96 protein-coding genes and 1 riboswitch are annotated in these 104,140 nt (G+C 51.9%); of the genes, 35 read left to right on the top strand and 61 right to left on the bottom strand.

Annotated elements, in window-relative coordinates:
* The 23 genes from FDW98_RS16370 to FDW98_RS16475 all read right to left on the bottom strand — a co-directional run.
* A partial coding sequence (locus tag FDW98_RS16370; protein WP_137398884.1) for a hypothetical protein occupies window positions 1-662 on the bottom strand: 662 nt, incomplete at its 3' end.
* Window positions 663-681: 19 nt separating this feature from the next.
* The gene (locus FDW98_RS16375; RefSeq protein WP_096755702.1) at window positions 682-948 is read right to left on the bottom strand and encodes a hypothetical protein; all 267 of its coding nucleotides are present in this window, start codon (window positions 946-948) and stop codon (window positions 682-684) included.
* Window positions 948-1,238 carry a toxin VasX gene (locus tag FDW98_RS16380; RefSeq protein WP_226794600.1) on the bottom strand — a complete coding sequence of 97 codons (291 nt, stop codon included), beginning with the start codon at window positions 1,236-1,238 and terminating at the stop codon, window positions 948-950. Before FDW98_RS16380 ends, FDW98_RS16375 begins: the two co-directional genes overlap by 1 nt.
* A gap of 20 nt (window positions 1,239-1,258) precedes the next feature.
* Window positions 1,259-1,408: a hypothetical protein gene (locus FDW98_RS23445; RefSeq protein WP_170975221.1), complete on the bottom strand. Its 150-nt coding sequence runs from the start codon at window positions 1,406-1,408 to the stop codon at window positions 1,259-1,261.
* A 38-nt stretch (window positions 1,409-1,446) separates the two neighbouring features.
* A complete protein-coding gene (locus FDW98_RS16385) occupies window positions 1,447-2,463 on the bottom strand; it encodes a putative type VI secretion system effector (protein WP_137398885.1) in 1,017 nt (338 codons plus the stop codon).
* Window positions 2,464-2,501: 38 nt separating this feature from the next.
* Window positions 2,502-3,536: a putative type VI secretion system effector gene (locus tag FDW98_RS16390; RefSeq protein ID WP_137398886.1), complete on the bottom strand. Its 1,035-nt coding sequence runs from the start codon at window positions 3,534-3,536 to the stop codon at window positions 2,502-2,504.
* Between the two features lie 76 nt (window positions 3,537-3,612).
* Window positions 3,613-6,318: a T6SS effector BTH_I2691 family protein gene (locus tag FDW98_RS16395; protein WP_096755699.1), complete on the bottom strand. Its 2,706-nt coding sequence runs from the start codon at window positions 6,316-6,318 to the stop codon at window positions 3,613-3,615.
* Window positions 6,319-6,356: 38 nt separating this feature from the next.
* Window positions 6,357-7,325 carry a DUF4123 domain-containing protein gene (locus FDW98_RS16400; RefSeq protein WP_096755698.1) on the bottom strand — a complete coding sequence of 323 codons (969 nt, stop codon included), beginning with the start codon at window positions 7,323-7,325 and terminating at the stop codon, window positions 6,357-6,359.
* Window positions 7,326-7,338: 13 nt separating this feature from the next.
* Window positions 7,339-9,732, bottom strand: coding sequence for a type VI secretion system Vgr family protein (locus FDW98_RS16405; protein ID WP_096759334.1), 2,394 nt, complete (start codon window positions 9,730-9,732; stop codon window positions 7,339-7,341).
* A 55-nt stretch (window positions 9,733-9,787) separates the two neighbouring features.
* Window positions 9,788-10,189 (bottom strand): hypothetical protein, encoded by a 402-nt coding sequence (locus tag FDW98_RS16410; protein WP_137398887.1) that lies wholly within the window; start codon window positions 10,187-10,189, stop codon window positions 9,788-9,790.
* Between the two features lie 6 nt (window positions 10,190-10,195).
* Window positions 10,196-10,888: a hypothetical protein gene (locus FDW98_RS16415; protein ID WP_096755696.1), complete on the bottom strand. Its 693-nt coding sequence runs from the start codon at window positions 10,886-10,888 to the stop codon at window positions 10,196-10,198.
* Window positions 10,889-11,044: 156 nt separating this feature from the next.
* Window positions 11,045-11,368, bottom strand: coding sequence for a contractile injection system protein, VgrG/Pvc8 family (locus tag FDW98_RS16420; RefSeq protein ID WP_319016473.1), 324 nt, complete (start codon window positions 11,366-11,368; stop codon window positions 11,045-11,047).
* 619 nt (window positions 11,369-11,987) lie between these two features.
* Window positions 11,988-12,437 carry a putative T6SS immunity periplasmic lipoprotein gene (locus FDW98_RS16425; protein WP_096755695.1) on the bottom strand — a complete coding sequence of 150 codons (450 nt, stop codon included), beginning with the start codon at window positions 12,435-12,437 and terminating at the stop codon, window positions 11,988-11,990.
* Window positions 12,437-12,967: a type IV secretion protein Rhs gene (locus tag FDW98_RS16430; protein WP_096755694.1), complete on the bottom strand. Its 531-nt coding sequence runs from the start codon at window positions 12,965-12,967 to the stop codon at window positions 12,437-12,439. Before FDW98_RS16430 ends, FDW98_RS16425 begins: the two co-directional genes overlap by 1 nt.
* Window positions 12,957-15,584: a type VI secretion system ATPase TssH gene (tssH, locus tag FDW98_RS16435; protein ID WP_096755693.1), complete on the bottom strand. Its 2,628-nt coding sequence runs from the start codon at window positions 15,582-15,584 to the stop codon at window positions 12,957-12,959. Before tssH ends, FDW98_RS16430 begins: the two co-directional genes overlap by 11 nt.
* Window positions 15,585-15,743: 159 nt before the next feature.
* Window positions 15,744-16,235 carry an Hcp family type VI secretion system effector gene (locus FDW98_RS16440; protein ID WP_096755692.1) on the bottom strand — a complete coding sequence of 164 codons (492 nt, stop codon included), beginning with the start codon at window positions 16,233-16,235 and terminating at the stop codon, window positions 15,744-15,746.
* A gap of 17 nt (window positions 16,236-16,252) precedes the next feature.
* A complete protein-coding gene (locus FDW98_RS16445) occupies window positions 16,253-17,917 on the bottom strand; it encodes an OmpA family protein (RefSeq protein WP_096755691.1) in 1,665 nt (554 codons plus the stop codon).
* A 3-nt stretch (window positions 17,918-17,920) separates the two neighbouring features.
* A complete protein-coding gene (gene tssL / locus FDW98_RS16450; RefSeq protein WP_096755690.1) occupies window positions 17,921-18,562 on the bottom strand; it encodes a type VI secretion system protein TssL, short form in 642 nt (213 codons plus the stop codon).
* 5 nt (window positions 18,563-18,567) lie between these two features.
* Entirely contained in the window at window positions 18,568-19,905 is a 1,338-nt protein-coding gene (tssK, locus tag FDW98_RS16455; protein ID WP_096755689.1) for a type VI secretion system baseplate subunit TssK, read from the bottom strand.
* Window positions 19,906-19,928: 23 nt separating this feature from the next.
* The gene (gene tssC, locus FDW98_RS16460; protein ID WP_096755688.1) at window positions 19,929-21,461 is read right to left on the bottom strand and encodes a type VI secretion system contractile sheath large subunit; all 1,533 of its coding nucleotides are present in this window, start codon (window positions 21,459-21,461) and stop codon (window positions 19,929-19,931) included.
* Between the two features lie 65 nt (window positions 21,462-21,526).
* A complete protein-coding gene (gene tssB, locus FDW98_RS16465) occupies window positions 21,527-22,024 on the bottom strand; it encodes a type VI secretion system contractile sheath small subunit (RefSeq protein WP_096755687.1) in 498 nt (165 codons plus the stop codon).
* Between the two features lie 475 nt (window positions 22,025-22,499).
* The gene (gss, locus tag FDW98_RS16470; protein WP_096755686.1) at window positions 22,500-24,362 is read right to left on the bottom strand and encodes a bifunctional glutathionylspermidine amidase/synthase; all 1,863 of its coding nucleotides are present in this window, start codon (window positions 24,360-24,362) and stop codon (window positions 22,500-22,502) included.
* A gap of 152 nt (window positions 24,363-24,514) precedes the next feature.
* Window positions 24,515-26,803 (bottom strand): FdhF/YdeP family oxidoreductase, encoded by a 2,289-nt coding sequence (locus FDW98_RS16475; RefSeq protein ID WP_096755685.1) that lies wholly within the window; start codon window positions 26,801-26,803, stop codon window positions 24,515-24,517.
* 217 nt (window positions 26,804-27,020) lie between these two features.
* On the opposite strand from FDW98_RS16475, the gene yghU reads away from it, so the two are divergent.
* Window positions 27,021-27,887 carry a glutathione-dependent disulfide-bond oxidoreductase gene (gene yghU / locus FDW98_RS16480; RefSeq protein ID WP_096755684.1) on the top strand — a complete coding sequence of 289 codons (867 nt, stop codon included), beginning with the start codon at window positions 27,021-27,023 and terminating at the stop codon, window positions 27,885-27,887.
* Between the two features lie 55 nt (window positions 27,888-27,942).
* On the opposite strand, the gene hybG is transcribed toward yghU, so the two are convergent.
* From hybG to FDW98_RS16530, 10 genes are all read right to left on the bottom strand, one after another.
* Window positions 27,943-28,191 (bottom strand): hydrogenase maturation factor HybG, encoded by a 249-nt coding sequence (gene hybG / locus FDW98_RS16485; RefSeq protein ID WP_096755683.1) that lies wholly within the window; start codon window positions 28,189-28,191, stop codon window positions 27,943-27,945.
* A 30-nt stretch (window positions 28,192-28,221) separates the two neighbouring features.
* Window positions 28,222-28,563 carry a hydrogenase maturation nickel metallochaperone HypA gene (gene hypA / locus FDW98_RS16490; RefSeq protein WP_096755682.1) on the bottom strand — a complete coding sequence of 114 codons (342 nt, stop codon included), beginning with the start codon at window positions 28,561-28,563 and terminating at the stop codon, window positions 28,222-28,224.
* Window positions 28,556-29,044: a hydrogenase-2 assembly chaperone gene (gene hybE / locus FDW98_RS16495; protein WP_096755681.1), complete on the bottom strand. Its 489-nt coding sequence runs from the start codon at window positions 29,042-29,044 to the stop codon at window positions 28,556-28,558. Before hybE ends, hypA begins: the two co-directional genes overlap by 8 nt.
* Window positions 29,037-29,531 (bottom strand): HyaD/HybD family hydrogenase maturation endopeptidase, encoded by a 495-nt coding sequence (locus tag FDW98_RS16500; protein ID WP_115257493.1) that lies wholly within the window; start codon window positions 29,529-29,531, stop codon window positions 29,037-29,039. The genes hybE and FDW98_RS16500 overlap by 8 nt, the downstream gene beginning before the upstream one ends.
* Window positions 29,531-31,234: a hydrogenase 2 large subunit gene (gene hybC, locus FDW98_RS16505; protein ID WP_096755679.1), complete on the bottom strand. Its 1,704-nt coding sequence runs from the start codon at window positions 31,232-31,234 to the stop codon at window positions 29,531-29,533. Before hybC ends, FDW98_RS16500 begins: the two co-directional genes overlap by 1 nt.
* Entirely contained in the window at window positions 31,231-32,409 is a 1,179-nt protein-coding gene (gene hybB, locus FDW98_RS16510) for a Ni/Fe-hydrogenase cytochrome b subunit (protein ID WP_096755678.1), read from the bottom strand. The genes hybC and hybB overlap by 4 nt, the downstream gene beginning before the upstream one ends.
* A complete protein-coding gene (hybA, locus tag FDW98_RS16515) occupies window positions 32,399-33,385 on the bottom strand; it encodes a hydrogenase 2 operon protein HybA (RefSeq protein WP_096755677.1) in 987 nt (328 codons plus the stop codon). Before hybA ends, hybB begins: the two co-directional genes overlap by 11 nt.
* 2 nt (window positions 33,386-33,387) lie before the next feature.
* Window positions 33,388-34,506 (bottom strand): hydrogenase 2 small subunit, encoded by a 1,119-nt coding sequence (gene hybO / locus FDW98_RS16520; RefSeq protein WP_096755676.1) that lies wholly within the window; start codon window positions 34,504-34,506, stop codon window positions 33,388-33,390.
* Between the two features lie 188 nt (window positions 34,507-34,694).
* On the bottom strand, window positions 34,695-34,982 hold the full coding sequence (locus tag FDW98_RS16525) for a DUF2623 family protein (protein ID WP_096755675.1): 288 nt from the start codon (window positions 34,980-34,982) through the stop codon (window positions 34,695-34,697).
* Between the two features lie 85 nt (window positions 34,983-35,067).
* Window positions 35,068-36,708, bottom strand: coding sequence for a methyl-accepting chemotaxis protein (locus tag FDW98_RS16530; RefSeq protein ID WP_096759333.1), 1,641 nt, complete (start codon window positions 36,706-36,708; stop codon window positions 35,068-35,070).
* A gap of 382 nt (window positions 36,709-37,090) precedes the next feature.
* On the opposite strand from FDW98_RS16530, the gene FDW98_RS16535 reads away from it, so the two are divergent.
* A complete protein-coding gene (locus tag FDW98_RS16535; RefSeq protein ID WP_096755674.1) occupies window positions 37,091-38,131 on the top strand; it encodes an aldo/keto reductase in 1,041 nt (346 codons plus the stop codon).
* Between the two features lie 85 nt (window positions 38,132-38,216).
* On the opposite strand, the gene FDW98_RS16540 is transcribed toward FDW98_RS16535, so the two are convergent.
* Complete coding sequence (locus tag FDW98_RS16540; protein WP_096755673.1) at window positions 38,217-38,720, bottom strand: ESA_00282 family adhesion-associated protein; 504 nt, start codon at window positions 38,718-38,720, stop codon at window positions 38,217-38,219.
* Between the two features lie 106 nt (window positions 38,721-38,826).
* On the opposite strand from FDW98_RS16540, the gene FDW98_RS16545 reads away from it, so the two are divergent.
* Together FDW98_RS16545 and FDW98_RS16550 are read left to right on the top strand one after the other, a co-directional pair.
* Window positions 38,827-39,231 (top strand): hypothetical protein, encoded by a 405-nt coding sequence (locus tag FDW98_RS16545; protein ID WP_096755672.1) that lies wholly within the window; start codon window positions 38,827-38,829, stop codon window positions 39,229-39,231.
* A 1-nt stretch (window position 39,232) separates the two neighbouring features.
* Window positions 39,233-39,640, top strand: coding sequence for a cytoplasmic protein (locus tag FDW98_RS16550; RefSeq protein ID WP_096755671.1), 408 nt, complete (start codon window positions 39,233-39,235; stop codon window positions 39,638-39,640).
* Between the two features lie 63 nt (window positions 39,641-39,703).
* Here FDW98_RS16550 and exbD read toward each other — a convergent pair whose 3' ends face one another.
* On the bottom strand, window positions 39,704-40,129 hold the full coding sequence (gene exbD, locus FDW98_RS16555; protein ID WP_096755670.1) for a TonB system transport protein ExbD: 426 nt from the start codon (window positions 40,127-40,129) through the stop codon (window positions 39,704-39,706).
* Window positions 40,130-40,135: 6 nt separating this feature from the next.
* Entirely contained in the window at window positions 40,136-40,870 is a 735-nt protein-coding gene (gene exbB, locus FDW98_RS16560) for a tol-pal system-associated acyl-CoA thioesterase (protein ID WP_096755669.1), read from the bottom strand.
* A 250-nt stretch (window positions 40,871-41,120) separates the two neighbouring features.
* On the opposite strand from exbB, the gene metC reads away from it, so the two are divergent.
* Window positions 41,121-42,308 carry a cystathionine beta-lyase gene (metC, locus tag FDW98_RS16565; RefSeq protein ID WP_096755668.1) on the top strand — a complete coding sequence of 396 codons (1,188 nt, stop codon included), beginning with the start codon at window positions 41,121-41,123 and terminating at the stop codon, window positions 42,306-42,308.
* Between the two features lie 131 nt (window positions 42,309-42,439).
* Complete coding sequence (gene yghB / locus FDW98_RS16570; RefSeq protein WP_096755667.1) at window positions 42,440-43,099, top strand: DedA family general envelope maintenance protein YghB; 660 nt, start codon at window positions 42,440-42,442, stop codon at window positions 43,097-43,099.
* Between the two features lie 80 nt (window positions 43,100-43,179).
* Here yghB and FDW98_RS16575 read toward each other — a convergent pair whose 3' ends face one another.
* On the bottom strand, window positions 43,180-44,079 hold the full coding sequence (locus tag FDW98_RS16575) for an AraC family transcriptional regulator (RefSeq protein WP_137398889.1): 900 nt from the start codon (window positions 44,077-44,079) through the stop codon (window positions 43,180-43,182).
* Between the two features lie 194 nt (window positions 44,080-44,273).
* Between FDW98_RS16575 and yqhD the strand changes: the two genes are divergently transcribed.
* The 3 genes from yqhD to FDW98_RS16590 all read left to right on the top strand — a co-directional run bounded on the left by yqhD (window position 44,274) and on the right by FDW98_RS16590 (window position 48,130).
* On the top strand, window positions 44,274-45,437 hold the full coding sequence (yqhD, locus tag FDW98_RS16580; RefSeq protein ID WP_096755665.1) for an alcohol dehydrogenase: 1,164 nt from the start codon (window positions 44,274-44,276) through the stop codon (window positions 45,435-45,437).
* 222 nt (window positions 45,438-45,659) lie between these two features.
* Window positions 45,660-46,487 carry a 2,5-didehydrogluconate reductase DkgA gene (dkgA, locus tag FDW98_RS16585; RefSeq protein ID WP_096755664.1) on the top strand — a complete coding sequence of 276 codons (828 nt, stop codon included), beginning with the start codon at window positions 45,660-45,662 and terminating at the stop codon, window positions 46,485-46,487.
* Window positions 46,488-46,675: 188 nt separating this feature from the next.
* Complete coding sequence (locus FDW98_RS16590) at window positions 46,676-48,130, top strand: DASS family sodium-coupled anion symporter (protein WP_096759331.1); 1,455 nt, start codon at window positions 46,676-46,678, stop codon at window positions 48,128-48,130.
* An 86-nt stretch (window positions 48,131-48,216) separates the two neighbouring features.
* On the opposite strand, the gene FDW98_RS16595 is transcribed toward FDW98_RS16590, so the two are convergent.
* Complete coding sequence (locus tag FDW98_RS16595) at window positions 48,217-50,388, bottom strand: YgiQ family radical SAM protein (RefSeq protein WP_096755663.1); 2,172 nt, start codon at window positions 50,386-50,388, stop codon at window positions 48,217-48,219.
* Between the two features lie 324 nt (window positions 50,389-50,712).
* Here FDW98_RS16595 and FDW98_RS16600 point away from each other — a divergent pair, with 324 nt between their 5' ends.
* Complete coding sequence (locus FDW98_RS16600; RefSeq protein WP_096755661.1) at window positions 50,713-52,188, top strand: TrkH family potassium uptake protein; 1,476 nt, start codon at window positions 50,713-50,715, stop codon at window positions 52,186-52,188.
* 16 nt (window positions 52,189-52,204) lie between these two features.
* Here the strand turns inward: FDW98_RS16600 and ftsP are convergent, their stop codons facing one another.
* From ftsP to FDW98_RS16620, 4 genes are all read right to left on the bottom strand, one after another.
* Window positions 52,205-53,617, bottom strand: coding sequence for a cell division protein FtsP (gene ftsP / locus FDW98_RS16605; protein WP_096755660.1), 1,413 nt, complete (start codon window positions 53,615-53,617; stop codon window positions 52,205-52,207).
* 71 nt (window positions 53,618-53,688) lie between these two features.
* Complete coding sequence (plsC, locus tag FDW98_RS16610) at window positions 53,689-54,426, bottom strand: 1-acylglycerol-3-phosphate O-acyltransferase (RefSeq protein ID WP_096755659.1); 738 nt, start codon at window positions 54,424-54,426, stop codon at window positions 53,689-53,691.
* Between the two features lie 195 nt (window positions 54,427-54,621).
* Window positions 54,622-56,880 carry a DNA topoisomerase IV subunit A gene (gene parC / locus FDW98_RS16615; protein ID WP_096755658.1) on the bottom strand — a complete coding sequence of 753 codons (2,259 nt, stop codon included), beginning with the start codon at window positions 56,878-56,880 and terminating at the stop codon, window positions 54,622-54,624.
* A gap of 90 nt (window positions 56,881-56,970) precedes the next feature.
* Entirely contained in the window at window positions 56,971-57,381 is a 411-nt protein-coding gene (locus FDW98_RS16620; protein WP_137398890.1) for a YgiW/YdeI family stress tolerance OB fold protein, read from the bottom strand.
* Between the two features lie 153 nt (window positions 57,382-57,534).
* Between FDW98_RS16620 and qseB the strand changes: the two genes are divergently transcribed.
* The 4 genes from qseB (at window position 57,535) to FDW98_RS16640 (ending at window position 60,575) form a co-directional block, all read left to right on the top strand.
* Window positions 57,535-58,194: a quorum sensing response regulator transcription factor QseB gene (gene qseB, locus FDW98_RS16625; protein ID WP_096755656.1), complete on the top strand. Its 660-nt coding sequence runs from the start codon at window positions 57,535-57,537 to the stop codon at window positions 58,192-58,194.
* Window positions 58,191-59,540, top strand: a complete 1,350-nt coding sequence (qseC, locus tag FDW98_RS16630; RefSeq protein WP_096755655.1) for a quorum sensing histidine kinase QseC — start codon at window positions 58,191-58,193, stop codon at window positions 59,538-59,540. Before qseB ends, qseC begins: the two co-directional genes overlap by 4 nt.
* A 108-nt stretch (window positions 59,541-59,648) precedes the next feature.
* The gene (locus FDW98_RS16635; protein WP_096755654.1) at window positions 59,649-60,230 is read left to right on the top strand and encodes an NAD(P)H-dependent oxidoreductase; all 582 of its coding nucleotides are present in this window, start codon (window positions 59,649-59,651) and stop codon (window positions 60,228-60,230) included.
* Between the two features lie 30 nt (window positions 60,231-60,260).
* Window positions 60,261-60,575, top strand: coding sequence for a putative quinol monooxygenase (locus FDW98_RS16640; protein ID WP_096755653.1), 315 nt, complete (start codon window positions 60,261-60,263; stop codon window positions 60,573-60,575).
* Window positions 60,576-60,669: 94 nt separating this feature from the next.
* Here FDW98_RS16640 and FDW98_RS16645 read toward each other — a convergent pair whose 3' ends face one another.
* The 3 genes from FDW98_RS16645 to FDW98_RS16655 are packed head-to-tail and all read right to left on the bottom strand — an operon-like array spanning window position 60,670 to window position 64,983.
* Window positions 60,670-61,860: a glycoside hydrolase family 88 protein gene (locus FDW98_RS16645; RefSeq protein ID WP_096755652.1), complete on the bottom strand. Its 1,191-nt coding sequence runs from the start codon at window positions 61,858-61,860 to the stop codon at window positions 60,670-60,672.
* 23 nt (window positions 61,861-61,883) lie between these two features.
* Complete coding sequence (locus tag FDW98_RS16650; protein WP_096755651.1) at window positions 61,884-63,152, bottom strand: oligosaccharide MFS transporter; 1,269 nt, start codon at window positions 63,150-63,152, stop codon at window positions 61,884-61,886.
* A gap of 10 nt (window positions 63,153-63,162) precedes the next feature.
* Complete coding sequence (locus FDW98_RS16655; RefSeq protein ID WP_096755650.1) at window positions 63,163-64,983, bottom strand: DUF2264 domain-containing protein; 1,821 nt, start codon at window positions 64,981-64,983, stop codon at window positions 63,163-63,165.
* A gap of 165 nt (window positions 64,984-65,148) precedes the next feature.
* On the opposite strand from FDW98_RS16655, the gene FDW98_RS16660 reads away from it, so the two are divergent.
* Window positions 65,149-66,000 carry an AraC family transcriptional regulator gene (locus tag FDW98_RS16660; RefSeq protein ID WP_096755649.1) on the top strand — a complete coding sequence of 284 codons (852 nt, stop codon included), beginning with the start codon at window positions 65,149-65,151 and terminating at the stop codon, window positions 65,998-66,000.
* Between the two features lie 97 nt (window positions 66,001-66,097).
* Here FDW98_RS16660 and parE read toward each other — a convergent pair whose 3' ends face one another.
* The 5 genes from parE to nudF are packed head-to-tail and all read right to left on the bottom strand — an operon-like array spanning window position 66,098 to window position 70,503.
* Complete coding sequence (parE, locus tag FDW98_RS16665) at window positions 66,098-67,990, bottom strand: DNA topoisomerase IV subunit B (RefSeq protein WP_096755648.1); 1,893 nt, start codon at window positions 67,988-67,990, stop codon at window positions 66,098-66,100.
* A gap of 28 nt (window positions 67,991-68,018) precedes the next feature.
* Complete coding sequence (gene yqiA / locus FDW98_RS16670; RefSeq protein ID WP_096755647.1) at window positions 68,019-68,600, bottom strand: esterase YqiA; 582 nt, start codon at window positions 68,598-68,600, stop codon at window positions 68,019-68,021.
* Window positions 68,600-69,427: a 3',5'-cyclic-AMP phosphodiesterase gene (cpdA, locus tag FDW98_RS16675; RefSeq protein ID WP_137398891.1), complete on the bottom strand. Its 828-nt coding sequence runs from the start codon at window positions 69,425-69,427 to the stop codon at window positions 68,600-68,602. Before cpdA ends, yqiA begins: the two co-directional genes overlap by 1 nt.
* A gap of 24 nt (window positions 69,428-69,451) precedes the next feature.
* Window positions 69,452-69,874 (bottom strand): DUF1249 family protein, encoded by a 423-nt coding sequence (locus FDW98_RS16680; protein WP_096755645.1) that lies wholly within the window; start codon window positions 69,872-69,874, stop codon window positions 69,452-69,454.
* Complete coding sequence (nudF, locus tag FDW98_RS16685; RefSeq protein ID WP_096755644.1) at window positions 69,871-70,503, bottom strand: ADP-ribose diphosphatase; 633 nt, start codon at window positions 70,501-70,503, stop codon at window positions 69,871-69,873. Before nudF ends, FDW98_RS16680 begins: the two co-directional genes overlap by 4 nt.
* A 199-nt stretch (window positions 70,504-70,702) precedes the next feature.
* Between nudF and tolC the strand changes: the two genes are divergently transcribed.
* From tolC to FDW98_RS16700, 3 genes are all read left to right on the top strand, one after another.
* The gene (tolC, locus tag FDW98_RS16690) at window positions 70,703-72,190 is read left to right on the top strand and encodes an outer membrane channel protein TolC (RefSeq protein ID WP_096755643.1); all 1,488 of its coding nucleotides are present in this window, start codon (window positions 70,703-70,705) and stop codon (window positions 72,188-72,190) included.
* Window positions 72,191-72,338: 148 nt separating this feature from the next.
* The gene (locus tag FDW98_RS16695) at window positions 72,339-73,016 is read left to right on the top strand and encodes a DUF1190 family protein (RefSeq protein WP_096755642.1); all 678 of its coding nucleotides are present in this window, start codon (window positions 72,339-72,341) and stop codon (window positions 73,014-73,016) included.
* A 5-nt stretch (window positions 73,017-73,021) separates the two neighbouring features.
* Entirely contained in the window at window positions 73,022-74,182 is a 1,161-nt protein-coding gene (locus FDW98_RS16700; protein WP_096755641.1) for a glutathionylspermidine synthase family protein, read from the top strand.
* Between the two features lie 85 nt (window positions 74,183-74,267).
* Here the strand turns inward: FDW98_RS16700 and ygiD are convergent, their stop codons facing one another.
* The gene (gene ygiD / locus FDW98_RS16705) at window positions 74,268-75,056 is read right to left on the bottom strand and encodes a 4,5-DOPA dioxygenase extradiol (RefSeq protein ID WP_096755640.1); all 789 of its coding nucleotides are present in this window, start codon (window positions 75,054-75,056) and stop codon (window positions 74,268-74,270) included.
* A 147-nt stretch (window positions 75,057-75,203) separates the two neighbouring features.
* On the opposite strand from ygiD, the gene zupT reads away from it, so the two are divergent.
* Window positions 75,204-75,977, top strand: coding sequence for a zinc transporter ZupT (gene zupT / locus FDW98_RS16710; protein ID WP_096755639.1), 774 nt, complete (start codon window positions 75,204-75,206; stop codon window positions 75,975-75,977).
* 65 nt (window positions 75,978-76,042) lie between these two features.
* Here the strand turns inward: zupT and FDW98_RS23450 are convergent, their stop codons facing one another.
* Window positions 76,043-76,219, bottom strand: coding sequence for a hypothetical protein (locus tag FDW98_RS23450; protein WP_096759330.1), 177 nt, complete (start codon window positions 76,217-76,219; stop codon window positions 76,043-76,045).
* Between the two features lie 395 nt (window positions 76,220-76,614).
* On the opposite strand from FDW98_RS23450, the gene FDW98_RS16715 reads away from it, so the two are divergent.
* From FDW98_RS16715 to dsbI, 3 genes are read left to right on the top strand one after another with little or no spacing between them, the layout of a single operon-like run.
* Window positions 76,615-78,411, top strand: coding sequence for an aryl-sulfate sulfotransferase (locus FDW98_RS16715; protein ID WP_096755638.1), 1,797 nt, complete (start codon window positions 76,615-76,617; stop codon window positions 78,409-78,411).
* Window positions 78,412-78,434: 23 nt separating this feature from the next.
* Window positions 78,435-79,103, top strand: coding sequence for a thiol:disulfide interchange protein DsbA/DsbL (locus FDW98_RS16720; RefSeq protein WP_096755637.1), 669 nt, complete (start codon window positions 78,435-78,437; stop codon window positions 79,101-79,103).
* A 14-nt stretch (window positions 79,104-79,117) separates the two neighbouring features.
* Window positions 79,118-79,795, top strand: coding sequence for a protein-disulfide oxidoreductase DsbI (gene dsbI / locus FDW98_RS16725; protein ID WP_096755636.1), 678 nt, complete (start codon window positions 79,118-79,120; stop codon window positions 79,793-79,795).
* 87 nt (window positions 79,796-79,882) lie between these two features.
* On the opposite strand, the gene ribB is transcribed toward dsbI, so the two are convergent.
* Complete coding sequence (ribB, locus tag FDW98_RS16730) at window positions 79,883-80,536, bottom strand: 3,4-dihydroxy-2-butanone-4-phosphate synthase (RefSeq protein ID WP_096755635.1); 654 nt, start codon at window positions 80,534-80,536, stop codon at window positions 79,883-79,885.
* 106 nt (window positions 80,537-80,642) lie between these two features.
* A riboswitch (FMN riboswitch) is annotated at window positions 80,643-80,792 on the bottom strand.
* A gap of 132 nt (window positions 80,793-80,924) precedes the next feature.
* Between ribB and ubiK the strand changes: the two genes are divergently transcribed.
* Window positions 80,925-81,221 (top strand): ubiquinone biosynthesis accessory factor UbiK, encoded by a 297-nt coding sequence (gene ubiK / locus FDW98_RS16735; RefSeq protein WP_135953046.1) that lies wholly within the window; start codon window positions 80,925-80,927, stop codon window positions 81,219-81,221.
* Between the two features lie 33 nt (window positions 81,222-81,254).
* On the opposite strand, the gene glgS is transcribed toward ubiK, so the two are convergent.
* The gene (glgS, locus tag FDW98_RS16740) at window positions 81,255-81,461 is read right to left on the bottom strand and encodes a cell surface composition regulator GlgS (RefSeq protein ID WP_096755633.1); all 207 of its coding nucleotides are present in this window, start codon (window positions 81,459-81,461) and stop codon (window positions 81,255-81,257) included.
* A 294-nt stretch (window positions 81,462-81,755) separates the two neighbouring features.
* Between glgS and FDW98_RS16745 the strand changes: the two genes are divergently transcribed.
* The 3 genes from FDW98_RS16745 (at window position 81,756) to FDW98_RS23850 (ending at window position 84,359) form a co-directional block, all read left to right on the top strand.
* Complete coding sequence (locus FDW98_RS16745; protein ID WP_096755632.1) at window positions 81,756-82,385, top strand: OB-fold-containig protein; 630 nt, start codon at window positions 81,756-81,758, stop codon at window positions 82,383-82,385.
* A gap of 23 nt (window positions 82,386-82,408) precedes the next feature.
* Window positions 82,409-84,088 carry a flotillin family protein gene (locus FDW98_RS16750; protein ID WP_096755631.1) on the top strand — a complete coding sequence of 560 codons (1,680 nt, stop codon included), beginning with the start codon at window positions 82,409-82,411 and terminating at the stop codon, window positions 84,086-84,088.
* Window positions 84,089-84,299: 211 nt separating this feature from the next.
* The gene (locus FDW98_RS23850; protein WP_226794648.1) at window positions 84,300-84,359 is read left to right on the top strand and encodes a type I toxin-antitoxin system Ibs family toxin; all 60 of its coding nucleotides are present in this window, start codon (window positions 84,300-84,302) and stop codon (window positions 84,357-84,359) included.
* Between the two features lie 124 nt (window positions 84,360-84,483).
* Here FDW98_RS23850 and hldE read toward each other — a convergent pair whose 3' ends face one another.
* The 3 genes from hldE to FDW98_RS16770 all read right to left on the bottom strand — a co-directional run bounded on the left by hldE (window position 84,484) and on the right by FDW98_RS16770 (window position 90,232).
* Window positions 84,484-85,917: a bifunctional D-glycero-beta-D-manno-heptose-7-phosphate kinase/D-glycero-beta-D-manno-heptose 1-phosphate adenylyltransferase HldE gene (hldE, locus tag FDW98_RS16760; protein ID WP_096755629.1), complete on the bottom strand. Its 1,434-nt coding sequence runs from the start codon at window positions 85,915-85,917 to the stop codon at window positions 84,484-84,486.
* A 59-nt stretch (window positions 85,918-85,976) separates the two neighbouring features.
* A complete protein-coding gene (gene glnE, locus FDW98_RS16765; RefSeq protein WP_096755628.1) occupies window positions 85,977-88,817 on the bottom strand; it encodes a bifunctional [glutamate--ammonia ligase]-adenylyl-L-tyrosine phosphorylase/[glutamate--ammonia-ligase] adenylyltransferase in 2,841 nt (946 codons plus the stop codon).
* 113 nt (window positions 88,818-88,930) lie between these two features.
* Window positions 88,931-90,232 carry an inorganic triphosphatase gene (locus FDW98_RS16770; protein WP_096755627.1) on the bottom strand — a complete coding sequence of 434 codons (1,302 nt, stop codon included), beginning with the start codon at window positions 90,230-90,232 and terminating at the stop codon, window positions 88,931-88,933.
* Window positions 90,233-90,473: 241 nt separating this feature from the next.
* Here FDW98_RS16770 and FDW98_RS16775 point away from each other — a divergent pair, with 241 nt between their 5' ends.
* Both FDW98_RS16775 and FDW98_RS16780 read left to right on the top strand, forming a co-directional pair.
* Window positions 90,474-91,094: a TIGR04211 family SH3 domain-containing protein gene (locus FDW98_RS16775; protein WP_096755626.1), complete on the top strand. Its 621-nt coding sequence runs from the start codon at window positions 90,474-90,476 to the stop codon at window positions 91,092-91,094.
* A 62-nt stretch (window positions 91,095-91,156) separates the two neighbouring features.
* Complete coding sequence (locus FDW98_RS16780; protein ID WP_096755625.1) at window positions 91,157-92,392, top strand: multifunctional CCA addition/repair protein; 1,236 nt, start codon at window positions 91,157-91,159, stop codon at window positions 92,390-92,392.
* Window positions 92,393-92,490: 98 nt separating this feature from the next.
* Here the strand turns inward: FDW98_RS16780 and bacA are convergent, their stop codons facing one another.
* Complete coding sequence (gene bacA / locus FDW98_RS16785; protein WP_096755624.1) at window positions 92,491-93,309, bottom strand: undecaprenyl-diphosphate phosphatase; 819 nt, start codon at window positions 93,307-93,309, stop codon at window positions 92,491-92,493.
* An 85-nt stretch (window positions 93,310-93,394) separates the two neighbouring features.
* Window positions 93,395-93,763, bottom strand: coding sequence for a bifunctional dihydroneopterin aldolase/7,8-dihydroneopterin epimerase (folB, locus tag FDW98_RS16790; protein ID WP_096755623.1), 369 nt, complete (start codon window positions 93,761-93,763; stop codon window positions 93,395-93,397).
* Between the two features lie 106 nt (window positions 93,764-93,869).
* Between folB and plsY the strand changes: the two genes are divergently transcribed.
* Window positions 93,870-94,487 carry a glycerol-3-phosphate 1-O-acyltransferase PlsY gene (gene plsY, locus FDW98_RS16795; RefSeq protein WP_096759329.1) on the top strand — a complete coding sequence of 206 codons (618 nt, stop codon included), beginning with the start codon at window positions 93,870-93,872 and terminating at the stop codon, window positions 94,485-94,487.
* Between the two features lie 40 nt (window positions 94,488-94,527).
* Here plsY and FDW98_RS16800 read toward each other — a convergent pair whose 3' ends face one another.
* Window positions 94,528-95,460, bottom strand: a complete 933-nt coding sequence (locus FDW98_RS16800; protein ID WP_096755622.1) for a LysR family transcriptional regulator — start codon at window positions 95,458-95,460, stop codon at window positions 94,528-94,530.
* A 210-nt stretch (window positions 95,461-95,670) separates the two neighbouring features.
* On the opposite strand from FDW98_RS16800, the gene ttdA reads away from it, so the two are divergent.
* From ttdA to FDW98_RS16815, 3 genes are read left to right on the top strand one after another with little or no spacing between them, the layout of a single operon-like run.
* A complete protein-coding gene (gene ttdA / locus FDW98_RS16805) occupies window positions 95,671-96,582 on the top strand; it encodes a L(+)-tartrate dehydratase subunit alpha (RefSeq protein WP_096755621.1) in 912 nt (303 codons plus the stop codon).
* Window positions 96,579-97,184: a L(+)-tartrate dehydratase subunit beta gene (gene ttdB, locus FDW98_RS16810; protein ID WP_096755620.1), complete on the top strand. Its 606-nt coding sequence runs from the start codon at window positions 96,579-96,581 to the stop codon at window positions 97,182-97,184. The genes ttdA and ttdB overlap by 4 nt, the downstream gene beginning before the upstream one ends.
* A gap of 48 nt (window positions 97,185-97,232) precedes the next feature.
* The gene (locus FDW98_RS16815) at window positions 97,233-98,696 is read left to right on the top strand and encodes an anion permease (RefSeq protein WP_096755619.1); all 1,464 of its coding nucleotides are present in this window, start codon (window positions 97,233-97,235) and stop codon (window positions 98,694-98,696) included.
* Between the two features lie 69 nt (window positions 98,697-98,765).
* On the opposite strand, the gene tsaD is transcribed toward FDW98_RS16815, so the two are convergent.
* A complete protein-coding gene (gene tsaD, locus FDW98_RS16820; RefSeq protein ID WP_096755618.1) occupies window positions 98,766-99,779 on the bottom strand; it encodes a tRNA (adenosine(37)-N6)-threonylcarbamoyltransferase complex transferase subunit TsaD in 1,014 nt (337 codons plus the stop codon).
* Window positions 99,780-100,014: 235 nt separating this feature from the next.
* On the opposite strand from tsaD, the gene rpsU reads away from it, so the two are divergent.
* The 3 genes from rpsU (at window position 100,015) to rpoD (ending at window position 104,080) form a co-directional block, all read left to right on the top strand.
* Window positions 100,015-100,230 (top strand): 30S ribosomal protein S21, encoded by a 216-nt coding sequence (gene rpsU, locus FDW98_RS16825; RefSeq protein WP_001144069.1) that lies wholly within the window; start codon window positions 100,015-100,017, stop codon window positions 100,228-100,230.
* 113 nt (window positions 100,231-100,343) lie between these two features.
* The gene (dnaG, locus tag FDW98_RS16830) at window positions 100,344-102,086 is read left to right on the top strand and encodes a DNA primase (RefSeq protein ID WP_096755617.1); all 1,743 of its coding nucleotides are present in this window, start codon (window positions 100,344-100,346) and stop codon (window positions 102,084-102,086) included.
* Between the two features lie 149 nt (window positions 102,087-102,235).
* Window positions 102,236-104,080, top strand: a complete 1,845-nt coding sequence (gene rpoD, locus FDW98_RS16835; RefSeq protein WP_096755616.1) for an RNA polymerase sigma factor RpoD — start codon at window positions 102,236-102,238, stop codon at window positions 104,078-104,080.
* Window positions 104,081-104,140 lie beyond the last annotated feature (60 nt).

The raw sequence follows: 104,140 nt of genomic DNA on the forward strand, positions 1-104,140 counted from the left end.
GCCCGTCGTATTCCCTGGTAACACCACGGTGGCATAGTCAGCGAGCGTGCATGCGGCCGGATAAGGGCATATACCAGGTATTCCTCTCCCACCGGCGCGGCAATCAGCTCCACTTCCTCACCTTCCCGGCAATAGGGCGCGCCCAGCCACCCTGAAAACTGCCGGCCATTGATTTCGCCCGTAACGTACCACGCCGCCGCTGGAACCCTGTCTTCATTGCTCGCCACCATGCCCTGTGCCGTTGCCGCTGACCCCGTCGAGGCCAGCACCATTGCGGCAGACGCCATGTTCTCATCCTGCCTGATGAAATATTCCCACGTCTGCGGATAGGCTTTGGTGTCAAAATAGTGCGTCAGGCAGCGCTGGTGGTAGTTTGTCACCACGCCACTGACCTTTATCAGCGGGGCTGGCGGGGGCAGTACCGGGTCCGGTGGCATATCAGCCAGCGCTTCTGCCAGCTGCTTTTCTTCACGGTACAGTTCCGCCAGCCGTTTTTTATGCTTCTTCTTACCTTCCGATTCATAGTACGTAATGATTTGTCTTAATTTTATCCATTCCCTGCGCTGCCGAAGATAGTTCTCTTTCACATACCCTTTACCCTTCTCCAGCCCCCGGATATAGGCCCTGGGCATATCGGCAAACAGTTCGTCATCTTCTGTCATAGTATTTCGTTGCTCCAAATTAAACCACAGCAGGGGCTTCCGGCACATCATAGATAATAAATGGCCAGTAAATTATTGGTTTTCCACGTTGTTGCTCTTTACCTGAAGATAATTGACGTAAGCTTTCTTGCAGTGAATTCCTGGTTTCATCAATAAATATATTGATTTTTTCCGGCGCATAACTGTCGATATCAATCGAACAATTATCACCAAACAAGCCATTCTCAATCCACGACTGTAAGGCATCGCGTGAATAATATTCCGTCAGAATATATTCAGCGACCATCAATAGGTTCCCTGCCGACAGTCAGGCTCTGACTTCTCCAGAACATTTTTCGCCGATAGCTGTTTCCACAAACTGCCGTCATCACACACCGACCACGCTTCCCAGTCCGTCAGGTACGGATAGTAGATATAGATATATCCCCTGCGCATCGCACGCAGCGCATAGTGATAATTTTCACTTTCTGCCGGATAAGACGACGCTCCTGGTTTTGCCCACGCCGGCAGTGCTTCCTGAATATATTCAGGAACCACCGCATAGCGTACGGGCAGTAATGCCGGTCCCTGTGACATACAGTCACATTTATGATTTTTCATTTCAGCCAGCCCGATATATTGCGCAGAATTTCCTGCGTTCGCGCCAGCTCATTTTTTTGCTGCAGATAGTTGTGAAGCGGATATTTTTTATTTCTGCCTTCGAGGCTTCTTCGCAACCCGTCCGAGAATTTCAGTTCTTTTTTCATATTTTATCCATGCCGTTAAGAACCATTCAACATCCGTATTAATAATAAAAAAAACAATGTGTCCCCCCTGAATAATCAAAGGGGGTACCTTTGCGCAGAGGATTTGGCGGGATCCCCGTTCGCTTCCACTCTTTTTTTCGCCGTTTATGGAGCGTATCCAGGTTAATATCCGCCACGTTTTCCCAGCCCAGCAGGGTGAATATCTCCTCTGACAGCGTTTCTTCCGGTAACGGTTTATGTTTGTAAATTGACCACGCAGCAGGAAGCAGACACATCACCAGCAGAAAAATTATTGCTTCAACTATAAATAAATAGAATATAGGATCATAAAATGATGCTAAACCATCACCACATAGCAGAGCAGCGATGGAAATGGCAAAACATAAGTAACAAACCCGTAGCGGGATACGCACTGCCGCCCGGCGCGCCTGGTTCTTTCCCCGGTAACACCCCGGCGTCATACACAGGGACTGCTCCTCCGGCTTGTGGACGGCATACACCAGATACTCCTCGCCGACCGGGGCCGCCAGCAGTTCCACCTCCTCCCCTTCATAGCACCAGTGATACCCCAGCCAGCCGGAAAAACGCCTGCCGTTAATACGCCCGGTCAGATACCAGGCCCCGCACAACGGCCTGTCATAGTCCTGCAGCAGGGCCGAGGCTGTCCCTCCCGAGCCGCTGGCCGCCCAGACCACCGCCGACGCCGCCATCTTCTTTTTATACCGGGCGTAGTAGGCGCTTCCTTCCGGATAGGACAGAACGTCGAAATGCTGCACTACTCGCCGCTGCGTCAGTTTTTCAATAACGCCCCGAACCTTAATCAGCAGCACCGGGTCCGGCGGGGCGTTTTTCAGCACGTCCAGCAGCTCTTTCTCTTTCAGGCGAAAATGTGCCAGCCATTTTCCTTTTTCATTTCTGACCTCTAAGTTGCGCAGAATTTCCTGCGTTCGCGCCAGCTCATTTTTTTGCTGCAGATAGTTGTGAAGCGGATATTTTTTATTTCTGCCTTCGAGGCTTCTTCGCAACCCGTCCGAGAATTTCAGTTCTTTTTTCATAATTTATCCATGCCGTTAAGAACCATTCAACATCCGTATTAATAATAAAAAAAACAATGTGTCCCCCCTGAATAATCAAAGGGGGTACCTTTGCGCAGAGGGTTTGGCGGGCTCCCCGTTCGCTTCCACTCTTTTTTTCGCCGTTTATGGAGCGTTTCCAGGTTAATATCCGCCACGTTTTCCCAGCCCAGCAGGGTGAATATCTCCTCTGACAGCGTTTCTTCCGGTAACGGCTTGTGATTGTAAATTGACCACGCCGCAGGAAGAAGACATAACCCCAGTAAGGCCAGAAAAGCTACTGCTATAAGTGAATAGAAATATGGATTTGAGAATGCCTCCCATCCATTATATACATGTATATATAATGGGATAATAATAACCAAGCACAAATAGCAAACTCGTAGCGGGATACGCACTGCCGCCCGGCGCGCCTGGTTCTTTCCCCGGTAACACCCCGGCGTCATGCACAGGGACTGCTCCTCCGGCTTGTGGACGGCATACACCAGATACTCCTCGCCGACCGGGGCCGCCAGCAGTTCCACCTCCTCCCCTTCATAGCACCAGTGACATCCCAGCCAGCCGGAAAAACGCCTGCCGTTAATGCGCCCTGTCAGATACCAGGCCCCGCACAACGGCCTGTCATAGTCCTGCAGCAGGGCCGAGGCCGTCCCTCCCGAGCCGCTGGCCGCCCAGACCACCGCCGACGCCGCCATCTTCTTTTTATACCGGGCGTAGTAGGCGCTTCCTTCCGGATAGGACAGAACGTCGAAATGCTGCACTACTCGCCGCTGCGTCAGTTTTTCAATAACACCCCGAACCTTAATCAGCGGCGCCGGAGGCGGCAGCACCGGGTCCGGCGGGGCGTTATTCAGCACGTCCAGCAGCTCTTTCTCTTTCAGGCGAAAATGTGCCAGCCATTTTCCTTTTTCATTTCTGGCCTCAATATTGCGCAGAATTTCCTGCGTTCGCGCCAGCTCACTTTTTTGCTGCAGATAGTTATGAAGCGGATATTTTTTATTGCTGCCTTCAAGGCTTCTTCGCAACCCGTCCGAGAATTTCAGTTCTTTTTTCATAATTTATTCTTACAATATGTGAATACGACCATGTTGATATTTCTTGAATAGCTTTATTGGAAAATACAATTCACTCTTATTTGCTGGAAGATTCTATTTTACGTAAGCATTCCGTCAGCGATTTTCCGCATTTCACTATAAGTTCTGCTTTTTTTTCTTCAGAACAGCTATCAATATCTATCGAAAACTTTTCACCAAACAGCGTGTTCTGCAACCAGATTTGAATTTCATCTTCAAAAAAATACTCTTTCAGGGCATACTCTGCGACCACCAGAAGCAAAGCGAACTGCCAGGACGAGAGGGCACCAATCCACTCAATTCCCAGCGCATACACCGTAGGTATCGCTGCACGCCCCAGCCACACCTCCATACTGCCGACAGCCGTACTCCAGCCAAATTTTGACATTAAAGCAGGCAAGACTTTGCCGCTGACTGAAATAATGGTTGTTATATCATTAAGAATTTTCCCCAAATATAGTATTCCGTATGTCCACTGTTTATTTACTGATCTTTCATCTTTTAACTGGTAGGCATCTGAAAAATCAGCCCCCAACGATGCAATAGCATTGAGCATCGCACAACTGGCACCTACCCATTTCAGTTTCGGAAATGATTTATCATCCTTTTTTATGACATCCATCATTTTACTGACAATATCAATCGCGCCTCCCGTGGTGGCAAATCCCGCAGCGACCAGTTTGGCATAACTGGAAAAGTCATCACGTTTGAAATGATCTGCTTGGTTATATAGCTCCGTCATATTAAAAAAAAGCACCAGAAAATTGATACTTGTCGCACGATAAGCATTTTTTTTCGCTCCCGTGATACTGAAGTCCGCAGTCGCCTTTTCCAGATCGGAAAACCGCACCTGAGCAACTTTTAAACGCCCTGACACTCTGTCTTTCTGAGGATTAATAAAGAGCATTTCGTTTATATAGTAACTACGCTCGGTCGCCCAGCCAAAATATTTACTCGAAAATGACTTTATCTCCGCTACTGTTTTACCTGCCGAAAGAGAACAGAGTGTTTTAACGACAAGATCGTTTAAAGTGTCCAGTTTCGGTCCCACACCCGAAACGGAGAATAAACGGGAACCCAGAGTTGCCATATGTTGATCAACTTGATACAGCACCCGCTTTGACCAGACTGCATCATTTCCAGGTGGCTCATCCAGCGCAGCTGTTGCTTTACTAAACCCTTCGAATAATTTAACCAGGTCGCCGGATTTTGACTCAAAAAATGCCAACAAACTTTGTTCTGTAACCGGCTGACTCACCCCTTTGCGCACACTGGCAAGCAAAGACTCGGCAACAGTCATTAACTCAGGTGCATTATAAAAATGAGTACGCCAGACGAGGTTGTTTTCATCAGTAGTAGAATAATCTTTTATCCAGTCATCCAGTAAACCCACACCAGATTTCGCCGCCCCTAACCCAGACATTGCAAAGGCTGCTATCTCACGAAAATGCAAATTATCCAGTGGAAGGTCAGAATAAAAATCCTGCAGTGTACGAATAAAACCTGAAAATTTAAGCCATTGGCAGCGGAAATCGATTAGTACTTCGAGTTGTTTATCGATTTTGTGCGTCAGGTCCTCACTACATTTGATAAATGAGTCCAGACGTTCTTGATTTATCTTTCTTTTATATCTGCGCTGGTTATTTGCCACCCGCGAACTTTTCAGGCTCTGCTCCTGTCTTTTCTTCGCCTGATGCTCGAATTCTTCCCGGCTTAAAATATCCGTATTGCCTTTCCGTCCCTCGTTCCAGACATACATTCCATATGCGTAATCCATATCACGAGATGTTGAAAGTGAACCACCCATTGCCGCGAGCTGCTGTTCCACATTCTGCTCAGCACTCTTTTTTATAATATTCTCAACACCGTTTATCAGGCCCTGGGTGCAGAATTCCAGGGCGCGTTCTTCACCATATATCTTCGCCATCGCCAGGACATCATTCGTCCATCCCGTCAGCTCATGCGTTATCCCTGTTGCATCATGCAGCGCCATCAGCAACGGCGTGACAGGGGAACCGTCTGGCTTCACTCCCCGTTCCTTCATCTGCCGGATTGTGTTTCCGGCCACTCCGCTCTTCCACGGGTACAACGTCTCCTGCGGCCCCGGCTCTTTGACTATTGCATAGCGTTCACCCACACACTGGCTGACGCGGATTTTAGTCTGAGTGCCATACGGTAACAGCATTGCCGGACTCAGCTGGCTTCCCTGCGGGGCGATGTAATCCAGAACCCCTGCAAGATTGCCTGTCGTTGCTTCTGTCGTTTGCTCTGAAGTCTGCGGTGACGTCCAGTTTGATGCACTCAGGCGCTGCATTCTGCTCTGCCGTTGCCCGTCATCGCCCGCGTAACGCTCCATCGTTTTTTCCGTCCAGCGACACTGTGTGAATGCTATCCAGATATCATTCTCCAGGACTTCATATGGCAGCGTCAGAAAATCCTTTCCGCCGTTACTGTAGGTGCCCTGCCGACAGTCAGGCTCTGATTTCTCCAGAACATTTTTCGCCGACAGTTGCTTCCACAAACTGCCATCATCACACACTGACCACGCTTCCCAGTCCGTCAGGTACGGATAGTAGATATAGATATATCCCCTGCGCATCGCACGCAGCGCATAGTGATAATTTTCACTTTCTGCCGGATAAGACGACGCTCCTGGTTTTGCCCACGCCGGCAGTGCTTCCTGAATATATTCAGGAACCACCACATAGCGTACGGGCAGTAATGCCGGTCCCTGTGACATACAGTCACATTTATGATTTTTCATCCCTGTTCTCCTGCATATTCGAACTGTAAATCACTTAATTAATGATCTGTGCGAATGTCATTCCATTGCTGTTCTGTGACATGAGATATTATTTGAGTAAATTTTTTCTTGCCACTTAGGCTATTTATTTCAAGCAACCTTTTAATCATTCCATGGTTATAAAACTCCGGAGCAATATTAATTGAACACTCCCCCCACTTAATAAGATCTTCTTCATCATCAAAAGCACACATCCCGGCTCTTTTAAGTGACTGCTGTAATAGATTAAATACCGATGACTCCGAAAAACGTTCACTACTCAAATGCGCTAAGCGATAATTACAGATAATCCTATTTTTTATCCCGATGAAATCTATATCACACCAATTGCCAGCGCTAAGCGATAACGTATATGAAAGTCGTAGTTGATTATCAGACTGATTTATTTTATTGATAAGCTGCCCATCGCCATCAATAAAATTCCACACTTCGACTGGTCCTAACAAACGTTGTTGTTGCCAATCATCCAGGATGGATAAAAGAGAGATCATAATTGCAGGGTCATAATACCGAAGCAAAACATCTTTACCATCACGTTGTTGGATAGCAACTTTTCCCAGGTAAGCAGCGAGATTGATAATATCTTCTTCGCAAGTGAGCCAACCACAAATCATCCTGCCCTTACCCAGCAGTATTTCGTTAGGTTCGATCTCTTTCAGGGCTTGTATAATACTTTCATGTAGTATTTTACAATCCTCAGGTAAAGATAAATCCAGTGATACCAAACATGGCTCAAATTCTGAGGTTAGATAACGATTAGCAACTGGTACCCTCACACCCCCTCTATCTATTATTTTATTGTAGAATGATGAATCTTGATTCCTTAATCTTATAATTGCAGCATCAATCATTAATATACAATTTCTATTTAGCGCTCTAAAACGATTAAATATTTCCTCACCAATATCCCCCCCCTGATTTTGCATTGCCTGTAAAGAGTAATCATAAGTTATGAAAGATTCCTTCATTATTGGCCCTCTATCAGCCCAGCGTCACTGTAGGGCTTTGCGTTCCACCAGCTGCGTCAATGGCAGTAGCGCAAGGATCCGGTAACTCTATGCTGGCATTCAATGTTGCAGGCGCCATTTTTTGAATTCCAATACTCTTTACGCGAACGTTGCCAGGCGCCCCGACTTCTATTTCGCCATCTTTAAGCCTGATATATGCTCCACCACAACTGAGCACTAACTCTGTCGCAGCGGTAATGATCACCTGCTCATCCTTGCTGGCTATACTCAACGTTTTCTTTGCCAGCAGATCCATTGCATCTCCCTGCGCCTGAATTTCCACTTTTCCTTTGCTGGCGAAAATCTTAATCCCCATCCACTGAGCGAAAAGACTTATTGTTTCTTTCACACCAAGGCGGAATTTTTTAGCGACACTGACATCTGTGTCCGCTCCAGAGGTCACAATGACATTCTCACCTGATGAGAGTTGGATACTGGCGGGCGTTACCTGCGCTATACCAGCAGGGGCAGAAAAAAGTAAAGCCTGTTTCTTGAGCTCTGTCATAGACTCCATCAACAATGCTTTTTGCCTCTCTATATCAGCCAGTTCTGCTTTCGCTTTTTCTGCCGCAGAGCGAATACCTTTCGCATCCTGAAGCGCAGCTTGTAAGTTAGCTAGTGCTTCATGCATATCCAGCTGCAAACCTCCAGCTAATTCCTGGCGATCAGCACTGATAAAGATCCCCTTTCCAGCCCGAATAGCTCCCCACTGGTCTGTACGCAGTTCAAAGCCCTCTCCCCGCAGCGCACGCCCCGCATCCACGTTATGCCCAAGGTTCAGCTGCGTCTTCCCACCGTAGTCGGTACTGAGCTTGACATGCTCCTCGCCCCGTCTATCCTCCATACGCAGCTTGTTGTTCGCCGGCGTGCGGATGACGTTACGCGTGTTGTTTGCGTCCGTCACGTGGTCCGGGTGCCGCGAGTCATGCAGCGCGTGGGCGATATACGGCCGGTCCGGGTCTCCCTCGTGGAACGCCACCGCCACCTCCGTACCCTGTATCAGCGGGAAGTGAATACCGTAGGTGTCACCGCCGTAGGGTTTGGCCAGGCGTACCGGCATACTTTCGTAGCCCTGTTGTTTATCATCGCGGTCCGCATCAAACTTAACCCAATAAAGCCCACTCTGATTCAAATGAGCATATTCATCATTCTTTTTCGGGCTTGAAACACGTGCCATTAGCGTGCCGCTAATTACTGGACGCGGTTTGAGCTGAGGTCTCCAACAGCGCGTTTCACTGTAAACTGTCGCCATCAGCACCACTTGCAGCGCTTCCTTTCGGCTTGCGCTGAATGAAACCGCCGTAACCAGCAAGCTGTTACGCACACTGGAAGGAAGCGTTGGGACAGGTGTGGATTCCGTAATATTCAGGACCTGAGCCGGGCTGAGGCTTGCATCGGTTGATAATCCAGTGATTGTCGCTTGTGAGGAGAGGTAACGCTCATGTTCCAGGCGCGCCCAAAAATTCCCTGTCTCAGGCGATGGCGAAACCTTATCACCCGTTTCAAGATGGCGCGCGCGATAGTGGTAAACGTCCCCGTAAGTCACCCCTTCACCTTCACCGTAAGTCATATCGGTTTGTGCAGAAAATAATATTTTCTGAGCCTGACGATAGTTATAGTCCCCAGCAGTAACCGATGCCTGCACTGCAGACTGCTGGAACTGGATATCCCAGACTGAATCAATGCTATTGTCATTCATTCCGGAAGGACTATTCAGCGGTAACGTTTTACCAAACTCCCATGCGCTTTGTTTGTCAGCAAAATAGATCACCTCAGTGCCAGCTTCAGGCTGAAGCCTGAAGAAGAAGAATATTCCAACTTCAGAGAGCAGGCGTTCAATAAAAACCAGATCGCTTTCCTGATACTGATTAATTTGCTCTCGTTTGGGATATTCCATTACCACATCAAAATTATATTCCCAGTTTTTTAAACCATGCTCCTGTAAAATTTGAGTAACAACTTCAGGAACTGACATATTAATAAAGAAACGGTGTGTGCGAAATTGGTTTTTCAGCAACGCGACAAAGGGTTCAATGATTAGCTGATAGGTTGCCTGGTCTTTTGAACCACTGATACGATAGAAAGATGTCACAATACCATGTACCACTTTGCAGGCAGTTAACTCACTTAACTTCCCCATTCCCATGGTCAATGTAGTTGATTTTCTAAGTATCGACTCTACAGCAATGTCTTTATCCGGGCTGGAAAAATGTACTACGTATCGATACAGCGTACTCATTTCCTCTGTACCACTAAAATCAATAACATCCAGTACAGACTTGCACGAAGGGATAGACAATTGATAACGATTCAGCGTATTTTCAGATATAAATGACATCCTGCCGCCCGGTGATTCAGACATTCCCATATATTTAACCCTTGTGATTTTGTAAAGAGCCATGTTCAGAAAGTAAAAATTACTCTCAACGTTTTTCCTTTACTAAACTAACCAAACCCTTTTTTTTATTGATGACAATAGAAAAAGTAAATCGATGATTATCGTTGGATATCCAAAGCTCTTCTCTACCATTACCACTATAATCATAAAGATAAAAACCAAGACCTATTAGATAGTTACGAATAATTCCTGCATCCCCACCACGGAAAATAATAAGACTTGTTTCCTGTGTACTTCCCTCTGGGGAAATATATTCAAAGTAATAATTGCTCGAGATCCTTGGGGCCTGCTTGATATCGACATCAGTGTAGAAGTAGTAATCAAAAAGATCGCTTTCCCGATACTCTAATTTATCTGGCCAGGGTATTAGCAGCGGTGACAAGAAAACCAAAACAATCGTCACCATTATTATTTTATAGTAGCTCATTACCATTCACCTCGACAATAATGAATAATAGCCGCCATCCCCGGTAATAATTTCTACCCGACCCGAAGTGAAATCGCTCCACGGTTGCACCCATGTCATAAATGAAGGCAAGTTCCCTTTATAGGGTTTATGCACAGCACAGTTATCCAAGGGCTCTGGAAACAGTAATGGTAAAAATCCTTTATTCTTATAATTGCCTATCGGCCCATAAAAATCCCATCTACTCAGTGCCTGCTCTTTACTGATAAGCCTCAGTCTTGACTGGTAGTCTGAGGGAAGAATTGCCCGGTAGAAGCCTAAAAGATCGGAGGTAAGATCCTCTCCGCTAAAACCACTGTCGGTATACCAGCTAAAACACCTCTTAGCCTGCAAACTTTCAAACAAGCGCGCCGTCGTCATCATCATGGCTAACGCAACGCTATTTTTCTCACATCCTGATAAACCTTGTTTGATACGCCACTTAACAAACTTTCCGGTACCAAACTGGCGATGATATACAAACATCTTTTGGCTATAAGTGACTTCATAATAACCATCACGACTTGACTCACCTCGTTTTATATCTATCAGTAGGTTTTTAATATCACTTCCCTGTGCATGACCTATATCTATCCATCCCAAAATTTCGCTATAAACGAGCCCTGTTCTACAATCCGATGTCCACTCGGAAGGTTCAATAATATCGTTACGTTTACTCATTATTAAACTCCAGCGTCATTCGCTCTTCATGACTCAAACTCAATACTACTGATAAAACGGACAGAGTAACGGTAGAGAACGCTTAACTGCTCCAGTCCCTCAAAACGCAACACATCCAGTGCATGCGGGCATGAAGGGATCATTAAGCTGTAGCGGTTAAGGCGTTAACGTAATATGATATCTTGATTCATCGGCAGAGCCAGATAACCGCTGAAAATCAGTTATCACACCATGGACTATTTTTTGCGTCGTCATGAATCCCAGCTGGCCACCACCCATCGTCAATGTTACCACCTGACGCAAGAATTGATTGGCCTGAATATCTTTATCCGCACTGGTAAATAAAATATCATAGTAATAATTTCGGCTCAGTCCTTCTGAACCATTGAAATCCTCAACATCCAACACAGAAGAACAAGAAGGAATAGATAAAAAATATCGATTAAGCGTAGTTGCCATTGTTTGCTGTGATTTATACATAAGATTAACTCCGTTCAACACACTTTATTTTCCATTAAAAAATAATTTATCCATCGCAGAATCAGGCCTCGCTATTTCTATATCGGTAAGATGGATGTTATAAATACGATCGTTAGAGACCTCCACCCCACTAAAAATACTTCGTGGCCTATCATTTGAATAAGTCCCCTAACGTATACGTAACTATAAACTGGCCACTATCTGGGAGAGTATAAAAATCGGGTGTTATGCACCATTTATTATCAAGAAGAATGAGCGGTGGGTTTGGCATGAATTTTTTCATTACCCAAATCAGCACCTCTACGAGTAATCGTAATGATACCTGGTTTGTATTCTTCAGAGTCCTTCACCCAGAAGCAGATATTTTTCCAATCATGCTAACCACTGTTTCTTCATCAGTAAACGATCTGTCACCATATCCTGGACTCCCGGTGAGAAATACCAGGCTGTAACTCAGCAAAGTTGCATTAATTAACCTCTTAGCTATTTTTACCAAAGAAGTCCTCACCGTGCTTATCTAATGGAATTTTTATAGCAAACTCCATATAAAACCATATGGACTCATTCTCTTTAATAATCCATAGTGAAGTCATTATGATTTATACATACTTGATGTGTTTTACCTATCCATCTCAGAATATGGTCGTATGATCTCCATATCGGTAAGATGAAAATTGTGGACATTCCCATTAGAGACTTCCACACCACTAACAACGCGCTGCGGTCGGTCATCTAAACTATCATTTGGTAGACTATAGGAAACGATAAACTGCCCCTTATCTGGAAAAATATAAAAATTTGGAGTAATACACCATTTATCGTCAATCAATATCAATGGTGGATCTATAGTGAATTTTTCCCTTCCGAATTCAGATCCTCGTTGGGTGATAGAAATGATACTGGGTTTATGTTTCGCAGAATCATAAACCCAGAAACAGACATTTTCCCCAACCATGCTAACCACAGCTTCCTTATCAAGAAGTAACACATCCCCATATCCTGGACATCCGGTGAGGAATACCAGACTGTAACTCAACAGACTGAAACAAAAAAACAATCTACTTTTCATCACCAGGGGAATCCTCGAAGAGTATTCCTATAAGATTCTCGGATTACACTTTCATGAATATCCCCATCTAAAGTTATATTATGATTGAAGCGCATATCCAGCCACGTTCTATATCCACTCTTTTGTAGAATAAAACGATCCGCAATAATTTGAGCCTGCTGCTCCATAGGGTACTCACTTAGAAGCCGCCCATCCAGTTTATATTGATAACTGATTAACCAACTCACCAGGCCTCTACAAATAACATTCATGCCCTTTTCTCGCTGCCAGACATGGCTCATTTCATGGATAAATAAATGTTGCGAATAGGGTAATGTCTGAGAAAAATCGTCCCGGTACAGATTGCGAAAGTAAATCTCACCGTCAGGCGTCATCGCCGTATTCGAATCCTGTAAATTAAAAGGCAAATAACTTTCCCTGTGGATCCACACTTTATGATACTGGAGAGTGGAACCAAATACAGACTTTGCCAGTTCAATCTCTCCAGATGTAAGTGTTCTGAGACCATCTTCCTTAATATTATTTGGCACTCTCAAACTCCATCATGATGCCCTTGAACTCATCCCAGCTAAGGATCAGAGAGTGTGGTTTTTGCTGCCGGGAAAGATACGTTAACAACTGCTGGCTGAGCACAGGCAAGATTTGTTGATTCAGTAGATTGTCAATATTCCTCGCCCCCGTATCCGGCAGCAGGCAAGCGGCGGTCAGGGCATCAAAAAGGTTCTCGGATATCGTCGTGGTGATGCCGTAGTGACGCAGTAATCGCTGGCTAACCTGATCCAGTTTCATCTGTACAATCGTACGTAACGCCGGTTCACTGAGCGGATGGTAGATAATGGTCTGGAAGCGCGCCAACAAGGCTGGCTGGAAGTGATCGCATAAAAGTGGACGCAGTAGTTCATGCAAACCGGACTCTGTCATTTCCGGCTGTTCATCCAGCATCTGCATTACAGAATCGCCGCCGAGATTGGACGTCATCAAAATAACCGTATTGCGAAAATCAATTTCACGCCCTTCACCATCGCGCATAAAGCCACGATCGAACACCTGATAGAACAGGTTCATGACGTCCCGATGCGCCTTTTCTACTTCATCCAATAGCACCACGCTATAAGGGCGCTTTCGCACGGCTTCGGTGAGAACGCCGCCCTGACCATACCCTACGTATCCCGGAGGTGAGCCTTTGAGCTGGCTCACGGTATGCGGTTCCTGATATTCAGACAGATTAATGGTAATCAGCGACTTTTCACCGCCAAAGAGGATGTCGGCCAGCGCCAGTGCCGTCTCCGTTTTCCCGGTCCCGCTGGGTCCTGTGAGCAGAAACACGCCCTGCGGACCGTTTTCCGGCGTAAGACCCGTTTTTGATGCCCGCAAACGTTGCACAATAGCGTTCAGCGCATACTCCTGACCAACAACGCGTTTACCCATTTGAGTTTCGAGCGTCAGCAAATCGGCCTGGGAGTCCTTCAGTAAGGATGAAAGTGGAACGCCAGTCCAGTCAGCAATCACAGTGGCAACGGTACGTGCATCCACATCCGGAAACAGCAAAGGATTACCCTGCTGAAGTGCATTAAGCTTGTGCTGCAATTCAGTCGTTTCTGCCTGACGCGAAATATCACGACGGCAGTCAATAAGCTGCTCAGTGAGGGTCATTTCCTGACCATACTGGGTTTCGCGTTCATCAAGTTCGACCAGCAGACGGTTTTCCTGCTGTTCAATTGCCGCCAGTCGTTCAGCATGTTGACCAGTGCCTACGGCGATATCTTCAAGTAGTGCCTGCTTTTCCATTTCAAGCGCGGTGATCTCTGACTTCAAACGCGTGAGGGGCTCAGGAACAGTATCAAGGCTCATCCGTACCCTGGCACCTGCGGTATCCAACAGGTCAACGGCTTTGTCCGGCAATTGTCTTCCCGTAAGATAACGGCGGGAGAGCGTGACAGCAGTTTTGACCGCTTCATCGGTGATATGCACGCCGTGGTGTTTGGCATAGCGCGATTTCAAACCACGCAGCATCAGACAAGCCGTTTCATCATCCGGCTCATCCACTTTTACCATTTGAAAGCGCCGTTCCAGTGCGGCATCACGCTCAAAATATTGTTTATATTCGCTCCAGGTGGTCGCCGCGATGGTCCGCAGCTCCCCTCTGGCCAGAGCAGGTTTGAGCAGATTAGCCGCATCCGCGCCCCCCGCCTGATTACCTGCACCAATGATGGTATGAGCCTCATCGATAAACAGCAAAACTGGCGTTGGGGACTGCTGCACGGCATCAATAATGTTTTTCAAACGCTGTTCAAACTCACCCTTTACTCCCGCTCCCGCCTGAAGCAGGCCAAGATCCAGGGTGCGCAGCGTCACCGATTTCAGGCTATCCGGTACGTTGCCTTCTGCAATGCGGAGTGCCAGGCCCTCTACCAACGCTGTCTTACCCACTCCTGGCTCACCGACCAGAATCGGATTATTTTTCCGCCGACGTGACAATACATCCACCATCTGGCGAATTTCATTATCGCGACCAAATACCGGGTCGATATCGCCGGCACGCGCTTTCGCGGTCACGTCCAGGGTAAATTTATCCAGTACACCTTGTAATGCTGGCGACAACGTCGACTGAGCCAGGCCAGGACGCACTTCGTCATCTGGAGAAACCTGCGCCAGAGCGGCTTCTTGCTGTCTTTCCGGACGCTCATCCGACTGGGCATTTAGTAACGGCAGGAGCCGTTCCAGTTGGGTATGCCCGGCGCTCAGAAGCGGCCACAAACCATCACACTTCAGTAGCGAAGGCTTTCCCACCAGCGCCATCAGCAGATGTACACCGCGTATTTGCGAATTTTCATCCGTCGCGGCACATAGCCAGGCCTGTTGCATTAAGGAAAGAAGCGAATCTGACAGCTGTGGACGGCTTTTAACTGAACGAGACTGGACATCAAGATGTGCCAGCAACGACTGCCAGAGATTATCAACATCCCATTCATAGCGCCGGGCGATTACCGTAATATCGCCCTCCCCTTGCTCCAGCAACTTCAATAGCCAGTGCTCAGGCGTAATTTCTGCATGCGCTCGCGTTTGACATAACGATGCCGCAGCTTCAAGCGCCTGTGCGCAATAAGGATTAAGACGCCTTAACAGCACTGCTGACTGATGTTCCATTTTTTCCTCACTCCCTGTATTCAGGCACGCTACCGCCCCTGGCCGTATCCGATGCCCATAAGGTAATATTGACGTTGTCACTCTCTGCTGAACGTGCTATCCAGGCGCTCAGCAGAGGGCAAAAAAAAACGGATGAGGAAATCCTCATCCGTTTAAGCATTACGCGGTGGTACGCTCGTTCCAGGCGTCTGAATGGATGATATTGCCATCCTTGTATGTCCAGACGATCTTCTCGTAGCGCAGCTCAAGCTGCTCCAGGTGGTTGTGCTTCTCCTTGGCAGGGTCTTTGATGTCGTGCATCACTGGGTTTACTTTCACGACTTTGACGTTATGCAAAGTCGTATTGAAGTACTCCACTTCCTGACCCGCATCATTGATGCGATACCATTTAAATTCCGCCTGGCGTAAGGTCTGACCCGTGGTGACAGCCTTGTACAGATACGGGCTGGATGCATCGATTTCCTTGGTGAACATGAACGGCGTATGAACACGCGTCCCGGTCAGCTTACCGGTGTTATTATCGGTAGGGATGTACAGGTTATGTTCCTGAGCCACCACTTCGATACTGCCCTCACGTTCTTTCACATCAACAGAACCTTTGATGTCCGCGCCGCCGTCGTCCTTCAGCCATAAGTAGACTGGAATAGCCATAATTCTTTCTCCATTTTTTACTTCGCTAATGCGTCACCGCCTTCCGGTGACAGTTCCTTCATACCCGGCGTCCGACAGGCATCAGCCTGTGGCACCAGACTGATTTCTACACGACGGTTGGCAGCCCGGCCTTCCGGCGTATCGTTTGTTTTATCGGGGTGCGATTCACCGTAGCCCTGAACGGCAAAGCAACTCTCAGGTACATCGCCGGTGTCACGCATCCAGTCACGAACGGACTCCGCGCGTTTGAGAGAAAGTTGCTGATTTGATTTCTCATCGCCAACATCATCGGTATGCCCAGCGACAACAATCAGCCAACCCGGTTTGGCTTTGATATTGACCAGCGCGGCGATGAGAATTTTTGTTGAGTCCGCTTTTAAGGCCCATTTGCCGGTATCAAACAGCGACATACTGTCGAGACGGACGGTTTGCGGTACTGCGATCTTCGGTTTTGCAGGAGGCACCCAGTCACTGATAGCCGCCCGAAGCGGAGGAATCAGTCTCATACCCTGATATAGGCCCATTGAAAGAGAAAGCGGTTCACCACGCTGGTACCAACGATCAAGTCGCTCGACATCACGCCACAGTTGGTCCTGAGCCTGAATTTTAGGTTCGACGGGATTGCCAGTCAGACGGCTATATAAAGTCAGATGATCGTTTGTGACTCTGATCAGATGCTGGTTATTGATAAAACTGAACAGCATCGCCAGACCAACAAAAACACCACACAGCAAGCCACTCACGCCTACTGTGCGTTGAAATGCCGTTAATGCCCGGCGACGAGATAAAAAAGACAAAGCCAGATCCGGAAATGGCAGTAAAACGGATTCAGAAGTCACTGCAGGAGAAAGCGTTGTCTGACTGGCAATATGCTGCTGCCACAGATTATTTTCTCTGCCGCTTAAAGAAATGAAGCACACCACGCGCAAAGCTGAAAAAAGAGACGGAACATTATGCCCGGCATCACCTTGCACGATTTCTAGCCAATTCAATAAGTTATCCAGCCATATGGCATGGGTAAGATGAAAATGGCGAGCCGGACGCTCTTCCGAAGAGAATGGGGCAAAATCGTCTAAGCCCGTGGCAGACTGCACCTCCGCATCCTGAGGCGTACGAATAAACCAGCGCGCAGTTTCTTTACACTCAGGATAATTCAACCAACAGCACAACCATAACGGTGGTATTCCTGATAGCCAACGCCGACTCTGCATTACCACACGCCGCCAACTGAGCAGCATGTGCTTAAGCGCGTCTTCATCGTTATGCTGTTCCGGGGTCAACGCCAACATAACGGAAACCCGCATCAGAAGACCCGGACGTTGTACCGCTATTTGGCGAACCAGAACTGCAAAATGTTCCGGTGTCTGGACGCATAGATACCAGCCCTGTGAGCTTTCACAAGAAGCCCCCCGTGCGACAAACAATCGCTCACTATCACCACACACCAGTACCACCGGCCCGTGGAAACTTTCAGGAGGTAGAGGCACGTCAATACCCGAATGATCGGACGCAAGTTGGCTATAGCGACGCCAGCCATAAACGATCCCTGGAATGGCCACCACCAAAATCAGAACGCTAAGACCACCTCGCACACCGGTACTTACCGGGCTGAATCCCCAGATCAACAACAATGCCAACACGGTTGCCAGCAGGTAGTTCACGATCCCTCGTAACTGGATCATGTCTTAACCTTGTCCAATAAGCTTAGTAACCTGCTCCTGCAGGACGTGAGAAAATACCAGCCACATGGCGCCTAACGTCACCGCCCCCACAACCCAGGCCGACCACCAGCGATGCTGCCCACCAGAAAAACCTGAAGCCCGAATGACCACAGGAGCATCGTGCTTTAATTTAAAAGGCATAGCCTGAGCCGCCAGCGCTTCAAGCACATCCTCACGACGTTCATCTCCCTGCTCACGATAACGGCCAACAAAACCGAGCGTGACCGCACGATAAAAACAGGTTAATACCGCGATATCGGGAACGGGTTCCCGAAGTACCGTACGGATACGTTCCCAAAGCTCTTCTCCGGCGTTGGTGGTATTGAAATAGCGGGCTTGCAATGGTGTGGCCAGCCAGGTGATGTAACCGCTGTCCTGCCGATTACGGTTCAATACGCTTTCATCCAGTAATGCACATTGCGTATACAGCATGTGTTCAACGCTATGATCGCTGTATCCCATTTCACGTAAGGCTTCACGCGCAGAATCAACCCACTGACAGGCGCGCCGATAGAGCGCGGTCCCATCGTCTACGTCGGCGCCACTACGTAGCTGGCTTACGGCAAGCCAGGCCGGCCAGAAAACCTGATCGATGTCCTTCTTCATGTCGTTTAATCCCTTAATACTGCGAACAGCTCAAGTTGAATGTCTCCTAGCGTTCCTGGGACATAGAAGGCGCAATTACCCGCCTCCAGCATTGCCTGGGCAGCAGGATGATTAATCTCAAGCGCAAAATATTGGTTTTCCAGTCGTAACGGGATAGCCGCAGGTACATGAGTCAACGGTTTTAAAGGCACGCCGCTGAGCGCCACATTGACGACATCAGACACGTCGGCTCGGCTCCCTGCTTTGCAAAGCTGTGGAAACTGCGTCAGGAGTAAATGCGCAGGAAGATCCGAACGGACAGAAAGGTAAAAATCAGCCCCTTCACGCAATCGGGCATCCGCCAGAACGCCATACCAGAACTGTCGCTCCTGTATTAGTTCAATAGAGACAACACGAGAAGGCAGGCTGGCTTCCAGCAGTTCTACCAGCAGGGCAAACAATGGCGGGAATACGCGATCTGGATGGGTATGCTGATAAGGCGGTACAGCATTGACATCATGATCCAATGAAAACGTCAGGAGACTGCCTGCCAGTCGCGCCAGTTCTCGCCACAGTAGTTCAGGATGTCGTCCGGGATTTTCTAGCATTTCACTCAGCACGGGCTCCGCGCTATTGAGCGCATTTAGCAACCAAAAAAGCGATACGTCTGCTACGGCAAAATCTGCCATTCGTTCGTTACTTTCGCGTCGCAACGCCATCAAACGGCGGCATCTGGCCCGGATGCGGTGCACCAAATCGCTCAGTAAATTCATCAATAAGGGGCTTGCCGTGAGTGAAAGTGAAGGCGGTAAAAAATCCGCCGCAAACTCCCATTGCCCTTGGGTATTTCGAATAAGACAAGCGACCGGACAGCTCAGATAAGCACTGTTATCATCATGGGCATACCGCAGCGTTGTAGCATGTCGTAATACCGCCATATCAGTCCGTTCCTGGCCGGATAAGTCCTGGACCGGCAACCACTCCTGTTGCCATCGACATGGGCGGCTGACACTTCCCCCTAATGATAAATTACCGCCGTTTGCAGAAAGCAGCGGCAATGCCAGCACGACATCAACGCTGTTGTAGCCAGTGAGATGAGATAAATCACACGCCGGAGGCAGGTTGTCTGAAACACCCGTGTCCACTAACGTACCGTCAGGGAAACGCACGACCAGATTAACCGGATTCAAGCGAAAAACAGCCAGTGCGCTTTCGTCAAACTCTGCGCTGATGACTCCCCACGGAGATGACAGTGACATACGGGCAACAACGTCAGCCACATAAGCATCCCAGCGTGTTTGTTGCTGAAACTGTTGGGGGGCCAGAAAGGCCCCTTCGCTCCATAATGGACGATAAATCTTCATCGCACCTCCTGTGCTCGGTATCGTTAAGATTTCGACTTCGGCATCTGTGAAACCAACGACAAGCTGACGTCCATCCCCTCAACCTGGAAGTGAGGAATGGCATACAGACGCACACGGAAGAATCCTGGGTTATCCTCAATGTCCTCCACCACAACTCGCCCATCACGAAGCGGATGTGAGGCCTGCAAATCATCACCTGGATCCGTCATTTCGGTTACCAGACTGCGTAGCCAGTTGTTGAGTTCAAGTTCGAGCAAGCGACGATCTTTTGTCGTACCAATATTCTCGCGCTGCAAAATTTTCAGGTAATGCGCAATGCGGGAAAGCAGGAAGATATACGGTAGGCGTGAGTTAATTCGGCTGTTCGCTGTCGCTTCTGGGGTATCAAACTGAGCCGGTTTTTGCGCCGAGTTAGCAGAAAAGAAACAGGCGTAATCTCGATTCTTATAATAAGAAAGAGGAATAAAGCCAAGATTAGCAAACTCAAATTCACGGGTTTCAGGGATCATCACTTCAGACGGAATCTTCACCTGATTACCGGTACCCAAATCGTACAAATGGATCGGTAAGTCTTTAACCGCGCCACCTGCCTGTGGGCCACGGATCTGAACGCACCAGCCATTCTTGATAAAACTTTTCACCATGTTCACAGCAAAAGAGAAAGATGCACTGGTCCACAGGTATTTTTCGTGATCGGGACCTTTAACCTCTTCGACATAGTTAAAGCTACGTACCGGCACGGTATCAGGGCCATACGGCAGGCGGCCAAGTACCCGCGGCATTGTCAGCCCGATATAGCGGGAATCATCACTATCACGAAATGCTTTCCACTTGATGTATTCAGCACGTTCAAAATAGTCGTTGATATCTTTAATCGCGGCGACGTCTTCCATATTATCTTTCAGGAAGAATTTCGGGCCGACTGCGCCAATGAATGGCATATGACAAGCTGCTGAGACACCAGAAATATTGCGCAGAAGCGCAATATCTTGCGGGCTGTTGTCGAATTCATACGCGGAGATCATTGCAGCAATAGGCTCACCGCCAGGCTGATCGTATTCTTCAATATAAACATGACGATACAACCCACTCTGGATGAGCTCCGGCGCATCGTCAAAGTCATCGCGTAATGCGTCTTTACTGATATCCATCATTTCGACGCGAACGTTACGGCGAAAATCGATACCCATAATCATCGAATGCAAACCGCGCCAGAGCGATTCCTGCTTTTGGAATTCAGCATGGTGCATAACTTCATTGACCTGATCGCTAATCTGTTTGTCCAGACGCGCAATTTGGTCATCAAGTAGCGTTTTATCCAGACGCTCCAGTGGTTGTGTCGCATCTGCCAGACATGAGACTAAAACCTGAATGGCAGCGGTCACACGTTCAGCCGGAGCCGCATCGGAAAGCGCTTCATCACTCTGCCACGCATCGACATTTTTCAATGAAGAAACCGGAGCAAGATTAATTTTGTCAAAGAGGGACTGATAAACACTGCGCTCACCCGTCGTGGTGGTGGCCGCAGCTGAAGAGGTATGTTCCTGAACAGACATCAACATATTCCTTTAATGATCCTTTACTATTCCAGCCGCTTAAGCGGAGGAAACCCTGTATAGCGTTAAATCTCTTCTGGCATCATTGTTGCCAACTCATCACGCAACTCCTGACTCAGGGCAGGATCTTTAAGGACGATTTCCAGCTCACGGCGAAATGCTGCGTTATCAAGTAAGTTAGATTTCAAATCGCGCAGTAAATTACGCATTGCCAATAGCACGCGGAGTTGTGGGATATTTCGCGCTACCTGCTCCGGTTCAAAATCACGGATATCCTTAAAAGTAAGATTAATCTCTTCATTTAAACCGTCACCCGCCAACGTATTTTCCACACTCAGGCTCACGGTTGGAGAGAACTTTGCTAACACGTCATTGAAATTATTTTTATTAATATCAACCTTTTCACGCTCAGATAATGGTCGCTGTTCTTTACCATTACTGAAATCACCCACGGTCAAAAGTTTTAACGGCAGTTCAACCTTCTTCTGAACGCCTCCGGTGTGTAGATCCAACTTAATGTTAACGCGTGCCGTCGGCACTTCATTCTGAAAACTGTCACCCATACGTCCCTCTCAAACCGGTGAGTCCTACCGGTATATCACTTTTCCCAATGGTGCATTTTCCCTTTCCAATCACTCACAGCCTGACACCGTTGAGGGCGTTTCCTGCGTATGACGACCAGTGACTGTCAATAAGAATTAATGATTATAATTAGTATGCTAAGGTAATCCGATATTTTATAGACATTAAAAACTGATCGATATCACTATTTCGTCAAATAACACATTAATATTATTTATTTAATAAAGACAACCAGAAGGATTACATCTAATACAAACAAATAAAAATAATTAAAACAAAAATCATTCACTGAACTAATGAAAAAAATAAATACAACCACTTCACACGATGAATATATGAATGATTTAATATATCCACCACAACCAGACTAAATATAATCACAGTCAATATGACAATAAATAAAAAAGCCGGAGGCATGCCCCGACTTTTAGCGCAATCAGAAACAGACCTGAAAGGTTACGCCTCTTTCACTACAATCAGCGGTTCGATATCACTCTCTTTTTTAATCACCAGCGAATCGTCACCGCGCAGGCAGGTGCCGCCGTAGTTACCGCCCACGGTGAACGTGCAAACCTGAATATATTTACCGGCAACGTTGGGCAGACACCAAAGTTGCTGATAAATGTTCTTCTGTTCAGCAAACTTACCGCTGGTCTTATCGAGCAGTTCTTCCTCGTGACTGACCAGATCGATGTTGCTGCCACAACGTCCTGCAATAGGTTTCACGGCATAACCGGTTCTCGCCAGCTCGTCGTTAACAGTGAAGTCAGTATCAAGCAGATAGCGATGATGAGGGAACAGTTGCCACAGGATCGGTAATATTGCCTTGTTGCCGGGAATAATCGTCCACAACGGCTCGAAGACCAGCACTTCCGGGCGCAGCAGAACATCAATCAGTCGTACTTCTTGATGAGTATGCCCGGTACGAATTGGCACCGCAGCGTATTCGGTTTCGCTCACCTCACGCACCTGCTCGATCGCGGTTTCCCATGCCCAGGTTTTCCAGACGCAATTCACCAAACGACCATCGCCGTCAATCAACTGGCCGGCATCATCCCAGCGTAATTCGTCCAGTCCGCGGAGGATTTTGCTGTCAAACCCGGCCTGATGCAGCGCCTGCTGCATAAACTGCGCATGGTAGTTCTCTTCAATGTCCTTGTCCTGCATGATGTGAACGAAAGGACGCGCACGACTGTGCTTCCAGGCGCCGGCCAGTTCGTTGATCAGCCCTTCTGCCGGATTGTGCCCCTGCCCACGGTAGCCTTGCTCAGCCCAGCGTTCAAGGATCAGGCCTGCTTCAGTATGGCACGATGCGGAATCGGCGTTGTACTCGTACACCTTCAGCCCGCGCTCATCCATACAAAAATCCATACGACCGGTGATCATATGATGGCGACGACGCTGCCAGGAGAGGCGCAGGCGTGGCCAGAGAATTTTTGGAATATCGAACAGTGCCAACAGGTTATCGTCTTTCAGCACTTTGTCGGTGGCGTGCAGATACATCAGATGCAGTTCGTTGGTCGCTTTAATTAGCTCCTGCTCCGCGCTTTCAGTAATGGTGAAGTACTGATGCGGATCCTGATTAATCACATGCCCGTTCGCCAGTACATAGGCTTTTTGCAGCGGATCCTGCTCGTTCAACCACTTACCGTCGAACTGCCCGCTATCTTCCAGACGCGCGCCACCAATCTTCAGGGTCTCGTGGTCGATCTCCGGCTGCGGCAGACTGTAGCGGGTATCGTCAGTCTGGATCATCCAGCCGAGGATCGTGGTGTCATCAAAGGTATCACGCAGGGTGTAGTGGCCATTTTCAACCACCATCTCCAGCTCGCGGGTCCACTGCTGTCCGGGAGGCAGCGGTGTGTGGATCACGTTCTGTTCAGCAATGCGGATTTTGTTTTCCAGCAACTGGGTGACGACCGCCACATGGCCCGTTTCGTTGAACTCACCGCCTTTTTGCCAGATAAGTAGAGCGCCTGCTACCGGCGCGCGGGGTGAGCCATTAGGGAATGCTTGTAACGGCAGAATATTGTCGTTCACTACTTCGCGCAGGAAACGCAAGGAGAAGATCTCCCAGGCCATACCCACATCGGTGAAGACTACGCCATAGTTGAGAAAGAGAAAACGGCGCGCGAACTCGACGCACTGCCATTTGTGGCCCATGTATTCGTCGTCGATATAGCTGCGAAACGCAGCATCATCGTCGTAGTCCCGTGGGTCAAGGGAGCTGTAATCTGAAGAGTAGATTGCTACGCCGCCGGGGGCGTAGCCCAATAATGTCCCGAATGGGGCATCCTGACTGGTCGTTCCTTTGCTCATGCACCTTACCTCAAAACAATACAGCCTGAGCAGGGTGGCGTGAATTTTTCGCTCTGATTGCCTGCTCTGCGACACTAACCGGACAGAGGTCGACTTATCATACACCTCAACGCAGCGGCTGGCGCTCAGAGGCGAAAAATTCGTAGCAGGAGCTACGCTTTACTGAGGATAATCGGCACGCTTTTATATGCCGGGGTCAGACTTTCCGTATCGACCGCATCGAGCGACAGCAGCACATTCGCTTCCGGCAGATACGCGCCGATCGAACCCGCCGCCATGTCGTAAATGACGACCGTTAGCCCGTGCATCATACGATCCACGCAAGGCTTACCGTGGTCATCCAACGCTTGGACGTTAACGACATCGCCCTGAGTCAGCCCGCGGGCCGTTGCTTCCACGGCGCTTAAAAACACCACATCACGTCGCCCGCTAATGCCACGATAGCGATCGTTCATGCCATAAATAGTAGTGTTGTACTGATCGTGGCTACGCAGTGTGGCCAGCACCAGCGCCTCAGCAGGCTGGTTTTCCCGCTCGACTGCACGCTGGCGACTGACGACAAAATTGGCTTTACCGTTTGCGGTGTACCATTCACGCCGCGAAGCCGGCGTATCCATACGAAATCCACCGGGTTCGGCAATACGCGCGTTATAATCGCGAAACGCCGGAATAACGGCCTCGATGGCGTCGCGAATCAACGCATAGTTCCCGGTCAGCGCTTCCCAGTTTACCGGCGAGTGGGGAAGCGTGGCGCGAGCCAGCCCCGCCACAATCGCCGGTTCCGATTTTAGCCATTGAGAGGCCGGTTTTAGCGCACCGCAGGAAGCGTGGACCATCGACATAGAATCCTCGACGGTTACTGACTGAATACCCGTTGCCTGCATATCGCGTTCGGTTCTGCCCAGCGCGGGTAGCAGATAGTTGTGTTTTGCCAGCAGCAAATGCGAACGATTGAGCTTGGTCGCAATGTGAACCTGCATATCCAGCTTTTTCATCGCCTCGAAGGTACGCTGCGGCTGAGGCATCGCCACCGCCAGATTCCCGCCCATGCAAATCAATGCTTTCGCCTCACCGCGCTCTATCGCCCGAATACTTTCCACGCTGGAGCGACCATGCTGACGCGAAACGTTGATAGAAAAATGCGCTTCCAGGCGCTGCAGGAAGTCTTCTGATGCCGCCTCGTTAATCCCTACGGAACGGTCGCCCTGCACGTTGGAATGCCCGCGCAGTGGGCAGATCCCCGCCCCCGGTTTGCCCATATTGCCTTTCAACAACAGCAGATTCACCAGTTGCTGGACGTTCTCGGTACCGTTTTTATGCTGGGTGATACCCAGTCCATAACAAATGATCGTCGCGCGAGATTTGTTATAGCTGTGTGCCAGATCTTCCATCTGGCTGCGCGTCAGGCCAGAGTCCTGCTCCAGTTCAGCCCAGCAACATTGGCGTAAATCGTCATACAACACCGAATAACCCGCGGTATGTTCGTCGATAAACGCATGATCGAGCGTCGGTTGTTGACCCAGCAAGATCCGCGCTTCATCCATTTCGATCAACGCCTTCATGATGCCTTTGAGCAGCGAGGCATCACCGCCCATTTTGACCTGGTAGTAATCGCTGCTAAGTGCTGTCGTCTGGCCGGTGAACATCTCTTTCGGGCTTTGTGGGAAGCTAAAGCGCTCAAGTCCGCGCTCGGTAAGCGGGTTAATGGAGATAATTTTAGCCCCGCGTTTGGCAACATCGCGTAACGTGGTCAGCATGCGCGGATGGTTGGTGCCAGGATTATGTCCGATGCAAATCACCAGCTCACACTGTTCAAAATCATCAAGCTCCACGGTCCCTTTCCCAAGACCAATGGCCCGCGTCAGCCCGGCACTGGTTGGGCCATGACACATGTTTGAACAGTCCGGGAAGTTGCTGCTGCCGTATTCGCGGGCAAACAGTTGATACAGGAACGCCGCCTCATTTGAGGTTCTACCGGAGGTGTAAAACTCAACCTGCTGTGCAGAGTCATAGCTGCGCAGTCGCTCGCCGATTTCCAGAAACGCAATGTCCCACGCCACGGCCTGCCAGGTATCCGTCACGGGATCGTATTTCATCGGGTGCGTCAAACGGCCTATATTTTCCAGCGCATAATCACTGTACTGCCAGAGTGCCGATACCGGGTGGCGGCTGAAAAATGCAGGTGAGGCTTTCTTACTGGTGGTTTCCCAGGACACTGCTTTTACGCCGTTTTCGCACAGTTCCATCGGCGCACGATGGCTCGGATCGGGCCACGCACACCCCGGGCAATCGAACCCTTTAACCTGGTTCATTTTGAACATCGCGATAATGTCGCGCGCGACGGCCTTTTGCGAAAACACCGAAGCAGTGACGGCTTTTACCGCGCCCCACCCACCCGCCGGGCCCTGATAACCGCTTACTCCTGGAACACCATTTTTCATTGTTACTGCTTTTTCACCGCCAATTATTGAGAGTAGTACGGTAGCAATTTCCGTCCAACATTGATTTCCTCTTCATGGAGTACGGTCTGCGTACAATGAATGGGTTAGATTTATCTTCCCCTTTCAGCACAACACGACATAAAGTCCCAATCTGTTAAATTGAGTTTTCCCTAACTGCTACACTGCTTCAACACAACCACTCAGAAGGCAGGTCACTATGTCAGACAATACTTATCAGCCCGCGAAAGTCTGGACGTGGGATAAATCCAACGGCGGTGCATTCGCCAACATCAACCGTCCGGTTTCCGGTGCCACCCACGAGAAAACGCTACCGGTCGGCAAGCATCCGCTGCAGCTCTATTCGCTGGGTACGCCAAACGGTCAGAAAGTGACGATTATGCTGGAAGAGCTGCTGGCGCAGGGCGTGACCGGCGCGGAATATGATGCCTGGATCATCCGTATTGGCGAAGGTGACCAGTTTTCCAGCGGCTTTGTTGAGGTGAACCCAAACTCGAAGATCCCGGCACTGCGCGACCATTCGCAAAACCCACCGGTACGCGTGTTTGAGTCTGGCGCTATCCTGCTTTATCTGGCGGAGAAATATGGTTATTTCCTGCCGCAGGATTTGCCAAAACGCACTGAAACACTGAACTGGCTATTCTGGTTACAGGGCGCAGCGCCCTTCCTCGGCGGCGGTTTCGGCCACTTCTACAACTATGCGCCGGTAAAAATTGAGTACGCGATCAATCGCTTCACGATGGAAGCCAAGCGTTTACTCGACGTTCTGGATAAGCAACTGGCGCAGCATCAGTTTGTGGCGGGGGATGAATATACCATTGCCGATATGGCCATTTGGCCGTGGTTTGGCAATGTGGTGCTGGGCAACGTCTATGACGCGGCAGAATTCCTTGATGCGGGGAGCTACAAACACGTTCAACGTTGGGCCAAAGAGGTTGCAGCGCGTCCGGCGGTTAAGCGTGGACGGATTGTGAACCGCACTAACGGGCCGCTGAATGAACAGCTTCATGAACGCCATGACGCCAGTGACTTCGATACCAATACCGAAGACAAACGCCAGGGCTAACGCAAGATTCCTTATCCGGCCTACATATAAGGCGTAGGCCTGATAAGCGAAGTCGTCACGCGCTGGTGACGTCGTAATCCATGCGGCGTAACGCGTCTAACGTGGCTTTGGCTTCATCTTCATCGATGATGCTCATAGCGAATCCTACGTGCACCAGTACCCATTGCCCGACCAGCTCAGCCGGATCGCCTTCACAAATCAGGGCAATGTTGACATCGCGCTTGATACCGCAAACTTCAACCTGCGCAAGCTGGTGAATATCTTCACCGACGGTCAGAACCTGACCCGGGACTCCAATACACATATCTGACTCCGTCCCATAGCAACCTATGGGCTATTCGACTTCAATACTTTTCACTTTCAGTGAATCGCCGCTTTCAACCCGCAAACGATCGCCCTGACAACGTGGACATTGCGCATCATGCTGGGTAATTTCCACAACCTGACTGCAATCCCAGCACCAGGCCTGAGCGGGTTTGTATTCAATGTGCAATGCACATCCCTGCGCGACCGTGCCCTGACAGACGATGTCAAAACTGAAACGAACGGCGCTCTCCTCAACGCAGGAGAGCGCGCCAATTTCCAGCCAAACGCCGGTAACACGTTTAACATCGTGCTGCTCTGCCTGCTGCTGAATAATCTCAACGGCGCTCTGGCAAAGCGACAACTCATGCATTTTCACAGCTCCGACGGCCCAACAGCAACGCGCGACGACCAAGTTGCGGTGCGTTCGGATCGCTCACCGGCAGCGATAACAACATTTTTGCGCAATCGTCAGTCAGGCGGACACCCTCTTGTGCCGACATGCTGTGCGAAAGCGGCGACATTAACGAACAGGACAGGTATTGCGATACTCCATCTAGCTCGCCAACGGTAAATGTCATCTCACCATACGGTAAACGCAGCCCCATTTTCTCGCTGACTTTTCGCAGGGGCCAGATCTGATCTGGCCCAGGGAAAATCAGCGCGCTCAGCATCCAGGGCGTGATCACACACCCCGTCCACTGGCCTTCAAACAGCGTAAAATCAGAGACATACACCGGCATATTCGGATGCAGGAACGAGAGATCGTGCATCGAACGGCGGGCTACCTCTTCAAACGCGGCCTGAATCTGCGCTTTTGGGGCTGTCTGAAAGCCTAAAAACTCTTCAGACATGGGCCGCCTCCCGAGGGATGGCTTCCACACCCGATTCGCGCAGCGCGGCGAGAACCTGCTCAAGCGCAGGTTCAATCATGGCTTCAACCGTCGGCGTTAGCCCGATATGCGGCTCCAGCGATTCCGGAATAACGCCGACCAGAGTCAGCTTCTTCGGAAACTCGCCGGTAAAACGCAGGGCCGACAACACGTCGGCCAGGCCAAGCTGGTGCGGCGAGATTTTATTGGTAAACAGCGCCGGGATCTCTTCATCCCGCAGGACCATCATGGTTCCCGGCGTGCTTTTTCTCGACACAATGGCGTCAGCAATGATCAGATGATCTCTGTCCGCCATATCGCCGAGCAACTCCATCCCCGCTGTACCGCCATCCAGAACGTCAACGAAATCAGGCAGGATGTACCGTTGCTCTAATGCCTCAACGATACGTACCCCGATGGCTTCGTCAGTCAGCAAAATATTGCCGACCCCTAAGACTAATATCCGCATTACAGAACCTTAACTGAGACGACTTCGTTCCCGTCAACGTCCACCACATGCACCGCACATGACATACAAGGGTCGAAGGAGTGAATAGTACGCACCACTTCCAGCGGTTTGTTCGGATCGGCGATCGGTGTGCCTACCAGTGAACGCTCATACGGTCCCACTTCGTCATTAAAGTTACGCGGGCCAGAGTTCCAGGTTGAGGGGACAACCGCCTGATAGTTGCTAATAATACCGTCTTTAATCACCATCCAGTGAGAAAGCATACCGCGTGGTGCTTCGAGGAAGCCGACACCTTTGAACTCGCCAGTGGCCGGGATATTCGGTTTCACGAAGGTGGTGTGATCGCCTTTACCGATATTCACGATCAGCGCATTGTACTGATCCTGCAGAACATTCTGCAGTTCACAGCAGTGAACGGTACGACCAATGATACGACCCAGCGTAGAATGCAGCTGCGCCACTTCGATGGTTTTACCGGTCAGCTTGGTGTAAATCGCAATGATCTCATTCAGCTTGGCATGGGTAGACTCGCGTTTTGCCGCCAGTTTACACAGCATGTTAGCCAGCGGGCCTACTTCCACCGTTTTGCCGTAGAAGGTTGGCGCTTTAACCCAGGAGTATTTGCCATCGTCAGACCAGCCGGTGTAATCCGGAACCGTGGTGCCTTCCCACGGCGCCTGCGGCGCTTCGTCTTTGTACCACGCATGTTTCGCACTCTCCTGAATCCCTTTGATCAGGTATTCATCAGAATGAGAGGTGATCGGACGATAGGTCGACAGGTCTGCATCGGTAATGTAACCACCAGGGAACAGGAAGCTGCCGTTTTTGCCGTCAGTCGGGAATTCCGGCGCGCTCAGGTAGTTTACCGCACCCTGGCCGCGTTCCAGCCACTCCGGATAGAATGCGGCAATAACCGCGGTATCCACTTTGTACACCTGCTCAACAAAGTCGCTCAGCTTATCAATGAAGGACTTGATGTACATCAGACGTTCAAGGTTCAGCACGCCAAGACCGTCGAGGTTGATTGGGTTCGCCACCCCACCGACCGCCAGGTTCTGGATGTGCGGTGTTTTACCGCCCAGCAGCGCCACGACGCGGTTGGCATCACGCTGGCATTCCAGCGCCTGCAGGTAGTGTGCAACTGCAATCAGGTTCACTTCCGGTGGCAGTTTCATTGCCGGGTGACCCCAGCAGCCGTTGGCAAAAATACCTAACTGACCGCTGGCAACCAGGTCCTTGATCTTGTTCTGAACCTTAGTGAACTCTTCCGCGCTGTTCAGGTGCCAGGTCGACACGCCGTTCAGCATCGCCGAGGCTTTTGCTGGATCGGCTTTCAGTGCGGAGGTGATATCCACCCAGTCCAGCGCAGACAACTGATAGAAGTGCACGATATGGTCATGCGTGGTGTGCGCTGCCAGAATGATGTTACGGATGTACTGCGCGTTCACGGGAACATCAATGTTCAGTGCGCTTTCAGCAGCGCGCACGGAAGAGATAGCGTGCGTGGTGGTACACACACCACAAATACGCTGCACAATCATCCACGCATCACGCGGATCGCGATTCTTCACGATCTCTTCCATGCCGCGCCACATGGTACCGGACGCCCATGCTTTTGATACCACGCCATTTTCGATTTCGCAGTCGATGCGTAAATGGCCTTCAATACGGGTTACCGGATCAATAGTAATTCTCTGGCTCATGCTTTGCTCGCCTCATGACGATTTTGATCGTTTTGTTTTAAAGGAGGAAGTATCGGCAGTAGACGAATGAGTACGATGTATGCACAAATCTCAATAGCCACAAAACCAATAGAAATCAACAGTTCTTCCCAGGTCGGGAAGTAGTGGTAGCCACCACCAGGATTAAACGCCACCAGCGAATAGGACAGACGCCATGTCGCACAACCCAGCAATGCGCTCAGCGCAGACAGGTACAGCATGCGCGAGTCATTTCGCAGTTTCGCGATACGCAGTACCACCAGCGGGAAGACCATCAGCACAACCTCAAGCCAGAACATGGCTGAGTAGAAATCGCCTGCAAACGCATACGACAACTTGTCCCGATAGATCAGTTCACCAAAGCGTAGAACCACGAAGATCGCCAACAAGACGCTAATCGTATTCGTCAGTTTGATGAACAAACTCTTCTCGTCCGGCCCATTACCTTTCAGGCCGCTTTGTACCAGCGAACCTTCAAAGATGACTATCGAGAAGCCCATTATAAAGGCGGTAAGCACCGAGAATAGCGGCAGCATTTCATAGGCTTGCCACAGTGGATGCACCTTATTACCGGCAGAAATCATCAATGAACCCATTGAAGACTGGTGCATTGTCGGCAGCAGTGCGCCGAGGGCGATAATAAAGAACATCACTTTGTTCAGACGCTTGAGCGAAACTTTCCACCCCAGGCGTTCAAACAAGGCCGGCGCAAATTCCAGCGCCATGATGCCGATATAAATGGTCATACAGACTGCCGTTTCGAACAGCACCGAGTTCACGTTAAAGTGGCCCGGAATGTAGAAATACGGCAGGTTCCAGTAACGACCGACGTCAATGGTGATCGACAGGCCCCCCAGAGAATAACCAAACAGGCTCGCCAACAAGGCTGGGCGCACCAGCGGGTGATATTCCCCTTTGTTGAAAACATAGACCGCCCATGCCAGTGCCCAACCGCCACAGGCAAAACCGGTGCCGATCAACAGGTCAAACGCGATCCATACACCCCACGGGAATCCACCGTTCAGATCGGAGACTGAGCCCAACCCGAAGACCAGACGTTTTACGATCAGGAGCATACACAGGACGATTAACGGCCCAAAAATAATGACCGGCTTGCTGATTATTCTTCCGCCCAGCGGTTTAGGATCATGACTCATGATCGTCTCCTCCATCGTGATGGTCGTTTTTCATATTACGACGAACCAGCACGGTTATGCCCGCCAGCGCTGCCAGGGGTAAAATCATGCCCTTATACAGGGAATGTTGAACATGCTCAGAACGCGCACCGGTTGACAGGTCAGCCAGCTGTGGGAGATCCAGATTTTCATAAGGAACGCCCGTCAGTACCAATACCTGCGTACCGCCGCCTTCTTTCTCGCCGTACAGGTGCGGGTAATATTTCGGCACCGTGTGCAGATAGGTATCGCTGTCTTTCACCGTCTGACGCGGATAGTGGTATTCGCTGCCAGGCTTCAGCGCCAGGCGTTTTTTCGCCTCAGCCATCAGCTCTTCGCGCGTACCAAAAATCACCGCACCGGCAGGACACACTTCAACACAGCCCGGTAAACCACCTTTATCCAGGCGCTCTACACCTTTCTGGTTACACAGCTCGCACTTATGGAGTGCACCAAACGGGTTGTTGTAGTCGTATTTAGGCACGTTGTACGGACAAGCGACCATGCAGTAACGGCAACCGGTACAGACATCTTTGTCATAGTGGACGATGCCGGTTTTCGGATCTTTTTTCAGCGCGGAGACCGGACAAACAGAAACGCAGTTCGGATCGACACAGTGCATACATTGTTTCTTGATGTACGCGTAGCCGTTCTGCTCCTGGTCTTTGTTAACGCCTGTTCCACTACGCCACACCTGAATGATGTTATTGGTGTACGGTGACAGTTTGTCGTTGTTCGACCAGGTCTGCTCCCCCTCAGGGTTGCGCGCCGGGAAATTGATGTCCTGACACTTGGTGACACAGGCCTGACAGCCAACACACAGCGTCGAGTCATACAGCATCCCAAGGGAACCCGGGATCGGCGGACGGTTTTCTGCAGCCGCATGGCTGACGGACGGCGCAGCGCCCAACAGCAATGCTCCGCCAGAAGCTGCTTTAATAAAGTTACGTCTGTTCACGGTTATTCTCCCCGTGAGTCAGCGTTATCTTTCTTTTGCTGACGTCCCAGTTCACGTACCGCCATCACGCTGACGCCGGCCACCAGTCCAACTACGCCACCCAGCAGCCCAATAGCCCCAGCAGAAATGTTGCCACCTTCTTTCAGGTTGACATCCGGCTTCTCTGAACGCGGAGTTTGGTTTTCCACAGAAGCGAGTTGGTGAATGCCTTTATGGAAACCGACGCCTTCTTCGTTACAGCCGTAGCAAGGGTGACCGATCGCCACTGGCCACACGCCGCCAACATCACAGAACTGTAACGTTGAGCAGTTGCCGTAGGTTTCTGGCCCTTTACAGCCCAGATGGTAGAGGCACCAGCCTTCACGATGGCCTTCATCGCCGAACTCTTTAGCAAAACGACCCGCATCAAAGTGCGGACGACGCTCGCAGTGTTCGTGGATCAGACGACCGTAGGCAAACGTTGGACGGTTTTTCGCATCCAGCTTCGGTGGCTTACCGTAGGTGATGATGTGTGCGACCGTTGCGAGGAAGTTATGCGGGTTCGGCGGACAGCCTGGAATATTGATGATGGTTTTGCCTGGCAGGACTTCCTGCAAGCCAACTGCCCCCGTTGGGTTAACGCCCGCGGCAGCAACACCACCCCATGCGGCACATGAGCCGATAGCAATGATCGCCGCAGCGCCTTCGGCCGCCTTGCGGATATGATCCACAATAGGCTCACCGGCAACCATGCAGTAAACACCGTTATCTTTCAGTGGGATAGAACCATCTACGACCAGAACATACTGCCCTTTGTACTTCTCCAGAGCGTTATGTTTGTTCTCTTCAACCTGGTGGCCGAAGGCGGCGGAAAGCACCTCATGGTATTCCAGAGAGATCGTCTCCAGGACGAGGTTTTCCACGGTAGGATGTGTCGCACGAAGTAGCGATTCAGTACAGCCCGTACACTCCTGAGCACCAATCCAGATAACCGGCGGGCGCTGAGGGCGGGATACTGATTCCGCCATTTCTGCGGCGGCTTTGCTACTGAGCCCCATGGTAGCGGCCAATGCTGCACAAAGCTTCATGAAATCACGGCGATTAATGCCGTTCGAATTGATGAGAGAGTTATCTCCAGTCATTTTATTGTTATTCCGTTGCGAAGACCTGGCTTTTATTTTGCACCATCCGCATGTTGCTTATTGCGATCGGCGCGCCATTACCACACTTTTTATATGGTTATGTGCATTATAATACTTCGGCAGGGCAACAAAACGAAGGTGTAGGTCAATAGTGTAATTAATTAAAGCAAGATAATACCCCTTTCGGATCAAGCTTCGAGCCGATAGCCGGCCATGAAAAAGCGAATTGTTGTACTGGACTGGTTCTCCTTGAAGAAATCCATCACCATTTCTTTATCCAGCCCGTAGCGGCGCGTGAGGATCCCCGCCTCCCACGCACTCAGTTGCCGATCGCCCGTTCGTTCAAACATCCGATGTGAAAAGCCCAGCACAAAGCCACGCTTATAGTCAGCACAAAAATTCGCCACCGTTCGCGCGCTATCTGCACTTGAGGCGTTTAATCCTGCCATCAGGCCTTTTCCAAAATGGTTATCCATGCATTACCTCCAATCGCTATATAATAAATTATATAGCGATTTTTTAAGCAAAGGCCAGAGGTATCACGCACTTTTTTGTGCCAGATTAAAAGGCCACCCATTCATCCGGTTTAGATGCTTTAGGCGCAGCGCTTTCTTCGGCGGGTAAAACGGTGTTGGTTGGTGCATGCTGCACGTCACTTGCGGAAAGCCGGAACTGCTGAACGGCACGCTGCAGGTCTTCGGTTTGTCGCTCCAACGCCACTGCCGCCGCCGATACCTGCTCCACCAGCGCGGCGTTTTGTTGGGTCACGCTGTCCATTTGTGTGATCGCGACGCTCACCTGTGAGATGCCTTTATTCTGTTCTTCAGAGGCGGAGGCGATCTGTTTCATGATCGCCGTGACTTCGGTCGCTCCGCGCAGAATAGCGTCCATCGTCAAGCCGGTCTCCTTGACCAGACGCGCGCCCTGATCGACACGGCGCGCCGACTCGCCAATCAACGTCTCAATCTCTTTCGCCGCGCCTGCGCTGCGACTGGCAAGATTTCGCACCTCACCGGCAACCACCGCAAAACCACGGCCCTGTTCGCCCGCTCGGGCCGCTTCGACGGCGGCGTTGAGCGCCAGGATGTTGGTCTGGAAGGCGATACTGTTAATGACCGAAGTAATCTCAGCGATCTGCTTCGAGCTGGCAGCAATCCCGTCCATCGTATCGACCACCTGTGAAACCAGCGTGCTGCCTTTGCCTGCCGTTTCTGATGCCGTATCAGCAAGCTGGCTGGCCTCACGCGCATTTTCGGCGTTCAGTTTTACCGTTGCGGTGAGTTGCTCCATGCTGGCGGCGGTCTCTTCCAGCGCTGCGGCCTGCTCTTCCGTACGCGAAGAGAGATCGTTATTGCCGCTGGAAATCTCCGTCGCGCCGCGCCAGATGTTGTCGCTACCTGAGCGAATCGTACTGACGGCTTCACGCAGGCTGTCCTGCATCGCACTGAGTAAAGGCACCAGTTGCCCCACGCAGTTACGACCAAATTCTTCAATCGGATGGCTAAGATCGCCCTGAGCAATCTGGCGGAACTGCTGGCGAATGCGTGCCAGCGGCTTCACCATCATTGATACAAGATAGCGGTCGGTAAAAATAAGAATGGCAATACCGAGGATAACGGCGGTGATAATCAAGGTACGGATAATCGACGTTTTACCGTCGACCATAATCCGGGTCGCATCCAGTCGCTCACCGGCGGCGGTATTAAACCGCTCGGCGCTGGCACCAAAGTCGCGGCTTAGCGCCGGTGTCACGGTGCTGGCATGCTCTGACCAGGCGGTAAGCGATCCCTGCTGCGCCAGTTGCATTTGCGGGATCACGCCTTTCTCCAGCAGCGCTTGCCACGTCGTCAGCACCGCGGTGGCAATTTCCGCATCCATCGGCCCCGGCGACAGCGTTTTCATCTGCTCAAGTTTGTTACGCAAACCATCCAGCGATTGCTGAGCCGGACCAAAGTCAGGCGCTCCGCCGCCAATTTTGACATCCACAGCTCGGTTTAGCCGTGTGACAAAGCGAAAGTACTGATCGTTCCCCTGACTAAGAACCGTCATCTGCTGTACGAGATGACGATCAATCTCATTGCCTGCTGATATTTTGGATAACGAATGGAGGCTAAATAACCCCACGCCCGACCAGAGCAGGCAAAATAGTCCCAGTATTGCCAGCATGACGATACGAATAGTGAAGTTTTGCAGCAAACGCATAATAGTTTCCTTGCCGTAGATGAGGATTTTCGCCATCAGGCGAGTCTTATCCTTGTTATCGGCAGGTCACGAAGAAGATATAATGTGTTGTTTATTTTTTTACTTTTTTAAGCACATCAACCATTGCTGATTCTCCCCGTTATATCGATATGAAGGCTAATAAAAACAGCAATTATTATTACATGGGAAATCAATTCCATGTGTTAAATAAGGGAGCGGTTATCTGGCCCGACACCTGAAGGATGCTTTTTAACACGAAACACAACTCTCAGTTTTTCATCTCAATGTGACCTGGTGAACGGGATAATCATCGTGAAACAGCTAGAATAGAAACGTCGTTTCGAAATTCACCTGCACGATTAACCTGCACTAAGGAGATCTCATGGCCTGGTTTGCCAACCCTGAACGTTATGAGCAGATGCTCTATCGCTACTGTGGCCGCAGCGGTTTGCGCTTGCCTGCACTGTCGCTGGGTTTATGGCACAGTTTTGGACACGTCCAAGCACTGGATTCACAACGTGCCCTGCTGCGTAAAGCATTTGATTTAGGCATCACGCATTTCGATTTAGCCAATAACTACGGGCCGCCGCCGGGCAGCGCTGAAGAAAACTTCGGCCGATTATTGCGTGAGGATTTCGCGCAGTACCGTGACGAATTAATCATCTCTACCAAGGCTGGCTACGACATGTGGCCGGGACCGTACGGTTCTGGCGGCTCGCGTAAGTATCTGCTTGCCAGCCTCGACCAGAGCCTGACACGCATGGGCCTGGACTACGTCGATATCTTCTATTCTCACCGCGTTGACGAAAGCACGCCAATGGAAGAGACCGCTGCGGCGCTGGCTCACGCCGTGCAAAGTGGCAAAGCGTTGTATGTTGGTATTTCATCTTATTCCCCGGAGCGCACGCAAATAATGGCCGACCTGCTGCGGGAATGGAAAATTCCGCTGCTGATCCACCAACCGTCCTACAACCTGCTTAATCGCTGGGTCGACAGCAGTGGCCTGCTGGATACGCTGGACACAAACGGTATTGGTTGCATCGCCTTTACCCCGCTGGCTCAGGGGTTGCTGACGGGGAAATACCTGAACGGTATTCCAGAAGGCTCGCGCATGCAGCGTGAAGGGAAAAAAGTCCGTGGCCTGACGGAAAATATGCTGACGGAAGAGAATCTTAACAGCCTGCGGTTGCTGAACGAGATGGCGCAACGGCGTGGACAGTCGATGGCGCAAATGGCATTGAGCTGGCTACTCAAAGATAATCGCGTGACGTCAGTGTTAATTGGCGCCAGCCGTCCCGAGCAGTTAGAAGAAAACGTTCAGGCGTTGAATAACCTGACGTTCAGCGCTGAAGAACTGGCGCAGATAGATAAGCACGTCGCCGACGGCAAGCTCAATCTGTGGCAGGCCTCATCAGATAAATAATCGTCTAAACAGTGTGCCGGGGGCGGCGTTGTCGACCCGGCTGTCATCGTTTCATGTTGGTCAGTTCAGAGGCGAATGATATACCTTAAACCTCTTCGGCATTGATGGACGGGCGCTGGAACTCTGGCCACACCAGGGCGACGAGTGCAGGATAGGCTTCCAGGCTGAACTCCCTGAAACATTGACGTAAATTGAGCACATCTAAATCGGCGTGCGGGACTTTCTCTCCGCTCAGGCAGCGTTTTTTGATGTTGTCGTAATATTTGTAGACCGCTGAATTGAGATCGCTGCAGCGCCGCTGTGCATCAAATAGCCCTGGCGTTTCATTTAACTCCATCATGGTCATCCGCTTTATTGTCGAGTGGATAAAATCAATATATTCATGATTGACCCGCCAATACCATACCGGCGTAATTGAATTCATCAATGCTGAGAAATGATCTTCCCCCTCTTCTTTGCTCAGCGTTTCCAGTTTGGGATACGAGGTCAGTTCCTCATTCGATCGATTTTTATTTGCACCGCGCATCAGCACAAGAACCCCGCAGGTAAGCAATAGCAGGGTAATAACAGAATAAAATATACTGTTCATATACAGGCTCCATTTTTTTTGATTTTAAAATTACCCCATGCTATTGTCAACGCAGCCTGTCTTATTAAAAAAAACTTACCTCACTGGCAGTAAAGGATATTTCAACATGCTTCCCGAGCATCTTGTTCCCTCTCGTTTTCATTTATCTACATCCCCAACCAATACTGATACCGTAGAAAATAGTGAAAATTTGACTCAGGGAAAGACAACCTTAAGCGAGTTTGAAGCGGATATTTTAATTAGTGCCACCGCTACCGGTCAGACCCGTAACATGTTATTTGAAGAATGTGACCGCCATTTAAAAGAGCGACTGTTTCGCGCAGCAAAAATCGAATCATTCATCCGTCTGCTTAATTCACTGCAAGCAGAAGGTGACATTAACGCACAAGAATTAAGTAAAATTTTGGCAAAAAACACTGCGTTAATAAATGAGCAGGGCAATAAAATTTGGCTTAATTTACTGACTCGCGAAACCAGCGATCCGATTTTTTATTCTCTGGAAGAGAAATAAAATGAAAGATGCTGAGGATAACAACGTTTATTTGGCTTTAGACAACTATAAAAGTGACGAATTTGTCTTAAAGCAGAATCTGGATATCTTAATTGCCAATAAAAATGCCACGCTGGAGAGCGTGGCTCAGGAAATGGTATCAATACCCGCAGCCCTGGTACGCATGAAGTGGCAAAACCGCCGGGAAATCTATGCTCTGCAAGCCAAAGAAGAGATCTACGGTGCCACCATTGAAGCCATTATTGCCCAACAGCCGGCGCTGCGGGACAAAATCATGGCCCGTCTGGAAAGCGCGTACCAGCATTTACTCGCGCGAGAAACGGCGACATTGCGCCTGACGCGTAAGCTATCTGAAGGGAGTTATGCCGCGACCAGAGTCACTACCGTCGCGCTGGACGAAAAGAAATGAGGGGATGGAGGAAGCCGAAAGAGGAGGCCGGGTAAGGTGAAACCCTTCACCCGGCAACAGAGATTACTTCGCTTTCACGGTCTCTTCACCAACCAAACCAATCTTCAGGAAACCTGCCTGATGCAGCGTATCCATCACTTTCATCATGGTTTCATAGTCGACGGTTTTATCAGCCCGGAAGAAGATAGTGGTATCTTTCTTGCCTTCTGTCAGCGTGTTTAGCGCGTTAATCATAGTTTCATCGGTCACCTGATCGTTGCCGATAAACATCGTGTTATCCGCTTTCACTGACAGGTAAACCGGTTTTTCAGGACGCGGTTGCGGCGTGCTGGTCGAAGCCGGTAGATTCACCTTCACATCCACCGTTGCCAGCGGCGCGGCCACCATAAAAATGATCAACAACACCAACATAACATCGATGAACGGCGTGACGTTGATGTCGTGCATTTCACCGTTATCGTCCAGGTTTTCATTAAAACTCATTGCCATGGAACATTATCCTACACGTAATTTCTGCGCAGCGCGTACCGGATGCGCCGCAGCGCTTGCACTCAGGTCCAGATCGCGACTTTGCAATAACAGCACCTGTGCCGCAACATCACCCAGCATGGCTTTGTAGCTGCCAATCTGACGGGCGAAGATGTTGTAGATAACAACAGCAGGAATAGCGGCAACCAAACCAATCGCGGTGGCTAACAGCGCTTCTGCAATCCCCGGCGCAACCACGGCCAGGTTCGTCGTTTGCGTTTGTGCAATACCGATGAAGCTATTCATGATGCCCCATACTGTACCGAACAGACCCACAAAGGGAGAGATAGCCCCAATGGTCGCCAGGTATCCATTACCCCGCCCCATATGACGCCCTACAGCTGCAACGCGACGTTCCAGGCGGAACCCGGTACGCTCTTTAATCCCTTCGTTGTCATCGCTGCCTTCTGACAGTTCCAGCTCGTTCTGCGCTTCGTTAATTAACATTGCGCCCAGGCTTTTGGCATCAAATCCAGCGGCAATCTCACTTGCCTGGTCTAAAGAGCGGGCATCTGCCAGCAGTTGCTGTTCGCGCTTAAGACGGCGCTTCTGCGTAAAGAACTCAAGGCTCTTACTGAAGAAGATAGCCCAGGTGACCACGGACGCCAAAATTAGCCCAATCATCACGCACTTAACCACGATATCGGCGTGCTGATACATACCCCAGACGGAAAGGTCCGTCTGCATCAAATTATTACCCACTCTGTATCTCCAGGACGCAAATCACAAAATCTGAGCGTAATGATATCAAAAAGACGTCGAATTGATAGTCGTTCTCATTACTATTTACATAGTGCCGCACCTTTGGTTTCTTTTCCTTGCGCTTACGCAGTAAAAAAGTCAGCAGACACATTTTGGGACTATTTTCTACTTTATGGCCCTTCTGCAGGATGCGTCGCCGAAGATCCATGCTAGTTTAGACATCCAGACGTATAAAAACAGGTAACCCAACATGGCAGACAAGCATCTTGAGACCAAACTCGTTCAGGCAGGACGCAGTAAAAAGTACACGCAGGGTTCCGTCAACAGCGTGATCCAACGCGCCTCTTCACTGGTATTCGAATCCGTTGAGGCTAAAAAACAGGCCACCCACAACCGCGCTAACGGCGCACTTTTTTACGGACGCCGCGGCACGCTGACGCATTTCTCCCTGCAGGAAGCCATGTGCGAGCTGGAAGGCGGCGCGGGTTGCGCCCTGTTTCCCTGCGGCGCCGCAGCCGTTGCCAACACGATTTTGGCCTTTGTTGAACACGGTGACCACGTGCTAATGACCAACACGGCCTATGAGCCGAGCCAGGATTTTTGCACGAAAATCCTCGGCAAGCTCGGCGTAACCACCGGCTGGTTCGATCCGTTAGTCGGTGCCGATATTGTGAAGCACATTCAGCCGAACACCAAAGTGGTATTTCTGGAATCTCCCGGCTCCGTCACTATGGAAGTGCATGATGTTCCGGCGATTGTCGCCGCCGTCAGAAGCGTAGCGCCGGACGCCATCATCATGATCGATAACACCTGGGCTGCCGGGGTGCTGTTCAACGCGCTGGATTTTGGAATCGACATCTCAATTCAGGCGGGCACCAAATACCTGATTGGCCATTCCGATGCAATGGTCGGTACGGCGGTATCAAATGCCCGCTGCTGGGACCAACTGCGCGAAAACGCCTATTTAATGGGGCAAATGCTGGATGCCGATACCGCCTATATGACCAGCCGCGGACTGCGAACTCTGGGCGTTCGTCTGCGCCAGCATCACGAAAGCAGCCTGAAGGTTGCCGAATGGCTGGCCGATCATCCGCAGGTCGCCCGCGTCAACCACCCCGCGCTTCCCGGCAGCAAAGGGCACGAATTCTGGAAACGCGATTTTACCGGCAGCAGCGGTCTGTTCTCGTTTGTGTTGAATAAGAAGCTGAACAATGACGAGCTGTCAGCGTATTTGGATCACTTTACGCTGTTCAGCATGGCCTACTCCTGGGGCGGGTTTGAGTCACTGATTCTGGCCAATCAACCCGAACACATTGCCGCCATCCGTCCTGAAGGCAACGTGGACTTCAGCGGAACGCTCATCCGTTTACACATCGGTTTAGAAAATGTTGACGATCTGATTGCGGATTTAGCCGCCGGATTCGCCCGAATCGAGTAACATTGCCGCAGTTGGACATATATGCAGACACTTCTGGTGGAAAAGTCTGTAATTGTTGCGTCCGGGATCAAGGCATCCCGGGCAATTCAGGAGTACAATCCACACATAAACGCTGTTCCACAGGAAAGTCCATGGTCGTCATTCAAGATATTATCTCCGCGCTCTGGCAACACGATTTTGCCGCGCTGGCAGATCCGCACGTTGTGAGCGTGGTGTACTTCGTCATGTTTGCCACGTTGTTTTTAGAAAATGGTCTGCTGCCTGCTTCCTTTTTACCCGGAGACAGCCTGCTGTTACTGGCCGGGGCGCTGATTGCGCAGGACGTAATGAGCTTTATCCCGACGATTGCTATTCTGACTGCCGCAGCCAGTCTGGGCTGTTGGCTGAGCTATATTCAGGGGCGCTGGTTGGGTAATACGCGGACGGTGAAAAGCTGGCTGGCGCAATTACCTGAAAAATATCATCAGCGTGCCACCTGTATGTTTGACCAACACGGTCTGATGGCGCTGCTCGCTGGACGTTTCCTGGCATTTGTTCGCACCCTGCTGCCGACAATGGCGGGAATTTCCGGTCTGCCTAACCGCCGGTTCCAGTTCTTTAATTGGTTGAGCGGCCTACTGTGGGTCACCGTGGTCACCAGCTTTGGCTATGCGCTCAGCATGATCCCGTTCGTTAAACGCCATGAAGATCAGGTGATGACCTTCCTGATGATCCTGCCCCTCGCCCTGTTAACCGCAGGCCTGTTAGGCACCTTGTTTGTGGTGATTAAAAAAAAATGCTGTAGCGCCTGAGTCGTCATCGTTGGCCGGGTAAAATCACCCGGCATTTTCGCCTGATGGCGCTTTGCTAATCAGGCCAACGGTGAACATCATTAACTTCCCTGCATCGTCCGAATTCTTGCCGCATCTTCTCCCGGAGTCACACCAAAGTACCGTTTAAACTCGCGACTAAACTGCGACGCGCTCTCATAGCCAACCCGCATTGCTGCCGCGCTGGCCTTCATGCCGTCGTGAATGATCATCATCCGAGCCTTATGCAGGCGATAACTCTTCAGATACTGCAGCGGCGAGGTGCTGGTCACCGATTTAAAATTATGATGAAACGCCGACACGCTCATGTTGGCCTCTGCCGCCAGTTGCTCAACGTTGAGGTTCTCGGTGTACTTGTTTTCGATGCGCTTCAGCACGCGACTGATCAAACTGAAATGCGTCTGACGACTGACCAGTGCAAGCAGCGCGCCACCGCGTGGGCCGGTCAGCACATGGTACAAAATCTCACGGATGATCTGTTTACCCAGAATTCGCGCGTCCAGCGGTCGCTCCATCACATCCAGTAAACGCTCGGCCGCGCAAAGAATCTCGTCAGAAAGCGTGGCAGAGTTTATTCCGCTCGCCGCCATTGCAGGCTGAAACAGTTCATCTTCGCCAATGTCCATCAGAAGTTCCTGCAATTGCAGGATATCGACATTCAGCCGCAGACCGGCCAGTGGAATCTCCGGTGTCGCATACGTTTCACATTCAAAGGGTAAAGGTACGGTGAGCAGCAGGTATTCGTTGGTGTCATAACGAAATACACGCTCATTGATGTAACCAATTTTATGACCAGAGAAGAGAAATATAATGCCAGGTTCATACATCACAGGGGTGCGCAGCCCAGGCTCCATGCCATACAGTAAACGCACATCAGGCAGCAATTTATTGAGTTTATTTTCATTATTTTTCAGCTGCTTAATTTTTTCCGTCAGCAGAAGGCAGACATCATCACGGTTCATAGAGCACCCTTTCGTCATCGAATTGTAACGTCCACAGTGTGCGTATTTTTATCCGTTTTCTCCAGTAGTCTGTAGAAATAGGCAAGACATTGGCAGAAATGAGCATTGAGAGGAATGCGTCTGACGACCACAATGTTCACCATCAGGCAGACACTCACCTGCCCTCTTTTTTTACCCACACAAGGTAACGAGCAATGAATAACTTTAACCTCCATACCCCAACCCGCATTTTGTTCGGTAAAGGCGCTATCGCTGAACTGCGCGATCAAATCCCTCAGGATGCTCGCGTGCTGATTACCTACGGCGGCGGCAGCGTGAAAAAAACCGGCGTACTGGCACAGGTTCAGGATGCCCTGAAAGGTCTGGATGTACTGGAGTTTGGCGGTATTGAGCCGAACCCGTCTTATGAAACGCTGATGAATGCGGTCAACATCGTGCGTGATGAGAAGGTGACATTCCTGCTGGCCGTCGGCGGCGGCTCTGTTCTCGATGGCACTAAATTCATCGCCGCAGCGGCTCATTACGCTGAAGGTGTCGATCCGTGGCGCATCCTGGAAACTCACGGCAACGACGTAAAAAGCGCCATCCCGATGGGCTCCGTTTTGACCCTGCCGGCAACCGGCTCTGAATCAAACTCCGGCGCGGTAATTTCCCGCAAAACCACCGGCGATAAGCTGGCCTTTATGACACCGTTTGTGCAGCCGGTCTTTGCCGTGCTGGATCCGGTTTACACCTACACTCTGCCGCCGCGTCAGGTCGCAAACGGCGTAGTGGACGCGTTTGTTCACACCGTAGAGCAATACGTAACATACCCGGTCAACGGCAAAATACAGGACCGCTTTGCCGAAGGTATTTTGCTCACATTGATAGAAGAGGGCCCGAAAGCGTTGCAGGAGCCAGAAAACTACGATGTCCGCGCCAACGTCATGTGGGCAGCGACCCAGGCGCTGAACGGCCTGATTGGCGCAGGTGTACCGCAGGATTGGGCTACCCATATGCTCGGTCACGAACTGACCGCGATGCACGGTCTCGATCACGCACAAACACTGGCCATCGTTCTGCCGGCACTGTGGAATGAAAAACGCGACACTAAGCGCGCCAAACTGCTGCAATACGCGGAGCGCGTCTGGAATATCAGCGAAGGGAGTGATGACCAGCGTATCGATGCAGCCATTACCGCGACGCGTCAATTCTTCGAGCAGATGGGCGTCCCAACCCGCCTGTCCGACTACGGTCTGGATGGCAGTTCCATCCCGGCGTTGCTGGAAAAACTGGCAGCGCACGGTGGGACGAAACTGGGCGAACATCAGGACATTACGCTGGACGTCAGCCGCCGCATTTACGAAGCGGCACGCTAGGTTTTTTGACCTCTGACTTTCGTTTTTGGGTATTTATACCAGGCTTAAGTCACACAAACCTCACCGGGGCTGCTCCGGTGAACTCAATTTACACCCAATCATTCATGATGCATCGAGGCGGCAATTGAGTGAATCCCCGGGAGCGTACATAAGTACGTGACCGGGGTAAACGCAAGCAGCCAACAAAGAGGCAGCCTGAAGGATTCAGTGTAGGGGGGAATTATGACCAGTCCGACCATTATCAAGCTACAGGATGGTAACGTCATGCCTCAACTGGGCCTGGGGGTCTGGAAGGCAAGTAATGAGGAAGTCATCTCCGCGATCCATAAAGCGCTGGAAGTCGGTTATCGCTCTATTGATACCGCTGCCGCGTATAAAAATGAAGACGGTGTCGGTAAAGCATTACGCGACTGCGGCGTGCCCCGGGAGGAGTTATTCATCACCACTAAACTGTGGAATGACGACCAGAAACGTCCCCGAGAAGCGTTGCTCGAAAGCATGGAGAAACTCCAGCTCGATTATCTCGATCTTTACCTCATGCACTGGCCCGTCCCGGCAATCGACCATTACGTTGAAGCATGGGAAAACATGATCGACCTGCAAAAACAGGGACTCATTAAAAGCATTGGCGTGTGCAACTTCCAGATCAACCATCTCCAGCGCCTGATGGATGAAACGGGCGTTGCGCCAGTGATTAACCAAATCGAGCTGCACCCGCTTTTACAGCAGCGGCAGCTTCATGCCTGGAACGCCACGCATAAAATCCAGACTGAATCCTGGAGCCCGCTGGCACAAGGCGGCAAAGATGTGTTCGATCAAAAGATAGTTCGCGATCTCGCCGAAAAATACGGTAAATCACCGGCACAAATTGTCATTCGCTGGCATCTGGATAGCGGCCTGGTGGTGATCCCTAAATCAGTCACTCCTGCGCGTATCGCGGAGAACTTTGATGTCTGGGACTTCCGCCTGGACAAAGATGAGTTAGGCGAAATGGCCAAACTCGACCAGGGCAAACGTCTGGGACCGGACCCGGACCAGTTCGGCGGCTAATCCCTTCTCTCCAGCCCGGCATCCCAGTCGGGCTCTTCCTGCATGGAAATATCAAGAAACAATTCACTTACATTTATTGATGTATTTACTTCAGTCACTGGAGCAGCATTACGCCACATAACTTACTAATTATTCAATAAATATATTCATACGGTGAATGTATTCACAATGTCTATAGGTGCGTGACCGTGGCTGAAAAAAAACCGCAGGGAGTTAAATGGCTCCCATTAATTCTAATAATTTTGATTTCAGCCGGGCTCTGGCAACTTACCCCACCAACGGGGTTAAGCGCTTCCGCCTGGCATTCGGCAATCATTTTCGTGGCCACTATCGCCTCTATCGTGGCAAAAGTTCTGCCCATTGGCGCAGTCGGTATTATTGGCATAACCGTCTTTGCCCTCGCCTATGCCGCCGGGGATAAAACCGCCAGCGGTGCGATTACCACCGCTCTGAGCGAACTGAACAGTTCACTCATCTGGCTGATCGTCGTTGCCTTTATGATTGCCCGCGGGTTTATCAAAACCGGCCTTGGTCGACGTATCGCCCTGCAGATGATCCGCCTGCTCGGCAAGCGCACGCTCGGACTTGCCTACGGCCTGGCGTTTGCCGATCTGATCCTCTCTCCCGCGATGCCCAGCAATACGGCACGCTGCGGCGGCGTCATCTATCCGATTGCCGACTCACTGGCGCGCAGTTTTCATTCCAATCCGGAAGATGAATCGCGCAGCAAAATCGGCACCTTCCTCATTACCTGCATTGGCAACGTCAACGACGTCACCGCCGCACTGTTTATGACCGGCTATACCGGCAACCTACTTGCAGTAAAACTGGCGGCCAACGCCGGGGTCACGCTAACCTGGGGAAGCTGGTTTATGGCGGCGCTGCTGCCTTGCATGGTGTCTTTGCTGTTGGTTCCGCTGCTGGTGTACTGGCTGGTGCGTCCAGAAATTAAACACACGCCGGATGCCCCGAACCTGGCCCGTCAGGAACTGGCGGAAATGGGCAGCATGTCACGCGGTGAGTGGTTGATGCTGGGTACCGTTGGCGTCCTGCTGGTGCTGTGGATTTTTGGCGATACGCTAGGCGTCGATGCCACCACCGCGTCGTTCGTTGGACTCTCAATTTTACTGCTCAGCGGTGTGCTGAGCTGGGAAGACGTCAAAAGCGAAAAAGGTGCGTGGGACACGCTGATTTGGTTTGCCGCACTGCTGATGATGGCAAACCAATTGAAGAAGCTCGGTTTCACCACCTGGTTTGGTAATCTGATCGGCGATAGCCTCAGCAGTACCATGCATGGCACCAGTTGGGTGGTCGTCCTGCTACTGCTTAACGCCGCCTACTTCTACACCCACTACTTTTTTGCGAGCGGAAATGCGCAGATCGCCGCATTGTACGCGGTATTCCTTGGCGTCGGCCTGCATCTGAATATCCCGGCAGCCCCGACCGCATTGATGCTGGCTTTCACCAGCAGCCTGTACTGCTCTCTCACCCAGTACACACATGCGCGTGGTCCGATCCTGTTTGGTGCAGGGTATGTGCCGACGGGCGTCTGGTGGCGAACAGGGTTTATCGTCAGCCTGTTTAACCAGGCAGTCTTTATTACCGTAGGTCTGATGTGGTGGAAGGTATTGGGGCTGTACTAAAACAGATTTGCCGGATGGCGATGCAAGCACCTCATCCGGCTTTCAAAGCAGTGGCCCAGTAAGCAGAGCGCTACCGGGCTTCAGGATTAACGCCCTGCTACTTTGCCACGCTTTTTATTCGCGGCGGGCGTCTGGCGCTGGTGTGCAACAGGTGTGTGCTTGGTCAGTGCCGGGCGGGTATGACGATTCTGGCGACGCGCTTCACGCATTTCTTCCAGCGTAGGCGACGGAACCAGACATTCACGACGACCGCCAATCAGGTGCTTTTTACCCATATCTTCCAGCGCCTGACGGATTAACGGCCAGTTAGCCGGATCGTGGTAGCGCAGCAGCGCTTTATGTAAACGACGCTGCTTATCGCCTTTCGGCACCACCACATCTTCACTCTTATAACCAATTTTACCCAGCGGGTTTTTCCCGGTGTAATACATGGTTGTCGAGTTCGCCAGCGGCGATGGGTAGAAGTTCTGTACCTGATCAAGGCGGAAACGACGCTGCTTCAACCACAACGCCAGATTCACCATATCTTCGTCACGCGTACCCGGGTGCGCAGAGATAAAGTAAGGGATCAGATACTGCTCTTTACCGGCCTGCTTCGAGTAGGTGTCGAACAGCTCTTTAAAGCGGTCGTAGCTACCCATGCCCGGCTTCATCATCTTCGACAACGGACCTTCTTCGGTATGTTCCGGTGCAATCTTCAGATAGCCACCAACGTGGTGGGTCGCCAGCTCTTTGATGTAGCGCGGATCTTCCACGGCGATGTCGTAGCGCACGCCGGACGCAATCAAAATCTTTTTGATGCCTTTCAAATCACGTGCGCGACGATAGAGGTTAATCGTCGGTTCGTGGTTGGTGTCCATATGCGGGCAGATGTCCGGATAAACGCACGACAGACGACGGCAGGTCTGTTCCGCACGTGGCGACTTACAGCGCAGCATGTACATGTTGGCCGTTGGGCCACCCAGATCGGAAATCACGCCGGTGAAGCCCGGTACGGTATCGCGAATCGCCTCGATCTCGTTGATAATCGAATCTTCAGAACGGCTCTGGATGATGCGTCCTTCATGCTCGGTGATCGAACAGAAAGAACAGCCGCCAAAGCAGCCGCGCATAATGTTGATGGAAAAACGGATCATCTCGTAGGCCGGAATACGGCTGTTGCCATATGCCGGGTGCGGGACACGTTTATACGGCAGCGCGAAGACGCTATCCATCTCTTCGGTCGACAGCGGGATCGCCGGAGGGTTAACCCAAATGTAGCGGTCGCCGTGTTTTTGCATCAGGGCGCGCGCGCAGCCAGGGTTGGTTTCGTGGTGCAGAATACGTGAGGCGTGAGCGTACAACACTTTGTCGCCTTTCACCTTCTCATAAGACGGCAGCAGCACGTAGGTTTTTTCCCACGGCTTCGGACGCGCAGGCTGAACGGTCACCGCTTTGGCTTCCTGCTTTTTAGGCGCTACTGGCTTGTTATCTGCACACGGTAAATCTTCACCGTACGGATGCGGGATAGGGTCAATTTTCCCCGGCATATCCAGACGCGTGGAATCCACACCGCTCCAGCCGGGCAGCGCTTCTTTAACCATAATCGCGGTGTTACGCACGTCGCGGATTTGGTCGATGGTTTCACCCATCGCCAGGCGGTGCGCAACTTCAACCAGCGGACGTTCACCGTTGCCGAACATCAGCATATCCGCTTTGGAATCCACCAGCACCGAGCGGCGCACGGTATCAGACCAGTAATCGTAATGCGCGGTACGACGCAGGCTGGCTTCAATACCACCAAGGATCACCGGCACGTCTTTCCATGCTTCACGACAACGTTGGGTATAAACCAGTGTGGCGCGGTCCGGGCGCTTACCGGCGACGTTGTCCGGCGTATAGGCATCATCATGGCGCAGGCGACGATCGGCAGTATAGCGGTTGATCATCGAGTCCATGTTACCGGCGGTTACGCCGAAGAACAGATTCGGTTTACCCAGACGCATAAAGTCGTCTTTACTGTTCCAGTCCGGCTGGGCGATAATCCCGACGCGAAAACCCTGGGCTTCCAGCATACGGCCACAAATGGCCATACCGAAGCTCGGGTGATCAACATAGGCATCCCCGGTAACCAGAATAATGTCGCAGCTATCCCAGCCAAGTTGGTCCATCTCTTCTCGCGACATTGGCAGAAACGGCGCGGGGCCAAAACAGGCGGCCCAGTACTGCGGCCAGGAGAAAAGGTCTCTGTCCGGTTGGATCAGGGATATTGCGCTCATAATGCTTCCAAAAATGGTAAAAAAATAATCAAAGGCCGGGGATTATACGCTGTATGCCCGCCAGAAATGAAGCGGAGTCTGAGCCAGACGAGTAGAAAGTTAAATAAATTGTTAAATTTTACTACGCCTACTTTTATCTATACCCAAAATAATTCGAGTTGCATGAAGGCGGCAAGTGAGTGAATCTCCAGGAGCATAGATAACTATGTGACTGGGGTGAACGAACATAGCTAACGCACATGCAACTTGAAGTATGACGGGTATATCATAATTGACATCATGTCTTGCCAGCCGGACCAGGTCTTTTTGGCGGGGGATTTTCCATTGCATCGCAACGAATCACTTAATATTTCCCAGCTGCGGGTTGTTCTTCACCTGTGCGGATTTCTGGTTCTCCTGTACAGCTTCTCTATGCTGCCGCCGATGGCCATCGCCTTGCTGAACAAAGAACGGAGTTATTTTGCTTTTTTGAGCACCTTTGCCGTTTTTTTTACCCTCGGCGGCGGTGCCTGGCTGGCGACAAAACGTGCAGGCATTCAGCTACGAACCCGCGATGGGTTCGTCATCATCGTTCTTTTTTGGCTACTTTTTTCATTCATCAGCGCCATGCCGATGTGGATGGAAGACGGGTTAAACCTCTCTTTTGCCGATGCCCTGTTTGAAGGCGTCTCCGGTATTACCACCACCGGGGCGACGGTCATTGACGATGTCGGCGCGATGCCCAGATCTTATCTGTATTATCGGGCGCAGCTCAATTTCATCGGCGGCCTTGGCGTTATCGTCCTCGCCGTTGCCGTCCTGCCGCTACTGGGGATCGGCGGCATGAAGCTGTATCAGTCTGAAATGCCAGGGCCGTTTAAAGAAGAACGCCTCACCCCACGACTTGCCGATACCGCACGCACGTTGTGGCTAACCTATGTCACGCTGGGGCTTATCTGTACGCTGGCCTACTGGGTTGCCGGCATGTCGTTTTTCGATGCGTTATGCCATGGGCTTTCGACAGTCTCCCTCGGAGGGTTCTCTACCCGAAGCGAAAGTATCGGTTTTTATAACAGCCACGCCATTGAGCTTGTCGCCGGACTGTTTTCACTGCTTTCAGCGTTTAACTTCACCCTCTGGTATGTCGCCATTGTGAAACGGACCTTCAAGCCTTTTCGCCGTAATGCCGAACTGCAGCTGTTTCTGATCATTGCGCTGGTGATCACCCTGATAGCCACCTGGCAGGTCTGGCGGGCAGGTATGTACAATTTAACGGACAGTCTGGTGCATGCTTTTTTTCTGGCAAGCTCAATGCTCACAGACAACGGCCTGTCGACGGCGGATTACGCCCAGTGGCCTTCACATACTATCTTCATGCTTCTCATCGCCAGTTTCTTCGGGGGGTGTATCGGTTCGACCTGCGGGGGTATTAAGGCGCTGCGTTTTTTAATTATGTTCAAGCAGTGCCGACAGGAATTACACCAACTGGCCCATCCTCGTGCATTACTGAATATCAAAGTGGGTAATAGCGTGGTTAACGAGCGCGTGATCCGCTCAGTGTGGAGCTTCTTTTTTCTCTATGCTTTGTTTACCAGTTTTTTCGTCTGGGCGCTTAATCTGATGGGCTACGATCTCTTTTCCTCGTTCGCCACCGCCGCGGCCTGTATCAATAATATGGGGCTGGGATTTGGCGTCACGGCGGTCACGTTTGGTACTTTAAACGAAGAGGCAAAGCTGTTGATGTGCGCGGCCATGATCATGGGGCGTCTGGAAATCTACCCCATTTTGATTCTTTTCTCGCGCATGTTCTGGCGGGCGTAATAGCCTGCCCGGCACATTATGGCGCCGGGTTCACCAGCATCTGTCCGATCGAGCCACGATCGGCCATTTCCAGCGTCTGGCTGTTAAAGTAGAACGGGAAATGCGCCCAGGAAGGCTGTCCGTAATACACCAGCAGCTCAACCTGACCATCCACCCAAACGGTATCTTTCCAGCCCCGGTCTTCCGGGAACGGCATCGCGCCGTTCACATTGCGGATCAGGAAAGAGACGCCTTCGATATGGAAAGACTGCGGCATATCCGCCCGCACCGTCCAGCGCTCCCAGGAGCCCTGCTGAGCGGTAATGTCCATGCGGTTTACATCCCACAACTGCCCATTAATGCCGGGATCGTCATCAAGGCTGATCTCACGACTGCGAATCGGTGAGCCGCTTAAAATTTCCGTAGGCAACAAACGCATCGGCAGATTGTCGGTCACCAGCGGCAGCAGCCCGGTCGGGCGCAGGGTCAGTACCAGCGTGGAAATCAGAATACTGGATGGCTCGAAGAAGCCGCGGATCCGGTCGACAATGCTGGCCGCCTCACCACAGGTGATCGACACTTCATCGCCGTTGGTCATGTCCACCAGAATCTCACGACGTTCACCCGGGGCCAGCGAGAGTTGCTTCACCGAAACCGGCGCGGGTAAAAAGCCCTGATCGCCGGAAATCACATGCAGCGCACGACCGTCACTCATTTGCAGCTGGTAACGACGCGAGTTCGACGCATTGAGTAAACGCAAACGCACCCAGCCGCGAGACACTTCCACATACGGGCTTTGTGCCCCGTTAACCAATAGCGTGTCACCAACAAACCCGCCGCTGCCCGGCTCGCTGTATTCAGGCGTGCCGAAGTTATCCAGCCGCTTGTCCTGAATAATGACCGGAAAATCATCCACGCCATAATGGTTGGGAATCGGCAGCGACTTACTGACATCATCTTCAATCAGCCACATACCAGCCAGACCGTTATAGACCTGCTGCGCGGTCCGGTTCGGCGTATTGGCGTGATACCACAACGTGGCGGCGTCCTGGCGAATGGGCAATACCGGCGCCCAGTCCGCATTCGGTGACATCATGCGTGCCGGGCCACCCATCAGTGGGCCAGGAACCTGCAGCCCGGCGACGGTCATTGAAACATTCTCGGTAAGACGGTTGCTGTAAATAAGCTTGACGTCATCCCCTTTCCAGACGCGGATGGTCGGCCCCAGGTAACGCCCGTTAATCCCCCAGACCGGCGCGCGGGTGCCTTGCGTAAAGGACCAGTGAGCGCGTTGCAGGGTCATAAATAGCGGCTGTCCACGGCGAGACTCCAGCAGCGGTGGAACAGGTAACGGTTGTTGCTGACCGGCAGCATTAGCCTTCAGCGGAATAGCACCTGCACACAGTGCGATCCCCGATGTCTGAATGAACTGACGCCGACTGAGTGACATATAAGCTCCATGTAAAACTGGCGATTAACACGCAGGAAAGTATTTCCTGTAACAAACTCGGATGGCGCGAATCACACCTTACCGGTAGCTTCACGCTCGGCAACTTCTTTGTCGAGTTCGGCGATTTTTTGTTCCATTAACGTGCGGCAATGCGCGGCCAGTTCACGAACCTGATCCTTACCATAGTGGCTGATATCTACTGGCGGCAACATCTCGACGATCGCCAGACCATTATTTAATCGGTTAAGTTTAATTTTATTTGAGGTCGTTGAAACGCACACCGGGATCACCGGAACACCCGCGGCAATTGCCGCATGAAACGCGCCAGTTTTAAACGGCAGCAGACCACGGCCACGGCTACGCGTACCTTCCGGGAACATCCAGATAGAGATACGACGTTTTTTAAAATGATTAACGACCGTCGCAATGGTGCTGTGCGCTTTGGCGCGATTGTTTCTGTCGATCAACAGGTTACCGGTGAGCCAGTACAGCAGACCGAAAAACGGGACCCACAGCAGGCTTTTTTTACCGACCGTAACCGTCGGTGGTTGCACGATCTTCGCGGCGGTAACCATGTCATAGTTATTCTGGTGGTTACAAATATAGATAGCGTTGCCGTAGTCCTTTGCGTCCGGCGGCATGCGGCATTCCACCTTCAGGCCGTACAGGGGGGCCAGTCGACCAAACATATGGCCAAACGTCGAGACGTGTTTTGGATTTCGTGGGCTGAACAGACAATATATACAACCAAAAACACAGACCAGAATGCAGTAAATTACAGTAATGAATAAACGAAAAATATATAGCATAACAACCTCTAAGGCCTAAGAGCCTGGCATTTTACGTCACCAAATGCAGAACCCTGCGTCAGGTTAGGGCTTTGTTAAGAGCGGCTCTCTGGAAAAGCGTATTGTTAATCGCAATGCACGAATAAACAACGGTTTCACGGGAATTTTTAATGTTGACTCTCCCTGCGTAAAAGCAGGGAGAGTCAGACGACAGCGTTATTCTTCGCTGTCGCCCTGACCGGCACGTCGTGGCGAGTCAATTTCGATACGGTCGATGCGCTGTAAACCGCGCATCAGCGTACCGCGACGCCCACGCTCGCCGGTCACCTTCTGCAGTTCTTCAGGACGCAGTTTAATTTTGCGTTTACCAACGTGAATGGTCAGCGTACTTTGCGGCGGCAACACGTAGAGGTGCGCCAGCCCATCATCCCCTTTCGCCGCTTCTGCAGACGGAATGTTGATGATCTTGTTCCCTTTCCCTTTCGACAATTGCGGCAGGTCACTGACCGGGAACATCAGCATACGCCCGGCATGGGTGATCGCCAGCAGCATGTCGCTTTCATCTTCAAGCACCACCGGCGGCATCACATGCGCGTTCTCCGGTAACGTAATCAATGCCTTACCTGCACGGTTGCGCGCCACTAAGTCATTGAAGGTGCAGACGAAACCGTAGCCAGCATCGGAGGCCATCAGCAGTTTCTGGTCATCACTTTCCATCAGCATATGCTCAACCGTCGCTCCCGGCGGCAGCGTCAGCTTACCGGTCAGCGGTTCACCCTGACCACGTGCCGACGGCAGCGTAATCGGGTCGATGGCATAGCTGCGCCCGGTTGAATCCACGAACACCACCGGCTGGTTGCTCTTGCCCTTCACCGCGGCCTTGTAGCTGTCACCCGCCTTATAGCTTAAGCCCGGCGCATCAATGTCATGGCCTTTGGCGCTACGCACCCAGCCGCTTTGCGACAGTACAATGGTGACCGGCTCAGACGGCAGCATGTCGTGCTCGCTCATCGCCTTCGCTTCTTCGCGCTCTTTCAGCGGAGAACGGCGATCGTCGCCATAGGCATCTGAGTCTGCCTGCAGCTCTTTCTTCAGCAGGTTACTCATCTTGCGCTCAGAGGCCAGAATGCCCTGCAGCTGATCGCGTTCTTTCGCCAGCTCGTCCTGCTCGCCGCGGATTTTGATCTCTTCAAGTTTGGCAAGATGACGCAACTTCAGTTCGAGGATGGCTTCAGCCTGGGTTTCAGAAATGCCAAACCGCGACATCAGCTCAGGCTTCGGTTCATCTTCATGACGAATGATTTCAATCACTTCGTCAATGTTGAGGAACGCCACCAGCAAACCTTCGAGGATGTGCAGGCGCTTGAGGACTTTTTCCAGACGATAGTTCAGACGACGACGTACGGTATCGCGGCGGAACGCCAGCCATTCGGTGAGGATCTCCAGCAGGTTTTTCACCGCAGGGCGACCGTCGAGGCCAATCATGTTCAGGTTGATGCGGTAGCTTTTTTCCAGATCGGTGGTGGCAAACAGGTGGTTCATCACCTGCTCCATATCCACACGGTTGGAGCGCGGCACGATCACCAGACGGGTCGGGTTTTCGTGATCCGACTCATCGCGCAGATCGTCCACCATCGGCAGTTTTTTATTGCGCATCTGGGCGGCAATCTGTTCCAGCACTTTGGCACCGGAAACCTGATGCGGCAGCGCGGAAATCACCACCGCGCCATCTTCTTTGGTCCAGACCGCACGCATACGCACGGAGCCACGTCCGTTTTCGTAAATCTTACGAATTTCTGCACGCGGGGTAATGATTTCTGCTTCGGTCGGGTAATCCGGTCCCTGGACGATATCCAGCAGCTGATCCAGCGTCGTTTTCGGCTGCTCAATCAGCGTAATCGCCGCTTTTGCCACTTCACGCAGGTTATGTGGCGGAATGTCCGTTGCCATACCGACCGCAATACCGGTGGTGCCGTTCAGCAGAATATTCGGCAAACGCGCAGGCAGCATCTTCGGCTCCTGCATGGTGCCGTCGAAGTTTGGCACCCAGTCCGACGTCCCCTGACCGAGTTCCCCCAGCAGCAGTTCCGCATATTTAGACAGTCGAGATTCGGTATAACGCATCGCCGCGAACGATTTCGGATCATCCGGTGCCCCCCAGTTCCCCTGCCCGTCAACCAGCGGATAACGGTAAGAGAACGGCTGCGCCATCAGCACCATCGCTTCATAGCAGGCGCTGTCACCGTGTGGGTGGTATTTACCCAGTACGTCGCCGACGGTACGGGCGGATTTTTTAAATTTGGCGCTGGCATTCAGCCCCAGTTCGGACATCGCGTAAACGATGCGTCGCTGAACGGGTTTCAGACCATCACCAATAAACGGCAACGCCCTGTCCATGATGACGTACATGGAATAGTTCAGATAGGCGTTTTCCGTGAATTCATGCAGCGCAAGGCGCTCTGCCATATCGCTCATTAATCGTGGTTCCTCAACTGTTAGCCCGAACAATACCCGGTATTCGTCAGGCAATATTGCCGCAGATACTACCCTATCTGGCGAGTTGAGTCACAAAGAAAAGGGCCGCGAACGCGTGACTTTGGTAATCTGTTTTACGTCGATTTCAACGGAGTTCCAGTCTTTATCCACTTCGCCCTGGATTTCTACGACATCCTGCGGCGTGACGGTTAAACCGTTCCAGCGCTTGTGGTCGATATCCACGTTCACCGTGCCAGATGCATCTTTAAACAGGTACAGATCGTCGGAGATACGCTCAACGATGTTACCGCGCAGCGTGACCCAGGTATCATCACGCAGCGATTTTGCGCTTTCTACCGTCGTGCTGCTGCCATTCGGACCCACAAATCCGCCCGCCTGGCTTTGCGTCGCCGTTGGGCCAGAGAATCCGCCCTGCTGCGCTGCCAGAACAGGTGCAGAACACAGTGCCATCACGGCAACCATTGCAGCTAATTTTTTCATCTTCATGTCTCCCTTATCATGTTGTTTCACGACTATTTAATAAGTTAATCCTTAACAACTTCTTAAGGCAAAAAAAGATTCTTTTTTTGCTGTACATCCCCGGTTGACACAAGGTTTACTGGCAGCCAACTGAGTGAGCGCAGGGAAGAACATATGCGTATTTTACTGGTAGAAGATGACGCGTTGATTGGCGACGGTCTGAAAACGGGTCTGAGTAAAATGGGGTTCACCATCGACTGGTTTACCGAAGGTCGTCAGGGTAAAGAGGCGCTTTACAGTGCGCCTTATGACGCGGTGATCCTCGACCTGACGCTGCCGGGTATTGACGGCCGCGATATCCTGCGCGAATGGCGCACCAAAGGAAAACAGGAGCCGGTGCTGATTTTAACGGCCCGCGACGCGCTGGCAGAACGCGTGGAAGGTCTGCGCCTCGGTGCGGATGACTACCTGTGTAAACCCTTTGCACTGATTGAAGTGGCCGCCCGACTGGAAGCACTGGTACGTCGCGCCAGCGGTCAGGCTACCAGCGAACTACGCCACGGTCAGGTGACGCTTAATCCCGGCGCACTGGTCGCCACGTTCGCAGGCGAGCCGTTGTCGCTCAAGCCGAAGGAGTTCGCACTGTTGGAACTGCTGATGCGTAATAAAGGGCGCGTCCTGCCCCGTAAACACATTGAAGAAAAACTGTATAACTGGGACGAAAACGTCTCCAGCAATGCGGTTGAAGTGCACGTCCATCACTTACGCCGTAAGCTCGGCAGTGATTTTATCCGCACCGTGCACGGCATTGGTTACACCCTGGGTGATGCATGAAATTCACACAACGCCTCAGCCTGCGCGTCAGGCTAACGCTCATCTTCACCATTTTGGTGCTGGTGACCTGGCTGATTTCCAGTTTTGTCGCCTGGAAGCAAACCACCGATAACGTCGACGAGATGTTTGACACACAGCTGATGCTGTTTGCCAAACGGCTGGTCACGCTGGATCTTGACGAACTAAAAGCCTCTGAGCGCTTTGCCCAAACGCCAAAGAAATTCAAACACGGCCATATTGACGACGATGTGCTGACCTTTGCGGTCTACACCCCGGACGGAAAAATGGTTCTGCACGACGGCGACAATGGTCAGTACATTCCCTATAGCTATCGTCGGGAAGGGTTTGACGACGGCTATCTGAACGGTGACAACGATAAATGGCGCTTTATCTGGCTGACTTCAGCAGATAAAAAGTACCGGGTCGTGGTCGGTCAGGAGTGGGAATACCGCGAAGATATGGCACTGGCGATTGTGACGGCCCAGCTGGTGCCGTGGCTGGTCGCCCTGCCGTTGATGCTGCTGATCCTGATTGTACTGTTAAGTCTTGAACTTAAGCCGCTGAAAAAGCTGGCGCAGGCTTTACGTTTGCGCGATCCGGAATCTGAAGAACCGCTGAGCCTGAAAGGCATTCCCGGCGAGGTTCGCCCACTGGTTGAGTCGCTCAATCAGCTGTTTACCCGTATTCACACCACCATGGTACGCGAGCGGCGCTTTACCTCAGATGCCGCGCACGAACTGCGTAGCCCGCTGACGGCGCTCAAGGTTCAAACCGAAGTGGCGCAACTGTCTGACGATGACCCGCAGTCACGACAAAAAGCGCTAATGCAGATGCAGACAGGTATTGACCGCGCCACTCGCCTGGTCGATCAGCTGCTGACGCTTTCGCGTCTCGATTCGCTCAACAATCTTCAGGATGTCGCCGATATCTCACTCGAAGAGTTACTGCAATCCGCCGTCATGGATATCTACCACCCGGCACAGCAGGCCCACATCGACGTGCGCTTGCAGATTAACGCTCACGACGTTAAACGCACCGGCCAACCGCTGTTGCTTAGCCTGATGGTCCGCAATCTGCTGGATAATGCAATCCGCTACAGCCCGCAGGGTAGCGTCGTGGACGTGACGCTCAATAACCACTGTTTCAGCGTCAAAGATAACGGTCCGGGCGTTGCGTCAGAGGTATTACTGCACATTGGTGAGCGTTTCTATCGTCCACCGGGACAAAACGCGACCGGCAGTGGGCTGGGCCTGTCGATCGTCCGGCGTATTGCGACGTTGCACGGTATGTCCGTGTCATTCGCCAACGCCACGGAAGGTGGATTTGAAGCCAAAATCAGTTGGTAGCGTTGAATTATTGCGCTACCAGCAAAAGACTTTGCACATTTTGCTAATTTCACCGCACCGATCATCGGCGTAAAATCGCCCTCAAACGTAATTCTTTGAGGACACAACATGAGCAACATTCTGATTATCAATGGCGCTAAAAAATTCGGCCATTCCAATGGTCAGTTGAATGACACCCTGACCGAGGTCGCGGACGGTATCCTGCGCGACCTCGGACATGATGTTAGAGTCGTGCGCGCAGACAGCGATTACGACGTACAAACAGAAGTGCAGAACTTTGTCTGGGCTGACGCCGTTATTTGGCAAATGCCGGGCTGGTGGATGGGTGCACCGTGGACAGTGAAAAAATACATCGATGATGTGTTCACTGCAGGGCACGGTACGCTGTACGCCAGCGATGGTCGCACACGTTCTGATACCACTAAAAAATACGGTTCTGGCGGCCTGATTCAGGGCAAAAAATACATGTTGTCCCTGACCTGGAATGCACCGATGGAAGCCTTTACTGACAAAGATCAGTTCTTCCACGGCGTCGGCGTTGATGGCGTTTATCTGCCGTTCCATAAAGCAAACCAGTTTTTAGGTATGGAAGCGCTGCCGACTTTTATCACCAATGATGTGATTAAAATGCCGGATGTCCCGCGTTATATCGCAGAATATCGCAAGCATCTGACCGAGATTTTTGGTTAACTAGTTACCTGGAATTAGAAGGAGTTAACCATGCTTACCGTTATTGCAGAAATCCGTACACGTCCAGGTCAACACCACCGCCAGGCGGTGCTGGATCAGTTTGCTAAAATCGTTCCAACCGTCCTGAAGGAAGAAGGCTGTCATGGCTACGCGCCGATGGTCGATCACGCCGCGGGTGTGAGTTTTCAGACCACAGCGCCGGATTCAATCGTGATGATTGAACAGTGGGAAAGCATTGCGCACCTTGAAGCGCATTTGCAAACCCCGCATATGAAAGCTTACAGCGAAGCCGTGAAAGGTGATGTGCTGGACATGAGCATTCGTATTCTGGAATCAGGTATTTAAGGTTGTTGATGTACCGGATGACGTCGCCCGCGACGTATCCGGTCTACACACGATCTGTAAGCCCGGTAAGCACAGTGCAACCTGGCCAATAAACTTACCAGTACAACTTCCAGCACTGCGTAAAACGGGTTAACGCCTCAACGTAAAAGTAATCTCCCCAGCTTGCGCACTCATCGACCCCTTTATTGCTCGCAAGATGGTAAACCGAGTGTTTCAGTAGCCCGTTGCCCTTCTCATCTTTGCCCATCAGATAATGCTGCGTCAGCGATGACATGATCCCCATCGCCCATTGTTGATAACGTTCACGATCCGGATCGGTCACCGGCAGGTGTTTAATCAACTCCAGCAGGCCACATACCGCAATGGCCGCCGAAGAAGAATCACGCAGCGCATCGGTGCCCACCAGCGCCAGATCCCAGTGACAAACGGCATCATCCGGCAGGCGATTGAGAAAGTAGTTGGCCAGTTTTTTCGACAGCTGCACCATCTCGCGATCGCCGGTATAGATATAGCTCAACAGAAAACCATAAATCCCCCACGCCTGCCCACGCGACCAGCATGAATCGTCAGCGTAACCCTGCTGGGTATTACCGTAGCGCGGCGCGCCGGTTTGCACGTCCATGTAGTAGGTATGGAACGTCGAGGCATCTTCACGGATCAGATATTCCGCCGCCTGCGCCACGTGCGCTTTTGCCGCATTGGCAAAGCGCAGATCGCCCGTCTGTTCACTGGCCCAGTACAGCAGCGGCAGGTTCATATTGCAGTCAATGATCATCCGACCGGCCTGATCGGGATCGCGGAGATCGCCCCATGCCTGAATGATCTGCGCCTTCTCGTGAAAACGTTCAAGCAGCGCTTCTGCCGCCATCAGCGAAAAACCGCGCGCATCGCGATTGCCCGTCAACCGCCAGGCCGCTACACAGGAAAGTGTGTACAGGAAGCCCAGGTCGTGGGTGTTGGTGTCATGGCGCCCGGCAATACGCAAACCAAATGAGCGCACGTGCTTTTCGGCCATTTCACGAAATGTCGCTTCACCGCTCATTTCCCACGCCAGCCACAGTTGCCCAGTCCAGAAACTGGTGGTCCACTCCACATTATCCGTCAGCGGGTAATAACCGTTGACGCAGGTTTCGGCAGGAAAGTCTTCACCGAATTCCGTTAAATGACGGCTAAGCAGCTCGAGGACATGTTCCCTGGCGCCATTCATTTGTTCCTGAAAGGCTGCGGTATTAAGCGGGCTACCAGGAAAAGCGCGCAACGTTTCCTCAACGATATGCTTTAACATATTTTGGTTCCTTATTACGTAGATTATCTTGTCGCGTTATTTTCGGCGATATCGAGCGCGGTATTATTGCGACGTTTACTTTGGCAGGCGGATAACGTAAATGCCGAAATCAGCGTAAAGGTCAGCGCAATAATACCCATAATGATATAGGTCTTTTCAAAACCAATTCGGTCATACATTAATCCGGCAGGTGAAGACACCACCACGTTGCCAACATACAGCATCGCCTGATAACCCAGTAAATACATGGTTGCGTTGACGCGTTTATCAAAATGTTCGGCAATGTATTTAAAGACAGAAACCAGCAATAAACAGATTTCCAGGCCATACAACGGTTTTAGCACTGAAATTAACAGATGCGAGTCGCACAGTCCGGAGATAACCAGACGCGCGCCGACCAGTGCCCCGACAATCAGCAATCCCCGCTTCGCGCCGATGTAGTTAACGAACAGCGGGATCACCATATACATGATAAATTCCATACCTGACTGCACGGTGCCCAGATATCCGAATACCGCATTGCCTTTATGTACATCAGCAAAGAAGGTGACAAAATAACGCGAGAATTGCTGTTCGGCGATAAACATCATCCACGCCACGCCTGCGACATACAGGCAAAACGCCCAAAACTTGCGGTTACGCAGCAGCGCGTAAACATCCGCAGGAGAGATTTTATCTTTGGTCAGTACCTCTGAGGCATTGGCTGAATTTACGTTCACTTTCAGGCTTAGCAGGACAATCAGCATTACCACCGACGCCACGCTACCTAACATAAAGTTATACGCCGGAGAGAGGTTAAACAGCAGCCCCGAGAACGACGACGCGACTGCCCAACCGAGCGATCCCCACATGCGGATTTGCCCAAACTCCATGCCGTTTAAACGACTGTAGCGGTCAGAATAGGATTCGCAGGCGGCCACACCGGCGTACCACGCAAAGCTTAAGTAAATTGCGCCGACAATAATACCCAGCAGGGTATTGGAGATTAATAGCGGCTGATATACATAAATAAAAAACGGTGCCATTAATGCCGACATAATCACGACAAAATAGAGCAGGTATTTACTCATGCCGATTCTGTCGAGGATATAGCCATAAATCGGCTTCAGTATCACCGAGAAAATACCGTTCACTGCAAATACGGTACCGATAACCGTCCCACTTAACTGCGCTTTCTGCCCCAGCCAAATGGCCAGCAAACCAATACTGGCCGACCAGGTAAAGAAATAAAGAAAAATAAAGCTACTAATTTTATAATATTCTGTTCTGTTACTCGCTGAACTCTTTTTCATACCATCCTCGCTATAAAAAGAACGACAACTGACGTGCACCGTCAGGTTCGCGAATAACGACCTGGTTACGGTTAATTTGCAGCAGCGGGACCGTGAGCACGTTTGTTTGCTTGCCGCTGGCATTCACGGCGCAGCACAGCCAGCTCTCGCCCGGCAGGATCTCGGTGGTCAGCGTCGGAATAGCCGCGCACTCGGCAAACATAATGCTGCTGTTAGGCGGCGTGACCACATTGTCCGGCTGGCGGATGATGACAGGCGACAGATCCACAATCGCACTGGTCCCGTTACGCGCTGCCAGCAGACATCCCCGTGCGCTGAGCTGCGGCTCTGTCTTCATCACTGCAAAGCCCCCTTCCACCGTTTGCAGCGTTCTCGCACTGTGAATGCGGTGCAAACGAATATGCCACTCGCCAAACGGCACCAACCAGGTCTCAATACTGACGTCATGCCACGGCGACCAACGGGACCAGAGATAATTTTCATCAACGCGAACGTCATCGCACTGACGACGTCCACGGAAGTAATTATCGCCATCTGCCAGCAGCAGCATGGAATCGCATGCCGCATGTTTGATGCCGTAGCGCCCGCGCTCAATGGTGAAGCCAAAACGGCTGGAGTAGGCAAATTTGGTGTACTTGACCTCGGTATTCACATAGTTGTTCAGCTCAAGCTGCCCTGACGCCAGCATCGTGACATGCGCAGAATCTTCGCTGTGTTGCAGGATCTGCCCGGCATGGGTAATCACCCGTTTTTCGTCAAGCACCGGGAGCGGCAACTCTTCAGCCTGCCAGAACGCGTGATCGTCCGGTAACGCGAGGATCAAAAAGACTTTCAGTGCCCAGTACGGCGATCCCGGCGAATTGTAGTCTTCACACATCGCCAGGTTTGGATAGGCAAAGCCCAACGTCAGGATGCCGTCTCGATCAAAAATCGGCTGCTGTTGCCACCAGCGCAGATGGCGCAGGATCACCCCTTTAATAACCCCAGGTGAGAACACATCCAGCTCAGCAAAGGCCACCGCGCTCCAGAAGGCGACCATGGCAAAGCGGTAGGTCAGGCTGCGACCAAACGGCACCGATGCCCCGTCGGCGGCAGACATAAAGATAAAATCCGCGGCAAACAGCCGGGAACGTTCACGCAACGTAGCGGCGCGACGGGTGTCCTCCGGGCTGAGGGTGGCATACAGCAGGCCATAAAAATGAAAGGCCATGGAGATGTAATAATCTTTAGGTCGCCCGGGACCGTCGGAATACCAGCCATCGCCGAGGTAGTAGGCGTCCATCATCTCAAATCGCCGATCGATAGCCTGTTGGTCAAACGGTAATCCTGCACGTTTAAAGCCAAGCTGCACGATAATGGCGAAATAGTTCCAGTTGCTGTCCGGCATCTGAGCATCGGTAATTTGATTCAGCCAGCGGTGCAGATTGTCCTGCTCCGTTGCGCTGAACATCCCGGTTAAACGCGTCTGCAATAACGCCAGGCCCAGACCATACGCCGCCATCTCGACCAGACGTTGATCGTAAGGACCGGTGTCCCCCCAATAGTGCGAGCTGTGGGGATCGGTGCCGAGTTTTATCGCCTGAATATATTTGTCGGCAAACGGCACATCCGCCCCGCCGGCCATCAGCGGAAATAGCCCCCACAGCGCTCGGGAAAGCCCTTCCATGCAGGCAATATCCACGCTGTAATGCGCGCAGGTATCACCGAGAGAAAACTGAGCCTGTCCCGCTGGGAATTGCTTGTCGAGTGCCCGTAAAAGGGTATTAACGGCACGCGTAACGTCTTCGCGGGATGACAATGGATTTGATTTTTCTTCAGTCGCCGACCACATACTCTGCCCCTCTGAATTAAGTGGCTAAAGAATAGTGAATGGCAGACAAGCAGAAATGTTACTTCAATCACACCACAAACATTAAAATAAAACAGTGATTGAAGAAATTTAAAAATAGGGTTTATAAACAGGAATTCGCCGGCAAAAGTTTAAATTTATTGCACTATGAACTTATCTTCTCCTCAAGAGTACCTGGAGCTGATTGCCCTCAACAACGCGGTGGTGTCGTTCAGTCGTTTATTTGCCAATACGGTTCGTTATCACCATTGGCATCAGTGTCTGGAAGTGTTGTACGTGGAAGAAGGGTTTGGCGTGGTGACGGTCGATCATAAGCAATACACCATGCGTCCAGGGCGGATGTTCTTTTTCCCACCGTTTACGCTGCATAAAATTTTTGTTGACGAGCAGGTGCGGGACCGTTATCGGCGGACCATTATTCATCTCGATCAGCACGCAGTACTGAAGGTGTTACGCGACTTTCCACTTCATCAACAGCGTCTACAACACCTGAGTGTACGCGGGAGCGAGGCGTGGGTCATCGACGCCGCAGACGTCCATACGCACATTGATTTTCTGTTCAGCCGCTATGCAAAACTGGCCGCGCAGAAACCGCTTAACACTGAGCACGTTGCCTGCCTGTTATTGAATTTATTCAGCCTGTTACCCGAAGATAACGTCAATATGCATGATAGTGATACGGGGATGGCCAGCCAGGTGATGTTCTGGCTTGATGAGCACTACATGCATAAATTTAGCCTGGTGACGCTGGCACAAGCGTTAGGAAAATCAAAAAGTTATGTTTCTCGGCGTTTTCAGGTAGAAACAGGCGAGAGCATCCTCGGGTATCTCAACACGCTGAGGTTGAGAAAAGCCTGCGAGGCGCTGTTACACAGTGAGGCAAGCGTCAGAGAGATTGCGCAAAAAGTGGGGTTTTCTGATGTGACTTATTTTATCAGCGCCTTCGGAAAAGGCATTGGCGAGACGCCGTTACAGTACAGGAAGCGGCATAAGCCGTAACGCCTGATGGCGACGCTGATGCGTCTTATCAGGCCTACGGGCACAATGCGAATGTAGGCCGGATAAGCGAAGCGCTATCCGGCATTCAACATCATGCTTACCCTTCGAGATCCGCCAGGTCGCCTTTCTCCTGCAGCCAGTTACGGCGATCTTCAGAGCGCTTCTTCGCCAGCAGCATATCCATCATGGCGTTGGTGCGCTGATCGTCTTCATCATCAATGATGAGCTGCACCAGGCGACGGGTGTTCGGATCCAGCGTGGTTTCGCGCAGCTGCATCGGGTTCATTTCACCCAAACCTTTAAAGCGCTGGACGTTCGGCTTGCCTTTCTTACGCTTCAGCTGCTCCAGTACGCCCGCTTTCTCTTCTTCCGTGAGCGCGTAATACACTTCTTTCCCGAGGTCGATACGGTACAGCGGCGGCAGCGCTACGTAGACGTGTCCGTGTTTGACCAACGTGCGGAAGTGCTTCACAAACAATGCGCACAGCAGCGTAGCAATGTGCAGACCATCGGAGTCCGCATCCGCGAGGATACACACCTTGCCGTAGCGCAACTGGCTGAGATCGTCGCTGTCCGGATCGATACCGATCGCTACCGAGATATCGTGAACTTCCTGGGAGGCCAGCACTTCATCAGAAGAGACTTCCCAGGTGTTCAGGATCTTACCCTTCAGCGGCATGATCGCCTGATACTCACGATCGCGCGCCTGCTTGGCCGATCCGCCCGCCGAGTCACCTTCCACCAGGAACAGCTCGGTGCGGTTAAGATCCTGTGCGGTGCAGTCCGCCAGCTTACCCGGCAGTGCCGGACCGCTGGTGAGCTTTTTACGCACCACTTTTTTCGCTGCACGCAGACGACGCTGAGCGCTGGAAATCGCCATTTCCGCCAGCAGCTCTGCTGACTGCACGTTCTGGTTCAGCCACAGGCTGAAGGCATCTTTTACCACCCCAGAAACGAACGCCGCGCACTGGCGCGAAGAGAGACGCTCTTTGGTCTGACCGGCAAACTGCGGATCCTGCATCTTCACGGACAGCACGTAAGCGCAGCGATCCCAGATATCCTCCGCCGACAGCTTCACACCACGCGGCAGGATATTGCGGTATTCACAGAATTCACGCATCGCATCCAGCAGACCTTGACGCAGGCCATTGACGTGCGTCCCGCCCTGCATGGTTGGGATCAGGTTAACGTAGCTTTCGGTCAGCAGTTCACCGCCTTCCGGCAGCCACAGCAGCGCCCAGTCCACCGCTTCCGTATCACCGGAGAACGTCCCGACAAACGGTTTTTCCGGCAGCAACGGCAGGCCGTTCACCGCTTCGCTCAGGTAGTCGGTCAGGCCATCGGCGTAGCGCCAGGTCTGTTCGGTATCGTTGACCTTATCCTTGAAGATGATCTCCACGCCCGGGCAGAGTACCGCTTTGGCTTTCAGCAGATGGCTCAGGCGAGAAGCGGAGAAACGTGGGCTGTCAAAGAAGCTTTCATCCGGCCAGAAGTGCACGCTGGTCCCGGTATTGCGCTTTCCACAGGTGCCGGAAACGTGCAGGTCTTCGACCTTTTCACCGTGTTCAAAGGCGATACTGTGAATCTGACCATCACGACGAACGGCCACTTCAACACGTTTTGACAAGGCGTTAACCACCGAAATCCCCACGCCGTGCAGGCCACCGGAGAACTGGTAGTTTTTGTTAGAAAACTTACCCCCTGCGTGCAAACGGCAAAGGATCAATTCAATGGCCGGGACGCCCTCTTCCGGGTGGATATCGACGGGCATGCCACGTCCGTCATCAATGACTTCCAGTGATTGATCGGCATGAAGGATAACCTCGACACGTTTCGCGTGCCCGGCCAGCGCTTCATCCACACTGTTATCAATAACTTCCTGTCCCATATGGTTAGGACGAGTCGTATCTGTGTACATCCCCGGGCGGCGGCGAACCGGCTCAAGCCCAGTGAGTACCTCAATGGCATCAGCGTTATAAGTTTGCGTCATGGTTTAAATTAGCAATTCGAATTGATCGTCAAAAACTGTGCAGTCCAAGGAAATCGACAATCTGGTTGAAATAATCTTCGAAGCCTGTGAATGCGTGGTTTCCGCCCTCAATAACAGTTTGACGGCAAGAGGCGTAATACGCCACCGCCTGGCGGTAGTCCAACACTTCATCGCCCGTTTGTTGTAGCAGCCAGAGCAAATCCGGCGCCTCCAGCGGGTCAATCTGCATGACTTTAAGATCGTAAATATGGCGTGACTCTAGCACATATTGCTGGCCCGTGTAGGGGTTCTCGTTTTGGCCAAGGTAGTCGACCAGCAGTTCGTAAGGCCGCACCGCAGGGTTCACCACCACCGCAGGCAACATAAAACATTGCGACAGCCAGGTGGCGTAATAGCCCCCTAAAGAGGAGCCAACAATCCCCAGCGACTCTCCGCCATGCTCAAGGACTATTGATTCCAGCATCTCTGCCGCTTGGGCAGGATACGGTGGCAGCTGCGGTACGATCATCTCAACGTGCGGGTGGAGCTCTGCCAGCCAGCTTTTCAGCAGACACGCCTTCGCCGAGCGAGGAGAGCTATTAAATCCATGTAGATAGAGAAGCGTAGACATCAGTAGCCTTCTGAAGCGGTATCAGGGTGGAACCGAATTCCCGGCAGACGGCACACCTGAGTGTGCAGCGAACCATCAGCAAAAAGTTCCAGCGTACGCCAGCCGGGACTAATGGTATCTAACGTAAAGTTGGCACAATGCGGCTTGAACTGCACGCATGTCGACGGCGTAGCCAGCAGGCGGCGACCGTTCCAGTCGAGATCCAACTCCTGATGAATATGTCCACACAGCAGATACTTCACGCGCAGATAGTTCACCAGCACGTTGTCCAGCTCAGCAGCATTGCGCAGGCTGTGCTGATCGAGCCAGCTACAGCCCGAAGGCAGTGGGTGGTGATGCAAAAGCAGCAAGGTATTCCGTTCAGGCGCATCGGCAAGTTTTCGCTCCAGCCATTCAAGCTGGAACTCACTTAATTCTCCGTGGGGAACGCCAAAAACCTGGCTATCGAGCAGCAAAATTTGCCACTGTTCACCAATGAAGACGCGTTTCGCAGGCGAAATTCCGGCGTCCTGCAGGGCGCTGTACATGGCTGGCTGAAAATCATGATTGCCAGGTAACCAGACGCAAGGCGCACGAAAGCTTGCGATACCCTCAGCAAAATGCTGATACGCCGCAGCGGATTGATCCTGCGCTAAATCGCCTGTCGCCACGATCAGATCGAAGTCGGTCGACTCAGCATGTATAGCGTCCAGTACGCACTGATAGCTGTCCCAGGTGTTCACTCCCAGCAGCGTTTCATGCTTTTCGGCAAACAGGTGAGTGTCTGTAATTTGCAAGATCCTGACTCTGGCCTCACCAGCCAAAGGAAGGGTTAACAGGCTTTCCAAATGGTGTCCTTAGGTTTCACGACGCTAATAAACCGGAATCGCCATCGCTCCATGTGCTAAACAGTACCGTAACCAGTCGGCCAGGAACTGATTAATTTGATGCTTTTCGTCGCGTTGATGCAACTTTTTATTTGGGTAATCATACCGCGCTTTGAAGCGAAAGATCTGCTGACTTGAACACACTTCAGCCACCCTCGCATCATGATACAGGCGGACGGTAAGCGATGGCAGGCTCCAGTAAGTGACAGCAGGCGCCGTCTGTTCGATCGCAACCAGCGTAGTGTATCGGGTCGATTCAACAATCGTTAACCGATATTGTGCGTTTGCCACCTGATAGCTCACTGTTTCGCCGACCACATCATTTCGCGGCAACAGACGGCGCAGTTGCGAAAAGTTGGTTTCGCACAGGCGCATCATTTCAGGGAAATCAGGTGTATAACGCTTCATTTTTTCCACTCAGTTTTTAACTCTTGATAGTGCAGCTGCAACCATTGCAAGGCGATGACAGAAGCCGCGTTGTCGATTTTTCCCTCTTCCACCCACTGATAAGCCTGTTCCCGGCTTACCACATGAACGCGAATATCTTCGTTTTCATCCGCCAGACCGTGGATCCCGCTTGCGGTCGTGGCGTCCACTTCGCCGACCAAAATGGACAGGCGCTCGCTCGTGCCGCCGGGGCTTGCCAGATAGCTCAGCACAGGTTTGGTTCGTTTTACGTCCAGTCCGGCTTCTTCCATCGCTTCGCGGCGGGCAACGTCCTCAACGGTTTCACCTTCTTCGATCATCCCGGCGACCATTTCCAGCAGCCACGGGCTTTCGCTGGTATCAAATGCCGCAATACGAATCTGCTCAACCAGCACAACTTCGTCCCGCTCAGGGTCAAAGGGTAGCAAGACCGCCGCGTGTCCGCGCTCAAAAATTTCGCGCGTGACTTCCTCACTCATTCCACCGTTAAACAGGCGATGGCGGAACCGATAAAGATCCAGTGAAAAAAAACCGCGGTATAGCGTTTCTCGTGCAATAATTTCTACATCATTTTTCGTGAAAGTCATTGGCAAGCTGTCTGGTTTACGCATTGTGCTGTCCTGATACCAATAGTGATTAAAATGTGAATTTCAAGGTCGTTTGACTGCTGTTTGGGCGCCCTTGTGTTAAATTGATGCAAATTAACGCCGTATGGCACGTAACGCCAACTTTTTGAAGTGGTGGATTCTGCTAGAATCAACAATTATTTTTACCATTTGATCAGCGCTAAATACTGCTTCACAACAAGGAATGCAAATGAAGAAATTGCTCCCCATCCTTATCGGCCTGAGCCTGTCGGGGTTCAGTACTTTGAGCCAGGCAGAGAACCTGATGCAGGTTTATCAGCAAGCACGCCTGAGCAACCCGGAATTGCGTAAATCCGCCGCCGATCGCGATGCTGCATTCGAAAAAATTAACGAAGCGCGTAGTCCGTTACTGCCTCAGCTGGGCTTAGGTGCCGATTACACCTACAGCAATGGCTACCGTGATGCAAACGGCGTGAATTCCAACGCCACCTCTGCTTCGTTAACCCTGACTCAGTCTCTGTTTGATATGTCGAAATGGCGTGCCCTGACGCTGCAAGAAAAATCAGCGGGCATCCAGGATGTGACCTATCAGACCGATCAGCAAACGCTGATCCTGAATACTGCCACGGCCTATTTTAAAGTATTGAACGCGATTGATGTGCTGTCATACACCCAGGCACAGAAAGACGCAGTTTACCGTCAGTTGGATCAGACTACCCAGCGTTTTAACGTCGGCCTGGTCGCCATTACTGACGTACAGAACGCCCGTTCACAATACGATACCGTGCTGGCAAATGAAGTTACTGCGCGTAACGATCTGGACAACGCGGTGGAAGAGCTGCGCCAGGTTACCGGCAACTACTACCCGGAACTGGCCTCGCTGAACGTTGACGGCTTTAAAACCAACAAGCCGCAGGCGGTGAATGCACTGCTGAAAGAAGCCGAAAATCGCAACCTGACCTTGCTGCAGGCGCGTTTAAGCCAGGACCTGGCGCGTGAACAAATTCGTCTGGCGCAGGACGGTCACCTGCCGACGCTGGATTTAACCGCCTCTACCGGTGTTTCTGATACCTCTTACAGCGGCTCTAAAACCCGCGCGGCAACCGGTACTCAGTATGACGACAGCAATATGGGTCAGAACAAAATTGGTCTGAATTTCTCGCTGCCGCTGTACCAGGGTGGCATGGTTAACTCGCAGGTGAAACAAGCACAGTACAACTTTGTGGGCGCGAGCGAACAGCTGGAAAGTGCGCACCGCAGCGTGGTACAGACCGTACGTTCATCCTTCAATAACATTAATGCGTCCATCAGTAGCATTAACGCGTACAAACAAGCGGTCGTCTCTGCACAAAGCTCTTTGGACGCGATGGAAGCCGGTTATTCCGTTGGTACACGTACCATCGTGGATGTGTTGGATGCCACCACCACGCTGTACAACGCCAAACAGCAGTTGGCTAACGCACGTTATACCTATCTGATTAACCAGTTAAACATCAAATCTGCGCTCGGTACGCTGAACGAACAGGATCTGGTGGCGCTGAACAATACGCTGGGCAAACCGATTCCGACCGCGCCTGACACCGTCGCGCCGGAAAACACACAGCAAGACGCTGCAGCAGACGGCTATACCGCGAGCAACAACGCGGCAGTCGCTCAGCCGACGGCAGCACGTTCAACCAACAGCACCGGCAACAATCCGTTCCGTAACTGATGGTGATGACGGGGCTTCGGCCCCGTCTGAACGTAAGACAACGTAAAGATCCGCCCCTTCTTCCGCATTCTCGCCTCTTCCCGCTTCAATTTCGACCAGTCATCCTCTATTCTGAGCAGTATTTACCACTGGGTCCTGGAAGACATAAATGAAACGGACAAAATCTATACATCACGCGTCGTTCCGCAAAAGCTGGAGCGCACGCCACCTGACACCTGTTGCCCTGGCTGTTACCGCCGTTATTATGCTGGCGGGCTGTGAGCAGAGCGACGAAACAGTATCGCTTTACCAAAATGCGGACGACTGCTCGACGGCGAATCCGGGTAAAAGCGCTGAATGTACAACCGCATTCAACAACGCGCTGAAAGAAGCTGAGCGCACGGCGCCGAAGTACGCCACCCGCGAAGACTGTATCGCTGAATTCGGCGAAGGTCAGTGCCAGCAGGCACCTGCACAGGCCGGTATGGCACCAACGGGTGAAGGCCAGGCTCAGGCACAGAATCAAAGCAGCGGCAGCTTCTGGATGCCGCTGATGGCAGGCTACATGATGGGCCGCATGATGGGCGGCGGTATGGGCGCTCAGCAGCCGCTGTTCAGCTCGAAAAATCCGGCCAGCCCGGCCTACGGCAAATATACCGATGCAGGCGGCAAAAACTACGGCGCAGCAACGCCGGGCCGTAGCATGACCGTACCGAAAACCGCCATGGCGCCGAAACCGGCAACCACATCAACCGTCACGCGCGGCGGCTTTGGTGAATCTGTCGCCAAACAAAGCACCATGCAACGTAGCGCCAGCGGTACCACCACGCGTTCAATGGGCGGCTGATCCACATGGAAAGAGTCAGTATTGTTGAGCGCCCGGACTGGCGCGAAAAAGCCACCGAATACGGTTTTAACTTTCACACCATGTACGGCGAACCGTACTGGTGTGAAGACGCCTACTACAAGCTCACGCTTGCACAGGTCGAAAAGCTGGAAGACGTCACCGCTGAACTGCACCAAATGTGCCTTAAGGTGGTTGAAAAGGTCATCGCCAGCGACGAGCTGATGACCAAGTTTCGTATTCCCAAACACACCTGGGGATTTGTCCGCCAGTCATGGCTGACTCAGCAGCCGTCGCTCTATTCCCGCCTCGATCTGGCATGGGATGGCATCGGTGAACCCAAGCTGCTGGAAAACAACGCCGATACGCCAACCTCGCTGTACGAAGCTGCATTCTTCCAGTGGATATGGTTAGAGGATCAGCTTAATGCCGGGAACCTGCCGGAAGGCAGCGATCAGTTCAACAGCCTGCAGGAAAAGCTGATTGAACGCTTCACCGCGCTGCGCGAACAGTATGGTTTTCAGCTACTGCACCTGACCTGCTGTCGTGACACCGTCGAAGATCGCGGGACCATCCAGTATTTGCAGGATTGCGCGGCCGAAGCGGAAATCGCCACCGAATTCCTCTATGTCGAAGATATCGGCCTCGGTGAGAAAGGTCAGTTCACGGACTTAGAAGATCAGGTGATTGCCAACCTGTTTAAGCTCTATCCGTGGGAATTTATGCTGCGCGAGATGTTCTCTACCAAGCTGGAAGATGCCGGCGTTCGCTGGCTGGAACCGGCCTGGAAGAGCATCATCTCCAACAAAGCACTGTTACCACTGCTGTGGGACATGTTCCCGAACCATCCGAACCTGCTGCCTGCGTATTTCGCCGAAGACGACTATCCACAGATGGAAAAATTCGTCGTGAAACCGATCTTCTCGCGTGAAGGCGCTAACGTGTCGATCGTTGAGAACGGTAAAACGATCGAATCGGTGGAAGGCCCGTACGGTGAAGAAGGTATGATCGTACAGCAGTTCCATCAGCTACCGAAGTTTGGCGATAGCTACGTGCTGATCGGCAGTTGGCTGATTAACGATCAGCCAGCCGGGATTGGCATTCGCGAAGACAGAGCGCTGATCACTCAAGATCTTTCCCGCTTCTATCCGCATATTTTTGTCGAATGAATGAAAGTGCCGGGCGGCGGCTCCGCCTTACCCGGCCTACGACACGAACTGTAGGCCCGATAAGCGCAGCGCCATCGGGCATTAATCATCCAACCTGCACCGAAAGCATACTCAGACTGCCCATCTCAATGCCGTCCACAGGAATTGTCACGGGTTCTTTTCCATCCCACGCGCCTAATACGTAAAGCAGCGGCAGATAGTGATCCGCCGTTGGATTCGACAACGATCCGCCTTCATGATCCAGATAGTTGACCAGCGGATGTTGTTCAACCGGTCCCTGCCATGTCAGGTTGGCCTTCACATAATCGTTGAATGAGGACGCCCACGGGTATGGCGTATTTTCACCGTGCCAGCGTGCCGTGCGCAGGTTATGCACCACGTTACCACTGGCGACCAGCATAATACCTTCGTCGCGCAGCGCCGCCAGCTTACGACCCATTTCAAAATGCCAGGCGGCCGGCTTCGTGCTATCAATGCTTAATTGCACCATCGGGATGTCGGCATTCGGGTACATCTTGATCAACACGCCCCACGACCCGTGGTCAAAACCCCAGGCTTCTTTGTCTAAGGCGACAGGGACGGGAGACAGCAAATCCACCAGATGCTGCGCCAGTTCTGGCGAGCCCGGCGCCGGATAATGTGTGTCATACAGAGCCTGCGGAAAACCGCCAAAATCATGAATCGTTTTCGGTGCTTCCATGGCAGTTACGCCAGTGCCACGGGTAAACCAGTGCGCCGAAACCACGACTATGGCTTTCGGACGCGGCAACGTTTCCCCCAGTTGCTGCCAGGCACGGGTATAAACGTTATCTTCCAGAACATTCATCGGGCTGCCGTGCCCCAAAAACAATGCTGGCATACGAGTTGAAGACATGATGATATCCTTACTGAGGGAGTTATTTTGATATCATCACAATACGCTTTTTCGGTTGATGAAGAACTCAGATAACCATGATGAAGATCATCAGTTATTTTGACGGTCTGGCCCGGACAGCAGATGGATAAGGAGTTGGATTTGTCGATGTCAGTACCTTTACTTCTGACTTTACTGGCGGGTGCCGCCACCTTTATTGGCGCCTTTCTTGGCGTGCTGGGACAAAAGCCCTCAAACCGCGTGCTCGCCTTTTCTCTGGGTTTTGCCGCGGGCATTATGCTGCTTATTTCCCTGATGGAGATGCTACCCGCCGCACTGGCTGCAAAAGGAATGTCACCCGTACTTGGCTACGGGATGTTTATCGTAGGCTTACTGGGCTATTTTGGTCTGGATCGTTTGCTGCCGCACGCCCATCCTCAGGATCTCGTGCAAAAAACAACACAACCTTTACCCGGTTCTATTAAACGCACCGCCATTTTGCTCACGCTTGGCATTAGTCTGCACAATTTCCCGGAAGGGGTCGCGACGTTTGTTACTGCCAGCAGCAACCTCGAGCTGGGTTTTGGTATCGCCCTCGCCGTGGCATTGCATAATATTCCTGAAGGTTTGGCCGTTGCCGGACCCGTGTACGCTGCAACCGGTTCGAAACGTACCGCGATATTTTGGGCCGGGATCTCCGGTATGGCGGAAATACTCGGCGGCGTACTGGCGTGGTTAATTCTGGGGAGTTTAATTTCACCGGTGGTCATGGCGGCAATTATGGCGGCTGTTGCCGGAATTATGGTCGCACTGTCCGTCGATGAACTGATGCCGCTGGCAAAAGAAATCGACCCGAATAATAACCCCAGCTATGGTGTACTCTGCGGAATGTCGGTGATGGGACTCAGCCTTGTCATCCTGCAATCAATGGGCATCGGATAATACAGACGGCGGATGCTGTCCTGCCCTGCAGGCCATCCGCCTCTACAACAGCAAAGCGACAGGGATTATTCATGCTCCCTGACCGTGCCAGCCTCTTCGCTCGTACGGCGAAAGAGTTTGTTACGCGCCTCAAGCAACGCATCTCGGTCTTGTCGAAACGCGCGGCAATAACGCTTCATATGACAATAATAACCAATAGCAACGAGTGCAATTAATACCATCCAATACCAGGCAATAAACATTCTTTTACCCTTAAAATTTAACATCATTAAACATTTAACGTTAAAAATTCACATATCCTTATTTCAACCTACCACTATAGTGGCACATTACAGAAACAAATAGATGATTTCGATCATATAAACCAACGGATGGAGCTAATTGAAAAACGTGTATTCAAAATAAAACAATGTCGAAAGGATCACACTCCAGAACAATAATTATTGTTCTGCAATTATCCCAACCCTACTATTAAAAAGCATTAATAATATAGATTATTGATAATTTATATATTTAAAGACAATAAATAGGTTTGATTTTAACACCTCCTAAAACGATATCATTTAATTATTATTCACGAAAAAACATAGTCCGTTCATATTGATTATGCTTATAAGTAATATAAGGAGATATATCCATGTTTAAACAATACCGTAAAACATTCCTCGTGGGTGCTATCGCTCTGACAAGCGGGTTGACCACCGTGAATTCTTTTGCAGCGGGATTTCAACCAGCACAACCTGCAGGAAAGTTAGGCGCAATAATTGTTGACCCTTATGGAAATGCACCACTTACCGCACTGGTTGAATTAGATAGTCACGTTATTTCAGATGTTAAAGTTACCGTTCATGGCAAAGACGAAAAAGGGGTTCCTGTTACCTATACCGTTGGCAAAGAATCGTTAGCTACTTATGACGGCGTACCTATTTTTGGTCTTTATCAAAAATTTGCTAATAAGGTTACCGTCGAGTTTAAAGAAAATGGCAAGCCGATGAAGGATGATTATGTGGTGCAAACCTCTGCCATCGTGAATCACTACATCGATAACCGCTCTATTTCCGATCTGCAGCAAACCAAAGTCATTAAGGTCGCCCCTGGCTTCGAAGACCGCCTGTATATGGTAAATACTCATACCTTCACCGCACAGGGGGCTGAGTTCCACTGGCATGGCGAAAAAGACAAAAATGCGGGCATTCTTGATGCCGGTCCGGCGGGCGGCGCGTTACCTTTTGACATCGCGCCCTTCACCTTTGTCGTCGACACGCAAGGTGAATACCGCTGGTGGCTGGATCAGGACACATTCTATGATGGCCATGACATGGACATCAACAAACGCGGCTATCTGATGGGCATACGCGAAACACCGCGCGGCACCTTTACCGCCGTGCAGGGCCAGCACTGGTATGAATTCGATCTAATGGGCCAGATCCTGGCAGACCATAAACTACCGCGCGGATTCCTCGATGCGTCGCATGAGTCGATTGAAACGGTCAACGACACCGTCCTGCTGCGCGTCGGTAAGCGCGACTACCGTAAAGAAGACGGTATACATGTGCAAACTATCCGTGACCAGATTATTGAAGTCGACAAATCTGGCCGTGTGATTGATGTCTGGGACCTGACAAAAATTCTTGACCCGCTGCGTGACTCGCTGCTCGGTGCATTGGATGCAGGCGCGGTATGCGTAAACGTGGACCTTGCACACGCAGGTCAACAGGCTAAGTTGGAGCCAGATACGCCTTATGGTGATGCACTGGGCGTGGGCGCTGGCCGCAACTGGGCACACGTTAACTCTATCGCCTATGATGCCAAAGATGATTCCATTATTCTTTCCTCTCGCCACCAGGGCGTCGTCAAAATTGGTCGTGATAAGCAGGTGAAATGGATCCTTGCGCCGTCTAAAGGCTGGAATAAACAGCTGGCGAGCAAGTTGCTAAAACCGGTAGATGCAAAAGGCAATGCGCTACAGTGCGATGAAAACGGCAAGTGCGAAAATACCGATTTTGACTTCACCTACACTCAGCATACGGCGTGGCTTTCCAGCAAAGGCACATTAACTATTTTTGACAACGGCGATGGCCGCGGACTGGAACAACCGGCGTTGCCGACCATGAAATACTCCCGTTTCGTCGAATATAAAATTGACGAGAAAAAAGGAACCGTCCAGCAAATTTGGGAATACGGCAAAGAACGTGGTTACGATTTCTATAGCCCGATTACATCAGTTATTGAATATCAAAAAGACCGTGACACCATGTTTGGCTTCGGTGGCTCAATTAATTTATTTGATGTTGGACAACCGACCATCGGCAAAATCAATGAAATTGACTACAAAACAAAAGAAGTCAAAGTTGAAATTGATGTCCTTTCCGATAAGCCCAATCAAACCCATTACCGGGCATTACCCGTTCGTCCACAACAGATGTTCAAATAATCACGGTGCATTAAGGATTAACTATGTCAGCTAAATGGATTACCTCATTATTTAAAAGCATGCTGTTAACCGCCGCTCTTGCGGTCCCTTTTGCGGCCTCAGCGTTTACCGAAGGCACCGATTATATGGTCCTGGAGAAACCGATTCCCAATGCCGATGAAACACTGATCAAAGTGTTTAGTTATGCCTGCCCGTTCTGTTACAAGTACGACAAAGCCGTTACCGGTCCGGTATCAGACAAGGTCGCCGATCTCGTCACCTTCACGCCGTTCCATCTGGAAACCAAAGGCGAATACGGAAAACAAGCCAGCGAAGTCTTTGCCGTGCTGATTGCCAAAGATAAAGCAGCGGGCATTTCCTTGTTCGATGCCAATTCGCAGTTTAAGAAAGCCAAATTTGCCTATTACACGGCCTACCACGACAAGAAAGAACGCTGGTCAGACGGGAAAGATCCAGCCTCATTTATCAAAACGGGCCTCGATGCCGCAGGCATGAGCCAGGCTGACTTTGAAACTGCGCTGAAAGATCCTGCCGTTCAGGAAACGCTGGAAAAATGGAAAGCCGCCTATGACGTCGCCAAAATCCAGGGCGTTCCGGCTTACGTCGTCAACGGTAAATACCTGATCTACACCAAGAGCATTAAATCCATTGATTCTATGGCGGCGCTCATCAGGGAACTGGCAACGAAATAAACAGGGATATACTTATGGCTTTCATAAAGGGATTGTGGCGAGATTTACGTACCGCCCCGGTAGAGACGCTGGTGAGATGGCAGGAACAGCGCTTTCTGTGGCTGTTGATGGCAGCTGCGATGGGCGGGCTGATTATTCTGGCGCACTCTTTCTTCCAGATCTATCTCTACATGGCCCCCTGTGAGCAGTGTGTCTACATTCGCTTTGCCATGTTTGTGATGGTGGCAGGTGGGCTGATTGCGGCAATCAACCCGAAAAATGTCGTTCTGAAGCTCATTGGCTGTATTGCAGCATTTTACGGCTGCATTATGGGTATTAAGTTCTCGCTCAAACTTAATGGCATTCATCATGCGGTACACAACCCGGATCCGGATTCACTTTTTGGCGTGCAGGGGTGTTCGACTGACCCCACCTTCCCGTTCAATTTGCCGCTGGCAAACTGGGCACCAGAATGGTTTAAGCCCACCGGTGACTGCGGCTATGACGCCCCCATCGTTCCTGATGGCGTGGTGCTCAGCAGCATGCAGAAGTGGTTTGTCGATCTCTATCAGCAGTCTGAAGGTTGGTATCTGCTGCCACCGTGGCAATTTATGAATATGGCCCAGGCTTGCTTGCTCGCTTTCGGTTTGTGTTTAGTGCTGCTACTGGTGATGAGCGGAGCCTGGGCACTGAAACGGGTCAGAGCAAAATAGCCAGGCCGTAATAACAAAAAACCGAAGCCAGAAAACTGACTTCGGTTTTTTATTGCCACCCCAACTGGCGTGGTAAAGCGTGTGCTATCAGCTGGCTTTACGTTCGTGCGCCTGACGGTAAGCGACTAAATCTTCAATCGTGACCACAGCCATATTATGCTTGCCTGCAAATTCGATGCACGCTGGCGCACGCGCCATGGTGCCATCATCATTGGTCAGCTCACACAGTACACCAGCCGGTTTAAAACCTGCCAGCGTCATCAGATCGATGGTTGCTTCAGTATGACCACCGCGGGTCAACACGCCGCCAGCCTGAGCACGCAGCGGGAAAACGTGTCCCGGACGGTTCAGATCGGAAGGTTTAGCGCCGTCTTTAACTGCCGCGCGAACCGTGGTAACACGGTCAGCAGCAGAAACACCGGTAGTTACGCCTTCAGCGGCCTCAATGGTCACGGTAAAGCCCGTGCCGTAAGCGCTGGTGTTATTTTCCACCATCATTGGCAGATCGAGCTGCTTGCGTCGATCTTCAGTGATGCACAGGCAAACAATACCGCTACCGTGACGGATGGTAAGTGCCATCTGTTCAACGGTCATGGTTTCTGCCGGGAAAACCATATCGCCTTCGTTTTCACGATCTTCGTCGTCAAGCACCATCACACCGCGTCCTTCACGCAGCGCAGACAGCGCATGTTCAACACGTTCGAAAGGCGTACCAAAAGAGGAAAGTAGCGTCTGATTCATGGTAAAAAAACCTCACTAAAATTATGGTTACCAGAATCAGGGCAGTCTTAGGAGTACCGTCTAAGCGGCAAAAAAATAACGTGAGCGGGTCCATGCCCGACTGGATCGTTACTCTCTCCCATCCGGACTCTAACCGTCGGCCCCGGAATTACACCGGATCTGCTGACCTTTTCGCGTTAACGAAAAGCGCTCGCGGGCTTTCAACATCAGTTGATTTACCGCCGGTGGGGAATTTCGCCCCGCCCTGAGAATAAGCGAGTTAACTATAACGCTATTGATTACCTTCATCAACGCCTTTGCTTGACTTCACTTCACACAATTCTGGTTTATGCCGCTGCCAGTTCGCACTACAATAGGCAGCAACACGTACCAGTTCAGGGAAACCACCATGATTGACCCGAAAAAAATTGAGCAGATTGCTCGTCAGGTCCACGAGTCGATGCCGAAAGGGATCCGCGAGTTTGGGGAAGACGTCGAGAAAAAGATTCGCCAAACGCTGCAGTCGCAGCTGACGCGCCTGGATCTGGTAAGCCGCGAAGAGTTTGATGTACAAACCCAGGTTTTGCTGCGCACCCGCGAAAAGCTCGCGCTGCTTGAGCAACGCCTGACCGAGCTGGAAGCGCGCGAGAAACCGGCTGAAGTGAAGCCTGCGCCTGCTATCCCGCCCGTCGATCCGCAAGCGTAAAAACGACAACGGGCCGCAAGGCCCGTTTATCTGTTAGTGTTCCAGCTCTAATTTTTTCGCCTCAGTTGCCTGCTGGCAATACAGCGCGTAGCGTTTGCAAAACCAACTGCGGTGCTCCTCATCCATGTTGCCAGTTACGGCCTGGATATCAACAGGGTGGCCCTCAGCCTGCATCCTGGCAAAACTCCGGGCCAGGAAATCGAAATTGTTCAGTGAATACATATTGCTGTTCATGAGCATACCCTCCAGTTATTGAATATCTGTTAAGGCCATATGCTTTTTCTGATTCCAGTATTTCCCTATACGCGAAGTTGTTCTGTACATAATGTGCGCAAATTGAGAGCTATGCTTCACACTTTCCTACGAAATCTGAGAGGGGGAAGAGTCCTTTTTCGGATTTAAGGATCAAGGGCGTCCATGCTATTGTAACGTTATGTAAAAGTAAGAGGTGAAACCATCACTTACGACACTATGCCCAAAATAACTTGAAGAATGACGGGTATATCAGGGAACGCGGTTACAGGAGGACGAGACTTGATTTTATTTGCGGAATATAACAGCCCCTACCTGTTTGCTATTTCATTTGTTCTACTTATTGGCCTACTGGAAATTATCTCGCTTATTTTTGGCCATTTTCTTTCAGGCGCGCTGGATGCACATCTCGATCACTACGATTCCCTGACCTCCGGCAATATTGGGCAAGCGCTGCACTATCTGAACATCGGACGCATTCCCTCACTTATCGTGCTTTGCTTACTCGCCGGCTTCTTCGGGCTCTTCGGCATACTCATCCAGCATGGCTGGGTCACGCTATGGCAAACACCGTTCAGTAACCTGTTGCTGGCCCCGATATGTTTACTGCTTTCGGTTTTCGCCGTGCATTACAGCGGGAAGGTCATTGCCCCCTGGATGCCCCGCGACGAAACTACCGCCCTCGCGGAGGATGATTTTATCGGCAACATGGCCATCGTCACCGGGCACTGCGCCGTTGCCGGAATGCCCTGTGAAGGCAAATTTACCGATAAGTTTGGCCAGACCCACTATTTGTTGCTGGAACCTGAGCCCGGGAAAGAAATTAAAAAGGGAGACAAGGTACTGATTATCTGCCGACTCTCCGCCACGCGTTATTTAGCTGAGCTAAACCCCTGGCCGAATGTTTTGTAGTTTTACTTTAAGGGAATAACAGAATGGATGATGTTTTTGGCATGCTACCTTCATGGATGTTTACCGCCATTGTGGCGGTGGTCGTCTTATTAATTATCGGTATTATCTTTGCTCGCCTCTACCGTCGCGCCTCTGCTGAACAAGCCTTTGTGCGTACCGGACTTGGCGGACAGAAAGTGGTGATGAGCGGCGGTGCGATCGTGATGCCCATCTTCCACGAAATCATTCCGATCAACATGAATACCCTCAAGCTTGAGGTTAGCCGTTCCACCGTCGACAGCCTGATCACCAAAGACCGTATGCGCGTTGACGTCGTCGTCGCGTTCTTTGTCAGAGTAAAACCCTCCGTTGAAGGTATTGCTACCGCCGCCCAGACGCTGGGGCAGCGCACCCTGTCACCGGAAGATTTACGTGCGCTGATCGAAGATAAATTTGTCGATGCCCTGCGCGCAACCGCATCGCAAATGACCATGCATGAGCTCCAGGACACCCGTGAAAACTTCGTTCAAGGCGTGCAGAATACCGTTGCGGAAGACCTGTCAAAAAACGGTCTGGAGCTGGAAAGCGTCTCGTTAACCAACTTTAACCAGACGGAAAAAGTCCATTTCAACCCAAATAACGCCTTCGATGCCGAAGGTCTGACGAAGCTGACGCAGGAAACCGAACGCCGTCGTCGCGAACGTAACGAGGTTGAACAAGACGTTGAGGTTGCCGTGCGCGAGAAAAATCGTGATGCACTGTCACGTAAGCTGGAAATCGAACAGCAGGAAGCCTTTATGACGCTTGAGCAGGAGCAGCAGGTGAAAACCCGCACCGCCGAGCAAAACGCGAAAATCGCCGCGTTTGAGGCCGAACGTCACCGCGAAGCTGAACAGACGCGCATTTTTGCCGAACGCCAGATTCAGGAAACAGAAATCGAGCGTGAGCAGGCCGTTCGTTCGAGAAAAGTCGAGGCCGAACGTGAAGTACGCATTAAAGAGATCGAACAACAGCAGGTCACAGAGATTGCGAATCAGACCAAATCTATCGCCATTGCCGCCAAGTCCGAACAGCAGTCTCAGGCTGAAGCGCGCGCTAACGACGCGCTGGCGGAAGCCGTTCGCGCCCAGCAGAACGTAGAAACCACCCGTCAGACCGCAGAAGCCGATCGTGCGAAACAGGTTGCGCTGATCGCCGCCGCACAGGATGCAGAAACCCAGGCGGTTGAGCTGACCGTGCGCGCGAAAGCGGAGAAAGAAGCAGCCGAACTGCAGGCGGCGGCGATTGTTGAGCTGGCCGAAGCCACGCGTAAAAAAGGCCTGGCGGAAGCCGAAGCCCAGCGCGCGCTGAACGATGCTATCAACGTGCTTTCTGACGAGCAAACCAGCCTGAAGTTTAAACTGGCACTGTTGCAGTCCCTGCCAGCGGTTATTGAAAAATCCGTGGAACCAATGAAGTCTATCGACGGGATTAAAATCATTCAGGTTGATGGTTTGAATCGCGGTGGCGCAGTCGGTGAAGTCGCGACCGGCAGCATAAGCGGCGGGAATCTGGCAGAGCAGGCGTTATCCGCTGCCCTTGCCTATCGTACCCAGGCACCGCTGATTGATTCACTGTTAAATGAGATTGGTTTGTCCGGCGGTTCGCTTCACGCCCTGACCACGCCGTTAAACGCAACGGCAGGAGTCGATATTAACCATGAGGCTGCGGTAAAAGAAGAATAACAACGTTTGCCATGTTTCCCCCCATCCCTGGCCCGTAAAGCCGGGGATTTTTTATTCTGAAGCAGCGTTTTGCGTGGACGCTCCAGCAATAAGAAATCAGCAGGAGAAAGCCCTTGCCCGTGTCAGGTCGCTCACTAACAATCGCCTTGTTAGCAAGGGGCTGCAACGAGAAAGCCCCTCTCGAAGAAGGGGCTTTAATAAGGAAAGGGTTATGATGAAACGAGTCATCATACTGGTTGTGCTGTTACTGATAAGTTTCCACGCTTTCTAACAGTCAATCAGAGGGGGGAGAAATCCCCTCTCACCCTTATTCCAGTACTTTAGGTCGAAAAAACAGCAGCGTCAACAGCGGGAAGCGCGCCGAAACAAAAAGTACGACCCGTTTCCAGCATTCGTTATTTATCGCTATCTTTCTGGATCTTTTTGATGATATTGGTCGTTGAGCAGCCGTCTTCGAAGTTCAGCACCAGCACTTCACCGCCGTTCGCCCATACCTCTTCGCTACCCGCAATTTGTTCCGGCTTGTAGTCACCACCTTTTACCAGCAGATCCGGCAGAACACCTGCGATCAGTCGCTGTGGGGTATCCTCTTCAAAAGAGACCACCCAGTCGACGGATTCCAGCGCACCCAGTACGATCATCCGCTGCTCGAGCGGGTTGACCGGACGCGTTTCGCCTTTCAGGCGTTTGGTAGAAGCGTCGCTGTTTACTGCCACGATCAGACGATCGCCCAGCTGGCGCGCATTCGCCAGATAAGAGACATGGCCCGCGTGCAGGATGTCGAAAACGCCATTGGTCATGACCACTTTCTCACCGCGCTTGCGCGCGCTGGCCACGGCTTGTTTCAGCTCGGCTTCCGTCATCACACCAAAACCGGTATCCGCGCGACCACGCACGGCGTTTTCCAGTTCGATAGGCGAAACGGTGGACGTCCCCAGCTTACCCACTACCACGCCCGCCGCGGCGTTAGCAAAATAACACGCTTCTTCCAGTGAGTTACCCGCCGCCAGCGTTGCCGCCAGCACGCCAATAACCGTATCGCCGGCACCAGTCACGTCATACACTTCCTGCGCCTGGGTCGGCATGTGCAGCGGTGCTTTGCCCGGCTGCAGCAGCGTCATGCCCTGCTCGGAACGGGTGATCAACAGCGCGGAAAGATCGAAATCCGCAATCACCTTCATGCCACGTTCAACCAGTTCTTCCTCGCTTTTACACTTACCGGCCACCGCTTCAAACTCGGACAGATTTGGTGTCAGCAGCGTCGCACCGCGATAGCGTTCAAAATCAGTGCCTTTCGGATCGATAAGCACCGGTACGCCAGCCTTTCGTGCCAGCGCAATCATCTGCTGCACGCTGGCCAGTGCGCCTTTGGCGTAGTCAGAAAGTACCAGGGCACCGATAGAACCCAGCGCCTGGTTAATACGATCGTGCAGCGGCTGTGGATCTACACCTTCGAAGCCTTCCTCAAAGTCCAGACGGATCAACTGCTGGTTGCGGGAGAGTACGCGCAGTTTGGTGATCGTCGGGTGTGTCGGCACCGAAACGAAGTCACATTTCACGTTTACGTCCGCCAGCGTCTTACTCAGCGCACGCGCCGCATCGTCAATGCCGGTCAACCCCACCAGACGAGAATTAGCGCCCAGAGAGGCAATGTTCATCGCCACGTTTGCCGCGCCGCCAGGACGTTCTTCAATGGTATCCACTTTGACTACCGGGACCGGGGCCTCTGGTGAAATACGGCTGGTAGGCCCATACCAGTAGCGATCCAGCATCACATCACCGACAACCATGACTCCTGCACGTTCAAACTCTGGCAGCGTTACTTTCATTCCTGTCTCCTGAGAGATTCTCTGAGGGTCTTAAAATTTGCGCGCTATAATAGCACACTTCACTCGGCAACCAGCCACTTCTGCCAGCTGTCACGCACCAGTGCGCGCTCAGCGCTGAAGCACTCCGGCGCCACATGGCCCGGAAGTTCCTGCAAAGCAAGATGATGAAGTTCATCACGCAGCGTGGTATAGGCGCGGGTCAGCGCCAGGGCTTCTTGCTCTTCCATAATGTCGTTTTGTGCCAGTAATTCCAGAATGCGCACGTTATCTGACCAGCGTGTCAGTTTCGGTTTTTCATGGGCATAGCGCAGCACCAGATATTGAGTAATAAACTCAATGTCGGTGATCCCGCCTTCATCTGCTTTGATATCAAAGCGATCGCGATGCTTATTACCCAAATGAGCACGCATTTTCTCGCGCATTTCACGCACGTCGGTCTGCAACGTTTTTCCGTCACGAGCGAGCGTCATGATATCGCGACGCACCGCGTCAAACTGAGAGGTCAGCTGCGGGTCGCCATACACCACGCGAGCACGCACCAGCGCCTGATGCTCCCATGTCCAGGCTTCGTTGCGCTGGTAATCGGCGAAAGCCTCGGTTGATGTCACCAGCATGCCTGCGGCACCGGACGGGCGCAGCCGCGCATCCACCTCATACAAAATGCCGGAAGACGTGCGGGTACTGAAAAGGTGCATGATGCGCTGTGACAGACGCAGATAGAACTGCCGCCCGTCAATTTCACGCACGCCGTCAGTCATCACGTCCATCGGACAATCGTGCAGGAAGATCAAATCAAGATCGGAGCTGTAGCCCAGCTCCCAACCGCCCAGCTTGCCGTAACCGACAACGGCGAAACCGCGGCCCTCGCGATCGCCAAGGTGCGTTGGCTGCCCGTAGCGGGCGACCATTTGCGTCCACGCCTGCTGAACCACGGCATCGATAATGGCTTCGGCCAGCCATGTTAAGTGGTCGCTCACCTTCATCACTGGCAGCGTCCCGGCGATATCGGCCGCCGCAATACGCAGCAGTTGAGTTTGCTTGAACTGACGCAACGCTTCCAGTTGCTGTTCTTCGTCATCCTCCGGCACACGCAGCAGATACTGACGTAGCTCATCACGGTAGGCATCGGTTGCGGTGGGCTGATACAGGGTGTTCGGATCCAGCAACTCGTCCAGCAGCAGCGGATAGCGCGCCAACTGGCTGGCGACCATCGGCGAGGCGGCGCACAGCGAAATCAGGTGCTTCAGCGCGCCAGGGAATTCACTCAACAGCTCCAGATAGGTCGTACGGGTGACAATGCCCACCAGCAGCGGAGTAATACGCGACAGCGGCACCGAGGCATCAGCGCGGGAGCAAACATCGCTCAGCAAGTGCGGCATCAAATGATCCAGCACCTGGCGTCCGCGTGGGCCGATGGTGCGCTTATCCAGCTCTTTACGGAAATCGGCGATCAGGGTCAGCACGCGGCGCTGATCGTCTTCCGCAAGATGCGCCAGCACTGGCGTGGTGTCATCTTCCTGCAAAGCATCCTGCCACAGTTCGCGCCACTGTTCCGACAACGACTCTTCCTGGGTTTCCGTTTCATCATCACCGATTAACTCATTGAACACCCGACGCACGTTGCCCATGTGAACGTTCAGGACAGCCGTCAACTGCGACCAGTCATCTGCACCCATGGCCCATGCCAGACGCGCGCGATTTAGCTCATCGCCCGGCAGCGTCTGGGTCTGTTCATCGTTGATGCTCTGCAGCAGGTTTTCCAGACGACGTAAAAAGAGATAGGCACTTCGTAAATGCTCCGCATCGGTATCAGACAGTAGATGCAGCGCGTTGATGGCGCTGAGCGTAGGTAATAGCGCGCGGGATTGTAGCGATGGCTCACGCCCGCCGCGAATCAGTTGGAAGACCTGAACGATAAATTCGATTTCACGAATACCGCCCGCCCCCAGCTTGATATTGTCTTTCAGACCACGGCGGCGGACTTCACGGGCAATCATCCCTTTCATGTTACGCAGCGACTGGATCACGCTGAAATCGATATAACGACGAAAAACAAAAGGCCGCAGCATGGCGCGCAGTTCAGCGACGTAAGTACCGTCAGCATCCCCCATAATCCGCGCCTTAACCATCGCGTAGCGTTCCCAGTCACGCCCTTGCTCCTGGTAATAATCCTCCAGCGCCGAGAAGCTCAGCACCAGCGGACCGCTGTCACCAAACGGGCGTAAACGCATATCCACCCGATAGACAAACCCATCCATTGTCGGCTGATCCAACACTTTGATCAGCCGTTGGCCCATACGCGTAAAGAACTGCGCGTTATCCAGCTCACGCCGTCCACCCTGCGTCGATCCGTGTTCTGGCCAGGCAAAAATCAGGTCGATGTCGGAGGAAAAGTTAAGCTCGCCGCCGCCCAGTTTTCCCATCCCTAAAATCAGCAGCGGCTGCGGGACACCGTCAGGGTTGCACGGCGTTCCCCACTCACGACAGCAGGCGTCATACAGCCAGTCTCGTGCAGCGATAATCAGCGTTTCAGCCAGATGGCTTAACTGCTGCAAAATGCTCTCTTCCGTCACCCGCGACAGCGTCTGCGCCCAGGCAATTCGCACCATGATGCGACGGCGAAACAGGCGCAGCTCACGCATCAGCGCCGCTTCATCACCGACGTCAGCTAATGCTTGCTGCAACCAGACGTCATAGTGCTGCCATTCATCCGCCAGCGGCGGCGCGCTTTCCAGCTCTGCCAGCCACTCGGGATGGGCGATCACGCTGTCGCGAACAAAATCACTGAATGTGAGCACTGACTTCGCCTGCAGGCTGAGTGACGCTTCAGGTATTGCTGCTGGCAGCCGATCAACAACGGTCGGCCAGTACTGTTGTAACGGTGAAGAGAGCTGCTGCATTTACGGGTTATCCTTTAAATGATGCCGGATAGTGGCGTTTCGCCTTATCCGGCCTACAAGACATTTACGCCCATCGCGTAGGCCTGATAAAGGCATCCTGATCTCGGTCCTGATTATCGTTTACCGCTGTGCAGCCAGAACGGCTCCTCAGAGATCGCTTCATTACGATAATGTTCAATTTCAATATGTTGGCGCGTCATGATGGCATGACGTAAACCCTGCCAGGTCGCAATCCATTCCGATGCTACCTTCTCATCGTAATAGCCTGCCAGCATCAGAATACTGTCAATGTTTCGCGTCAGGCGCGGGATTTGGTCGGCATATTGATCGCCCAATGGCTGACCAAACACCGTTTTCAGTTCAGCCGCATGACGTGAAAGATGGGTATCAGAGAAACGCTTGAAGGAGTCGACGATTTTGACCTGCGCTTTCGCATCGAGGAACGGTTGCCACCCTTTAGTCACCAACCACTCGGTGAGTGCCAGTTTTGCCATTGCCGTTTGCGGGTTGTAAACCGCAGATACCGCAGAAGTTTCAGCAGCAATAATCGCTTCCGACTGGGTCAGCAAATCACGTAAGTGAGCGCTCGCTTTACGTGGAACATTCCCGCCAAACAGCATCAGGATGTGGCGTACCAGCCCCATCGCCGCCAATACTTCCGATTTGGCGCCTTTTACGCCGCGAACCCATAACTCCTCATGGAACTGCCATTGCGACAATGCCAGTTCCAGCGCGGCTTCAAGCCCCTGCTCAATGCTGGCCTTCGCCGGAACGTGCAGAATACTCGTCGGCTTCAGCTCGCGTGGGGCATTCCCCTGCGCAAGATGATAACCCCGTGCCGCCTTACTCAGGCTGCCCTGGCGTAACCCCTCATGGGCAACCAGCTGATGTGCCAGCTTCAGTACCGCACGGGTATCACCGCTTAGCAGCTCCAGTTCGAGCTCACAGATAGGTTCAGCGAACTCTCCAGCTTTCACTTCACCGAGATCGAGGGCGATTTCAATCTGGCTACCGTCAACCTCAAGCAGCCATTTCTCACGGTTAAAATCAGTGCTGAACAGCGGTTGTAGCTGAGAGGCGAGATCGGCTGGCAGTTCGCCATTTGGCCAAACTTCGGCGGGAAGCAGCGCAAGATCGAGTTCTGGCTCGCTCAACGCAACATTATACTCTGGTCGCTGATGCAACCCCCCCGTCACCCGTCCGGCAATTTTCAGGGTCATTTCATAACGACCGTTCTCACCGCGAATACGCAGCCCCATATCATGGCTACGCAACCACCCATCCGGCGTTTCATAGTAGATATTCAGCAACTGGCTGGGCGCATGATGCTCTCCCCCCAGCGTATTCAGACGTTCGCACAATGCATCAACAGCATCATTATTGACGATAAATTTTAATTCGATTTCCTGGGTCATGATCTTGTACTTATGGGTTATGTCACAGTTGAGAAAACAGACTGCGAACTAAGTGCGTTCTTGATTGTCAGTAGATAGTATTTTGCGCCAAATTGCCATGCAACGAGCAATTTGACGGGCGTAAAAGTTTCGAGTGGTGACAAAAGGGACACAGATGATTCCGATTGATGTTGAATGCTTTGCGTAGAGACACTGATGCCACTACTATCGTTCCACTTTCTATGACAATAACGACAGCCTGATGCCAAAATTACGCCTGATTGGATTAACTTTACTCGCACTTAGCGCCACTGCCGTCACCCATGCAGAAGAAAAGCGCTATGTCTCTGATGAACTGAACACCTGGGTCCGCAGCGGTCCGGGAGATAATTATCGCCTCGTGGGTACGGTTAACGCCGGCGAGGAAGTCATTCTGTTACAGACTGATGCCAGCACCAACTACGCCCAGGTAAAAGACAGTACCGGACGCACGGCTTGGATCCCGCTGAAAGAGCTGAACAGCACGCCAAGCCTGCGTACCCGCGTTCCGGACCTGGAAAACCAGGTAAAAACACTGACCGATAAGCTCAATAATATTGATACCACCTGGAACCAGCGTACCGCCGATATGCAGCAAAAAGTGGCGCAAAGCGACAGTGTGATCAATGGGTTGAAAGAAGAAAACCAGAAGCTAAAAAACGAGCTGATTGTGGCGCAGAAAAAGGTCAGTGCCGCGAATTTGCAGCTTGATGATAAGCAGCGCACCATCATCATGCAGTGGTTTATGTATGGCGGCGGCGTACTGGGACTGGGTCTGTTGCTCGGTCTGGTTCTGCCACACATGATCCCAACCCGTAAACGCAAAGATCGCTGGATGAACTGAATCGCCTTCTCCGCCACACTGACATATGATTAAGGGATGATTTTTTTCAAAAGGAAAGTGGCGTGAAGATTTATCTGGTCGGTGGAGCTGTTCGGGATGCGTTATTAGGGCTACCGGTTAAAGATAAAGATTGGGTTGTCGTCGGCGCCACGCCGCAAGAGATGCTCGACGCGGGCTACCAGCAGGTAGGCCGCGATTTTCCTGTTTTTCTCCATCCGCAAACACGCGAAGAATATGCGCTGGCGCGAACCGAACGAAAATCAGGTTCAGGCTACACCGGATTTACCTGCTATGCCGCAGCAGACGTAACGCTGGAAGCCGATCTCCAGCGCCGCGACCTGACGATCAACGCGCTGGCCCGCGATGATGACGGCGAGATTATCGACCCGTATCACGGGCGTCGCGATCTGGAAAATCGTCTACTGCGCCATGTTTCCCCTGCTTTTAGCGAAGATCCGCTGCGCGTACTGCGCGTGGCGCGCTTTGCCGCGCGTTATGCACACCTCAGCTTCCGTATCGCCGATGAAACCCTGGCCTTAATGCGCGAGATGACCGCTGCCGGAGAACTGGCACATTTGACGCCGGAACGAGTCTGGAAAGAAACGGAAAATGCGTTAACTACCCGTAATCCACAGGTCTTTTTCCAGGTCCTGCGCGACTGCGGCGCACTGCGCGTTCTGTTCCCGGAAATAGACGCTCTGTTTGGCGTCCCGGCGCCGGCTCAATGGCATCCGGAAATCGACACCGGTATTCACACGCTGATGACGCTGTCGATGGCGGCCATGTTGAGCCCAAACGTAGATATACGTTTTGCCACGCTGTGCCACGATCTTGGCAAGGCTCTGACGCCAAAAGCGCTGTGGCCACGTCATCATGGTCACGGCCCGGCGGGCGTCAAACTGGTAGAGCAGTTATGTCAGCGTCTGCGGGTGCCCAATGACATCCGCGATTTAGCCAAACTGGTGGCGGAATTCCACGATCTCATTCATACGTTCCCGATCCTGCAGCCGAAAACTATCGTGAAGTTGTTTGATTCCATCGATGCCTGGCGTAAACCGCAACGTGTGGAACAAATTGCCCTGACCAGTGAGGCCGACGTCCGGGGTCGCACCGGTTTTGAAGCAGCAGATTACCCGCAAGGTAGGCTGCTGCGGGAGGCCTGGCAAGTCGCACAGACTGTGCCGACGAAAGAGGTCGTTGAGGCAGGATTCAAAGGGCCGGACATTCGCGAGGAGCTGACACGACGTCGCATTGCGGCGGTGGCCAGTTGGAAGGAACAGCGTTGCCCAAAAGCGTAGGCAGTATGTTGCCGGATGCGCTGCGCTTATCTGGCCTACGGGGTCAACATCTCGTTCCGTAGGCCCGGTAAGCATAAGCGCCACCGGGCACACAAAAGTTAGAAGAACACCACGTAAACAGCGGCGGCGACCACAAAACGATAAATCGCAAATGGAATAAACGAGATACGTTTAATCAGCTGCAGGAAGGTTTTGATCGCCACCAGCGCCACTACAAATGCCGTCACGAAGCCCACAGCAAACATTGGAATGTCTGACGCGCTCAGGAACGACCAGCTTTTGTAGAGATCTAACGCCGTGGCACCCATCATCATTGGTACCGCCAGCAGGAATGAGAATTCCGATGCAGCATAGCGGCTCACGCCCATCAGCATACCGCCTGAAATGGTCGCTCCGGAGCGGGAAAATCCCGGCCACAGTGCCAGGCACTGGAAGCAGCCAATCATAAACGCCTGGCGATAAGTCATATCATCCAGACCCGGCGCGCGCGGCTCTTTCGGCTTCAGGCATTCTGCGGCTATCAGCAGCACGCCCCCCACTACCAGCGCATACATCACGTTGATCGGGTTAAACAATGATTTGATGGTATCGTGGAAAATCAGTCCCAGTACCACGGCCGGGATCATCCCTAACAGGATATGCCCCAGCGTTAGTCGTCCCTTGCCGGTTCCTTCATGCGGGGCTTTACCAAAGTGAATGCCAATCAGGCCAAACAAGCGGCGCCAGAACATCACCACAACAGCCAAAATAGAACCCAGTTGAATAACCACTTCAAATGTCTTTGCGGTAGCGCCTTCAAACCCCAGCAGGTGGCCAACAATAATCATATGGCCGGTGCTGGATACAGGCAAAAACTCCGTCAATCCCTCGACCACACCCAAAATTGCCGCCACCAGCAGCGAGTGCATATCACTCATCAATTAACCCCTAGATAGAAAACCACGGCAAAAAAGAGCCAACGTTAGGACTCTTTTATACCTGTTAGGTTTAGATATTATTAATTTAATTACTTTCTTTCAGATTATTGCCACGCTCAATGATAACGCCGACGTTTGCCGCTCTCGCCACCGCCCCCGGCTTGCTGAGCTTGATGCGTACCCATGGGGAATTAAAACGGCTAAGCAGGAGGTCTGCCACCTCTTCAGCCACGCGTTCAACCAGCGCAAAACGTCCGCCTTCCACATGGCTGACCACCGTTTGTGCGATATCAGCATAGCTCAGGCAATCGGCAACATCGTCGCTTTTCGCTGATTTGCGGTTATCCCATGCCATTTCGATATCGAACACCAGTTTTTGTTCGATAGTCTGTTCCCAGTCATAAACACCAATAGTGGTGATTACCGAAAGTTGCTCTATAAATACAATATCCATCACGACCTGCCTGCTTTTTGGCTAACCCGGATACCACTTCCGGCGAAATATGCGTATTATCCACGGAAGTAGTGTTTTACACGACATTTTCAAAACGGAACAGCTTATGAGTGCAATCGCGCCTGGAATGATTATCTTCGCGTACCTCTGCGGCTCAATTTCCAGTGCTATTCTGGTATGCCGCCTCGCTGGATTGCCGGACCCACGTGACAGCGGTTCTGGAAATCCGGGCGCGACAAACGTATTGCGAATTGGTGGCAAAGGAGCCGCCGTCGCCGTGCTGATTTTTGACGTCCTGAAGGGTATGTTACCCGTGTGGGGTGCATACGCGCTAGGCGTTAGTCCTTTCTGGTTGGGCTTGATTGCTATCGCCGCCTGCCTGGGACACATCTGGCCGGTGTTCTTCGGTTTTAAAGGTGGGAAAGGCGTCGCCACCGCCTTTGGCGCCATTGCGCCGATTGGCTGGGATTTAACTGGCGTCATGGCGGGCACCTGGTTACTAACTATCTTGCTGAGCGGTTATTCCTCATTAGGGGCCATCGTCAGCGCCCTGATAGCCCCATTCTATGTCTGGTGGTTCAAACCCCAGTTCACCTTCCCGGTATCCATGCTGTCGTGCTTAATTCTGCTGCGCCATCATGACAACATCCAACGTCTGTGGCGTCGACAGGAGCCGAAGATCTGGACCAAGCTGAAGAAAAAGCGCGAAAAAGATCCCGAGTGACGATATTGCCGGATAATGACGCGACGGTGTCTTATCCGGCTTACAGGATCTGATACCCGTCAACCGGCTTACCCAACCGCTGCTGGCACCACGTTGCCAGAAACTCTACGCACACCCGTAGCTTTACGCTGCGATACAATGGCTCCTGATACACCGCCCAGATATTGGCGCTCTGCGCATATTCTGGCAGCACGCGAACCAGTTCACCGCTGAGCAGAAACGGCTGTACGTCCCACTCAGAACGCAGCATGATCCCTTTTCCCTGTAACGCCCACTGCAACACAATCTCGCCGCTGTTAGAAGAAAGATGCCCCGCCACCTTGACCGATTTTTTCTCGTGGCCGTTATCAAGCTCCCAAACCCCGTGCGTCATATCGCGCTCTTTGGTAACCAGGCAATCATGGCGACTTAATTCCTGTAACGTCTTTGGATCCCCGTATTCGCGTAAATATGTCGGTGCAGCACACAATATTCTTTTATTTTTCGTTAACAAATGTGCAATATAATAATCGGGAATTTCATCATTAATACGAATATCCAGATCGATATTATCCTGCGCTAAATCAATTTGCCGATCGTACAGTTCAAAATGCACCTGTAATTCAGGATAGCTATGCATCAATTCGGTAATCGCTGGGGCGATATAACTGCGCCCAAACCCAAAGCTACAACCAATACGGATCATCCCTTCCGGACGCGTTTTGATTTGCGTGACGTCATCCACCAGATGCTGATAGCGGGCGAGGATCTCCTGCGCATGTTCATAGCACCGCTGACCGCTTTCCGTTAACACCACGCCGCGTGCGGAGCGGTTAAGCAGCGTGGCCCCTAGCGTAGCCTCCAGAATCTGAATGCGTTTTGTCACAAACGCTGGCGTCTGCCCAAGGGTCGCTGCCGCCGCGCTAAAGCTGCCGCTATGCACAATTTCAACCAGCACCTGCAGGTCTTTCGCCAGGGGATAGGTGTTCAGCATGTTCAGGATATCCGTGAGGGTGTGAATCGCAGTGTAATTCCCCTGGACATATTAAACCCTGCCTTGGCGCAATTTTTATTATCTTAAGCGGGCATCATTCACGAACTGTTAATTGGTTATTCACAGCGCTAAAAAATATAAAGCCACATTTTTAGTGGTAGTTTGTCCGGGAGAATTTATTTCCAGATAAATAAAAGAACTGGAGTTGACATGATGAGCCATCAAAATAACCAACATGCGATAAATACGCTGACTAACATTGTCGCTGATTTTACCGCCATGATTTCTACCCGTATGCCCGACGATGTCGTAGATAAATTAAAACAGCTACGCGAAGGCGAAACCTCGCCGATGGGTAAAATTATCTACCACACCATGTTTGACAACATGCAGAAGGCGATCGACCTGAATCGCCCGGCGTGTCAGGACACCGGTGAAATCATGTTCTTTGTGAAGGTCGGTTCCCGCTTTCCACTGCTGGGCGAACTGCAAAGCATCCTTAAGCAGGCCGTTGAAGACGCCACCGTGAAAGCGCCGCTACGCCACAATGCGGTAGAGATTTTTGACGAGGTAAACACCGGCAAAAATACCGGTACCGGCGTGCCATGGGTCACCTGGGACATCATCCCCGACGCTGACGACGCAGAAATTGAAGTCTATATGGCGGGCGGTGGCTGTACGCTGCCGGGGCGTTCCAAAGTGTTAATGCCTTCCGAAGGCTACGAAGGTGTCGTGAAGTTTGTTTTTGAGAATATCTCCACGCTAGCAGTAAACGCCTGCCCACCGGTGCTGGTCGGCGTAGGTATTGCGACCTCCGTTGAAACCGCCGCCGTGCTGTCACGCAAAGCCGTACTGCGCCCGATTGGCTCACGCCATCCCAATCCCAAAGCTGCCGAGCTGGAACTGCGTCTCGAGGAAGGACTTAACCGTCTGGGTATTGGCCCACAGGGGCTAACGGGTAACAGCTCCGTGATGGGCGTGCATATCGAATCGGCCGCACGCCACCCGTCGACCATCGGCGTGGCCGTTTCTACCGGCTGCTGGGCGCACCGTCGCGGCACGCTGCGGGTTCATGCCGATCTCTCCTTCGAAAATCTGTCTCACACCCGGAGCGCGTTATGAAAAAGATCCTGACAACCCCGATCAAAGCCGAAGATCTGGCAGACATTCGCGTCGGCGATGTCATTTACCTGACCGGTACGCTGGTGACCTGTCGCGACGTGTGTCACCGCCGCTTGATCGAGCTCAAGCGCCCGATCCCGTACGATCTAAACGGTAAAGCCATTTTTCACGCCGGCCCAATCGTGCGTAAGAACGGGGAAAAATGGGAGATGGTCTCCGTCGGCCCAACCACCAGCATGCGTATGGAAGCCTTTGAGAAAGAGTTCATCGAGCAAACCGGCGTCAAACTGGTGGTCGGCAAAGGCGGCATGGGACCGTCGACCGAAGAAGGGTGTAAGCAATTCAAAGCACTGCACGTGATCTTCCCGGCTGGCTGCGCGGTTGTTGCCGCCACGCAGGTTGAAGAAATTGAAGAGGTGCACTGGACGGAATTGGGCATGCCGGAATCCCTGTGGGTGTGCCGGGTTAAAGAGTTTGGCCCGCTGATTGTTTCCATCGATACCCATGGCAACAACCTGATCGCCGAAAACAAAAAGCTGTTCGCTGAACGTCGCGACCTGATCGTCGAAGAAATCTGCGAGCACGTGCACTACATCAAATAACCCTCCCGGAGAGGCGCATACCTCTCCCCCTTTCGCAGGGATACAACAATGGCACCTTTAGCTGGTTGGTGGCGATACCTGGCTCCGCTGGTGGTCATCGCCATTATTGCTGTTTTGCCCGTTCCTGGCGGTCTTGCAAGCCACACCTGGCTCTATTTTGCCGTCTTTACCGGGGTCATCGTCGGGCTTATCCTGGAACCTGTTCCCGGTGCGGTAGTGGCGATGATTGGTATTTCTATCATTGCCGTGCTGTCGCCGTGGCTGTTGTTCAGCCCTGAGCAACTCGCCCAGGACGGATTTAAATTTACCGCCAAATCGTTGTCATGGGCGGTGTCGGGGTTTTCTAACTCGGTTATCTGGCTGATTTTCGCCGCCTTTATGTTCGGCACCGGTTACGAGAAAACGGGTCTGGGTCGGCGTATCGCGCTGATGCTGGTAAAGAAGATGGGGCATCGCACGCTGTTTCTCGGCTATGCGGTGATGTTCTCCGAACTGATCCTTGCCCCCGTGACACCGTCTAATTCCGCACGCGGCGCAGGCATTATCTACCCGATCATTCGTAACCTGCCGCCGCTGTATCACTCTCAACCCAACGATCCCAGCGCCCGCTCCATTGGCTCTTACATTATGTGGATGGGGATCGTCGCCGACTGCGTCACCAGCGCTATTTTTTTAACGGCGATGGCACCAAATCTGCTGCTAATTGGCCTGATGAAAGGTGCTTCCCATACAGCGTTAAGCTGGGGTGACTGGTTCTTAGGCATGCTGCCGCTGAGCATTTTACTGGTGTTGATCGTGCCCTGGCTGGCCTACGTGCTGTACCCACCGGTGCAGAAATCTGGCGATCAGGTCCCGCGCTGGGCGGAAACCGAGCTGAAGGCGATGGGGCCACTGTGCGCGCGTGAGAAAAAGATGCTGGTATTGATGGTGGGAGCGCTGGTGCTGTGGATCTTTGGCGGTGACTATATTGATGCCGCAATGGTCGGCTACAGCGTGGTGGCGTTGATGCTGGTACTGCGCATCATTTGCTGGGATGACATTGTCAGTAATAAAGCGGCATGGAACGTCTTTTTCTGGCTGGCTTCGCTGATTACCCTTGCCACCGGGCTGAACAATACTGGCTTTATCTCCTGGTTCGGCAAACTGCTGGCAAACGGACTCAGCGGCTACTCGCCGATAATGGTAATGGTGGCGTTGATCGTGGTGTTCTATCTGTTGCGTTATTTCTTTGCCAGCGCCACGGCCTATACCTCTGCCCTCGCGCCAATGATGATTGCAGCCGCGTTGGCGATGCCGGATATCCCGCTGCCGGTATTCTGCCTGATGGTCGGTGCCGCCATTGGTCTGGGCAGTATTTTGACCCCGTACGCTACCGGACCAAGCCCGATCTACTACGGCAGCGGCTACTTGCCGACGGCCGATTACTGGCGACTGGGCGCCATCTTCGGCCTGATATTCCTCGTCCTGCTGGTGATAACCGGCCTGCTGTGGATGCCTCTGGTTTTACTGTAAATCCCGCCGGGGCGGCGTAGCGTCGCCCCTTTTTCCTACGCATCTCTCCAGTCCGCTTTCCCGGTACGCTTACGCCGCCGGTAACTCCGCCAGCGGCCAGCGTGGACGCACGGTGACACCAAGGTCTGCCGTTGCTCCGGATTTAAAACGCACCATGCCCGCATAGGCGATCATCGCCCCGTTATCGGTACAAAATTCCGGGCGCGCATAGAACACTTCGCCACGGCGTTTTTGCATCATTTCCGCAAGCGCGGCCCGCAGGGTACGGTTAGCGCTCACGCCCCCCGCCATCACCAGACGCTTAAAACCGGTTTGATCCAGCGCGCGTTTGCACTTGATCATCAGCGTATCGACCACCGCATCTTCAAATGCACGGGCGATATCCGCACGGGTCTGATCGTCGTTTTCGTTATTACGAATGGTATTCGCGGCGAACGTTTTCAGTCCTGAGAAGCTGAAATCCAGCCCCGGACGATCGGTCATCGGGCGCGGGAAGACAAAACGCTTTTCCACGCCCTGAGACGCCAGCTTAGACAGCATCGGGCCACCTGGATAATCCAGCCCCAGCAGTTTGGCCGTTTTATCGAACGCTTCACCGGCCGCATCGTCAATCGATTCGCCCAGCAACTCATACTGTCCAATACCGGTGACGCTAATCAGCTGCGTGTGCCCGCCAGAAACCAGCAGCGCTACAAAAGGATATTCCGGCGGATTATCTTCCAGCATCGGTGCCAGCAAATGGCCTTCCATATGGTGTACAGGAATGGCCGGAACATTCCAAGCGAACGCCAGAGAACGCCCTACGGTCGCCCCCACCAGCAGCGCACCGACCAGACCCGGTCCTGCGGTATAGGCCACCGCATCAATATCTTTTGCCGTTAACCCTGCTTCAATCAGCGCCGCCTGAATCAACGGTACGGTTTTACGCACGTGATCGCGTGAAGCCAATTCAGGCACAACTCCACCGTAGTCAGCGTGCAATTTCACCTGACTATACAATTGGTTGGCTAAAAGACCTTTTTCATCGTCGTAAATGGCGATGCCGGTTTCATCGCAGGATGTTTCAATTCCCAGTACACGCATGACTTGTTTTACCTCGCTCTAATACCGCGCAGTGTAGGTCGAATGCGGGTTGATGTAAAACTTTGTTCGCCCAAGGAAGAACCCTCGTGTATACTCCTCACCCTTATAAAAGTCCCTTTCAAAATCGCGTCGGTGCTTTACAAAGCAGCAGCAATTGCAGTAAAATTCCGCACCATTTTGAAATAAGCTGGCGTAGATGCCAGCGGCAAACCGAATTTATAAAGGTGAGAGTTACATGCCGGTAATTAAAGTACGTGAAAACGAGCCGTTCGACGTAGCACTGCGTCGCTTCAAGCGTTCCTGCGAGAAAGCAGGTGTTCTGGCGGAAGTTCGTCGTCGTGAGTTCTATGAAAAACCGACTACCGAACGTAAGCGCGCTAAAGCTTCTGCTGTGAAACGTCACGCGAAGAAACTGGCTCGCGAAAACGCACGCCGCACTCGTCTGTACTAATCTATTGGGAGCTAAGGCTCTCAATTCAGACTGAGTTGTAGTTGTAAGGCCGTGCTTCCGGAAGGAATGCGCGGCTTGTTTTCGTTTATAAGTCGTTAAAAATAACGGGGCATATGGCCGGAAGAATCCCACGCGTATTTATCAACGATCTGCTTGCCAGAACCGACATCGTCGATCTTATCGACGCGCGGATAAAGCTGAAAAAGCAGGGCAAGAACTACCATGCGTGCTGTCCGTTCCATAACGAGAAAACCCCCTCTTTCACCGTTAACGGTGAAAAGCAGTTCTACCATTGCTTCGGCTGTGGCGCACACGGTAATGCCGTCGATTTTTTGATGAACTACGATAAACTCGAGTTTGTTGAAACCGTCGAAGAGCTGGCGGCGATGCACAATCTTGAAGTGCCGTATGAAGCCGGAACTGGCCTGAGTCAGATAGAGCGCCATCAACGGCAAAATCTCTATCAGTTAATGGAAGGGTTAAATGATTTTTATCAGCAATCCTTCGCCCAACCTATCGCCGAGCCTGCTCGCCAGTACCTGGAACAACGCGGCCTGAGTACCGAAATTGTTCAGCAGTTCGCTATTGGTTTTGCTCCGCCAGGCTGGGATAACGCATTAAAACGTTTCGGCGGCAATGTCGACAACAGGAAGCTGCTGCTCGATGCCGGAATGCTGGTCATGAACGACCAGGGAAGAACTTACGACCGTTTCCGCAATCGCGTGATGTTCCCGATTCGCGACAAACGAGGCCGGGTGATTGGTTTTGGTGGCCGTGTGCTCGGTAATGATACGCCGAAGTACCTGAACTCCCCGGAAACCGATATTTTCCATAAAGGTCGCCAGCTGTATGGCCTTTATGAAGCCCAACAGCACAACGCTGAACCACAGCGTCTGCTGGTTGTCGAAGGATATATGGATGTTGTAGCCCTGGCGCAATACGGTATCAACTATGCCGTTGCCTCACTGGGTACGTCGACCACGGCTGACCACATGCATATGTTATTCCGGGCAACAAACAATGTGATTTGCTGTTACGACGGCGACCGCGCCGGACGAGATGCCGCATGGCGTGCGCTGGAAACAGCAATGCCTTACATGACAGACGGTCGTCAGCTACGCTTTATGTTCCTGCCCGACGGGGAAGACCCGGATACGTTGGTACGTAAAGAAGGAAAAGAGGCTTTTGAAGCGCGGATGGAGCAGGCTCAGCCACTCTCAATGTTCTTATTTAACAGCCTGTTACCACAGGTTGACCTAAGTACGCCAGATGGCAGTACGCAGCTTGCCGCGCTGGCACTGCCGCTTATCAGCCAGGTCCCTGGCGATGCGCACCGTATTCAGCTGCGCCAAATGCTGGGCCTGAAGCTGGGGATTTTTGACGATGCCCAACTTGATCGTTTAATGCCAAAACAGGCTGAAAGTGGCGTCATACGCCCAACTCAGCAGATAAAACAGACTCCTATGCGTATACTTATAGGACTGTTGGTACAAAACCCGAACTTGGCGCCACTGGTGCCCCCCTTGAATGGGCTAGCACAGAGTAAATTACCAGGACTCAGCCTGTTTAACGAGTTGGTCAGTCTCTGTGTTGCACAGCCGGGCCTAAACACCGGGCAGCTGTTAGAAAATTATCGCGGAACAGGTGAATACTCAACACTTGAAAAACTCTCAGCCTGGAACGATATAAGGGATGAGAATGTTGAAAAAATGTTCACCGACACGCTAAACCGAATTTTTGATTCAATGCTTGAACAGCGACAAGAAGAGTTGATAGCTCGCGATCGCACGCACGGTCTAAGCAATGAAGAACGCCGGGAGTTCTGGGAAATCAGACAAGCCCTGGAAAAAAAATGAACTTAACGGCTTAACTGCCGAATATCGTTCGGGAAGCCCCCGACAGCCGCACGGAGAGGCAGCGGCAAAATATAAGTATGCCCTCGTTTTGCCGTTGGCGGTTTTACCGCCCAACACCAATCAAACGAATTAAGTGTGGATACCGTCTTATGGAGCAAAACCCGCAGTCACAGCTGAAGCTACTTGTCCAACGTGGTAAGGAGCAAGGCTATCTGACCTATGCCGAGGTCAATGACCATCTGCCGGAAGATATCGTCGATTCAGATCAAATCGAAGACATCATCCAAATGATCAATGACATGGGTATTCAGGTGATGGAAGAAGCACCGGATGCCGATGATCTGCTGCTTGCTGAAACCTCCAACAGCACCGATGAAGACGCGGAAGAAGCGGCTGCCCAGGTTCTGTCCAGCGTTGAGTCCGAAATCGGCCGTACAACTGACCCGGTGCGCATGTACATGCGTGAAATGGGTACCGTTGAACTGTTAACCCGTGAAGGCGAAATTGACATCGCTAAACGTATCGAAGACGGGATTAACCAGGTTCAATGCTCCGTTGCAGAATACCCGGAAGCCATCACCTATCTGCTCGAGCAGTACGATCGCGTAGAAGCTGAAGAAGCGCGTCTTTCCGACCTGATCACCGGCTTTGTCGATCCGAACGCGGAAGAAGACATGGCACCAACGGCGACGCACGTCGGGTCTGAACTCTCTCAGGAAGAGATGGATGACGACGAAGACGAAGATGAAGAAGAAGACGACGACAGCAGCGATGACGACAACAGCATCGACCCTGAATTAGCGCGCGAGAAATTCGGTGAACTGCGTACTCAGTACGAAATCACCCGCGACACTATCAAAGCGAAAGGCCGCAGCCATGCTGCCGCGCAGGAAGAAATTCAGAAGCTGTCTGAAGTGTTCAAACAGTTCCGCCTGGTGCCGAAGCAGTTCGACTACCTGGTAAACAGCATGCGCGTCATGATGGACCGCGTGCGTACTCAGGAACGTCTGATCATGAAGCTCTGCGTTGAGCAGTGCAAAATGCCGAAGAAAAACTTCATCACCCTGTTCACCGGCAACGAAACCAGCGAAACCTGGTTCAACGCGGCTATCGCGATGAACAAACCGTGGTCTGAAAAACTGCACGACGTGGCAGATGACGTCCACCGCGGCCTGCAGAAACTGCGTCAAATTGAAGAAGAAACCGGCCTGACCATCGAGCAGGTTAAAGACATCAACCGTCGTATGTCCATCGGTGAAGCGAAAGCCCGCCGTGCGAAAAAAGAGATGGTTGAAGCTAACTTGCGTCTGGTTATCTCTATCGCTAAGAAATACACCAACCGTGGTCTGCAATTCCTCGATCTGATTCAGGAAGGCAACATCGGTCTGATGAAAGCGGTAGATAAGTTTGAATACCGTCGTGGTTATAAGTTCTCCACCTATGCAACCTGGTGGATCCGTCAGGCGATCACCCGCTCTATCGCAGATCAGGCGCGTACCATTCGTATTCCGGTGCATATGATTGAGACCATCAACAAGCTCAACCGTATCTCCCGCCAGATGCTGCAAGAGATGGGCCGCGAGCCAACGCCGGAAGAGCTGGCTGAACGCATGCTGATGCCGGAAGACAAGATCCGTAAAGTGCTGAAGATTGCCAAAGAGCCTATCTCCATGGAAACGCCGATCGGCGACGATGAAGATTCGCATCTGGGTGATTTCATCGAGGATACCACCCTCGAGCTGCCGCTGGACTCTGCCACCACCGAGAGCCTTCGTGCCGCAACGCACGACGTTCTGGCTGGCCTGACAGCGCGTGAAGCGAAAGTTCTGCGTATGCGTTTCGGCATCGATATGAACACCGACCACACGCTGGAAGAAGTCGGGAAACAGTTCGACGTTACCCGCGAACGTATCCGTCAGATCGAAGCGAAGGCGCTGCGTAAACTGCGTCACCCGAGCCGTTCTGAAGTGCTGCGTAGCTTCCTCGACGATTAATCTCGCCGTATAAACATCAACGCCACCGCAAGGTGTAATGCTGATCAGTTAAGGATCGGT

Origin of the sequence: Citrobacter sp. wls711, assembly GCF_005281055.1 — a bacterium.
GTDB classification, from domain to species: Bacteria; Pseudomonadota; Gammaproteobacteria; order Enterobacterales; family Enterobacteriaceae; genus Citrobacter; species Citrobacter gillenii.

Bases quoted from the DNA above. Each gene is read 5' to 3' on its own strand.
- rpsU (WP_001144069.1), top strand. From the start codon at position 100,015: ATGCCGGTAATTAAAGTACGTGAAAACGAGCCGTTCGACGTAGCACTG.
- hybB (WP_096755678.1), bottom strand. From the start codon at position 32,409: ATGAGTCATGATCCTAAACCGCTGGGCGGAAGAATAATCAGCAAGCCG.
- tssK (WP_096755689.1), bottom strand. From the start codon at position 19,905: ATGAAGATTTATCGTCCATTATGGAGCGAAGGGGCCTTTCTGGCCCCC.
- FDW98_RS16695 (WP_096755642.1), top strand. From the start codon at position 72,339: ATGAAACGGACAAAATCTATACATCACGCGTCGTTCCGCAAAAGCTGG.
- FDW98_RS16550 (WP_096755671.1), top strand. From the start codon at position 39,233: ATGAAAGATGCTGAGGATAACAACGTTTATTTGGCTTTAGACAACTAT.
- FDW98_RS16815 (WP_096755619.1), top strand. From the start codon at position 97,233: ATGGCACCTTTAGCTGGTTGGTGGCGATACCTGGCTCCGCTGGTGGTC.
- ribB (WP_096755635.1), bottom strand. From the start codon at position 80,536: ATGAATCAGACGCTACTTTCCTCTTTTGGTACGCCTTTCGAACGTGTT.
- FDW98_RS16540 (WP_096755673.1), bottom strand. From the start codon at position 38,720: ATGAACAGTATATTTTATTCTGTTATTACCCTGCTATTGCTTACCTGC.
- ftsP (WP_096755660.1), bottom strand. From the start codon at position 53,617: ATGTCACTCAGTCGGCGTCAGTTCATTCAGACATCGGGGATCGCACTG.
- ttdB (WP_096755620.1), top strand. From the start codon at position 96,579: ATGAAAAAGATCCTGACAACCCCGATCAAAGCCGAAGATCTGGCAGAC.
- ygiD (WP_096755640.1), bottom strand. From the start codon at position 75,056: ATGTCTTCAACTCGTATGCCAGCATTGTTTTTGGGGCACGGCAGCCCG.
- FDW98_RS23450 (WP_096759330.1), bottom strand. From the start codon at position 76,219: ATGTTTATTGCCTGGTATTGGATGGTATTAATTGCACTCGTTGCTATT.
- FDW98_RS23445 (WP_170975221.1), bottom strand. From the start codon at position 1,408: ATGAAAAAAGAACTGAAATTCTCGGACGGGTTGCGAAGAAGCCTCGAA.
- yghB (WP_096755667.1), top strand. From the start codon at position 42,440: ATGGTCGTCATTCAAGATATTATCTCCGCGCTCTGGCAACACGATTTT.
- dnaG (WP_096755617.1), top strand. From the start codon at position 100,344: ATGGCCGGAAGAATCCCACGCGTATTTATCAACGATCTGCTTGCCAGA.
- FDW98_RS16680 (WP_096755645.1), bottom strand. From the start codon at position 69,874: ATGAAGCGTTATACACCTGATTTCCCTGAAATGATGCGCCTGTGCGAA.
- FDW98_RS16750 (WP_096755631.1), top strand. From the start codon at position 82,409: ATGGATGATGTTTTTGGCATGCTACCTTCATGGATGTTTACCGCCATT.
- FDW98_RS16390 (WP_137398886.1), bottom strand. From the start codon at position 3,536: ATGAAAAAAGAACTGAAATTCTCGGACGGGTTGCGAAGAAGCCTTGAA.
- tssH (WP_096755693.1), bottom strand. From the start codon at position 15,584: ATGGAACATCAGTCAGCAGTGCTGTTAAGGCGTCTTAATCCTTATTGC.
- FDW98_RS16660 (WP_096755649.1), top strand. From the start codon at position 65,149: ATGAACTTATCTTCTCCTCAAGAGTACCTGGAGCTGATTGCCCTCAAC.
- qseC (WP_096755655.1), top strand. From the start codon at position 58,191: ATGAAATTCACACAACGCCTCAGCCTGCGCGTCAGGCTAACGCTCATC.
- tssB (WP_096755687.1), bottom strand. From the start codon at position 22,024: ATGGGTGACAGTTTTCAGAATGAAGTGCCGACGGCACGCGTTAACATT.
- FDW98_RS16800 (WP_096755622.1), bottom strand. From the start codon at position 95,460: ATGCTGAACACCTATCCCCTGGCGAAAGACCTGCAGGTGCTGGTTGAA.
- FDW98_RS16415 (WP_096755696.1), bottom strand. From the start codon at position 10,888: ATGAGTAAACGTAACGATATTATTGAACCTTCCGAGTGGACATCGGAT.
- nudF (WP_096755644.1), bottom strand. From the start codon at position 70,503: ATGCGTAAACCAGACAGCTTGCCAATGACTTTCACGAAAAATGATGTA.
- yqhD (WP_096755665.1), top strand. From the start codon at position 44,274: ATGAATAACTTTAACCTCCATACCCCAACCCGCATTTTGTTCGGTAAA.
- folB (WP_096755623.1), bottom strand. From the start codon at position 93,763: ATGGATATTGTATTTATAGAGCAACTTTCGGTAATCACCACTATTGGT.
- FDW98_RS16375 (WP_096755702.1), bottom strand. From the start codon at position 948: ATGGTCGCTGAATATATTCTGACGGAATATTATTCACGCGATGCCTTA.
- dsbI (WP_096755636.1), top strand. From the start codon at position 79,118: ATGGCTTTCATAAAGGGATTGTGGCGAGATTTACGTACCGCCCCGGTA.
- qseB (WP_096755656.1), top strand. From the start codon at position 57,535: ATGCGTATTTTACTGGTAGAAGATGACGCGTTGATTGGCGACGGTCTG.
- FDW98_RS16775 (WP_096755626.1), top strand. From the start codon at position 90,474: ATGCCAAAATTACGCCTGATTGGATTAACTTTACTCGCACTTAGCGCC.
- FDW98_RS16420 (WP_319016473.1), bottom strand. From the start codon at position 11,368: ATGTATAAATCACAGCAAACAATGGCAACTACGCTTAATCGATATTTT.
- FDW98_RS16395 (WP_096755699.1), bottom strand. From the start codon at position 6,318: ATGAAAAATCATAAATGTGACTGTATGTCACAGGGACCGGCATTACTG.
- zupT (WP_096755639.1), top strand. From the start codon at position 75,204: ATGTCAGTACCTTTACTTCTGACTTTACTGGCGGGTGCCGCCACCTTT.
- hldE (WP_096755629.1), bottom strand. From the start codon at position 85,917: ATGAAAGTAACGCTGCCAGAGTTTGAACGTGCAGGAGTCATGGTTGTC.
- FDW98_RS16385 (WP_137398885.1), bottom strand. From the start codon at position 2,463: ATGAAAAAAGAACTGAAATTCTCGGACGGGTTGCGAAGAAGCCTCGAA.
- FDW98_RS16650 (WP_096755651.1), bottom strand. From the start codon at position 63,152: ATGAAAAAGAGTTCAGCGAGTAACAGAACAGAATATTATAAAATTAGT.
- FDW98_RS16445 (WP_096755691.1), bottom strand. From the start codon at position 17,917: ATGATCCAGTTACGAGGGATCGTGAACTACCTGCTGGCAACCGTGTTG.
- FDW98_RS16475 (WP_096755685.1), bottom strand. From the start codon at position 26,803: ATGAAAAATGGTGTTCCAGGAGTAAGCGGTTATCAGGGCCCGGCGGGT.
- FDW98_RS16770 (WP_096755627.1), bottom strand. From the start codon at position 90,232: ATGACCCAGGAAATCGAATTAAAATTTATCGTCAATAATGATGCTGTT.
- tsaD (WP_096755618.1), bottom strand. From the start codon at position 99,779: ATGCGTGTACTGGGAATTGAAACATCCTGCGATGAAACCGGCATCGCC.
- FDW98_RS16645 (WP_096755652.1), bottom strand. From the start codon at position 61,860: ATGTTAAAGCATATCGTTGAGGAAACGTTGCGCGCTTTTCCTGGTAGC.
- hybG (WP_096755683.1), bottom strand. From the start codon at position 28,191: ATGTGTATTGGAGTCCCGGGTCAGGTTCTGACCGTCGGTGAAGATATT.
- FDW98_RS16400 (WP_096755698.1), bottom strand. From the start codon at position 7,325: ATGAAGGAATCTTTCATAACTTATGATTACTCTTTACAGGCAATGCAA.
- FDW98_RS16720 (WP_096755637.1), top strand. From the start codon at position 78,435: ATGTCAGCTAAATGGATTACCTCATTATTTAAAAGCATGCTGTTAACC.
- FDW98_RS16545 (WP_096755672.1), top strand. From the start codon at position 38,827: ATGCTTCCCGAGCATCTTGTTCCCTCTCGTTTTCATTTATCTACATCC.
- FDW98_RS16410 (WP_137398887.1), bottom strand. From the start codon at position 10,189: ATGAGCTACTATAAAATAATAATGGTGACGATTGTTTTGGTTTTCTTG.
- bacA (WP_096755624.1), bottom strand. From the start codon at position 93,309: ATGAGTGATATGCACTCGCTGCTGGTGGCGGCAATTTTGGGTGTGGTC.
- rpoD (WP_096755616.1), top strand. From the start codon at position 102,236: ATGGAGCAAAACCCGCAGTCACAGCTGAAGCTACTTGTCCAACGTGGT.
- FDW98_RS16405 (WP_096759334.1), bottom strand. From the start codon at position 9,732: ATGGGAATGTCTGAATCACCGGGCGGCAGGATGTCATTTATATCTGAA.
- tssC (WP_096755688.1), bottom strand. From the start codon at position 21,461: ATGTCTGTTCAGGAACATACCTCTTCAGCTGCGGCCACCACCACGACG.
- FDW98_RS16700 (WP_096755641.1), top strand. From the start codon at position 73,022: ATGGAAAGAGTCAGTATTGTTGAGCGCCCGGACTGGCGCGAAAAAGCC.
- FDW98_RS16440 (WP_096755692.1), bottom strand. From the start codon at position 16,235: ATGGCTATTCCAGTCTACTTATGGCTGAAGGACGACGGCGGCGCGGAC.
- hybO (WP_096755676.1), bottom strand. From the start codon at position 34,506: ATGACTGGAGATAACTCTCTCATCAATTCGAACGGCATTAATCGCCGT.
- hypA (WP_096755682.1), bottom strand. From the start codon at position 28,563: ATGCATGAGTTGTCGCTTTGCCAGAGCGCCGTTGAGATTATTCAGCAG.
- FDW98_RS16595 (WP_096755663.1), bottom strand. From the start codon at position 50,388: ATGAGCGCAATATCCCTGATCCAACCGGACAGAGACCTTTTCTCCTGG.
- hybC (WP_096755679.1), bottom strand. From the start codon at position 31,234: ATGAGCCAGAGAATTACTATTGATCCGGTAACCCGTATTGAAGGCCAT.
- FDW98_RS16575 (WP_137398889.1), bottom strand. From the start codon at position 44,079: ATGAACCGTGATGATGTCTGCCTTCTGCTGACGGAAAAAATTAAGCAG.
- plsY (WP_096759329.1), top strand. From the start codon at position 93,870: ATGAGTGCAATCGCGCCTGGAATGATTATCTTCGCGTACCTCTGCGGC.
- FDW98_RS16635 (WP_096755654.1), top strand. From the start codon at position 59,649: ATGAGCAACATTCTGATTATCAATGGCGCTAAAAAATTCGGCCATTCC.
- parE (WP_096755648.1), bottom strand. From the start codon at position 67,990: ATGACGCAAACTTATAACGCTGATGCCATTGAGGTACTCACTGGGCTT.
- glgS (WP_096755633.1), bottom strand. From the start codon at position 81,461: ATGCTCATGAACAGCAATATGTATTCACTGAACAATTTCGATTTCCTG.
- glnE (WP_096755628.1), bottom strand. From the start codon at position 88,817: ATGCAGCAGCTCTCTTCACCGTTACAACAGTACTGGCCGACCGTTGTT.
- FDW98_RS16525 (WP_096755675.1), bottom strand. From the start codon at position 34,982: ATGGATAACCATTTTGGAAAAGGCCTGATGGCAGGATTAAACGCCTCA.
- FDW98_RS16620 (WP_137398890.1), bottom strand. From the start codon at position 57,381: ATGAAAAAATTAGCTGCAATGGTTGCCGTGATGGCACTGTGTTCTGCA.
- FDW98_RS16530 (WP_096759333.1), bottom strand. From the start codon at position 36,708: ATGCGTTTGCTGCAAAACTTCACTATTCGTATCGTCATGCTGGCAATA.
- ttdA (WP_096755621.1), top strand. From the start codon at position 95,671: ATGATGAGCCATCAAAATAACCAACATGCGATAAATACGCTGACTAAC.
- FDW98_RS16640 (WP_096755653.1), top strand. From the start codon at position 60,261: ATGCTTACCGTTATTGCAGAAATCCGTACACGTCCAGGTCAACACCAC.
- FDW98_RS16425 (WP_096755695.1), bottom strand. From the start codon at position 12,437: ATGAAAAGTAGATTGTTTTTTTGTTTCAGTCTGTTGAGTTACAGTCTG.
- tssL (WP_096755690.1), bottom strand. From the start codon at position 18,562: ATGAAGAAGGACATCGATCAGGTTTTCTGGCCGGCCTGGCTTGCCGTA.
- gss (WP_096755686.1), bottom strand. From the start codon at position 24,362: ATGAGCAAAGGAACGACCAGTCAGGATGCCCCATTCGGGACATTATTG.
- parC (WP_096755658.1), bottom strand. From the start codon at position 56,880: ATGAGCGATATGGCAGAGCGCCTTGCGCTGCATGAATTCACGGAAAAC.
- FDW98_RS16715 (WP_096755638.1), top strand. From the start codon at position 76,615: ATGTTTAAACAATACCGTAAAACATTCCTCGTGGGTGCTATCGCTCTG.
- FDW98_RS16380 (WP_226794600.1), bottom strand. From the start codon at position 1,238: ATGTCACAGGGACCGGCATTACTGCCCGTACGCTATGCGGTGGTTCCT.
- tolC (WP_096755643.1), top strand. From the start codon at position 70,703: ATGCAAATGAAGAAATTGCTCCCCATCCTTATCGGCCTGAGCCTGTCG.
- hybE (WP_096755681.1), bottom strand. From the start codon at position 29,044: ATGTCTGAAGAGTTTTTAGGCTTTCAGACAGCCCCAAAAGCGCAGATT.
- dkgA (WP_096755664.1), top strand. From the start codon at position 45,660: ATGACCAGTCCGACCATTATCAAGCTACAGGATGGTAACGTCATGCCT.
- metC (WP_096755668.1), top strand. From the start codon at position 41,121: ATGGCAGACAAGCATCTTGAGACCAAACTCGTTCAGGCAGGACGCAGT.
- exbD (WP_096755670.1), bottom strand. From the start codon at position 40,129: ATGGCAATGAGTTTTAATGAAAACCTGGACGATAACGGTGAAATGCAC.
- FDW98_RS16535 (WP_096755674.1), top strand. From the start codon at position 37,091: ATGGCCTGGTTTGCCAACCCTGAACGTTATGAGCAGATGCTCTATCGC.
- FDW98_RS16655 (WP_096755650.1), bottom strand. From the start codon at position 64,983: ATGTGGTCGGCGACTGAAGAAAAATCAAATCCATTGTCATCCCGCGAA.
- plsC (WP_096755659.1), bottom strand. From the start codon at position 54,426: ATGCTATATATTTTTCGTTTATTCATTACTGTAATTTACTGCATTCTG.
- ubiK (WP_135953046.1), top strand. From the start codon at position 80,925: ATGATTGACCCGAAAAAAATTGAGCAGATTGCTCGTCAGGTCCACGAG.
- yqiA (WP_096755647.1), bottom strand. From the start codon at position 68,600: ATGTCTACGCTTCTCTATCTACATGGATTTAATAGCTCTCCTCGCTCG.
- yghU (WP_096755684.1), top strand. From the start codon at position 27,021: ATGTCAGACAATACTTATCAGCCCGCGAAAGTCTGGACGTGGGATAAA.
- FDW98_RS16500 (WP_115257493.1), bottom strand. From the start codon at position 29,531: ATGCGGATATTAGTCTTAGGGGTCGGCAATATTTTGCTGACTGACGAA.